Below are 115,343 nucleotides of genomic sequence, written 5' to 3'. Positions count from 1 at the left end.
GAACCACTCCTATAAACCTGGAATGACGTCCTGGCCATATGGGCAGCACCCATCGGCCGGCTTCGAGATCGCTGTGTCCGTGTAGATACCGGACATTTCCCATGCCCATCGGCCGCTTGCCAGCAGCCACAAGCCTGACGGAAACGCACGACGGGCATCCGATGGCCCGCCCGCGCGATTGTTGACAAGATTACCGACACTCTTACTGAAATCTCAATGCATCGCCAGGTGAACAAAATATTCTCGAGTCATGCTGCAGCGTGACGCAAATTCAGGGAATTCACTTATGAATTTGACAGGCTGCCCTTATCGCGCGAATAGGGTTTCCTGCTATTGCCCTGGAACGGGAGTGACGACAATGCGGACCGGGTCGCCCTCGCGTTGCTCGAGACGCCAGCAGGATCGGTTCGGGGGTCAGCCCGACGAAGACGGCGCGGCCACTGCGCCCGAGCGAGAGCGCGGTCGCGGAGCAGACGCTCCGCCAAGTCGCGGTCTGAACCGACACGTTGGATGAGTGGGCTGTGGCCGATGCGCGGAAGGCCGGTGCAGCGGACTGCAAGTCGGTAACGGTGCTCCCGTGGCAGGCGTTCAAGATGAAGCTCGCAGCCGTGGGGCTCAGGGGCAACGAAGTAGCCACGGTCGGCCATTTCGTCGAGCCGCTCCGTGTACCAGGCTTCGAGCAAGTCAGGATCACGGTCGGCTGGATGACCGAGCAACTGGCCGGCACGCCAGTGGTCGTGCTGGGACAGGTCCGTAGCTCGGCCGTGGTGCGGCGGCGCACGATGTCGAGCATCTTGTGGGCGAACTGGACGACGTGGAAGTGATCGACCACGATCGTCGCGTGGGGCAGGCCGGTGCGGATCGCGGCGCGCTAAGGACTGTCCCGTAGCCGACGGACATGTCGATGGCGACGTACCGGCCGCGTCGATTTCGACATCCTCACGGCCGCGATCCTCCAGCGTTCGCGCCACCAGCGACGCCAGGTCGAACGGGTCGCCGCGGTCGCGCACATGGGCGCTGCCGCCAGGGTCAGCAGCGACTCCAGCAGCCGGGTGCGCTGCCCGTTGATGGCCAGCAGCTGTTCGAAGTTGGCCCGGAACGACGCCACGTCCGCAGCCGGGTCGATGAGCGGCTCCTCGAGCAGCGCGTGCTCGACGGTCAACGGCGTGCGCAGTTCATGGGCGGCGTTGGCGACGAACCGCTTGTGCGCGTCGAGCGCCACCTCGAGCCGGCCGAGCAGCCCGTCAACGGTGTCGGCGAGGTTCTTCAGCTCTCCTCCGGCCCCGTGGGCGAGAGCCGCTCGTGCACGTTGTGGTCGGAGATCTGCCGCAGCCGCTCGGTCATGGTGCGCACCGGGCGCAGCATCCGGCCGGCACTGCATCGGCCTGCCGTCCACCCGCACCTACACCTCGGCGAAGTCGACCTCCGCCTCCTCACCGGGCCGGTGAACCTGCGGGACCATCCCCAGCAGCCGGGCCCGGCCCGCCTCCACCCTCACCTCCGGCTGTCGCCTCCGGTAAAAGCAAAAGCCCCAGGTCACGGCGAGTGAGTCCTGAGGCTTCCACAGAGCCGCCTTCGGGATTCGAACCCGAGACCTACGCATTACGAGCCCGCCAGGGATCGTGCTGAACCGTGGTGCAGGGTCATCCCCTTGCGCTCCCCCACAGTCTGACGAGGCACTGCATCCGCGCAGACAGCCCGCCGCTGCGACGGTGCCGACACAGCTTGTCGAGATCGAACAGCCGAGGCAGCACCCGACGACGCTGTGGAGGCGTTGATGTGGTGACCGCGTGCTTCCAGGAGCTGACGCCACCGGGAGCGCGCGCTGGACAGGGCTGGTCACTGCACCGTGGGGGTGCCGTTGCGGATGGCGAACTTGGCGGAGCACTGCTTGTCGGCGCTTGCGCCCTGTTGCCAGACGCAGATCCGCATGGTGTGACCGATGTCCGAAATCACGCTGGTGCGTTCGGCGCCGCTCGATGCCGCGAGGCCGACGGTCAGCCCGTCGTCCCGGATCAACTCGGCGTGGCACGTCTCGAAGTAGCTGGTGTTCAGCATCCCGTACAGGTTGCCGGAGCCGGCGTTGTCGAGCCAGGCCGTGCAGCCGCCGGCGGGTCCGGCGGAGACCCCGGAGCCCTCGATCGCGGCGGAGTCGTCGCTCATGCTCACGCCGTCGATCGGATATGCGCTCGGCTCCATGGTCGCGGACGTGCTCGGGCGTACGACGGAGGAGCCTCCTGCCCCCGACGAGGTGGACGAGGGCGGGAGGCCCACCGGTTCAGCGCTGCCGTTCGTCGTGGCGGAGGCTGACGGCGAGGCGCTGGGTGAGCGGGAGGCCGAGGGCGACGCGCCGGTGCTATGGGCACCGGACGCGGAAGTGGACGCGGAGATGGAAGTGGACGCGGAGGCCTCGTTGCCGCGTGTGCTCGTGTGGGATCGGAAAAGCGAGGGGTCGATGAGCACGACACCTCCGACGACCACCGTGACGAGGCAGGCGACGAGCAAAGGGATGAGGATGCGGCGGCGCCCACGCCCCGAGCGTCCCTGCTGGGGGGCGACCATGACCTCGGCCGCGCCACCGGACTCTGGGGAAACGACCGCGCCGCCGGCCACCGCGCTACTCGCCGCCGCAGGGGCCGCGGTACGGGCCGCGGCGGCCATCATCGCGGCGTCGGGGAAGCGGTCCTCGGGTTTCTTGGCGAGGGCGGTGGCGACGAAGTCGCGCACCGGTTGCGGGAAGTCGGCGGGCAGGGCAGGCACCGGCTGCTGGACGTGCTTGACCAGGATCTCGATGGCCCGCTCACCGTCGAAGGGCAGTTTCCCGGTGAGCATCTTGTAGCAGACGACGCCCATTGAGTAGAGATCGGAGGCCGGGGTGGTGCCATGGCCCTCGACCTGCTCGGGGGCGATGTAGAGCGCGGTGCCGACGACGGCGTGCTCGGGGGTGATCTTGGAGGTGGCGAGGTCGCGGGCGAGGCCGAAGTCGGTGACCTTCACTCGGCCGTCGGCGCAGATCAACAGGTTGGACGGCTTGATGTCACGGTGCACGACCTGCCGCCGGTGCGCGGCGTGCAGAGCCTCGAGCGCTTCGGCGGTGGTGGCCAGCGCCTGCTCGGGTGGCAGCGGCCCGCTCTCCTTGAGGAACTCGTCGAGCGGTCGTCCCTCGACGAGTTCCATGACGATGTAGGCCACCCGGCTTCCGTCGCCGAGGGCGTTCTCGCCGTAGTCGTGGATGTCGACGATGCCGGGGTGGTCCAGCGAGGCGAGGATCAGGGCCTCACGGCGGAAACGCTTGGCGAACCTGGCGTCGTCGAGCAGCTCCGGGCGCAGGATCTTGACCGCGACCCGGCGTTCGAGGACAGTGTCGTCGGCCCGCCAGACGTCGCCCATGGCGCCGCCGCCGATCCGCTCGGCCAGCGTGTAACGCCCGCCGAGCACGGTGCCCCGATCCCACACACCCGTCCCCCAGATCGCACCCGGTCAACAGCTGTCAACCGGGGGGGAGTCTGCCAGATTCGGCCGCGACAAACCAAGAAAGCCCCATCCACGGAACGGTTCTGCCAAGCCGTCAACTCAGCGGCCTTGACGAGGTCCGGTGCGGTATCGCGCCCCGTAAGGGGCACGTGTCGATATGCGGCTCCGCCGCGTGGGCGCGACCAGCCCCCACCGGCCCGCGGGTTCGTCATCGCGCTTCCAGCGGAGCGCTTAGCTCCGGAGGCAAGGCAGACGGGGCCGTCCGGTCGGCTCGGTGACATGCCGTACGGCGACGGCACGCCCGGCGGTACATGCACGGGACCCTCACTCATGCGGTCGAGTCCCAGAAGATCTGCAGGTGCTTCTCCTGGACCAGGTCGAAGCGGAGGGCGAGTGAGACGAGGGCTTCGCGCTTCCAGTCGAGGCGCGGGCTGTCCTGCGTGCCGGTGCGCTCTCGCACCTTGAGCTTGGAGCCCGCCAGGTAGTCGATGTGGAAGTTGACGGCGGACACGGTCAGGTCACCGCAGCCGGGAAGCGCGCGCAGTCGGCTGACGACCTCGGGGACGCTGGGGATGGCGAGGCTGGACGGGTCGCGCAGCCGGGGCTCGCAAAGGGCGAGCAGCACCAGGAAGTACTTGGCCGTGGGGTCGAGTACGAAGGGCATGAGGGTCAACTCGGCCGAGCGGCTCACGGGAGCCTCCGGTCCCGGGTCGAGGAAGGTGTGACGCGGGGCGAAGACCGTGAACCGGACGAATCCGTCGGTCAACGGCAGTACCACGCGGGAGAGTTCGAACGGGATGGGCGCGCCCATGCGGCGCGGGGCGACCTTCACGTACTCGCCGCCGCCCTCCAAGTTCTCCACCACGTACGTGGTGCGCGGGCTGAAGTTGGTCAGCCGCCAGTGGTCGTCGCTCGCGGTGAGTTCCCCCGCGTAGCGGGACACACCCTCGCCGAAGAGGGGGATGTCGACCGGCCGTTCTCCGGCTCCGCGCCCGAACGTGGCCATCTGCCCCGGTCCTAGGGCGAGCTGCCGGGGTCGGCCATGCCGCACGGCAGCCGCCCCCGGAGGTTCCGGGAGTTGAACGATGACCGTCTCCATGCTGCGCGCCCCATGTCGTCCACGTCATCCGCCCGAGATCGCGGAGACCCTGAGAGCCCTCAGGTTACGTGGGACGGCGGGCAGCAGCAGAGTCGTCGACGTACTCGACCTACTCGACTTCCTCATCGCAGTCGTCGCAGTCGTCGCAGTCGTCGACGTAATGGAGGTATCCCGCATGACAGACGCCACGCAGGATCCGGGGCAGCCGACCGCCGCACCACTCCCCTCGAAAGCCGCTCCTTCGAAGGCCGCTCCTCCCGAGGTCGACCGGCTGGCGGGCACGCGGGGACTCGGCGAGTACATCACCGCCCGTCACGGGGTCTCGCCCTCACGCGCACTGGCGACCGGGGCGGCCATCGCGGCAATCGCGCTCGCATTCCTGATCGTGCTGAGTGGACCGGTCTCCAACGCATCGGTCTTCTCCTCCGCCTACTCGGTTCTGCACGCCGTCTACCTCGGCTTCCTGCTCATGCTCGTCGCCGGAGTCGGCCACGGCATCCGCGGTCTCGTCGCCGGTGCCCAGGCGCACTACCTGTACGCCGGCGGAGTCGTGCACACACGCAGGTCCGTCACCCGCGCCGTCGCTTGGCAGGACGTCATCCAGCTCAGGAGCATCCACCGCCGACGCGGCGACCGGTCCGACGTGGGCGAGGTCGTCGGCTACCGGCTGGAGGCACGGGATGGCACGTCGATCGTCATCCCGCTGGTCCTGACGGAGGGCCGCGACGCCTTCGTCGACCGGATCGTCGCGGCCCTCCGCACACACAACCGCCCGATCGTCTAGGAGTTCACGATGTCCGACAGCAACGACACCACCGCCGAGGGGACGACCGTCCCGGCCTCCTCCCCACCGCTGTACGTGGCCGTCCCGGCGCCGTACCACGTCGCCTCCCCCGAACAGCGGGCCATCTGGGAGACGAAGGCCAAACGCGGCATCGGCTTCGGCGCCGCATGGCTCATCGGCGGCGTGCTCATCACCGTCGTCACCTACGCCCAGGCCCAGGGCGGGGGCGTGTACTTCGTCGCCTGGGGTCCGGTGATGTACGGCATCTACCGGATCGTCACCGGCCTTCTGTTGCTGAACAAGAGCAAGAGCTGAGGTCCTGGCCATTTTCGACGTCCCGCACCCAATCGGACGAGCCGATGCATGGATGGAGTGACTGTGCCCGAGCAAGAGGCGAATGATCCGATCGCGTCAACCGACAGGGCCACTTGGCAAGTGCATCCCGGGGCCGGAGCGCACGGCGGATCCGGGAAGACGGAACTTCCCACCTGGCAGCAGACCCCCCGGGCCACACCGCCCCCCATGGGGCGACCCGCACCTCTCAAGACGCCGGCTCCCAGGACACCTGCGCGCAAGACACTGGCGCGGCCCACCCAGCCGACCGCGCCCACCCCGGCTACGCCGACCACCACGCCGACCACCACGCCGACCACCGCGGCCAAGCCGAACGGGCCCGGCACCGCTGGCGGTCCGAACGCTTCGACCGGATCACCCCGACAGGCGTCCGCGCCACGGGCTCACCGCGCTCGGGGTCGTATCGGACCGACGATACGTCGATGGCGGCTGCCGCTCGTCGCCGTGGTGCCCTGCCTCACGCTGGCCGGCATCGGCTGGTGGTGCTGGCCCAGCCAACCCGACCCCGTCCCACTGCACTTGGTCGCGGGCACGGTTCACGCCGCGCTGCTCACTCCGGACGAGGCGAGTCAGCTGACAGGGATGACCCTCACCTCCAGCTCCGGGGCGAGCAAGCCCTCTCCAGCCCTGGCCGCCGATCCATCGAGCTGCGCCATCGCAGTCGGGCCGACCACCCAAGCGGTCTTCGGTAAGGACTGGACGGCCTTCCTGTCCGCCACCTATCAGGACGCCGGAGGACTCGGTGCCTTCACGCTGAACCAGGTCGTCGGCATCTATCCCGACCGTGAGAAGGCCGGTGTTGTCCTCCGGACGCTGACTGCGGGGCTCCGTTCCTGCTCGTCGGCCGTCCGTACCGACCAGGACAGCGGCAGCTCCAAGTGGACCTATCGCATCGACGACACCACGTCGAACAGCGTCTCCTGGACAGCCACCCAGGACGGCGACAACGGCTGGGCCTGCTATCGCCAGGCACAGCTCAAGGGCAAGTCGCTTCTCCAGGTGGGGATCTGTGAGGCAGGCGACGGGCGGTCGACCGTCCAGACGCTCACTCGGGAGATCGCATCCGAGGTGAGCGGATGAACACCAAGGGCGAGAAGACCCACCGCACATCCCGGTCGCGCCGGAACGGCGGACGGCGCGGTGTCGTACCGGCTCTCACGGCGCTGCTCGTGCCGGTCCTCAGCGCGGGCCCGGCAGCGGCCGCGACCTCGACGATGCCCCGCACGGCAACCGCGCCGGCGAGTACCGAGGTCCCCGCACCAGTCTCCGTGACCGGCGGCCTTCCCACCAACATCGTCTTGAAGGACGTCATCCCCTACAACAACAAGGTCACAGAACTCGAGCGGCGCAAGACGGAACTGACCACTGAGAAGCAGTCACTCAGCAAAAAGACGGCCAAAGTCAACTCGCAGACCGACACCTACAACACCAAGGACGCCGCCTGCGCGGCCCGGGTGAAAGCCCACAACAGCAAGATGGACGCCTACGAAGCGAAGGTGGATGCCTGGAACTCCACCTCGCACGACTACGAGGTGCCCAGGCAGCAGGCCGCGTACGAAGCGGCCGTAGCCGACAAGGAAGCGCTCGACGCCGAAGGCGTCGAACTCCACCAGGAGACGGCATCGATCAATGCCGAGCAGAAGCAGCTCGACGTCGAAGAAGCCCAACTCAGCGCCGAGCAGGCCGAGCTGACCACGGAGATGACCGACCACAACGCACAGGTCGCGACCTGGACGTCCGACCAGCAGCAGCTGGAGACGCAGCATCAGCAGCTGCTCGTGGACATCGTGACCGCACTCCAGGACCAGCTCGACACCCCACCGACCCAAGCCGCGTCCATGGCCCGGGGCGGAGACGCGACCGAGCCCCCGGAACCCACCGCCCAAGCCGCCCAGGCCCCCGGCGGCGATCCCACCTCACGGGCCAGCCAGGTGGCATCCATCAGCTACTACGCGGTGACAAACGCTGTCCCCGTGAAATTCCAGCCCGTCGCGGTACGGCTCACGCCGGGCACGATCTCGAAGCAGTCAGCATCGGCCACCGCCCAGTTGCCACTCGCCACCACCTACGACGGCCTGGTGCGTGAAGCGAACGGCCACTACAAGGCCATCCAGATTCAGAGCAGCACCACCCGCACCGACCGGGGACGAGCCGCCTTCACCAACCTCCTCGCACACGGCGGGCGGGCTACCACACCGGTCAACGGCCGCCCGGCCGTCATAGACGGGACCATCACCGTCCCCGCCGACGACAGGGCCGACGACGCGTGCAACACAGGTGCGGGCTTCGACGGAAGCATCGTCTACCTGCCCCGCCACAAGCAGGCCGGCGAATGCGTGGCCACTGGGGCCTACGGACAACTCGGCTTCAAGAACTACACCGGCCCGGGCCGGCGCAAACTTGGCTTCGCCCTGCCGGGCCTCGGGACCCTGCCTGGGGACAATCGGGCCCGGGGACACCTCATCGGCTACGCCATGGGCGGCTCGAACACGGACACCCGGAACTTCGTTCCCCTGTACCAAGAAGCCAATCAATGGATGTACACGCACGCGGAAGATCCGGTCGTGAAGGCCATCAAGGCAGGCGGCAGTGTGTACGTCGAGGCATATCCGCAATACGGGAACCCGAACTCCGCCGTGCCGACTTCAATCACATACGACACCCAGGGTGACATCGAAGAGGAATGCGTCATCGAGAACAACGCCACGGGTGCCGGAAGCTACTGCCGGAATGGAAATTGAAAATGCACGCCAGTGAAGTACTCGACAAGCTTGTACCAATTCTGGGCCACCCCGTGCGCCATGGGGAAGCCGACCAAGTGGCGCACATCGGCCAGGAATGGGGAGTCCGGTTTCCCTCGGACTTCATCGAGGTCGCCGGAGCGTACGGCCATACCGTGATCGGCGAGTTCATCTTCCTCACCGGAGCACCGAGCATCCGTTCCTACGCGGAGCGGATGGGGAAGCACATGGACGAGAACCCGACCGTCCCCTGCGCGGTATTGCCGACCCCGGGCGGATCGCTCCTGTGGGGCAACACGATCGAGGGCGATCAGCTCTTCCTGCGGCCCCAGGACGACGGACGCTGGACCGTTTCGGCTTTCCGTCTGAACCATCGGGACTGGCTCGAAACAACTCACGAGTTCGGCGAATGGTTCATTGGCGTTCTGTCAGGGGAGCTGGAGACCGGCTGGATGCCTGAATGGCCGCCACCCCCTCTCGACCTCGAAGTGTGAGATCCACCGAATATCGACCTCCATCAGAAAAACAATCACGCAGGAGGGAATCCGAATGCCCGAGACAAAAGGCGTACTACTCCCGGCCTACGTACTGGCCGACGAGTCAGGCTCGATGAGCCCGTACCTGGAGGAACTGTCCAACGGACTGGTGTCGTTGTGCGAGGGACTCCGCGCGGAACCGATGGTCGCCGCGAAACTGCGGCTGGCGGTGCTGGGGTTCTCCGACGACGTGCAGGTGCGGCTCGCCGTGGCCGACATGCGTACCGAGGGCACCCTGCCCCAGATGGAGATCCGTGGGCTCACCAACTACAAGGCCGTATTCGAGGATCTGCTGCATCGGATTCCCGCCGATGTGCAGTGGCTGCGCGGCGAGGGATACAAGGTGCACCGCCCCGTGGTGTTCCTCCTGAGCGACGGGCAGCCCACCGACGGCGGGTCCTGGCGCGGCCCCCACGCCGCGCTGACCGACAAGGACCAGACCCCGACGGCCCCGAACATCATCGCCTGCGGCATAGGCGACGCCCGGGCCAACACCATGCTCGAAGTGGCGACGCGCCCCGAATTCGCCTTCGTCGCGAAGGCGGGGACCGACCTCGGCCAGGCCATCTCCGAGTTCTTCCATTCGCTGACCGCCAGTCTGGTCGCCTCCGGGCAGGCGCTGAACTCGGCGAGCCCGCAGCTCGTGGTCAACCGGCCGGACCAGTTCACCATGGCGATCGACGAGGTGTGACCGTGAACATGACCCCGGAGAACGCCTTCGCGCCCGCTGGGACACAGAAGGCATCGGTCCCGGCGCACCCCACGCACCCCGCGCCCTGGCACCGGATCGTGATCGGAACCCCGGGGCCGGAGTTCGAGGCGCTGCCCCCTGGCCAGTACGACTTCGACTTCCCGGACACCGAATGCGACGGCTGGTCGACCACGGAGCTGGCCATGCGGTTCGCCTCGGTGCGCGGTGCCAAGCACCGCTACTACCGGCAACCGCGGCAGGACGCCGCACGAGCGGCGGTACACACCGCCACCGGCAGCATCGTCTTCGCGGTCGCCGACGGCGTTTCCAGTGCGTCCAGTTCCGAGCAGGGCGCCGTAGCGGCCTGCCAGGCAGCCCTGGATCGGCTGCTCCACCTGCTCGACCAGCCTGGAGAACCCATCGACCTGCGTGACGTGGCATGCCACGCGGCCGATCGACTGCGTGAGCTGACGCGGTGGCGCCTCGTCGGACGGGACCCGGAGTTCAGCGAGGTGGCCGGCCTGTACGCGACGACGCTCGTGGCGGGCGTGGTCCGCCCTCAACCCGGCGGGCCTCTGGTCGAGCTGTGCCGCATCGGGGACTCGGGAGCATGGACCCTGGACCGCTCGCGCGGACAGTTCCTGCCCCTGTTCCCCACCAAGACGGGGTCGGACGTCCTCCTGGTGTCCAGCACGGTGACGCCTCTGCCTCATGTGCCCGATCCGCTCGAGCAGACCAGCAGGCGCCTGTCCTCCCACGAGGCGCTGCTGATCGGAACCGACGGCTTCGCCGACCCGCTCGGCGACGGCGACGGCCAGGTCGGCTCCCTCTTCGCCCGTCACCTCGCGCACCCACCGCCGCCCCTGTGGTTCGCGCACCTGCTGGACTTCTCCCGGGAGACCTTCGACGACGACAGGACCCTGCTGACGATCTGGCCCACGACACCTGAGGGGCAGTGGTGAACTCCCCGCGAACCCCCATGGTCGAACATCACAAGCTCACCCTGGGAAAGCAGTTGGGCCAGGGCGGCCAGGGCACGGTCTACGAGGTCACGAACCGGAAGATCAACGAGGCGGCGGGCGACGGCTGGGACGTGGTCTACAAGGAGTACGGTCCTGCCGTACTGCCCGCCCTGCGCGCGGACGCGCTCGCGTCGAGAGCCGAGCTGATCGGCGGGTTGAACGCGGCGGACGCCAAGTGGCTGTGCGAGAGGACCGCTTGGCCCGCGGCCGTGGTCCAACGTCAGGGGCACACCTGCGGGTTCCTCATGCGGGCCGTTCCCGAGCGCTTCCGGTTCGCGTTCCAGAACCTCGGCGGAGCGAGCGGAACCCAGCGACTCGCCAACATGGAGTATCTCCTCAACGACGACGCCTACGTGGCCGGCATCGGCCTGACCATCAGCAGCCGGGACCGTCTCGCCATCCTGGGCGACCTGGCCACGACGCTCAGTCGGCTCCACCGCCTCGGCATCACCGTCGGAGACCTCTCCCCGAAGAACCTGCTGTTCGCCACCGCCCCGCACACTGAGTGCTTCCTCATCGACGCCGATGCCATGCGTCTTCGGGGCGCCACCGTCCTCCCCCAGGCCGAGACTCCCGACTGGCAGATCCCCGACGGAGAGGAGAAGGCGACCTGCGCCAGCGACGTCTACAAGCTCGCCCTGCTCGCCGTACGCCTCATCGCCCGTGACCAGACCGCCACCGACCCCGCCGCCCTGGCACCCGTCGGCCCAGCACTCGTCGACCTGGCCCGCAGCAGCCTCGGTCCCGACCCGACCAGGCGTCCGACTCCGGCTCTGTGGGCGGAAACCCTCGCAGCCGCCGCCACAACAGCATCGACCGCTCCGGCATCGGCGCCGGCAGGACCCGGCCCCGGGGCAGCGTCGGCGCCGGTTCGACAAACCCGGCGAACGCAGCGAACCCGGCGCGCTCCGGGCAGCCCCCTGCCGGGAGGGGCCGCCCCGGGCAGGAAGCCAGCCAAAGCCAAAACCGGAGCCGGCTTCGCCGCGACCGTCGCAGTTGTGCTCATCGCGCTCTTCGCTCTCGCCGCCACACACTCCAACCAGGCCGATTCCGGGACGACTTCCGGATCGGCTACCCCGGCTGCGTCCGATTTCCCGACCGTGCCCGACTCCCTACCCACCGACCCCGCGTCCACGGATCCCGATCCCATAGACCCCGACCCCACGACCTCCGAACCCGATACGCCGTCAGAATCCCCGACTCCCGACGACATCGCCGACGCCGAGGTCGGGTCCTGTTTTTACGACAACGGGACCACCGGCCACGCCGACCTCGTCGCGACCGACTGCACGGACGGGGCGTTCAAGGTCGTACGCATCTACTCGGACACGACCGACCGGTCCAGCTGTGACAACGTCACAGACAACGACGAAAGCGTGTCCTCCGTACACAACGCCCGCGTGCTGTGCCTGAGCTATCAGAGTCCCGGCGGCACCGCCTACCACGCGGACCAGGGTGACTGCGTCTACGGCTCCAGCGGAACCGGCTCATGGAGCACCCAAACCTGTCGGACCGGGAACTTCAAGGTCCTGGCCGCCTACAGAGGTACCAGCGACGACTCGAAGTGCACCTCCTGGCCGCACTACAACGAGTGGAAGCACTTCGGCGTCGCAGCCGACTCAGGACTGGACGTACTGCTCTGCCTGTCCATGAACTACCCCGACGATGCCGGATACGCGACGCAGAACGAATGCCTCCTCAAGTCCGGCAGCAACCAGGACGTGACCTTCACCAACGTCGGCTCCTGCGCCGCCTCGAACGTGGTGGTCACCGGACGCACCAGTCAGTACCACGCCGACGCCTTCTGCGGAAGCTATGGCTGGACCACGTGGAAGCCCCCGGACTATCCGTCACTCGCCTACACAGTGTGCTGGAGACCGAAGTAGGTCCCCGGCCGCATCGTGCGCACCAACCACAGCAGCACGCACACCTCGGGCGAACCCTGCCGGAAGATAACGGCGTTGAGCCTTAGCAGGGTGGACGCCATCCGCTTTCCGAATGTGATCGCTTGGTTTGGGCTCGGCGGGCAGGAACCCCGGCTGGTGCGGAGAGATGGGGTGCTTCGTCCGCTCGCGTAATCTTCACGGTCGATGGCGACGAACCGCTCGGGCTGCAACCCGAGCATCTGGAGCGGATGTACCGGGCCATGCTCGACGCCGGGCACGCTCCCTCGCATGTGGTGAAGGTGCATCGCATCTTGTCGCGTGCGCTGAAGATTGCCCATCGCCGGCGCATCGTCGCGGAGAACGTGGCCACCCTCGTGGACCCCCCGAGTGTGGACGAGATGGAGGCCAATCCGTTCACCAAGGAAGAGGCCAAGGCGTTCCTCGAAGCAGCCGCGAAGCGTCCCACCTCCATGCGGTGGATCGTGGGCGTCGGCATGGGGTTCCGACAGAGGGAGACCCTCGGTCTGCGGTGGTCGTACGTAGACCTGGAGGCGGAGCTGTTCCGTCCCGAGTGGCAGCTTCAGCGCCTCACCTGGCGCCACGGCTGCGGCGAGGCTCACGCCTGCGGCGCGCGCCTTCATCGCTTCGAGCCCTGCCCACCGGGCTGCACCACTCACAAGGGCTACAAGCGCGGCTGCCCGAAGCCTTGCACCAAGACATGCACGAGCCATGCGAGCGCATGTCCGCAGCGCAGGGGCGGCGGTCTCGTCTTCACGCGCCCCAAGACGAAGAAGAGCCGGAACGCCGTCCCGATTCCACCCGTCTTCATTCCCTTCCTTCACGACCACAAGGCCCGGCAGGAGGCAATGCGGGCCGCCGGTGGGGAACTGTGGCAGGAGTACGACGTCGTGTTCTCACGGCCGGATGGGCGCCCGCTTGACCCACGCGCCGACTACGAAGAGTTCAAGGAACTGCTCGAGGAAGCGGGTATCGACGACCGCCGCCTGTACGACGGAAGCCGTCACACGGCCGGCACGATCCTGTAACGAGTTGGGCGTGGACATGCCCACGATCATGGAGATCAGTCAGACCCGGCGGTACGTGAAGGGGCGCTCCCACCTGTCGAAGGACGCCATGAGGCGTATGGGCGAGTTCTTCGTCCCCGCGCACCCGGAGCCGGATCCTGGCCCCGCTGAGACCAGAACTGAGACCGCCAACACTCGCGCGGCCCGCTCACGACGGCGGCGCCGAATCCAATAAAAGCAAAAGCCCCAGATCACGGCGAGTGAGTTCTGGGGCTTCTACAGAGCCGCCTTCGGGATTCGAACCCGAGACCTACGCATTACGAGTGCGTTGCTCTGGCCATCTGAGCTAAGGCGGCGCGCCGTCCGCACTATGGTGCGATCAGCAACGCGGGTAAGTCTACACAGTTTCCGGGGGTGCTCCGTACAGGCCCCGAGGCCGGGGGTCCCGGGGCCCGCGTCAGGGCTATGAGCAGCGCTTTCCCTCGGCTGGGGGGGTGCCCTCGAGCAGGTAGCGGTTGATCGCGGAGTCGATGCAGTGGCTGCCGCGGCCGTAGGCGGTGTGGCCGTCGCCGACGTAGGTGAGGAGGGTGCCGGAGGAGAGCTGGGAGTCCAGCGACTGGGCCCAGGGGTAGGGGGTGGCGGGGTCGCGGGTGGTGCCGACCACGAGGATCGGGGCCGCACCCTTCGCCTCGATGCGGTGGGGCTCGCCCGTCGGCTTCACCGGCCAGTACGCGCAGTTCAGGGAGGCCCAGGCCAGGCCGTCGCCGAAGACGGGGGACGCCTTCTCGAAGGCGGGGAGGGCTTTCTCCACCTGGTCGGGGGTGGAGAAGGCGGCCGGGAGGTCGAGGCAGTTCACGGCGGCGTTGGCGTACATCAGGTTCGCGTACTTGCCGTCGGCGCCGCGCTCGTAGTAGCTGTCGGAGAGGGCGAGCAGGCCCGCGCCGTCCTTCTCCTTCATCGCCGAGGTAAGGGCCTCGCGCAGCTGCGGCCAGGCCGCCTCGTCGTACATCGCCGCGATCACGCCCGTCGTCGCGAGCGCCTCGCCGAGCTTGCGGCCGTCCGCGTCGCCCGCCGGGATCGGGGCCGCGTCGAGCTGCTTGAAGAAGGCGCTGAGGTTCTTGCCCACCTGGTCCGTGCTCGTGCCCGCGCCGCCCAGCGGGCAGTCGCTCTGGCGTACGCAGTCCTTCGCGAAGGACTGGAAGGCCGTCTCGAAGCCCGCCGTCTGGTTCTCGCTCAGCTTGCGGGCGGTGAGCGACGGGTCCATCGCGCCGTCCAGAACCATGCGGCCCACCCGGTCCGGAAAGAGCCCGGCGTACGTCGCTCCGAGGAACGTTCCGTACGACGCCCCGACGTACGTCAGCTTCTTGTCGCCCAGCACGGCGCGCAGAATGTCCATGTCGCGGGCCGCCTCCACCGTGGAGACATGCCGGAGCAGGTCGGGCGACCGGTGGCCGCAGCCCTCGGCGAAGTCCTTGTAGGCGTCGACCAGTTCCCCCGTCTCCTTCTTGTCGTCCGGTGTGATGTCCGTCTGCGTGTACGTGTCCATCTGACGGCCGGTGAGGCACTCGACCGGCTCGCTGCGGGCCACGCCGCGCGGGTCGACCGCGACCATGTCGTAGCGGGCGCGGACCTCCGCCGGGTAGCCGATGCCCGCGTACGACTGCAGGTAGCCGACCGCCGAGCCGCCCGGACCTCCGGGGTTGACCAGCAGCGAGCCGAGGCGCTCGCCGGGGCCCGTGGCCTTCTTGCGGGCGACGGCCAGCCTGATGTCGCCCGAGGCCGGCTTGGCGTAGTCGAGCGGCACCTTCATCGTGGCGCACTCGAAGCCGGAGACCCCGCAGGTGCGCCAGGTCAGCTTCTGCCCGTAGTACGGCGCCAGCGTCGACGGTGTGGAACGCGGCAGCGCGGCCAGCGCCGCGTCCGTCGCCGATGCCGTCGTCGATGTCGTCGTCGATGTCGTCGTCGAACTCCCGGAGGAACAGGCGGAGATGAGCAGCGCCGTGGCGGCCAGCAGCACGCCGCTCGCACGGAGGGGCCGGACCGTACAGAGGGTCCGGACCTTACGGAGGGTTCGGGGCGGCCAAGGGGAACGGGTCGGCCGGAGGGACCGGGTCGGCCGAAGGGTGCGCCTGATGTGCATCCCGCGAGCGTAACCTTGCGCGATCAATTGATCACCTTCAGTCGCGGATGCGCCTCGTACGAGTGACGTCGTCAACCCGTCATGCCGGTCAGGCCGGTTACTCCCGGAGCCATGGGCCCGCTCACCCCGCCCGCAGCGCCATCGTCATCGCCTCCACCGCGAGCAGCGGGGCCACATTGCGGTCGAGTGCCTCACGGCACGCGGCGATCGCGTCGATCCGGCGCAGGGTCGCCTCCGGCGAGCTGCCACGGGCCAGGCGCTCCAGGGTGTCCTCGGCCTCCGTGTTGGCGAGGGCCACACGGGAACCGAGCTGGAGGGCGAGGACGTCGCGGTAGAACCCGGTGAGGTCGATCAGGGCCAGGTCCAGGCTGTCGCGCTGCGTACGCGTTCTTCGGCGCTTCTGCCGGTCCTCCAGCTCCTTCATGACGCCCGCGGTGCCGCGCGGCATGCGGCCGCCCTGGGCCGCACCGAGAGCAGCCTTCAGCTCCTCGGTCTCCTTCACGTCGACTTCCTCGGCGAGCTGCTTGGCGTCCTCCGAGGCCGTGTCGATCAGCTCCTGGGCCGCCTTGAGGCAGCCGCCGATGTCGTCGACCCGGAGCGGGAGCTTGAGGACGGCGGCCCGGCGCGCACGGGCGTTCGGGTCCGTGGCGAGGCGGCGAGCCCGCCCGATGTGGCCCTGCGTGGCGCGGGCGGCGGCGGCCGCGACATCGGGCTCGATGCCGTCACGGCGTACGAGGATGTCGGCGACCGCGTGCACCGGCGGAGTGCGGAGGGTGAGCAGGCGGCAGCGGGAGCGGATGGTGGGCAGGACGTCCTCGATGGACGGGGCGCAGAGAAGCCAGACCGTGCGGGGGGCGGGCTCCTCGACGGCCTTCAGAAGGACGTTGCCCGCGCCCTCCGTGAGACGGTCCGCGTCCTCCAGCACAATGACCTGCCAGCGGCCGGTCGCCGGGGACATCTGTGCGCGGCGGACCAGGTCGCGGGTCTCCTTCACACCGATGGAGAGAAGGTCGGTGCGGACGATCTGCACATCGGCGTGGGTGCCGATCAGGCTGGTGTGGCAGCCGTCGCAGAAGCCGCAGCCGGGGACTCCGCCCAGCGCGCGGTCGGGGCTGACGCACTGGAGCGCCGCCGCGAACGCCCGCGCCGCCGTGGAGCGGCCCGAGCCGGGCGGGCCCGTGAACAGCCAGGCGTGCGTCATCTTGGACGCCTCGGGGAGCGGAGTGTCCGCGGCGACCGCCGTGACGAGGGCGTCCGCGTCCCGGGCAGCGGCGGCGAGCTGCCCGCTCACCTTCTCCTGGCCCACCAGGTCGTCCCACACGGGCATGGGGCACCGCCCTTTCGTCGCACTTTGCCTTGCTGCGTCCATTGTGCGGGTCGCCACTGACAACGGGCCCCGAACGGGGTGAGCGGCGGCCACCGCTCTGGGATGCAGCCGTCGCCCTGAGGTTCAGCGGTGGCGCCTGCCCCTGACAACGGCACCGGCGCCGGCCGCCCCTTCCGGTGGCGGCCACCGCCACCGGAATCGACGGCCGCCGGGATTCAGCGGCGGCGCCCGCCCCGCCCGTCGTCCCAGCCGTCCTCGTCCTCGCGCGGGCCCAGCAGTTCGTCCGCGAGGGTCGGGAGGTCGTCGAGCGGGGTCTCCTCCGCCCAGTCGGAGCGGGGACGACGACGCGGCGTGCCCTCGTCGTCGACCTGGGGCAGCTCGCGCGTACGGTCACTGGCCCCGTCGGCCCCCGGCGCCGGGCGCTCGTCACGGAAGAAGCCCGGGGGCACCCGGTCCGCGGGATCACCGGCGGGGGCACCCGTGGGAGCACCCACGCCCCCGTCCCGTACCGGCGGCAGTACAGCCGTCTCATCGGCCGCACCCGGCACCACGGGCGGCAGCACCGCCGTCTCGTCCGCCGCACCCGGCACCACGGGCGGCAGCACCGCCGTCTGGTCCGCCCCGCCCTCCGGCACAGGGGGCTTCGGCAGCTGCGCCGTCACCTCCGTGTCGGAGCGGGAGCCGGAACGCGACTCGGAACGAGAACCGGCCGCCCGGCCCTCACCAGCCCGCACCGGCGGCAGCACCGCGGTCTCGTCCGCCGGTCCGCCCGAAGCGTTCGAAGGCGTCACGACCGGCGTGGGCACCGTCGTCTCGTTGTCGGGCACGGAACCGGCCGAGGAACCCACCGATGATCCCACCGATGAACCTGCCGAAGAGCCCGCCGAGGGCCCCGCGCCCACCGACCCCGAAGCGGTCACCGCACCCGCGGCCTGAGCAGAAGCCGCGGCGGCAGCAGCCGCCGCCTCCGCGGCCGCCCGCCGAGCCTCCTCGGCCCGCAGCAGCGCGTCCTCGGCCTTCCGCTGCTTCTCCAGGCGTCGTGCCTCCGCCTCGGCCCGCAGCCGTGCCTCTTCCTCGGCCTGCCTGCGCCGACGCTCCTCCTCGGCGGCCAGGGCCTTCTCCTCCGCGAGCCTGCGAACCCGCTCCTCCTCGGCGCGGCGGCGGGCCTCCTCGGCGCGCTGCCTGGCCTCCTCCGCCTGCCGCTCGGCCTCGCGCCGCTGGGCCTCCTCCAGCTCGCGCTGCTTGCGCTCCTCTTCCTCGGCACGCAACCGGGCGAGCTGCTCCTGGCGCTCGCGCTCCAGCCGCTCCTCCTCGGCCTTGCGCGCGGCCTCTTCCTCGGCCTTGCGCTTGGCCTCCTCCTCCGCCGCCTTGCGGGCCTCCTCCTGGGCCTTCACCTCTGCCTCGGAGAGGGGCAGCATCACGTCGAGCCGGTGCCGGATGACCGTGGTGACCGCCTCGGGCTCCTGCGCGGCGTCGACGACCAGGTACCGGCCCGGGTCGGCGGCGGCGAGCGTCAGGAAACCGGACCGCACGCGCGTGTGGAACTCGACGGGCTCCGACTCCAGCCGGTCCGGCGCCTCCGTGAACCGCTCGCGGGCCGCCTCCGGCGAGACGTCCAGGAGCACGGTGAGGTGCGGCACCAGTCCGTTCGTCGCCCACCGGTTGATGCGGGCGATCTCGGTCGGCGACAGATCACGCCCGGCACCCTGGTAGGCCACCGAGGAGTCGATGTAGCGGTCGGAGATCACGACGGCACCCCGCTCCAGCGCGGGCCGCACCACCGTGTCGACATGCTCCGCGCGGTCGGCGGCGTACAGCAGCGCCTCCGCGCGGTGCGAGAGGCCCGCCGACGACACGTCCAGCAGGATCGACCGCAGCCGCTTGCCCACCGGCGTGGCACCCGGCTCGCGCGTCACCACGACCTCGTGGCCCTTCGCGCGAATCCATTCGGCGAGCGCCTCCGCCTGCGTCGACTTCCCGGCCCCGTCACCGCCCTCCAGGGCGATGAAGAAACCGGTAGGCGTGGCCGCCTGCACCGGGTCGTCGCCGCCGCGCAGGGCGTCCCGCAGGTCGTGCCGCAGCGGCACCCCGGAGCGGTCGTCGACCTTGGCGAGCACCAGCGCGGCGACCGGCAACAGCAGCGCGCCGACCAGCATCAGCGTGAAGGCGGCGCCGCCGTGCGCGAACACGAACTTGCCGTTCTCCAGACGGTGCGGACCGATCGCGGCGGCCACCAGGGGCGCCACCAGCGCACCGAGTGCCACGAACACGCGTACGACCGCTTGCAGATGCTCGGTCGTCCGCGCCCGTCGGTAGTCCTCGGCCTCCTGGTCGAGCAGCGCGTGCCCGGTGTTCGCCGCGACACCCGCGCCGATGCCCGCGAAACCGAGGATCAGCAGCACGCTGGTGACGTCCGGGACGAGCCCTCCGGCCAGCAGCGCGATCCCGGTGAAGGCGATCGCCAGCGCGAGCAGCCTGCGCCGCGACAGCGACGGCAACACCGAAGGGGCCGTACGGATGCCGATGCCGACACCCCCGGTCAGCGCGAGAACGAGCAGCCCGTACGTCACCGGTCCGCCGCCCAGGTCCTTGCCGTGCAGCACGGAGACGGCGACGGCGGCCGAGATCGCCCCGGCGACCGCCGCGCAGGCCACGACAAGCAGGGGAATCGCGCCAGTACGGCCCTTGTCGACGCCGGTGCCCGTCTTGGGGCGGCGCAGTCCCTCGAGGGGCGAGCGCGCACGCGGGGTGCGCGCGTCGGGCAGTTCGAGGAACGTGAGCACCGACAGCGAGGCGGCGAACAGACCGGCCGCGACGTACGAGGCGAGCGCCGCCTGGTGCTGGGCGAACCAGTCGATCCCGGCACCCAGGAGGTTGTTGACGAGCGACACGACGACGAGCGCGGCGGCCGCGAGCGGCACCGCCAGGAATCCCGTACGCAGCGACAGGCGCCGCAGCGCGTCCATGTGGTCCGGCAGCGGCCGCACCGTGGCGCCCTCCAGCGGCGGCGCGGGCAGCAGCGCGGGCGCCGCGCTCTCCCGGCACACCGTCCAGAACCGCTCGGCGACCCCGGTGACGAAGACGATGACGAGGAGGACGGCGAGTGCGTTGTCCGGGGTCCAGTCGATCCACAGCGGCGCGACGATCAGGAGCGCGGCCCGCAGGCCGTCCGCCCCGACCATCGTCCAGCGCCGGTCGAGCAGCCCCTCCTGGGAGGTCAGCGACGTGAGCGGCCCGAGGAGTACGGCCCCGAAGAGCAGCGTCGCCAGAACGCGTGCCCCGAAGACGGCCGCCACGGCGAGGGCCACTCCGCGGTAGCCACCGCCGAAGGAGCCCTCGGAGATCGCCGCCTGGAGTGCGAGGACGACCAGGACGAACAGGGCCAGGGCGTCGCCGACACCTCCCACCAGCTGTGCGCTCCACAGTCGCTTCAACTGTGGCTGGCGCAGCAGGGCGCGGACGGCGCGCTCCCGGGAATCTGCGACCAGGGCGTCGTCGGGGGCCGGGGTGTGGGCCGTTGGCTGCTCGGCTCGCGTCATCCTGACAGCCTATCCGGACCCACTGACTCCCCGAAGGGGCGGCCGAACATACGGACGCCCCCACACCGGATGGTGTAGGGGCGCACGCGCGTCGGGCACCTGAGCCGCGGAAGCCTCAGCCGGGCTCCGCCTGGCTCAGCCCTCCGAAGCCGCCGTCTTCTTGGCAGCGGTCTTCTTGGCGGGTGCCTTCTTTGCGGCCGTCTTCGAAGTCGTCGTCTTCTTGGCGGCCGTTTTCTTGGCAGGGGCCTTCTTGGCGGGCGCCTTCTTGGCCGCCGCCTTCTTCGCGGTCTTCTTGGCCGGGCCCTTGGCGCGCTTCTCGGCGAGCAGCTCGAAGCCGCGCTCCGGGGTGATGTCCTCGACGCTGTCGCCGGAGCGCAGGGTCGCGTTGGTCTCGCCGTCGGTGACGTACGGCCCGAAGCGGCCGTCCTTGACGACGACGGGCTTCCCGGAGACCGGGTCCTCGCCCAGCTCCTTCAGCGGCGGCTTGGCGGCCGCGCGCCCGCGCTGCTTGGGCTGCGAGTAGATCTCCAGCGACTCTTCGAGGGTGATGGTGAAGAGCTGGTCCTCGGAGGTGAGCGAGCGGGAGTCCGTGCCCTTCTTCAGGTACGGCCCGTAGCGCCCGTTCTGCGCGGTGATCTCCACGCCTTCGGCGTCCTTGCCGACGACGCGCGGCAGGGACATCAGCTTGAGGGCGTCCTCAAGGGTCACCGTGTCGAGCGACATCGACTTGAACAGCGAGGCCGTGCGCGGCTTGACGGCGTTCTTGCCCGTCTTCGGAGTGCCCTCGGGGAGCACCTCGGTGACGTACGGGCCGTAGCGGCCGTCCCTCGCGATGATCTGGTGGCCCGACTCCGGGTCGGTACCGAGCTCGAAGTCGCCGCTCGGCTTGGCGAGCAGCTCCTCCGAGAGCTCGACGCTCAGCTCGTCCGGGGCCAGATCCTCGGGCACGTCGGCGCGCTGGTGGTTCTCGGAGTCCTTCTCGCCGCGCTCGATGTACGGGCCGTAGCGACCCACCCGGAGCACGATGTCGTTGCCGACGGGGAAGGACGACACCTCACGGGCGTCGATCGCGCCCAGGTCGGTGACGAGCTCCTTGAGGCCGCCCAGGTGGTCGCCGTCGCCGTTCCCGGCCTCGGCGGCACCGGTGGCCTCGCCCTCGCCGAAGTAGAACCGCTTCAGCCACGGCACGGCCTGCGCCTCGCCGCGCGCGATGCGGTCGAGGTCGTCCTCCATCTTGGCGGTGAAGTCGTAGTCGACGAGCCGCCCGAAGTGCTTCTCCAGGAGGTTGACCACGGCGAAGGACAGGAAGGACGGCACGAGGGCCGTGCCCTTCTTGAAGACGTATCCGCGGTCGAGGATCGTGCCGATGATCGACGCGTAGGTCGACGGGCGGCCGATCTCGCGCTCTTCGAGCTCCTTGACCAGGCTGGCCTCGGTGTAGCGGGCCGGGGGCTTGGTGGCGTGGCCGTCGACGGTGATCTCGTCGGCGGACAGCGGGTCGCCCTGGTTGACCTGCGGCAGTCGGCGCTCGCGGTCGTCGAGCTCCGCGTTCGGGTCGTCCGCGCCTTCGACGTACGCCTTCAGGAAGCCGTGGAAGGTGATCGTCTTGCCGGACGCGCTGAACTCGACGTCACGGCCGTCGGCGGCCGTGCCACCGATCTTCACCGTGACGGAGTTACCGGTCGCGTCCTTCATCTGGGAGGCGACGGTCCGCTTCCAGATCAGCTCGTAGAGCTTGAACTGGTCGCCGGTCAGACCCGTCTCGGCCGGGGTGCGGAAACGATCACCCGAGGGGCGGATCGCCTCGTGCGCCTCCTGCGCGTTCTTGACCTTCCCGGCGTACGTGCGCGGCTGCGCCGGCAGGTAGTCGGCGCCGTACAGCTGCGTGACCTGGGCACGGGCGGCGTTGATCGCCGTGTCCGAGAGGGTCGTGGAGTCCGTACGCATGTAGGTGATGAAGCCGTTCTCGTACAGCTTCTGCGCCACCTGCATGGTCGCCTTCGCGCCGAAGCCGAGCTTGCGCGAGGCCTCCTGCTGGAGCGTCGTCGTACGGAACGGCGCGTACGGCGAGCGGCGGTAGGGCTTGGACTCGACCGAGCGGACCGAGAAGTCCGTGTTCTCCAGGGCGGCGGCGAGCGCGCGGGCGTTCGCCTCGTCCAGGTGGAGCGTGTTGGCGCCCTTGATCTGGCCCAGCGAGTCGAAGTCGCGGCCCTGGGCGACGCGCTTGCCGTCGACGGTCGCCAGGCGCGCGACCAGGGACGACGGGTCGCTCGAGTCGCCGGCGCGGCCGGTGCCGAAGGTGCCCGTCAGGTCCCAGTACTCGGCGGAGCGGAAGGCGATGCGCTCGCGCTCCCGCTCGACGACGAGGCGGGTCGCCACGGACTGGACACGGCCGGCCGACAGGCGCGGCATGACCTTCTTCCACAGGACCGGCGAGACCTCGTAGCCGTAGAGGCGGTCGAGGATGCGGCGCGTCTCCTGGGCGTCGACCATGCGCTGGTTGAGGTCGCGCGGGTTGGCGACGGCCTCGCGGATCGCGTCCTTGGTGATCTCGTGGAAGACCATCCGCTTGACCGGCACCTTGGGCTTCAGCACCTCCAGGAGGTGCCACGCGATGGCCTCGCCCTCGCGGTCCTCATCGGTGGCGAGGAAGAGTTCGTCGGAGTCCTTCAGCAGGTCCTTGAGCTTCTTGACCTGGGCCTTCTTGTCAGCGTTGACCACGTAGATCGGCTGGAAGTCATGCTCGACGTCCACGCCGAGGCGGCGCACCTCGCCGGTGTACTTCTCCGGCACCTCCGCGGCGCCGTTGGGGAGGTCGCGGATGTGCCCGACGCTCGCTTCGACGACATAGCCGGGGCCGAGATAGCCCTTGATCGTCTTCGCCTTGGCAGGCGACTCGACGATGACGAGTCGGCGGCCGCCGTGTGCGGTGTCGCTGGTCGGGGACAACTTCGCTCTTCTCTCCGGTCGACGCGGGGATCTCCCCACGGGCCTGGTCCCGGGGGTCGGGTCGTGCTGACGCTGCGGAGTGTGACGGTACATCCCGCCCCCGTGTCAAACGGGAAAAGCCCGCAACGGCCACTCGAACGGTAACCCGACTACCGCCATTCCTGCCGCCCGGAGTGCCCACCAGCCCTTTCCGGGCCATCCGGAGCGTGACCTCCCAGTTACCGGAGCCGCTGCCCTCACGCGCGCGTAAAGCACCACATCCCGAGGAGCAGCGCACCGGTTCCGGCGGCGCTCGCGAGGGTCGCCGATGCGACGCGGTTCACACCGTCGGCGACGGGCTCGCCCTGCCGCAGCCGGACCGCCGTCCAGGCCAGCAGCCCGCCTCCGAACAGGGCGAACACCGTCCCCGCGAAGATCGCCGGTCCGCTTTCCATGGGTCTGTCCTTCCGCCCGCAGTCCTGAGGGTCGGGAGGCTGACATGCCCGGGAAGCGGGCATGCGAACCCCGGGTGAACGCAGGGCGGACAGCCGCTCATACAGCGCCGGGCGCCGGTATCTTCCCGCTCGTCTCCGAGTCGTCGACCTGGCTGACCGTGCACACCACTGTGTTGAATCCGTGGTTCCAGCTGTCCTTGTTGGGCGTGTAGCCGTAGACCATGCGGTCCGTGCCCGGCGCCCAAGTCGACTCGAATTTATTGCCGCAGAGCTTCGTCGCCTGATCGAGGCCCTTGTCATAAGTCATGGTCGTCGGAGCCTTGACGGTGCCGACCATCTGATCGGTGTGCGGCTCGTCGCAGTCGACCAGCGTGGCCGTGTAGCTGTCCCCCGCCGCGTCCTCCTTGTACATCCAGCAGTCGCCGTTGCTCATCTGACCAACCCGCAGCGCCGTCCCGGCGTCACGGAAGCGGCCCACTTCGCCACCGATCGCGGCATGCTTGCCGAGTACGAGACATGCCGTACTTCGATCGGCCGTGCCGAACCCGTCCTTCGTCGGCATCAGCGCGTAGACGCCCGCGTCGGGCAGCGCCTCGGCGATCGCCTTGCCCTGCTGCTCGCAGCGCTGCGCGCCCTGCGCCTGGGCATCGGCGTAGTCGGTCGCCGAGTCGACGGCCACGACCTGGCCGTCCGGGAATTCCGTGCAGTCCACGACGCCCAGGTTGGGTGCCGACTTGAACGGCTCCCCCGCCGACCAGGACGCGGTGACGCAGTCTCCGGCCTGCAACGGCTTGTCGAGCCCCACCTGTTCGCCGTACGGAAGCACAGGTCCGGTGGGCTGCTTCGTCGTCTCCGCCGGGCTCGACGGAGTCGTCTTCTTCCCCGCCGTGTCCCCGCCGCCACCCGTCAGCGAGACGGCCGCCCAGGCACCGCCGCCGATCACCAGGACGGCGGCGACGGCGATCGCGACCAGCGCGCCGCCGGGAAGCCCACGACGCCCGCCCTGGGGTCCGGAGGGCCCGCCCTGATACGGCGGAGGAGCGCCCCCGCTCACCTGCGTAGGGGCACCGCTGTGCGGGTACGGCGGGGTGGGCTCGCTCGCGTAGGGATTCCAGGCGTCGTACGGACCCCGGGGGCCGGGCTGCCGCCAGGCGTCGTACGCCGAAGGGCCACCCGGTGTCGCGGCGGGCGGGCCCAAGGGCGTACTGCCCGGTGTGGCGGGGCCGACCGGTGGCATACCTGCCGGGGTGTGCGGCGTCTGCGGGGTCTGGGGTGTGTGCGGCGTGTGGGCCGCCTGATGCGGCGGAGTACCGCCGGGTGTCGGCGGCGAGAGCGGCGCCCCCATCATCGGCGGCGGAGTCTGCGGCGGCCCGAACCCCGGGCTCGCCGCCCCCTGCACGACCCGCTCCAGACCCCGCGACACCGCTTCCGGAGCGAACCGGCGCACGGGATCCTTGACGAGCAACCCCTGGAGCACGGGTGTCAGTTCACCGGCTCGCACCGGAGGCGTGGGCTCCTCGCTCAGCAGGGCCGTCAGCGTGGCGTAGTCCCCGTGGCGGTCGAAGGGGCCGCGGCCCTCGACGGTCGCATACAGCGTGGCGCCGAGCGAGAACATGTCGGCGGCCGGCGTCGGCGGCTCGCCGCGGGCCCGCTCCGGCGCGAGATAGCCGGGCGTGCCGAGAATGCCCGCGGTCGCCGTGAGCCGGGGCTCACGGGACTCGGGCTGCAGCGCGATCCCGTAGTCGGTGAGCAGCACGCGCGCGTACGGGTCGCCCGAAGCGTCCGGCGCCAGAAGGATGTTGGCCGGTTTCACATCCCTGTGGAGGATCCCGATCCGGTGTCCGGCGGCGAGCGCGTCGAGGACGGCGAGCCCGATCCGGGCCGTCTGCGCGGGCGCCAGCGGCCCCGACCGCCGTACGACCGCCTGGAGATCGACCGCGTCCGGCACGTACTCCATGACGATCCACGGCAGCCCGTCGTGGACCACCACGTCGTGCACGGTGGCCACATGGGGATGTCCGCGCAGCCGCGCGGCGTTCCGTGCCTCGCTGCGCGCCCGTGCGATGCGCTGTGCGGGCTCGCTCGCGTCCATCGGCACGTCCGGCAGGGCGATCTCCTTCATGGAGACCTCGCAGGCCAACTCCGCGTCGTACGCGAGCCAGACCCGGCCCATGCCGCCCGCACCGAGCGTGCGCAGCAGCCGGTACCGCCCGCCGATGATCCTGCCTTCGCCCTGATCCGGCGTGTCCCCCACCATGGTGCCTCCCCCGAGACAGCGCGCCTCCCCCGAGGACGCGTGGATTCTGTCTCTTGAAAGGTAGCTTCGCAGGCACCACTGACAGGAGCCCTTTTGCGGACCAATCCCGTCAGACCGGACACATGTGGCCCAGCGGTGCGAATGCGCCCCAGCAGCTACACCGAAGAGGCGCTCGAACGCGTCATACGGCGGGCTCCAGGAACCCCTGCTCGACAAGAACCCGGATCTGCGAGGGCGTCCGGTCCCGCAGCAACACCGGATCTTCGCCGACCAGTTGGGCGATGGCATCGAGAATCCGGCCCGCGCTCAGCGTGCCGTCGCACACGCCCGCGAAGCCCGCGCCGACGGTGTCCACCTTGGTGGCCCGGCGCATCCCGCGGTGCTGGCGCAGCACCACGTGCTCCGGGTCCTCGGCGCCGGGCAGTCCGACCTGCTCCTGGACGACCTCGGCCACGAGCTTGAAGTGCCCGGCAAGCAGGGCCGCGTCGTCGTGCGCCCGCAGATAGTCGACGCGGGCGAAGTGCGCGCGCACGGTCTCGCCCAGCGGCTGCTCCACGGGGTGCGGCCATTCCTCGATCGTGATCGAAGGCCGGTCGGCCGCCGCCTTGCGCAGGGTGATCCAGCCGAAGCCGACCACCTTCACCTTGCGCGCCTCGAACTCGTCCAGCCACGCGTCGTACCGCGCCTGGTACTCGGTGGGATCGCTGCGGTGGTCGCCCGCGTCGCGCAGCCACAACTCGGCGTACTGCGTGACGTCCTGGACCTCGCGCTGCACGATCCACGCGTCGCAGCCGCGCGGCACCCAGGAGCGCAGCCGGTCCTGCCAGTCCTCACCCTCCACGTGCTGCCAGTTGGCCAGGAACTGCGCGACCCCCCCTTCGTTCAGCCGATCGCCCGCCTCCTGAACGAGCGTGCGGCACAGATCGTCCCCGCCCATTCCACCGTCCCGGTACGTGAGTCGGGCGCCCGGTGAGATCACGAAGGGCGGGTTCGAGACGATCAGGTCGTACGTCTCGTCGTCCGCGACCGGCTCGAAGAGGGAGCCCTCGCGCAGGTCGGCCGCCGGGGCGCCGGAGAGCGCGAGGGTGAGCGCGGTGATGTGCAGCGCGCGCGGGTTGAGGTCGGTCGCGGTCACGCGCGTGGCGTGCTGCGCGGCGTGCAGGGCCTGGATCCCGGAACCGGTGCCGAGGTCGAGCGCGGAGTCCACGGGCATGCGGACGGTGATGCCTGCGAGGGTCATGGAGGCTCCGCCCACGCCGAGTACGACGCCCTCCTCCCGGCTGCCGATGCCGCCCGCGCCGCCGACGGCGCATCCCAGGTCGGACACGATGAACCAGTCCTCGCCCTCGGGCCCGCCGTACGGCCGGATGTCCACCGTCGCGGCGACCTCGTCCCCGCCCACCCGGGTCAGCCAGCCGCTCTCCAGACAGTCCTCGACCGGCAGAACGTCCGCCACGCGCGCGTGCGGCACGGGCTGCTGCAACAGGAACAGCCGTACGAGCGTCTCCAGCGGCGTGTCCCCACGGGTCGCCCGGAGCGCGGGCACGGTCTCACTGCGCGCCAGCGCCGCGTACGCGGGGGCGCCGAGCAGATCGAGCAGGCCGTCGGCGGTGAAGGAGGCGCCGAGCAGGGCGTCCCGCAGCCGAGCGGAGACGTCGGCACGATCGGACGAGGGCAACGGTGACAGGCTGGTGTTACTCACTCCTCCATTGTGTCCGCTCCCGCCGACAGTGGGGCGTACCCCTGTGGACAACACACGCCGAGGGCCCGGCACGCACGCGTACCGGGCCCTCTTTCGGTTGACCGAACGATCGCGCTCCCAGGGACTCCCCCAGGGATCAGCTCTTCGTCGCCGCAGGCGAGGCGGACGCGGACTTGCAGCTCTCCTGGTTCGACATCGCCTTGCCCACATCCCCCTCCTCAAGCTTCTTCAGCGCGTCGTTCCCGCTCTGGCTCAGCTTGTCGAGCTGGGTCGCGATGCCCTTGAGGCCGTCCGCGAACTTGGCCTGGTCCTTGGTGTCGAGCCCGTCGACCTGCTTCTTCAGGTCGGCGTACGACGAGGAGATGTCGTTGAGCTCCTTGACCGCGTTGGTCTGCTTCGTCTCGCCGTCGCTGACGTCCGGGGCGCCCGCCTTGTCGACGGCGGCGCCGATCGCCTTGTAGGCGTCGGACATGTCCTGGAAGGCCTGCGCGTCCGTCTTCTGGACGTCTTCCGGTGTGCTGTTGTCCGAGGTCTCCTTCTGGATCGCGGCGTTGGCGGCCGCGATCTTCTTGGCCTGCGGCTGCACCGCGTCGCAGACCTGCTTGGCCCAGGAGTTCAGCTTGTCGTTGTTGTTGTCGCTGCTGCATCCCGACAGCGCCAGTACCAGTACCGCACCGCCGGACAGTGCGGCCGCGAGCTTCTTGTTCACCGGATTGGTCCCTTCCATGGCTCTCGGCCCCGGAACATACACGCCAAGTGGGCGACAACCGCATGCCGAACGTCCGTTAAGACACCTATTGAAGCCATTTGCACCAAGCGAGAGAAGGCTCACGAAGAAGGTGTGAACACACACAGGGCGGGCGGGCGGCGCGTCAATACGCGCCGTCCGCCCGCCCATTGGCCAGTACCTGACCAGGCGTTGGACCTGAGAGCTACGAAACCACCGCGGGGTCGGGTGACTTGGCCACCCGTTCCGCGTTGTCGTCGTCACCCACGGCGATCCCGCGCCGCTTGGAGATGTACACCGCGCCCACGATCACGAGGATCGCGAGGACGGCGATGAGCACCCGTGCACCCACGTTCTTGTCGTCGCCGTACGAGAACTTGACGACCGCGGGAGCGATCAGCAGTGCCACCAGGTTCATCACCTTCAGCAGTGGGTTGATCGCGGGTCCCGCGGTGTCCTTGAAGGGGTCGCCGACGGTGTCGCCGATCACCGTCGCGGCGTGGGCCTCGCTGCCCTTGCCGCCGTGGTGGCCGTCCTCGACGAGCTTCTTCGCGTTGTCCCACGCACCGCCGGAGTTGGCGAGGAAGACCGCCATCAGCGTGCCGGTGCCGATCGCGCCCGCGAGGAACGAACCGAGCGCGCCGACCCCGAGCGTGAACCCGATCGCGATCGGGGTGAGGACGGCGAGCAGGCCGGGCGTGGCCAGTTCGCGCAGCGCGTCCTTGGTGCAGATGTCGACGACGCGTCCGTACTCGGGCTTCTCGGTGTAGTCCATGATCCCGGGGTGCTCGCGGAACTGCCGCCGCACCTCGTAGACCACGGCCCCCGCGGACCGCGAGACCGCGTTGATCGCCAGACCCGAGAAGAGGAAGACGACCGCTGCGCCCACGATGAGGCCCACCAGGTTGTTGGGCTGCGAGATGTCCATCATCAGGTTCATCGGCGCGCCCGCACCGGAGACCTTCTCGCCGACGTCGTGTGCCGCCGTCGTGATCGCGTCGCGGTACGAGCCGAACAGCGCCGAGGCGGCGAGGACGGCCGTGGCGATGGCGATGCCCTTGGTGATGGCCTTGGTGGTGTTGCCGACGGCATCCAGGTCGGTGAGCACCTGAGCGCCCGCGCCCGTGACGTCACCGGACATCTCGGCGATACCCTGCGCGTTGTCGGAGACCGGGCCGAAGGTGTCCATGGCGACGATGACGCCGACCGTGGTGAGCAGGCCGGTTCCGGCGAGCGCCACCGCGAAGAGCGCCAGCATGATCGACGTACCGCCGAGCAGGAAGGCCCCGTACACGCCGAGGCCGATCAACAAGGCGGTGTAGACGGCCGATTCGAGACCCACGGAGATACCGGCGAGGATGACGGTGGCCGCGCCGGTGAGCGAGGTCTTGCCGATGTCCCGTACGGGCCGGCGGGTGGTCTCGGTGAAGTAGCCGGTCAGCTGCTGGATCAGCGCGGCCAGCACGATGCCGATCGCCACGGCCACGAGCGCGAGGATCCGCGGGTCGCCGCCCTTGGCCTTGATCGCCGCGTCCGTGACCCCGTTCAGATCGCCGTACGTCGACGGCAGGTAGATGAAGACGGCCGCGGCCACCAGCGCCAGCGAGATCACCGCGGAGATGAAGAAGCCGCGGTTGATCGCGGACATGCCGCTGCGGTCGGAGCGCTTGGGCGCCACCGCGAAGATACCGACCATCGCGGTGAGTACGCCGATCGCGGGCACGATCAGCGGGAACGCGAGCCCGGAGTCGCCGAACGCCGCCTTGCCTAGGATCAGCGCGGCGACCAGCGTCACGGCGTACGACTCGAAGAGGTCGGCCGCCATCCCCGCGCAGTCGCCGACGTTGTCGCCCACGTTGTCGGCGATGGTCGCGGCATTGCGCGGATCGTCCTCCGGAATGCCCTGCTCGACCTTGCCGACCAGGTCGGCGCCGACGTCGGCGGCCTTGGTGAAGATGCCACCGCCGACACGCATGAACATGGCGATCAGTGCGGCCCCGAGGCCGAAGCCCTCCAGGACCTTCGGCGCGTCGGCCGCGTACACCAGCACCACACAGGAGGCGCCCAGCAGACCGAGCCCCACCGTGAACATGCCGACGACGCCGCCCGTGCGGAAAGCGATCTTCATGGCTTTGTGCGAGACGGTGGTGAGATCCTTTTCGGGCTCACCCTCCGCCGGGGTCGCTTCCCTTGCCGCGGCGGCCACGCGGACATTGCTCCGTACGGCGAGCCACATACCGGTATAACCGGTGGTCGCCGAGAACGCCGCGCCGATCAAGAAGAAGATCGATCGGCCGGCGCGCTGATTCCAGTCGTCCGCGGGCAGCAGCATGAGCAGGAAGAACACCACGATGGCGAATACGCCGAGCGTGCGCATCTGCCGTCCCAGGTAGGCATTCGCGCCTTCCTGGATCGCCGTCGCGATCTTCTTCATGCTGTCGGTGCCCTCGCCCGCCGCGAGCACTTGTCGTACCAGAACCCCGGCGACCGCCAGAGCGGCCAGGGCGACGACGCCGATGACCATCACGATCAGGCGGTTGTCGTCGGTCAGTACTGCGGATGCGAAGGTTGTGGGCTGGTCAAACTGATGAGGGGTAGAAAGCCCCGCCATTCGTCCTCCTTGACGCCTGTGCTGAGCTCAAGATGTGGACGGATTGTAGGTACCGGAACCTGATCAAAACAGTGCTCGGTAAACGGAATTGGCCTTCACATGCTCTTCAGCAAAAGATCGACGGGTATCCATGGAACCCGAAAGAGGTAATGCCCTAAAAGCGTTGACGCTTGATCAAATAATCGCGCGATCGATCGTGAATTAATTCACGAAAAGGCGAATGCCCAGGCAGTGCAAGCAAAAAGGGCCCTGCTGAGCAGGGCCCTTCGGGTTTGTCACGAGGGTGACGTCAGGGATGTCGGCGAAGCGGTCGGGGTTCCGTCAGGGGACGAGCGTGGCCGGCGGCGTGGTCGGCCAGCTCATCCTGATCAGTCCGCCGTTCTCCCCGGCGGTGACCTCCACGTCGTCGACGAGGCCGCTGATGACCGCGAGGCCCATCTCGTCCTCCTCGGTCTCCGTGTCCGGGTCACCGGGGGATGCGCCGGGCACGGTCTCACCGGGCGCCGAACGCGGCGCCTCGTCGCCGACCTCGATGGAGAACTGCTTCTCCTCCTCGATCAGCGTCACCCGCACCGGCGCCGAGATGCCGCTGCTCTGGTGCAGTCCGACGGCACGGGTAGCGGCCTCGCCGACAGCGAGCCTGACCTCGTCGAGGACGGCCTCGTCCACTCCGGCCCTGCGCGCCACCGCTGCCGCCACCAGTCGGGCGGTCCTGACGTGCTCGGGCAGCGCGCTGAAGCGGAGTTCAACGGTGGCCATGCATCCCCCTCAGACTACGGGCGTGCTGTCAGGGGGCCGGGCCGTGGGCCCGGTCCCCCCACTTCGAGTCCCGGACCCACGGCCCGGGGAGACCGGTGGTCAGTCGGTGGCGTTGACCGCCTCCTCCACCGAGGTGTGGATGGGGAACACCTTGGTGAGACCAGTAATACGGAAGATCTTGAGAATGCGCTCCTGGTTGCAGACCAGTCGCAGCGAGCCCTCATGGGCCCGGACACGCTTCAGGCCGCCCACCAGCACGCCGAGACCGGTGGAGTCGAGGAAGTCCACGCCCTCCATGTCGACGACGAGGTGGAAACTACCGTCGTTCACCAGCTCGACCAGCTGCTCGCGCAGCTTGGGCGCGGTATATACATCGATTTCGCCGCCGACCTCGACGACCGTACGGTCGCCGTTAGGGCCAGACACATTGCGAGTCGACAGGGACAGGTCCACGGATCCTCCAGCACCTTGCTATCGAGCGGTCGCCCCATGGGACACCTCGGCAGAGCCCCCGGGACGGTTCGCCAGCCGCGATGGCATTCAATCACTTACCGGCAGGCGTGCACGACGCCTTGAGCCCATTGTCCGTCACGCCAGTGACACACTCGATGCCGATGGCCAAGAATCACCAATCCGATCGATCCTCGACGGACACCGCTTCCCGCCCCTCGCCGGGCACGATCCTGGACCGGCTCGCCTCGGGGCCGAGCCGGGCTTCGCGCATCACTCATACGGAGCACTTGCCCCCGCGAGAGGGTCGCCATGCCGTGTGGCCCGACCGGATCCGTTCGGAGGTCATCGCGGCGGTGCAGGCGGCGGGGATCGAGCACCCCTGGGCCCACCAGGCACTCGCCGCCGAGCACGCCCTGGACGGCGAATCGGTGATCGTCGCCACGGGCACGGCCTCCGGCAAGTCGCTGGCCTACCTCGCCCCGGTCCTGACGGCCCTCCTGGACGGCTCCGAGGCCGCGAACGGCCGAGGCGCCACCGCGTTGTACCTGGCCCCCACGAAGGCCCTCGCCGCCGACCAGTGCCGCTCCGTGAAGGAACTTTCACAATCTTTGGGCAATGCCGTACGCCCAGCCGTGTACGACGGCGACACTCCCTTCGAGGAACGCGAATGGGTACGTCAGTACGCCAACTACGTCCTGACCAACCCCGACATGCTGCACCGCGGGATATTGCCCTCCCACCCCCGCTGGTCCTCCTTCCTCCGTGCCCTGAAGTACGTCGTCATCGACGAGTGCCACACCTACCGCGGCGTCTTCGGCTCCCACGTCGCCCAGGTGCTGCGGCGGCTGCGCCGTCTGTGCGCGCGCTACGGCGCGTCGCCCGTCTTCCTGCTGGCCTCCGCCACTGCCGCCGAGCCCTCGGTCGCCGCGGGCCGGCTGACCGGCCTTCCCGTCGTCGAGGTCGCGGACGACGCCTCACCACGTGGGGAACTGGTGTTCGCCCTCTGGGAGCCGCCGCTCACCGAGCTGCACGGCGAGAAGGGCGCGCCGGTCCGCCGTACCGCCACCGCCGAGACCGCGGACCTCCTCACCGACCTGACCCTGCAGGGCGTGCGCTCGGTCGCCTTCGTACGGTCCCGCCGTGGCGCCGAGCTGATCGCGGTGATCGCCCAGGAACGCCTCGCCGAGGTCGACCGCTCCCTGGCCCGGCGCGTGGCCGCCTACCGCGGCGGCTACCTCCCCGAGGAACGCCGCGCCCTCGAACGCGCCCTCCACTCCGGCGAACTCCTCGGCCTCGCCGCCACCACCGCCCTCGAACTCGGCGTCGACGTCTCCGGCCTGGACGCCGTCGTCATCGCGGGCTATCCCGGCACCCGCGCGTCCCTGTGGCAGCAGGCCGGCCGCGCGGGCCGCTCCGGGCAGGGCGCGCTCGCGATCCTCGTCGCCCGCGACGACCCGCTGGACACGTTCCTCGTCCACCACCCCGAGGCCCTCTTCGACCAGCCCGTGGAATCCACCGTCCTCGACCCCGACAACCCGTACGTCCTCGCCCCGCACCTGTGCGCCGCCGCCGCCGAAATCCCGCTCACGGACGAGGACTTGGAGCTCTTCGGCCCGACCACGGCCGACCTGCTGCCGCAGCTGGAGGCCGCGAAGCTGCTGCGCCGGCGGACGAAGGCCTGGCACTGGACGCGCCGGGAGCGGGCCGCGGATCTGACCGACATCCGCGGGGAGGGCGGCAGTCCGGTGCAGGTCGTCGAGGTCGGGACCGGGCGACTGCTCGGCACGGTCGACGCCGGCGCCGCGCACACCACCGTCCACGAGGGCGCGGTCCACCTGCACCAGGGTCGTACGTACCTGGTGCGCAAGCTCGACCTGGACGACGACGTCGCGCTGGTCGAGGAGGCCAACCCGTCGTATTCGACGGTCGCCCGCGACACGACCTCCATCTCGATCCTGGACACGGATGTCGAAATCCCCTGGGGTGAGGGCCGGTTGTGCTACGGCTCCGTCGAAGTCACCAACCAAGTCGTCGCCTTCCTGCGTCGTCGTGTCATCACCGGTGAAGTACTGGGCGAGACGAAACTCGACCTCCCTCCTCGTACGCTCCGTACGCGTGCCGTGTGGTGGACCGTCACCGAGGACCAGCTGGACGCGGCCCGGATCAACCCGGAGATCCTCGGCGGCGCCCTGCACGCCGCCGAGCACGCGTCGATCGGCATGCTCCCGCTCTTCGCCACGTGCGACCGATGGGACATCGGCGGCGTGTCCATCCCGCTGCACCCGGACACGCTCCAGCCCACGGTCTTCGTGTACGACGGCCACCCGGGCGGCGCGGGCTTCGCGGAGCGCGCCTTCCACACGGCCCGTTCCTGGCTGACCGCCACCCGACAGGCCATCGCCTCCTGCGAATGCGACGCCGGCTGCCCGTCCTGCATCCAGTCCCCCAAGTGCGGCAACGGGAACGATCCGCTGCACAAGAGGGGGGCCGTGCGGTTGCTCACGGAGTTGTTGCGCGGGGCACCGGAGGGCTAGCCGCCCAGGTCACCGAGCCCGCCGGGCCGGCCCTTGGCCGAGGCATCGAAGCCGCCCGGCTGTCCTTTGGCCGCGGTGCCGGTGCCGTCGGGCCGACCCTCGGTCGAGCCACCTGTGCCGTCCGGTTGTCCCTTGGCCGAGGCGCCGGTGTCACCCGGTTGGTCCTGCGCTGGGCCCGGAACCACAGGTCCCGCAGGGCCCGCTCTCGACCTGACCTCCGTGGCGAACGGCCCCCGCCCCGACGCCGCCGAGACGTCCGAGATCTCGCCCTCGACCGCACACCGGACCAGCCGCGCATGCTGGGCCCGCGCCACCCGGTCCGCCTCGGCGCAGGCCGCCGTTCCGCCGTCCATCCAGTGGTCCGCCGCGGCGAGCGCCGCCAAATCGGCTGCCCCCGCCGCGCGGTGACGGGCCAGGACCGCCTGCCCCATGGTCAGGACCACACCGAAAACGACACACAGCACAGCGATCGCTCCGACCGACCAGACAGTCGCCGACCCCCTGTCCGAGCTGCCCGAGATTCCCGAAGTTTCGAAGGTTCCCGAGCGGTCCGTCCCTGCCGAGCAGTCCGGGCCCGCCAAACCTGCTGGACCTGCCGGACCTGCCGGACCTGCCGGACCTGCCGGACCATACGAGCCGTTCGAGCCGTTCGAGCCGTTCGAGCCGTTCGAGCCGTCCAAGCCGTCCAAGCCGTCCAAGCCGTCCAAGCCGCCCAACGACAGCCCCCACCCGAAGCGCTCGCTCCGCCAAACGGCCCAACCGCCTCCTCTCACCGCGCGCTCACCCCCACCGTCTCCTCCGCCAACGCCACCGCCTCGTCGCTCAGCTCCAGGCTCAGTGCGTCGGGCCCCGGCGCGCTCGCCGTGACCGTCACGCGGACCAGGTCGCCCTCCCGGCTCACCTGGACCCGCGCGCCCGGCGGCGCAGCGCTGCGGGTCGTCGTCAGGACCGCCTCGGGCGGGTCCTGCCGGGCCGCGGCGCGGGCGCCCGCCCTCGCCGCGTCCAGGCACTGGATCTGCGCGGACGCGGCGAGCAGGGCCCAGACCAGCGCCATCGCGACGAGCACCAGCGCGGGCAGCATCACGGCGGCCTCGGCGGTCACGAACCCCCGGTCCCGACGCGTCCTCCGGGCCAGGCAGCTCATCACCCGCGCGCTCCAGGCCACCCGCGCCGTACCCACTCCCCGTTCACATCTGGACATTGAGCGCCCGCTCCACGATCCCCTGCAACTGGGCGCTGACCGGCCCACTCGTCAGCACCTTGTAGAGCACAGCCGCGAACGCCACCGCCGCGATGATCCCCACCGCGTACTCGGAGGTGACCATCCCCGCGTCCCTGCGCACCGGGCGGAGCAGCCACGCCCGTACCCGTCCCCATGCACGTCCTCGTCCTGCCTTGTCCATTTCAACCCCCGTAAGGTCCAGCTCGGTTGATCGCTTGCCATTGATCACGTGCCGTTCACCGCGCCCCGCCGTCGCCCGTCATCCGCCACCCCCTCCCAACACGCCGCCCGCCAGCCCGATCACCACAGGCAGCACCCCGATCGCGAGGAACGCGGGCAGGAAGCACAGCCCCACCGGAGCGGTGACCAGGACGGCCGCCCGGCGTGCTCGTGCCGTCGCAGTGCGCCCCCACTCGGCGCGGGCCTCCGCGGCGAGCCGCCCGACCGGCACGGCCGCCGGTACGCCCGACTCGCCCGCCCGCTCCAGCAGCCGCGCCAGCGCCCGGGCACCCGGTATCGACGCCAACCTCCGCCATGCCTCGGCCGGTTCACCCCCGAGTCGCACTTCCGCCGCGCCCCGGGCGAGCCGATCCCCGACCGGCCCCTCCAGGGCCTCGCCGACAGCCTGAGCCGCCATCACAGGGCTCGCACCCGCAGCGATGCAGGCCGCCAACAGATCGGCTGCGAGCGGGAGTTGTCGGGCAGCCCGCGCCGCGTCGTACTCCTCCCCGGGGTCAGGCCTCCGCCGCTGCCGCCACCGCCAGACCCCGAGCCCGGCCGCCAGCCCCACCAGAACCCCGGCAAGACCCCCGACCAGCACCCAGCCGGCGCACACCGCACTCACCACCGGCCACCACCGCCGCCCCACGCCCCGTACCTCGAAGCGTCGCACCGAAGGCGCCGCCTCCCTGGCCAGCAGCTCAGCCAGCCTCTTGCGCACTCTCCGCTCGCGCCGCACCGCCCCGAGCGACCGCATCAGCCACCCGAGCGTCAGCGCCCCGCACACCGCCGCCCCCAGCCTGTGGACAACCTCCGCGCTCATGCCGCCTCCGCTCCCCTCACGATCCGCAGCGCCCACCACAGCCCCGCTCCCTCCAGCACCCCGCCGACCAGGAGACAGCCCAGTCCGGGGCCGGTGTGCAGCAGCACGTGCAGCGGATCGGCGCCCAGTGCGGTACCGAGCAGGAGCCCCAGGACCGGCAGCCCCGCGAGCATCGCGGCCGTAGACCGCGATCCCGCCAACTGGGCGCGCAGATCGGCTCTTTGGTCGCGCTCGGCACGCAACGCTCCCTCCAGCCTGTCGAGCCCCGCCGCAAGCCCCGCGCCACGGTCCACGGCCACCCGCCAGCACGCGGCGAGTCCCACCAGCCCGTCGGCCCCGGGCTGCCGTGCCGCGTCGGTGAGCGCGCCCGGCACATCCCCGCCGAACCGCGCCGCCGCCAGCACCACCGCCTGAGCCTCGCCGAGCCCGCCCGCATCGCGCGCGGCCCGGAGCAACGCCTCGCCCGGCTGCCGCCCGGCCCGCACCTCCCCGGCGAGCGCCCCGCACAGGGCGATCACCGCATCGCCCCTGCGCTCCCGCTCCTGCCGCGCCTCCCGGGCCCGCCGCACCCGCCCGAACAGCGGCACGCCGGCCGCCCCGAGGAGCAGCGGCACCACGGACGCGCCCAGCAACGCGACCACCACTCCGACGGCCAGCGACCACCATTCGGCCCGCAGTCGCCCGCGCAGTCGCCGCCAGTCCACGAGCGCCCTTTCCCACGGCGGCGGACCAGTTCCCACCATTCCGCCACCCGCGAACAACAGCCGCGCCCTGCGCACCCCCGAGTCCCGCCCGCCCATCAACCAGGCCGCGACCCCGGCACACGCCATCGCCGCCCCCACCGGCATCTCACCGACCCCCGTCACAACAGCCCACTCCCCTCAGTCCCGTTACTCCCGTCAGTCCCGTCAGCCCCGTCCCGAAGCAGCCCCCTCAGCCGCTCCCACCCCCGCTCGTACGCGAACGCCTCCGCGCCCCACCGCAACGCGGGCACCGTCACCACCAGCCCCGACGGTTCGCGCTCCAGGACATGCACCTCGGCGATCCGCCGCCGCCCGGCCCGGTCACGTACGAGATGCAGGACCACGGACAACGCCGCCGCCAACTGGCTGTGCAACGCGGCCCGGTCGAGCCCGGCCGCCGTACCCAGCGCCTCCAGACGGGCCGGCACCTGCGCCGCCGCGTTCGCGTGCACCGTGCCGCAGCCGCCCTCATGGCCGGTGTTCAGCGCGGCCAGCAGGGACACGACCTCCGGCCCGCGCACCTCGCCGACGACGAGCCGGTCCGGTCTCATGCGCAGGGCTTGTCGGACCAGCTCCTGGAGCGCGACCAGCCCGACGCCCTCCTGGTTGGCAGGCCGCCCCTCCAGGCGCACCACATGGGGATGGTCGGGCCGCAGCTCCGCCGAGTCCTCGGCGAGCACGATCCGCTCCCCGGGACCGACCAGCCCCAGCAGCGCGCTCAGCAGTGTCGTCTTGCCGGTGCCCGTGCCTCCGCTGATCAGAAAGGACAGCCGGGCATCCAGCAGAGCTCTCAACACCCGGTCCCCGCCCGGCGGTACCGTCCCCGCCGCCACCAGCTCGTCCAGCGTGAACGCGCGCGGCCGTACGACTCTCAGGGACAGGCAGGTGGAGCCGACGGCGACCGGCGGGAGCACCGCGTGCAGGCGTGTCCCGTCCGGGAGCCGCGCGTCGACCCAGGGCCGGGCGTCGTCGAGCCTGCGACCGGCCACGGCCGCGAGGCGCTGCGCGAGGCGTCGTACGGCCGCCGTGTCCGGAAAGGAGACGGCCGTCAGTTCCAGGCCGCCGCCCCGGTCCACCCACACCCGGTCCGGCGCCGACACCAGTACGTCGGTCACGGACGGGTCGGCGAGCAGCGGTTCCAGCGGGCCGCTGCCGACCAGCTCGGAGCGCAACCGCTGGGCCGCGCCGAGGACTTCGGCGTCCCCGAGCACCCGCCCCTGCTCGCGCAGCGCCTGTGCCACGCGCGCGGGTGTCGGTTCGGACCCGCTCTCGGCGAGCCACTGCCGGACGCCGTCCAGCAGGCCGGTATGCCCATCCAGCAGCCCCTTCTGCCCGTCCCGCGGGCTCGTACGCCCCTCCCGCGGGCTCATACGCCTGTCCAGACCCGCGCCGCAGTCCGTCCCCGTGCCGGCGTCCCAGCTCATGCGCCACCGCCTTCCACCGCGACCCGCTCCCAGAAGGCCGCGCAGAACCTGGCCAGCGGCCCCCGCACCGCTCCCCCGGGTGGCATGCCACCGTCCAACAGCGGCAGTTCGGCGGGTACTTCGCCCACCAGGGGCAGGCCGAGCAGCCGGGCCACCTCACGGTCGTCGAGGCCCGGCGCGTAGGGGCCACGCACCGCGACCCGTAGATCGCGCAGGACCATGCCGACCGCGGAGGCCACCCTCCCGGCAGCGGCGATCGAGCGCAGGTCGGCGGGGACCACCAGCAGTCCGAGGTCGAGCTGGGCGAGGGCCTCGGCGACGCCTTCGTCGATACGACGGGGCAGGTCGACGACGACCGCGCCACCGCGCCGTCTGGCGGCGGCCAGGACCGCTCGTACGGCTTGCGGAGGAATGGTGACGGAGTCACCGCGGTCCCAGCTCAGGACCCGCAGCGCGTGCAGCTCGGGCAGGGACTCCTCCAGGGCGCCGCCGCCGACCCGGCCGCGGGAGGCGGCGAAAGCCGGCCAGCGCAGGCCTTCGGCGGCCTCTCCGCCCAGGAGTACGTCGAGTCCGCCGCCCAGCGGATCCGCGTCCACGAGCAGGGTGCGCCGCCCCTCGCGCGCCGAGGTGACGGCGAGCGCGCAGGCCAGCGTAGAGGCTCCGGCCCCGCCCCGGCCGCCGAGCACGCCGACGGTGAGGGCGGGCCTGCCGACTCCTTCGGCCACGTCGGCGATGCGGTCGACCAGCCATTGCTCGCCATCGGGCAGCATCAGGACGTGGTCGGCACCGATCTCCACAGCCCGCTGCCACACGCCCGAGTCGTCCTGATCCCGCCCAACCAGCACCACTCCCCTTCTGCGCGCGGCCCCGCGCACCCGCCGCGCGGCATCGTCGCCGACCAGCACAAGAGGTGCCGCCTCCCAGCTGCCCCTGCGCTGCGGCACACCGTGGTGGACCTCCGGCCTGGCGCCCGCCGCCGCGCACAGGCGCAGCAGGTCGTCCAGCAGTTCGGCGTCCTCCGTGACGATCAACGGTCCGCCCTGCCGCCCCTCGGCGGCGGGCGGCCGGTCATGTGTGATGGCTCCCGCCACGATCTCCAGCCCCCTTCGCTGCTTCTTGCGCGGGGCCCGCAGGATCCTCTGCGGACCCGCGATTCCCGCTCGTCTGAAGAACCGGCAACCGGCCTCCATATGAACGGCCGATACGAACCGGCCAAACGCGCCCAACAAACGGAACCGGCCACGAACTTGCCGCGAGGAACTCGCCGCGAGCGGAGCGCGCTGGAATCACGGTGCAGCGATCCCGGAAATCGTGTGGATCTTGGTCGATAACTGTGGACAACTCAGTGGTTGTGAATATCGCCTTCACTCATACCGGTGGCCCATGCGCGACTTCCACAGCGCAGCACAACGGCTACACACAGTGACGGATCATGGACATGCGAACGAGGCGGCCAGAGCGGTGACAGCAAGGCTCCGAGGCCGCGCAAAAGAGGGAGAAAACCCATCTGGACATGCGACGACCCCCGCCGGGGGGGAGAGCGGGGGTCGTCCCCACGGTCCGACTCGGGGGGGGAGGAGCCAGACCGGGTTAGCACGGTCGCGAACGATCCGTGACTTCCATGGTGTACCCGAGAGGCCTCTCAGGCAAACCCACGCGCCTCACCTTACGCCGAATGGTGGGCGCCTATGCTCGGGCTCGTGGAAAACCACTCCTTGCCTCGCACCGCGGCCTTCTTTGACCTGGACAAGACGGTCATTGCGAAGTCGAGCACGCTCACCTTCAGCAAGTCGTTCTACCAAGGCGGGCTGATCAACCGCAGGGCCGCGTTGCGTACCGCATATGCCCAGTTCGTGTTCCTGGCGGGCGGCGCCGATCACGACCAGATCGAGCGGATGCGCACGTACCTGTCCGCGCTCTGCCGCGGCTGGAACGTCCAGCAGGTCAAGGAGATCGTCGCCGAGACGCTGCACGACCTGATCGACCCGATCATCTACGACGAGGCCGCGTCCCTCATCGAGGAGCACCACATCGCGGGGCGCGATGTGGTGATCGTGTCCACGTCCGGGGCGGAGGTGGTCGAGCCGATCGGCGAGCTGCTCGGCGCGGACCGCGTGGTGGCGACCCGCATGGTCGTGGGTGAGGACGGCTGCTTCACCGGCGAAGTGGAGTATTACGCGTACGGGCCGACGAAGGCCGAGGCGGTCAGGGAGCTGGCCGAGTCCGAGGGATACGACCTCTCGCACTGCTACGCCTACAGCGACTCGGCGACCGACCTGCCGATGCTGGAGTCCGTCGGCCACCCCCACGCGGTGAATCCGGACCGCGCGCTGCGCCGCGAGGCGCTCGCCCGCTCGTGGCCGATTCTGGACTTCCACCGGCCGGTTCTACTGAAGCAGCGGCTGCCCACGCTGTCCGTACCGCCCCGTCCGGCGCTCGTCGCGGCGGCTGCGATAGGCGCGGCGGCGGCCACCGCGGGGCTCGTCTGGTACGCGAGCCGGCGGCGCGCGACGGCACTCTGATCACGTCACACGAGTGCGGGCAAAACGCTCCCGCTCGATTCGCACCCGTTTGAACCTAAAAGTAAAGAAGTGCAGTCAGGGCTTCCGCTTCCTCCGGACCTGGAGTACAAAGGGGTTAACGGCCCGCGAGACCAAGGACATCCGAGAGGATCACCTTTAAACGCAACCGAGGCCCCACGGACCGAGCATGAACACCGGGCACCCACGCGACGTCGACCCGTCGATTACGGGCCAGCCGCACCAGGTAACGGGCAGCAGTTCCCGACCTGATGGGCAACATTCGAGGACGCTTGGTACCCCGGTGGACATGCCAGCGGCGGTACGAGACCTCGTACCGCCGCAACCCTGCAGGCCCCCGAGGGGGCCTTTTTCACTGCCTTACGCCGCCCCGCGCTGAAGTGCCTCGCAGACGGCCGTCGACTCCCTGACCCCCAGCTCGACCGCCTTGCCGCAGTGGGCGATCCACGCCGCCATGCCTTCGGGAGTGCCGGAGGCATAGCCGTCCAGGGCCGCCGCATAGGCCGCCCGGCCCAGTTCCGCGTGGCCGACCTCCGCCGGGCAGACGGACTTCGGGTCGAGACCGCTGCCGATCAGGACGATGCGCTCGGCCGCGCGCGCGACCAGTCCGTTGCAGGTGCCGAAGGGGCGCAGGGCGAGCAGTTCGCCATGCACGACGGCCGCTGTCACCAGCGCGGGGGCCGAACCGCCCGCGATGATCAACTGCGAGAGCCCTTCGAGGCGGCCGGCGACCTCGTGCGCGTCCGGCAGCGGCAGCTCGACGAGCGGCTCGTCGACCGATTCACCGTTCCGCCGCGGGCGACCGACCTCGTCACCCCTGTCCGCGGCCGCCACCAGATGCAGCCGGGCCAGCACCCGAAGGGGCGACTGCCGCCAGATGGACAGGAGTTGTCCCGCCTCGGCGGTCAGCCGCAGGGCCGCGCCGACCGTACGGGCCTCGTCGTCCGCGCTGAAGTCGGTGCGGCGGCGCACCTCCTCGAGGGCCCAGTCGGCGCCGGACAGTGCCGCGGAGCCGCGGGCGCCGCGCAGCGCCGCCTCGGACGTGATCTCGTTGCTGCGGCGCCGCATGATCCGGTGCCCGTAGACCCGGTCCACGGCTTTGCGGACGGACTCCACGGATTCGGCCACCCCGGGCAGCGAGCCCAGGGCCGCCAGCGGATCGGCGGTCGCGCCTGTCGTACTCATGAGTACGACACTACGCACCCCGGCGGCTCACCCCACGAAGGAGTGGTCTTCTTCACGTAGCGCAGGCACTCTGAGCAATCACCACACTACGCTTTGTGAACATGAAAATTGCTTTCGTAGGGAAGGGCGGCAGCGGCAAGACCACCCTGTCCTCTCTCTTCATCCGCCACCTCGCGGCCACCGGATCGCCGGTCGTCGCGGTGGACGCCGACATCAACCAGCACCTGGGAGCCGCGCTCGGCCTCGACGAGGCGGAGGCCGCCGGGCTGCCCGCGATGGGCCAGCGACTGCCGCTGATCAAGGACTACCTGCGCGGCTCCAACGCGCGCATCGCGTCCACCGAGACGATGATCAAGACGACCCCGCCCGGCGAGGGTTCACGACTGCTGCGGGTGCGCGAGGACAATCCGGTGTACGACGCCTGCGCGCGGCCGGTGGAACTCGACGGCGGCGCCGTCCGTTTGATGGTCACCGGCCCGTTCACCGAGGCCGATTTGGGAGTGGCCTGCTACCACTCCAAGACCGGTGCAGTGGAGCTCTGCCTGAATCATCTCGTCGACGGCCAGAGCGAGTACGTCGTCGTCGACATGACGGCGGGCTCCGACTCCTTCGCGTCCGGCTTGTTCACCCGCTTCGACATCACGTTCCTCGTCGCCGAGCCGACCCGGAAGGGAGTCTCCGTCTATCGCCAGTACAAGGAGTACGCCCGCGACTTCGGCGTCGTCCTGAAGGTCGTCGGCAACAAGGTGCAGGGCCAGGACGACATCGACTTCCTCCGCACCGAAGTCGGTGACGATCTCCTGGTCACGGTCGGGCACTCGGACTGGGTGCGCGCCATGGAGAAGGGCCGCCCGCCCCGGTTCGAGCTCCTGGAGGACGCCAACCGCCGCTCCCTGGGCATGCTGCAGACCGCCGCCGACGCCACGTACGACCTGCGGGACTGGGAGCGCTACACCCGCCAGATGGTCCACTTCCACCTGAAGAACGCCAGCAGTTGGGGCAACGAGAAAACCGGGGCGGACCTGGCGGCGCAGGTCGACCCCGGCTTCGTACTCGGCGAGAGGCTGGTGGCTACCGCATGAGCGACCGGCCCGCATGGACGGCCGCTACGGCTTGACTGCCGGCGCCCCGGGGACGCCCTTCGGGGCCGGGGCGGGGCGGCCCGAGAGGAAGGACGCCCAGCCCTGCTTCGGGGCCTCGCCGACCTGGAGGCCGCGGAGCTTGTCGAGGGTGGCCGGGTCCTGGGCGTCGAGCCAGTCGGCGAGCTGCCGGAAAGAGACGCAGCGCACCTCGGGCTTGGTGCAGACATGCTCGACGACCTCGTCGACGGCCCGCATGTATTTGCCGCCGTTCCAGGACTCGAAGTGGTTGCCGATGATCAGTGGCGCGCGGTTGCCGTCATAGGCGCGGTCGAAGCCCTTGAGCAGGCCGTCACGCATCTGGTCACCCCAGTACTCCTGCTTGTCGGGGTCGCCCTGGGTCGCGGTGCCCGACTGGTTGATCATGAAGTTGTAGTCCATGGTGAGCTGCTCATAGGCGTGACCGGGGAAGGGCACGAGCTGCATCGACAGATCCCACAGGCCCTCCTTCTTCCTGGGCCAGATCTGGTTGTTGACGCCGCTGGTGTCGTAGCGGAAGCCCAGCTGGTGAGCCGCCTTCCTGAAGTTCTTCTGGCCCTCCAGGCAGGGCGTGCGGGCGCCGATGAGCTCCTTGTCGTAGTCGAAGGGCAGCGGGGACGCCTTCTTCATGCCCGTGTTGGTCTTCCAGGACTTCACGAACGACTTCGCCTGGGCGATCTCGCTCTTCCAGTCCGCGACCGACCACTCGCCGACCCCGCCGTCGCTGCCGCAGAAGTGGCCGTTGAAGTGCGTGCCGATCTCGTTGCCCTCCAGCCACGCGCCACGCAGCTGCTTCACGGTGTCCTTGATGCCCTGCTCGTCGTTGAAGCCGATCTCCGAGCTGCCCGGTGAGTGCTGCGGCGGCTTGTAGAGATCGCGCTTGCCCTCCGGCAGCATGTACACGCCGCTGAGGAAGTACGTCATCGTCGCCTTGTTGGCCTTGGAGATCTTCCGGAAGTGCGAGAAGAGCTTCTGGCTGTCCTCGCCAGCACCGTCCCACGAGAAGACCACGAACTGCGGGGGCTTCTGACCGGGCTTCAGTCGCACGGGCCTGGGCAGATGCGGCTGCGCGCCGGTGTACGAGGTGGAGCCGTCGCCGATCAGGCGGACCGCGCTCTTGGGCGCCGGGGCCCCCGCCGCCTTCTTCGCACCGTGCGCGCCTTCCGTGGATCCGGTGGTGCCGGTGGCGCAACCGGCGAGCGCCGTGGCGCAGGCCGCGGCGAGTGCTACGCCCGCGGCGATCCTCTGGGTGGCGGCCATCTTCCGCCCACCTTCTTCCTTCAGTCAGGGCAACGCCGATCAGGGCGTTCTGGGGTGATGTGCAGCGCTATGCCGACAGCGCCGTCAAGGTCGCACGAGGCCGAGACTGAATAAATACGACAAGCCGATAAAAAGCTTGGTTCACCCTAGAGAGTGATTTGGTGCCCCATTTGCTCCGATTTCCCACACAAAGCCTTTACTCTGCATTACGATCCGTTTACCGAGCGTTGGAAATCCCCCGCCGCTGCACGCCGTGACCCACGGCCGCGACCCGCCCCCGCCGCCCTGGCTGGGGACCACCTGTTCCGCGACCGCGCTGCCCCGGAGGAGACGGGAACCATGTCCGCCTGCGTCCCCACCCGCGCCGCCGACTCGACTCGGCCCCGGCGCACCCACCAGCCCCACAGCCCCCCGCCGGCACCGCCCCGCCGATTCCGTATCGCGGGCGCCGATCTGTCGGCCTCGATCGCGGTCTTCCTGATCGCCCTGCCCCTGTCCCTCGGCATCGCCCTCGCCACCGGCGCGCCGCTCCAGGCGGGCCTCGTCGCCGCCGCCGTGGGCGGACTCGTCGCCGGTCGGCTCGGCGGCTCACCGCTCCAGGTGAGCGGACCCGCCGCCGGGCTCACGGTCGTCACCGCCGAGCTCATCCACCACTACGGATGGCGTGCGACCTGCGCCATCACCGTCCTCGCCGGAATCGCCCAGCTGTGCCTGGGCTGCCTGCGCGTGGCCCGTACGGCGCTGGCCGTCAGTCCCGCGATCGTGCACGGCATGCTCGCCGGCATCGGCGTGACCATCGCCGTCGCCCAGCTGCACATCGTGCTGGGCGGCACTCCGCAGAGTTCCGTCCTCGACAACCTCGTCGCGCTGCCCGACCAGTTGGCGCACGTCCACCCCGCGGCGGTGTCGATGAGCGCGCTGACACTGGCGCTCCTGTTCGCCTGGCCGCGGATTCCCGGGCGCGGGGGACAGCTGCTGCGCAAGGTCCCGGCCGCGCTCGTCGCCGTCGCCGGGGCCACCGCGACCGCCTCGCTCGCCGGGCTGACCCTGTCCAAGGTCGACCTGCCGTCCTGGAGCAGCCATGCGCTGGCCGGGCTGCCCGAGGGCCCGGTGCTCGGGATCACCGCGGCCGTCCTCACCGTGACGCTGGTGTGCAGCGTGCAGTCGCTGCTCGGCGCCGTGGCCGTGGACAAGCTGGTGGCGGCGCGGCCCGAGCTGCAATCCCGGGTGGGCCGTTCCCGCCTCGACCGGGAGCTGCTCGGGCAGGGCGCCGCCAACATCGTCTCCGGCGCGCTCGGCGGACTGCCGGTCGCCGGGGTCGCCGTACGAAGTTCCGCGAATGTGCAAGCCGGTGCCGTGAGCCGGAACTCCACGATGCTGCACGGCGTTTTCGTAGTAGTTGCCGCGCTGCTGATGGTCCCGATCCTGGAGCTGATCCCCCTCGCATCGCTCGCCGCCCTGGTGATGGCCGTCGGCATCCAGATGGTGTCCCTGCACCACATCCGCACGGTCACCCGCCACCGCGAAGTGCTGGTGTACGCCGTCACCACGCTCGGCGTCGTGTTCCTCGGAGTTCTCGAGGGCGTGGTGCTGGGGGTCTCCGTGGCCGTCGGCGTCGCCCTGCACCGCCTCGCCCGCACCCGTATCACGCACGAAGAGAAGGAGGGAGTCCATTACGTACAAGTGCGAGGCCAGTTGACGTTCCTCGCGGTGCCGCGGCTCAGCCGTGCCCTGCATCTCGTACCCCAAGGGGCCGACGTCGTCGTGGAGTTGGATGGCTCGTTCATGGACCACGCGGCGTACGAGTCACTGCAGGACTGGCAGAACGGGCACTTCGCCCAGGGCGGCACGGTCGAGCTCACCGGGCGGGCCGGAACGCGGATCACCGAGCCCGCAAGCTCCGCCCACTGCCGCTGCCGACCCTGGACACCATGGCGCAACCATCACTGCGAGACCTCCGGGGGCCCGCAGTCCCCTCCCTCCGGCGGCCGTCCGGACAGCCCGGGTGAGGCGGCCGACACCGCCCGGCCGAGCGGGCACCAACTGGCGCGCGGGATCAGCGCGTTCCAGCGGAACACCGCGCCGCTGGTGCGGGGTGAACTGGCGCGGCTGGCGCGGGAAGGGCAGCGGCCTTCGCAGCTGTTCCTGACCTGCGCCGACTCACGGCTCGTCACATCGATGATCACCTCCAGTGGTCCGGGTGACCTCTTCGTCGTACGGAATGTGGGCAACCTCGTGCCGTTGCCCGGGGAGGAGAGCGGGGACGACTCGGTGGGCGCGGCGATCGAGTACGCGGTGGACGTGCTGAAGGTGCGGTCCATCACGGTGTGCGGGCACTCCGGTTGCGGGGCGATGCAGGCCCTGTTGAGCTCGGAGCCCGGAGGGGCGCTCACGCCGCTCAAGCGGTGGCTGCGGCACGGGCAGCCGAGTCTGGAGCGGATGGCCGGCAAGGACCGGCCGTGGACGCGGCTGGCCGGGCGGGCGCCCGCCGACACGGTGGAGCAGCTCTGTCTGACCAATGTGGTGCAGCAGTTGGAGCATCTGCGGGCGCATGAGTCCGTGGCGCAGGCCCTGCGCGAGGGTGTGCTCGAACTGCACGGGATGTACTTCCACGTCGGGGAGGCGCAGGCGTACCTGCTGGCCGACCGTGACGGGGGCGAGTTGTTCGATCATGTGAGGGCGGCGGAGGATCTGCGCCGTCCGGCATGATCTGGCCGTGGTGCGCGGCTCCGGTCGGCGGGGCCGCGCACCACATATCGGTTGCCGTCCCGCGTACCGGTCAGCGTCCGGTGTCGGATGAGTGGGTGGTCACCCCTTCCAGAATGTGGTTGGGGCGCTCCACCGGCACGCAGGGCTTGATGGCGCCTTTGACCGCGTAGAAGACCACGCCCCGCACCTGCCCACCGGCGACCTTGCTGGGCTGCGACAGGTTGTTCTCGAAAGCCAGGGTGTCACCGCGGTGAAGAGTGATCTTCCAGGTGCCCATGCGGGTCGCGAGCGGGGCCAACTCGCTCGCCGGCTTGTTGGGGTTCTGCGGCGGCTTGGACTGCTTGGCCTTCGCCGTCGTGGACGGCCTGACGGCGAAGTTGCCTTCAACGGCCTCGCCGCGCGGCTGCTTGCACTTGTGGACCATGTCGAGGGTCTGGATGTCGACGTGGATTCCGTTCGCGCGCAGCCGCTCAGTGAGTTCGCGCTGGGCGTTGGGCTCCATGAGCAGATCGCGCAGCGTGAGCGTGACGCTGCCGTCGTCGTGGCGCTCCACCGCGTACGCCTTCGAGTCGGCCGGGGAGCCCGGCACCAGCACCACGGCGAGCGCTGCCGCGGCGCAGGCTGCGGCGGCGAGGGCGAGGCGGGGCGGGCGAGGCGGGGCGGGGCGGGGTGACCAAGCGGCGTACTCGCGCGGGCGCTTCACTCACCCCGGATTCCTCGGTCCCGGCCTCGCGCAGTTCGATCTCGCGCTGGAGATCGCTCAGCAGCCGGTCCTCGAAGGTCGTCTTCGTGTTCATGCTTCCCCCCCGATTGCTTCGGATACCTCGGATGCGTACGTCAGTGATGCCTTGGGCGTGGGCGCAGGTGTGGCGTCGGCCTCCGCGCGCAGGGCCCTGCGGGCGCGGTGGAGGCGGACGCGTGCGGTGACCTGGCGGATGCCGAGGGCGGCTGCGGCCTCCGTGAGGGTGAGTTGGTCGACTGTGATGAGTTCCAGCAGGGCGCGTTCGCCCTCCGGGAGGCGGTCGAGGGCGGCGAGGGCGCGACGGCCCGGGCTCTCGGCGTCGAGCTTGTCCTCGAGGCGGGCGATGTCGTCGGCGTCGAGGAGACGGCGGCCCGAGATCCGCTGGTCGCGAAGGGCTTCGCGGGCGATCCGGCGGCGCTCGGAGGACACGACGTTGCGGGCGATGCCGTACAGCCAGGCGGTTTCGCTGCCGAGGCCGGGGCGGTAGGTGTGGGCGAAGTCGAGGACCGCGAGGAAGATCTCGGCGGTCAGGTCGGCGGCGGTGTGCGGGTCCTCGACACGCCGGGCCACGAAACGTGTCACGGCGTCGCATGACGCCGGTAGAACTCTTCGAAGAGATGTGGATCACGTACCGCGGCGAGGGGCCCGCCCCGTATCCGTTCCACTCGGTGTCTCCTTCGCTTCGGGCACTTCGCCTGTTCTTGGGCCGAGACCCGGGAAGCGTTACCAAGTGAACCCGCCGGAGGGACGGTACGTGGCTGTGTGCGTGCCCGTGAGGGGTGTCGCAGCACATGGATAGGTCTAAACCAATTTCGAGTCGGCCCTTGTCACCGGGCCCCCGGTCTGATGAGCTGTGGCCTGGGACACAACGGACACCCTGGGAAAGGGAGATGTCGTGAGCAACGAAAGCCTGGCCAACCTGTTGCGCGAAGAGCGCAGGTTCGCGCCGCCCGCCGACCTGGCCGCGAACGCCAACGTCACCGCGGAGGCGTATGAGCAGGCCAAGGCTGACAGGCTCGGCTTCTGGGCCGAGCAGGCCCGTCGGCTGACCTGGGCCACCGAGCCGACCGAGACGCTGGACTGGTCGAACCCGCCGTTCGCCAAGTGGTTCAAGGACGGCAAGCTCAATGTCGCGTACAACTGCGTGGACCGGCATGTCGAGGCGGGCCACGGCGACCGCGTCGCCATCCACTTCGAGGGCGAGCCGGGCGACAGCCGGGCCATCACCTACGCCGAGCTCAAGGACGAGGTCTCCAAGGCCGCGAACGCCCTGACCGAGCTGGGAGTTGGCAAGGGCGACCGGGTCGCCGTCTACCTGCCGATGATCCCCGAGGCCGTCGTCGCGATGCTGGCCTGTGCCCGTATCGGCGCCGCGCACTCGGTCGTCTTCGGCGGCTTCTCCGCGGACGCGATCGCCACCCGCATCCAGGACGCCGACGCCAAGCTGGTCATCACCTCCGACGGCGGCTACCGGCGCGGCAAGCCGTCCGCGCTCAAGCCCGCCGTGGACGACGCGCTCGACCGGGTGGACCAGGTCGAGCACGTCCTCGTCGTCCGGCGGACCGGGCAGGAGGTCGCCTGGACCGAGGGCCGCGACGTGTGGTGGCACGAGATCACCGGGCGGCAGTCGGCCGAGCACACGCCTGAGGCGTTCGACGCCGAGCACCCGCTGTTCATCCTCTACACGTCCGGGACGACCGGGAAGCCGAAGGGCATCCTGCACACCTCGGGCGGCTACCTCACACAGGTCGCGTACACCCACCACGCCGTCTTCGACCTCAAGCCGGAGACCGACGTGTACTGGTGCACGGCCGACATCGGCTGGGTCACCGGGCACTCGTACATCACGTACGGGCCGCTGGCGAACGGTGCGACGCAGGTCATGTACGAGGGCACGCCGGACACCCCGCACCAGGGGCGGTTCTGGGAGATCGTGCAGAAGTACGGGGTGACGATCCTGTACACGGCGCCCACCGCGATCCGTACGTTCATGAAGTGGGGCGACGACATCCCCGCGAAGTTCGATCTCAGCAGCCTCCGCATCCTGGGCTCCGTCGGCGAGCCGATCAACCCCGAGGCGTGGATCTGGTACCGCAAGCACATCGGCGGCGACCGCACCCCGATCGTGGACACCTGGTGGCAGACCGAGACCGGGGCGATGATGATCTCGCCGCTGCCGGGGGTCACCGAGACGAAGCCGGGATCGGCGCAGCGGCCGCTGCCGGGCATCTCGGCGACCGTCGTCGACGACGAGGCGCAGGAAGTGCCGAATGGCGGCGGCGGCTATCTCGTCCTCACCGAGCCGTGGCCGTCGATGCTGCGCACCATCTGGGGCGACGACCAGCGGTTCATCGACACGTACTGGTCGCGGTTCGAGGGCAAGTACTTCGCCGGGGACGGTGCGAAGAAGGACGACGACGGGGACATCTGGCTCCTCGGGCGCGTGGACGACGTGATGCTCGTGTCCGGGCACAACATCTCGACGACCGAGGTCGAGTCGGCGCTCGTCTCGCACCCGTCGGTCGCGGAAGCCGCCGTGGTCGGTGCGGCGGACGAGACGACCGGGCAGGCGATCGTGGCGTTCGTGATCCTGCGCGGGACGGCTTCCGCCGAGGACGACGGGCTGGTGGCCGGCCTGCGCGATCACGTGGGCAAGACGCTCGGGCCGATCGCCAAGCCCAAGCGGGTCCTGCCGGTGGCCGAGCTGCCGAAGACCCGCTCCGGCAAGATCATGCGGCGGCTGCTGCGCGATGTCGCGGAGAACCGCGAGCTCGGTGACGTCACCACGCTCACGGACTCCACGGTGATGGACCTGATCCAGGCCAAGCTGCCGGCGGCGCCGAGCGAGGACTGAGTACGTTTCCTGAGGGGCGCCCGGCAGCACGCCGGGCGCCCCTTTTGTCCGTACGGTGGATTTTGCGCATGTAATGATCAGGTAAACTGGCGCCTTCAGGGTGCGCCGGGAAGTCTGGTCGGCAACGCCGTCAGCGACCCTCGTGACGGCGGAGAATACGCCGTACCGACCCGGAAGGTCCCGTCGTGGCCGCGCCCAGCTCCGCCAGCAAACGCAAGTTCCTCGGACGCCTCTCGCTCCCCGAGCGGAACTTCGTCGCGGACGCGCTGCGCACCGAGACCCTCGGCGGCGTTCTGCTTCTGCTCGCCTCGATCGCCGCGCTCATCTGGGCGAACGTACCCGCGCTGCAAGAGAGCTACGAGAGCGTCGGCCACTTCCACATAGGTCCCGCCGCCCTGGGTCTGGACCTCTCCATCCAGCACTGGGCGGCGGACGGGCTGCTCGCGGTGTTCTTCTTCGTCGCCGGCATCGAACTCAAGCGCGAGCTGGTCGCGGGCGACCTCAAGGACCCCCGGGCCGCCGCGCTCCCCGTGGCCGCCGCGCTGTGCGGCATGGCCGTACCGGCGATCGTGTACACGCTGACCAACCTCGCCGGCGGCGGCTCCCTGGACGGCTGGGCGGTGCCGACGGCCACCGACATCGCCTTCGCGCTCGCCGTCCTCGCGGTCATCGGGACGTCCCTGCCGTCCGCCCTGCGCGCCTTCCTGCTCACCCTCGCCGTCGTCGACGACCTCTGCGCGATCCTGATCATCGCGATCTTCTTCACCGACAGCCTGAACTTCACCGCCCTCGCCGGCGCCGTCATCGGCCTCGGCATCTTCTGGCTGCTGCTCAGGAAGGGCGTACGCGGCTGGTACGTGTACGTTCCGCTCGCCCTGGTCATCTGGGGGCTGATGTACAACAGCGGCATCCACGCCACCATCGCCGGTGTCGCGATGGGTCTGATGCTGCGCTGCCACCGCCACCCGGGCGAGGAGCACTCACCCGGCGAGCACATCGAACATCTCGTACGTCCCCTGTCGGCGGGGCTCGCGGTGCCGCTGTTCGCCCTGTTCAGCGCGGGGGTCGCGATCTCCGGGGGCGCGCTGGGCGATGTGTTCACGCGGCCCGAGACCCTCGGTGTCGTGCTCGGGCTCGTCGTCGGCAAGGCGCTCGGCATCTTCGGCGGGACCTGGCTGACGGCACGGTTCACGAAGGCCTCGCTCAGCGACGACCTGGCCTGGCCCGACGTCTTCGCGGTGGCGTCGCTGGCCGGTATCGGCTTCACCGTCTCGCTGCTCATCGGCGAACTCGCCTTCGACGGCGACCCGACGCTCACCGGCGAGGTCAAGGCCGCCGTCCTCATGGGCTCCCTGATCGCGGCCATGGCCGCCGGCGTCCTGCTGAAGGTACGCAACGCCAAGTACCGCGGGCTCTGCGAGGCCGAGGAGCTCGACGCGGACCAGGACGGCATCCCCGACATCTACGAGCAGGACAACCCGGCGTACCACCTGCGCATGGCCCAGATCTACGAGCGCAAGGCCGCCGAGCACCGGAGGCTTGCCGAAGTGACGGGCGGGGCAAGCGAGGAGGACAACGGTCCGGCATGATCTGACCAGACGGTACAAACAGATGCAGAAGCCAGACCGTACCCACACATGCAGAAGAGGGAGTCCGCGATGAGCGCACCCGACGGCAGCCCGGTCGGCGCCGAACGCAGCATCGGCCAGCTGTTCGCCTCGGCGACGACCGAGATGTCCGCGCTCGTGCACGACGAGATCGCGCTGGCGAAGGCCCAGCTCAAGCAGGACGTCAAGCGCGGTGCGGTCAGCGGCGGCGCGTTCTCGGTCGCCGGCGCCGTGCTCGTCTTCTCGCTGCCGATGCTGAACTTCGCCCTGGCGTACGGCATCCGGACCTGGAGCCACTGGAACCTCGCGATCTGCTTCCTGCTCTCCTTCGCCGCGAACGTGCTCGTCGCCGTCGTCCTCGCGCTGATCGGTGTCGCCTTCGCCAAGAAGGCCAAGAAGAGCCAGGGACCGCAGAAGGTCGCCGCCTCGATGAAGGAGACGGCGGGCGTCCTGCAGAACGCCAAGCCGCACCCCCGCGAGGTGGCCGCGCAGGACCGTGTACCCGAGGCCCTCGAGGCTGTGGCACGCTCGTCCTCATGACGGACCCCGCCACACCCTCGGCGCAACCCACTTCGGTCGTACGTCCCGACGGACCCTGGATCCACCGGGACGTCGCCGCCAACGGCGCGCGCTTCCACATCGCCGAGATGGGCGACGGGCCGCTGGTCCTGCTGCTGCACGGCTTCCCGCAGTTCTGGTGGACCTGGCGGCATCAGCTGGTGGCGCTCGCCGACGCGGGTTTCCGCGCCGTCGCGATGGACCTGCGGGGTGTCGGCGGCAGCGACCGCACGCCGCGCGGTTACGACCCCGCCAACCTCGCGCTCGACATCACCGGGGTCGTACGGTCCCTCGGTGAGCCCGACGCCGCGCTGGTCGGGCACGACCTGGGCGGGTATCTGGCGTGGACGGCGGCCGTGATGCGGCCCAAGCTCGTACGCCGGCTCGCCGTCTCCTCGATGCCGCATCCGCGGCGCTGGCGCTCGGCCATGCTCTCCGACGTCAAGCAGACGACCGCGGGTTCCTACATCTGGGGGTTCCAGCGGCCGTGGATTCCGGAGCGTCAACTCGTCGCGGACGACGGCGCGCTGGTGGGCCGTCTGGTACGGGACTGGTCGGGGCCTTGCCTTCCCGATGACGAGGCCGTGGAGACGTACCGCCGTGCCATGTGCATCCCGTCGACGGCCCATTGCTCGATCGAGCCGTACCGGTGGATGGTGCGGTCCATGGCACGCCCGGACGGGATCCAGTTCAACCGGCGCATGAAACGCCCGGTGCGGGTGCCGACGCTGCATCTGCACGGCTCGCTCGACCCCGTGATGCGCACGCGGAGTGCGGCCGGGTCCGGGGAGTACGTCGAAGCGCCGTACCGCTGGCGGCTGTTCGACGGGCTCGGGCACTTCCCGCACGAGGAGGACCCGGTGGCGTTTTCCACCGAATTGGTCAATTGGCTGAAGGATCCCGAACCCGATCGGTGACGGTCCCCGAGCCCGATCGGTGACGGCTTCCGGTCCTCTTCCGTGACCGTCCGAACGCGTCCTGTGGCGCGCCCGCTATGCGAACGAGAACGCCTGTCCTACGAACAGCCAATTGCCTGGCGCATAGGCCAATTGGGGGGCCGGGGCGCGGTTATCGACCTTGGGGCAGGGGCAGACGTCGAGGTATGGGCTGGACGCACGACTACAGTGACGCACCACGAAACCGCCGCTCGGCCAGGGGTCTGAGCTCCCATCAGAGGGGCACCCCGCAGTTGCCGGGCACGGACCCCCGAGTGGGGATCCCGCACATTCTGCGGCGCCGGGCCCGCTGGGTCTCGGTGCGGCTGCGCCATCCTCGCGGCTGAGCCGCTGAGCCGCTGACACACACCGACCGGCGTCAGAGCGCGCAGCTGTCGCTGTCCACCTGTTGGTTCGCGGCAAGCCCCTTGGTGACGTCGTCCTGGACCTCGTCCGCGGTGAGCGCGTAACCGGTGTTGGCGTCGTCGAGGGACTTCGCGAAGACCACGCCGTACACCTTGCCCTCGGGCGTGAGCAGCGGGCCGCCGGAGTTGCCCTGGCGCACGGTCGCGTAGAGCGAGTAGACGTCGCGGCGCACCGTCTTGCGGTGGTAGATGTCCGGGCCGTTGGCGGTGATGCGGCCGCGCACGCGCGCGGGCTGGACGTTGTACGACCCGTTCTCCGGGAACCCGGCGACGATCGCGCTCTTTCCGCTGGTCGCGTCCTGGGCGGTGAACTTCAGGGCAGGCGCATTCAGGTTCGGTACGTCGAGTACGGCGATGTCGCGCTCCCAGTCGTACAGGACGACCGTGGCGTCGTACTTCCTGCCCTCGCCGCCTATCTGGACGGTGGGCTCGTCGACTCCGCCGACCACGTGCGCGTTGGTCATCACGCGGCGGTCGCCGAAGACGAAGCCGGTGCCTTCGAGTACCTTGCCGCAGCTCTGGGCGGTGCCCATGACCTTGACGATGGACTTCTGGGCGTTGGCGGCGACGGCGCTGTTCGCGAGGGCCGGGTCGGGGGGCTGGACCTCGGTGATGGGCTCGTTGGCGAACGGGCTGAAGACCTGCGGGAAGCCGTTCTGCGCGAGGACCGAGGAGAAGTCGGCGAACCAGGTGTCGGCCTGGGAGGGCAGGGCACGGGAGACGCCGAGCAGCACCTTGGAGTTGCGGACTTCCTTGCCGAGCGTCGGCAGCGTCGTACCGGCGAGGGCCGAGCCGATCAGCCAGGCGACGAGCAGCATCGCCACGACGTTGACGAGGGCGCCGCCCGTCGCGTCCAGGGCGCGGGCCGGGGACCAGGTGATGTACCGGCGCAGCTTGTTGCCGAGGTGGGTGGTGAGGGCCTGGCCCACGGAGGCGCAGACGATCACGACGACGACCGCGACGACGGCGGCGGTCGTGCTCACCTTGGTGTCGTTGGTCAGCGCGCCCCAGATGACGGGAAGCAGATAGACGGCGACGAGGCCGCCGCCCAGGAAGCCGATCACCGACAGGATGCCGACGACGAAGCCCTGGCGATAGCCCACGATCGCGAACCACACGGCGGCGACCAGCAACAGGATGTCCAGCACGTTCACCGCTTCAAGCCTCGCCTCATCACTTTCCGGTCGCGATCGCCCGGCCGGGGGTCTGGGGGTTGTCCCCCAGGCAGACACAGCACGGAGGTCACCTTGTCATGCGCGCCAGTCGAGCGGGACCTGCTTCCCACGGTCCCAGGGGCGCTCCCAGCCCGCGTAATGCAGGATCTTGTCGATCACTCCGGCCGTGAAGCCCCAGACCAGGGCGGATTCGACCAGGAATGCCGGGCCTTTGTGGCCGCTGGGGTGCACGGTGGTGGCGCGGTTGGCCGGATCCGTGAGATCCGCCACGGGGACGGTGAAGACGCGGGCCGTCTCGCCCGGATCGACCACGCCGACCGGGGTCGGGCGGCGCCACCAGCCCAGGACCGGGGTGACCACGAAGCCGCTCACCGGGATGTAGAGCTTGGGCAGCACGCCGAACAGCTGGACGCCGCTCGGGTCGAGCCCGGTCTCCTCCTCGGCCTCGCGCAGAGCGGCCCGCAGCGGCCCGTCGGCCTTCGGGTCGCCGTCCTCCGGGTCGAGGGCGCCACCGGGGAAGGAGGGCTGCCCGGCGTGCGATCTCAGGGAGCTGGCGCGCTCCATGAGCAGCAGCTCGGGGCCGCGGTCGCCCTCGCCGAACAGGATGAGGACGGCGGACTGCCGCCCCGCGCCGTTCGCCGGCGGGAGGAAGCGGCTCAGCTGGAGCGGTTCGACCGTCTCGGCGGCGCGCACCACCGGGTCCAGCCAGTCCGGCAGGCCGTCCCTGCTGAGCGTCACCGGACCGTCGTGCGACCCGTGCGTGCCGGGCCCGTCGTGTTCGCTGTGCGTCGTGCCGGGCCCGTCGTGTTTGCTGTGCGTCGTGCCGGGCCCGTCGTGTTTGCTGTGCGTGTTGCTCGCGCGCGTCATCGCCACCCCCGTTCTGCTGTTCCCAACGCCTGCCGGTGCCGTGTTCGTTCCGTCATCCGGCGCCCAGTGGGGGTGCGGGGATGCCGCCCGCGTCCAGGTACGACTGCGGGGGGTTGAGGCGCTGGCCCGGGAAGCCGCCCTTCTCGTACTTCAGGAGCTTCTTGGCCTTCTCCGGGTCCGTCTCGCCCTCCCCGTACGCCGGGCAGAGCGGAGCGATGGGGCAGGCGCCGCAGGCCGGCTTGCGGGCATGGCAGATGCGGCGGCCGTGAAAGATCACGTAATGGGAGAGCATCGTCCACTCGCTCTTCGGGAAGAGCGCGCCGACGGCCGCCTCGATCTTGTCCGGGTCCGTCTCGTCGGTCCACTGCCAGCGGCGGACGAGCCTCTGGAAGTGGGTGTCCACGGTGATTCCGGGGCGCCCGAAGGCGTTACCGAGGACGACGAAGGCGGTTTTGCGGCCCACGCCGGGGAGCTTGACGAGGTCTTCGAGGCGGCCGGGGACCTCGCCCCCGAAGTCGTCCCTCAGCGCCTTGGAGAGCCCTATCACCGACTTGGTCTTGGCCCGGAAGAACCCGGTCGGGCGCAGGATCTCCTCGACCTCTTCCGGGTTGGCCTCGGCCAGGTCCTCAGGAGTCGGGTACTTGGCGAAGAGCGCCGGGGTCGTCTGGTTCACCCGCAGGTCGGTGGTCTGGGCGGACAGGACCGTGGCGACGATCAGCTGGAAGGGGTTCTCGAAGTCCAGCTCCGGGTGGGCGTACGGGTACACCTCGGAGAGCTCGCGGTTGATGCGGCGGGCTCGGCGGACCAGGGCGGTGTGCGACTCGTTCCTGGCGGGCTTCGCGACGGCTTTCGCGGGCGTGGCCTTCTTGGCCGTGGCTGTCGCCTTCTTGGCCACGGCCGTCGCCTTCTTGGCGGCCGTTTTCGCGACCGCCGCCTTCTTGGCAGCCGTTTCCGTGGACGCCTTTGTGGACGCCCTCGCGGACGTCTTCGCGGACGTCGCCTTTTTGGCGGGCTTCTTGGCTGTCACCTTGACTGGCGCCGCCTTTGCCGCTTTTGTCGGTTTCATACTTCCGTCGGGGCCCTGTTCGCCCACGGCGGAATCGCGACGTACAACCACCCGCCCAGCCCCCTTGGCCTGTGCTCTCACCGGCGATTTGGACACCCGGCCAGCCTAAAGCCCGGCACCGACATCCGCCCCGGACCCAGAAGATCGGCCCCCAAATGGACCCCTGCCGCACTGCCCGGGACGCCAGTGCGGCAGACTTGTGACTGATCACACTGTTTGGACCGTCCGGCAAGATGGGGAACACGGTCCCCTGGTACCAAGGGGGAGCAAGATCCCCTGAGCAGGTCGACAAGGAGAGAACTCGTGGACGACGTTCTGCGGCGCGCCCCGCTCTTCGCGGCGCTCGATGACGAGCAGGCCGCGGAGCTCCGCGCCTCCATGAGTGAGGTGACCCTCGCACGCGGCGACGCTCTCTTTCATGAGGGCGACCCCGGCGACCGCCTCTACGTGGTCACCGAGGGCAAGGTGAAGCTGCATCGCACCTCCCCCGACGGCCGCGAGAACATGCTGGCCGTCCTGGGCCCCGGTGAGCTGATCGGCGAGCTGTCGCTGTTCGACCCGGGTCCGCGCACGGCCACGGCCACCGCGCTGACCGAGGTCAAGCTGCTCGGCCTCGGCCACGGCGACCTCCAGCCCTGGCTGAACGCACGCCCCGAGGTGGCCGCCGCGCTCCTGCGCGCCGTCGCCCGGCGCCTGCGCAAGACCAACGACCAGATGTCCGACCTGGTCTTCTCGGACGTCCCGGGCCGCGTGGCCCGCGCGCTCCTGGACCTCTCCCGCCGCTTCGGCGTGCAGTCCGAAGAGGGCATCCACGTCGTGCACGACCTCACGCAGGAGGAGCTGGCCCAGCTGGTCGGCGCGTCCCGCGAGACGGTCAACAAGGCGCTCGCCGACTTCGCGGGCCGCGGCTGGCTCCGTCTGGAGGCCCGCGCGGTGATCCTGCTGGATGTGGAGCGGCTGGCGAAGCGCTCGCGCTGACCCCTCGCGCCGAAAACGCACCGGAAGGGCCCTGCCGCACGGCAGGGCCCTTCTCGTATCGCGGGGTGAGGGTGGCCCAAGGGCTGGGGATGGAGCAAGTAACACGCCCGGCGTGGTGATCGGCTGGAAATGACATGACGCCGTACCGCCGCCGTTGCACAGTGGCCCCATGCACAACAAGGGGCTCGACGGCCAGGGTTACATCGCGCGCGAGGGCTCCCTCGGGCTGGTCCCGCGGGAGTTCCGGCCCGTGGTGGCCGCGGCCCGCGAACGGCTGCTGGACGTCTTCGGGGCACGCATGACGAGCGCGTACCTCTACGGGTCGATTCCGCGCGGCACCGCGCGCGTGGGCCGCTCCGACCTCGATCTGCTGCTCGCCCTGCGCGAGGAGCCCAGCGAGGCGGACCGGGCGGACGCCCAGGCGCTCGGTGAGGCGCTCGACAAGGAGTTCGCGCAGATCGACGGCGTGGGGACGCTGCTGTTCAGCCGTACGCGGCTGCTGAGCGACCTGGAGACGTACGACCTGGGCTGGTTCGTCGCCTGCCTCTGTACGCCCCTCCTGGGCGAGGATCTGGCCGAGTACCTGCCCCGCTACCGCCCCGACTCCCACCTCGCCCGCGAGACGAACGGCGACCTCGCGCTGATGCTGCCGCGCTGGCGCGAGCGAATCGCCGACGCAGCCGACACCAAGGAGGCCCGGCGCCCCCTCGTGCGCTACATGTCACGCCATCTCGTCCGCACCGGCTTCACACTCGTCATGCCCCGCTGGAACGGCTGGACCAGCGATCTGCGGGAGATGGCGGAGGCGTTCGGCGCGTACTACCCGGAGCGGGCCGCGCAGCTGCGGGAGGCGGCCGTCCTCGGATATGAGCCGCCGGGCGACCTCGCCGTCCTGCGGTCGTACGTCGACGGCCTCGGGCCTTGGCTGGCCGAGGAGTACGCGCGCGTGCATGGCATCAAGGCGCCGCGTCCTTAGGGGCGACGAAAACGCCTAGATGAGGCCGTGCTCGCGCAGGTACTCCATCTGCGCCCGCACGGAGAGCTCGGCCGCGGGCCACAGCGAACGGTCGACGTCCGCGTACACGTGCGCGACGACCTCGCCCGGCGACCGGTAGCCGTTCTCGACCGCCGTCTCGACCTGGGCGAGCCGGTGGGCGCGGTGGGCGAGGTAGAACTCGACGACGCCCTGGGCGTCTTCGAGAACGGGCCCGTGGCCGGGCAGCACGGTGTGCACGCCGTCGTCCACGGTCAGGGACCTGAGCCGCCGCAGGGAGTCGAGATAGTCGCCCAGGCGGCCGTCGGGGTGGGCCACGACGGTCGTGCCGCGGCCGAGGATGGTGTCACCCGTCAGGACGGCCTGATCGGCCGGGAGATGGAAGCACAGCGAGTCGGCAGTGTGGCCGGGGGTGGACACGACGCGCAGCTCGAGGCCGCCGACCCTGACCGCGTCCCCCGCCGCCAGCCCCTCGTCCCCGAGCCGCAGCGCCGGGTCCAGGGCCCGCACCCTCGTGCCCGTCAGTTCGGCGAACCGCCCTGCCCCCTCGGCGTGATCGGGGTGCCCGTGCGTCAGCAGGGTCAGCGCGACCCGCTTCCCTGCCTTCTCCGCCGTATCCACGACATTCCGCAGATGTACGTCGTCCAGGGGCCCCGGGTCGATCACCACCGCGAGCTCGGAGTCCGGCTCGGAGACGATCCAGGTGTTGGTGCCGTCCAGAGTCATCGCGGACGCGTTGGGCGCGAGGACGTTGACCGCGCGCGAGGTGGCGGGGCCGGAGAGGACCCTTCCTCGCGGCTGGCCGGGGAGGGCGGCTGCGTCGGTCATGCGGGGGCTCCACCGGTCGGGATGTGCTTGGTGAACTCGTCGTGTCCCGGCCAGGCGAGGACCACCTCGCCGTTCTCCAGGCGGGCCTTGGCCAGGACGGGGGTCAGGTCGCGGGACGGCGCGGCGGCGAGGGCGTCGGCGGCGCTGTCGTACGGGATGAGCTGGCGCAGCGTCGCGACGGTCGGCGGCATCATGAGCAGCTCGCCCTTGTCGTACGAGGCTGCCGCTTCCGCCGGGCGGATCCATACCGTGCGGTCGGCCTCCGTGGAGGCGTTGCGGGTGCGCTGGCCCTCCGGGAGGGCGGCCACGAAGAACCAGGTGTCGTAGCGGCGGGTTTCGAACTCCGGGGTGATCCAGCGGGTCCAGGCGCCCAGGAGGTCCGATCTGAGGACCAGTCCCCTGCGGTCGAGGAACTCGGCGAAGGAGAGGTCGCGGGCGACCAGGGCCGCGCGGTCCGCCTCCCAGTCGTCGCCCGTGGTGTCGCCGACCACGGTGTCCGGGGTGGGGCCCGCGAGGAGGACGCCCGCCTCCTCGTACGTCTCGCGGACCGCCGCGCAGACGATGGCCTGGGCGGAGGTCTCGTCGGCGCCCAGCCTTTTCGCCCACCACGCGCGCGTGGGGCCCGCCCAGCGGATCTGGTGGTCGTCGTCGCGCGGGTCCACGCCGCCGCCCGGATACGCGTAGGCGCCTCCGGCGAAGGCCATGGAGGCGCGTCTGCGCAGCATGTGCACCACGGGGGTGCCCTCGGTGTCCTTGAGCAGCATGACGGTGGCCGCCCGCCTGGGGGCCACCGGTGTCAGCGTGCCGTCCGCGAGCGCGCGGATGCGCTCGGGCCACTCCGGTGGAAACCACTGACCATTCGCCATGGCCGGAGGCTATCCCGAGCCGGGCGGATGTTCGAGGGGCTCGGGGTCTCGGGGGATCAGCGGGCTGGGGGTGGGGTGGGTTTTTCGCCCCCGCCTCCCCTGCCCCTCCCGTTCCCTTGGGCTCCGCCCCAGACCCAGTCCAGGCCATCCATCGGCTGCGGGTCCGTGGGGGCTGGTCGCGCAGTTCCCCGCGCCCCTGAAGGCGCGCCTACGCCCCGGTCAGCTCCACCTGGATCTCGACCTCCACCGGCGCGTCCAGCGGGAGGACCGCCACGCCGACCGCGCTGCGGGCGTGGACGCCCTTGTCGCCGAGGACCGCGCCCAGGAGTTCGCTGGCACCGTTGAGGACGCCCGGCTGACCGGTGAAGTCCGAGGCGGACGCCACGAAGCCGACGACCTTCACGACGCGCGCGATGCGGTCCAGGTCGCCCGCGACGGACTTGACCGCGGCGAGCGCGTTCAGCGCGCAGATGCGGGCCAGGTCCTTGGCCTCCTCGGCGGTGACCTCCGCGCCCACCTTGCCGGTGACCGCGAGCTTGCCGTCCACCATCGGGAGCTGGCCCGCGGTGTAGACGTACACGCCGGACTGCACGGCGGGCTGGTACGCGGCCAGCGGCGGGACGACGCCCGGCAGGCTCAGGCCCAACTCCGCGAGCTTCTCCTCGACCGCGCTCATGCCTGGCGCTCCCGCTTCAGGTAGGCGACGAGCTGCTCCGGGTTGTTCGGCCCGGGCACGACCTGGACGAGCTCCCAGCCGTCCTCGCCCCAGGTGTCCAGAATCTGCTTCGTGGCATGGACGAGCAGCGGCACGGTTGCGTATTCCCACTTGGTCATGTGGCCGACTGTAGTCGTTGCCGCCGGGGGCCTCGCGCGCACGTTGTCCACAGCCTCCTGCGTAGTCCGGCGGCGGACTGGTTAGGCTCGAATACGTGAGCAGGCTCCAGGTCGTCAGCGGCAAGGGCGGTACCGGCAAGACCACGGTGGCCGCGGCCCTCGCGCTCGCCCTCGCGACCGAGGGCAAACGCACCCTCCTCGTCGAGGTCGAGGGCAGACAGGGCATCGCGCAGCTCTTCGAGACAGAAGCGCTGCCCTACGAGGAGCGGAAGATCGCCGTCGCTCCGGGGGGCGGGGAGGTGTACGCCCTCGCCATCGACCCCGAACTGGCCCTTCTGGACTACCTCCAGATGTTCTACAAACTGGGCGGTGCCGGCCGGGCCCTGAAGAAGCTCGGCGCCATCGACTTCGCGACCACCGTCGCGCCGGGACTGCGCGACGTGCTCCTGACGGGGAAGGCGTGCGAGGCCGTACGGCGCAAGGACAAGAGCGGGCGGTTCGCGTACGACTACGTCGTCATGGACGCGCCGCCCACCGGCCGCATCACCCGCTTCCTGAACGTCAACGACGAGGTGGCGGGCCTCGCGAAGATCGGCCCGATACACAATCAGGCACAGGCCGTCATGCGCGTCCTCAAGTCCCCGGAGACCGCGGTGCACTTGGTGACGCTGCTTGAGGAGATGCCCGTCCAGGAGACCGCGGACGGCATCGCCGAGCTGCGGGCCGCGAAGCTGCCGGTCGGGCGGATCATCGTGAACATGGTGCGGCCAGCGCTCCTCGACGACGCCGACCTGGAGCTCACGGGAGCCGCTTCCCGTACCGCCATCGCCAAGTCGCTGTCCGCGGCCGGACTCGGCGGCGCGCGCCGCGGCGGACTCGCCGAGCGGCTCGTGGAGCCGCTGCTCCAGCAGGCCGACGAGTACGCCGAGCGGTATGCCCTGGAGCGCGAGCAGCGGGCCGTGCTCACCGAGCTGGGCCTGCCACTGCACGAACTCCCGTTGCTCGCCGAGGGAATGGACCTGGCGGGCCTGTACGAGCTCGCCACGGAACTGCGCACTCAAGGGATCTCATGAGTCCGGACCCGGCCCACGCACACGACAAGGCCCATGCACACGACACGACCCGCGCTCTCGACCACGCGCGCGTGCTCGCTGTCGACCCGCTGCTCGACGACCCGAAGACCCGCATCGTGGTGTGCTGCGGCTCGGGCGGCGTCGGCAAGACGACCACGGCGGCGGCCCTGGGGCTGCGCGCCGCCGAGCGCGGCCGGAAGGTGGTCGTGCTCACGATCGACCCGGCACGCCGACTCGCCCAGTCCATGGGCATCGACTCGCTGGACAACACCCCGCGCCGCGTGAAGGGCATCGAGGGCGACGGCGAGCTGCACGCCATGATGCTCGACATGAAGCGCACCTTCGACGAGATCGTCGAGGCGCACGCGGACGGCGAGCGGGCCGCCGCGATCCTGAACAACCCCTTCTACCAGTCGCTTTCGGCGGGCTTCGCGGGCACGCAGGAGTACATGGCGATGGAGAAGCTGGGGCAGCTGCGGGCGCGGGACGAATGGGACCTCATCGTCGTCGACACGCCGCCGTCCCGCTCGGCACTCGACTTCCTGGACGCCCCGAAACGGCTCGGGTCCTTCCTGGACGGGAGGCTGATCCGGCTCCTCACCGCCCCGGCGAAGCTCGGCGGGCGCGCGGGGATGAAGTTCCTGAACGTCGGGATGTCGATGATGACCGGCACCCTGGGAAAGCTCCTCGGTGGGCAACTCCTCAAGGACGTCCAGACGTTCGTGGCGGCGATGGACACGACGTTCGGCGGGTTCCGTACGCGCGCGGACGCCACGTACAAGCTGCTCCAGGCGCCCGGCACGGCGTTCCTGGTGGTGGCGGCCCCGGAGCGGGACGCGCTGCGCGAGGCCGCCTACTTCGTGGAGCGCCTCGCCGCCGAGGACATGCCGTTCGCCGGTCTGGTGCTCAACCGGGTCCATGACAGTGGGGCCACTCAGCTGTCCGCCGAGCGGGCGCTCGCCGCCGCGGAAGATCTTGATTCCGCGGCTGCAGAAAATCTTGACGACGCCCGCATTGTGGATCAGGAGGGCGGGAAAGCTGGACTTCGTAACTCTCCCGACACGTACGACAGTTCAGAATCTTCCGCTGCTGAAGCCGCCACACTGTCAGTCGCCGCACCGCCAGCCGTCGCACCGTCCGGCTCCGAAGAAGGCTCCCCCGCCCCGGACCGGACCGTCGAACAACTCACCGCAGGACTACTGAGGCTGCATGCCGAGCGCATGCAGCTGCTCTCCCGCGAGCAGCGCACACGTGACCGCTTCAACGCGCTCCACCCCGAGGTGGCGGTGGCCGAAGTGGCCGCGCTCCCCGGCGATGTGCACGACCTCGCGGGGCTGCGGGACATCGGGGACCGGCTCGCGGCCGGTGGTGACCCGGCCGGAGCTGCTTGAGCCGCGTGGCGCACGGTAAGCCGCGTGGCTCGCCGTGAGCCGCGTGGCGTAAGCCTCCCGGCTGCGTGAGCCTCGTATGCGCGGCTGTCTGAGCCTCGTATGCGCGCGGACGGGAGCCGGTCAGCCCACCGCCGCGTAGCGCTCGTACACCTCTTCCTCGTCGAGGGGCAGCAGGCCCGCACCGCGCTCGTACTCCGTGCGCGCGGTCTCGAGCAGGCGACGCCACGAGGTGACGGTCGGCCGCCGGCGCAGCAGTGCGCGGCGCTCCCGCTCGGTCATGCCACCCCACACGCCGAATTCGACGCGGTTGTCGAGCGCATCGGCGAGGCACTCCGTGCGCACCGGACATCCGGTGCACACTGCCTTCGCCCGGTTCTGCGCTGCTCCTTGAACGAACAGTTCATCCGGATCGGTAGTGCGGCAGGCCGCCTGCGCACTCCAGTCGGTTACCCAGCCCATACCGGCGCCGTCCTCTCCCGAATCGAGGCTCCCCCACGGCGGCAGCGGCATATTCACCGCCGCCAGTTGAGGACGTTACGGAAGGTGGGCACAGCGCAACACCCCCTTCGGGCCCAATCTTGAATGGCCCGAACGGACTATGCGTAAGCGGCAGGTCACCCGGGGGAGTGAGCCGAGGACATGCGTGAGCATTCCGGCAAACCGGGACAGTTCAGTTGAGTCACAACGGACGCCTGGTGACGCATGAGGCTGATTCGGACACGCCCTCAACGAAAAAGTTGGGGAACCTCCGGAACGATTCGGGGTCTCCGGACGTATTGATACGTGACCGCACTGCTGTGACAGTTGAGAACAGCTTAGGCCAAGGCATATACGCGTGTCCGGCGAATGAGAACGTAGGCTGCCCTCATGCCAAAGAAGCGCTCGGGCGGTGGTCTGTCGCCAACGCAGCAGGCCGCCAAGTTCCTCGGTGTCAGTGTGCTCGCGGGTGCCGTCATGGCCGGAATCGCGCTGCCCGCAGCGGGTGCGCTCGGTCTCGCGGCCAAGGGGTCCGTCCAGGGGTTCGACGAGATTCCCGACAACTTGAAGAGCCCGGCGCTCAGTCAGCGCACCACGATCCTGGACAGCCAGGGCGGTCAGATCGCGACGGTCTACTCGCGCGACCGCACGGTGGTCGACCTCAAGGACATCTCGCCGTACATGCAGAAGGCGATCGTCGCGATCGAGGACTCGCGCTTCTACCAGCACGGCGCGATCGACCTGAAGGGCGTCCTGCGCGCCCTGAACCAGAACGCGCAGAACGGCGGAGTGGCCCAGGGCGCCTCCACGCTCACCCAGCAGCTCGTGAAGAACTACTTCGTCGAGGAGGCCGGTGACGACCCGACGAAGGTCGCCCAGGCCACCCAGCAGACCCTCGGCCGCAAGATCCGCGAGCTCAAGTACGCGATCCAGCTCGAGGAGAAGCTCGGCAAGAAGAAGATCCTCGAGAACTACCTGAACATCACGTTCTTCGGGGAGCAGGCCTACGGCATCGAGGCCGCGGCCCAGCGCTACTTCTCCAAGCCCGCCAAGGAGCTGAACCTCCAGCAGTCGGCGCTGCTCGCCGGCATCGTCCAGTCGCCCACCCGCTACGACCCGGTCAACGACGAGGCGGAAGCCACCAAGCGCCGCAACACCGTGCTCCAGCGCATGGCCGAGGTGCACGACATCTCCCCGCAGGAGGCCGACCAGGCCAAGAAGACGAAGCTCGGCCTGAAGGTCAGCCAGCCGAAGAACGGCTGCATCACGGCAGTCAAGGGCGCCAGCTTCTTCTGCAAGTACGTGGAGAACGTCTTCAAGAGCGACCCGGTCTTCGGCAAGACCAAAGAGGCCCGGGCCAAGGTCTGGAACCAGGGCGGCCTGACGATCCGCACGACGCTCGACCCGCAGTCACAGGAATCGGTGCAGGCGTCGATCAAGCAGCACGTCAACAAGTCGGACTCGGTCGCCACGGCGGCCACGCTGGTCCAGCCGGGCACCGGCAAGATCGTCGGCATGGGCCAGTCGAAGCCGTACGGCTACGGCAAGAACGAGACCGAGTACAACTACTCGGTCGACTACGCCATGGGCGGCTCGAACTACGGCTTCCCGACCGGTTCGACGTTCAAGCCGTTCGTGGCCGCCGCCGCCCTGGAGGAGGGCCGGCCCGCGACGCAGGAGTACTCCTCCCCGTACGCGATGAACTACCCGAGCCCCGTCCAGGCCTGTAACAGCAAGCAGTGGGTCAACACGCGCGGCGAGAAGCTGAAGAACGAGAGCACGTCGGAGCACGGCCCGTACCGGCTGAAGGAGGCGATGGCCAAGTCGGTCAACACCTACTTCGTGCAGATGATCTCCGACGTCGGCCTGTGCCCCGTGATGAACATGACCGAGAAGCTCCATGTCGTGCAGGGCAACGGCGCCAAGCTCCCCGAGGTGCCCGCGATCGCCCTCGGCTCCAAGGGCATCTCCCCGCTGACCATGGCCACCGCGTACGCCGCTTTCGCCTCCCGGGGCATGTACTGCACCCCGATCGCCATCGAGTCGATCACGCAGAAGGTCGACGGCGAGCAGAAGTCCCTCGCGGTGCCGAAGTCGACGTGCTCGCGGGCGATGTCCGAGAAGACCGCGGACACCGTCAACACGCTGCTGAGCGGCGTGATCGACTCCGGTACGGGCCAGCAGGCCGGTCTCACCGACCGTGCGAACGCCGGTAAGACGGGTACGACGGACGAGCGCAGGAACGCCTGGTTCGTCGGCTACACGCCGAACCTGTCCGGCGCGGTCTGGGTCGGCAGCGCCACCCAGAAGGTCAAGATGACGAAAATCCAGATCGGCGGCGTCTACTACCCCCAGGTCTACGGCGGCCAGGTCCCCGGCCCGATCTGGAAGGACGCGATGACCGGCGCCCTCGCGGGCAAGGACTCCCCGTCCTTCAACCTCGTCGACATCCCCGACGCCGACAAGAACAAGGGCAACGACGACGGGGACGACGGGGACAACGGAACCGACGGCGGCAATGGCAACGGGAACGGCACGGGGGGCCTCACGGACGGAGGCACCACCTTGCCGACGCCTTCCTTCTCCATTCCCGAGGGCTGGGTCCAGGGGCAGACCAGCGCGGGTAATGGGAACGGCGGGACGCGGGGGTGATCTCGGTGATGCCGGTGATCTCGGCGATCTCCGTGGCCTCCGCGATGCCGGTGGTCCCGTAGGCGCTCGGTCGGGTGGACCCGCGTGGTCACAGTGGTCGGCCCCTGTCACGCCCCTTCGGGGGGTGGCAGGGGCCGTTGTCGTCCGGGCGTCGGGCGGACTCGGTCTCAGCCGGCGAGCAGCTTCTTCACCACGGCGGCGACGCGGCCGCCCTCGGCCAGCCCGGCCACCTTCGGGTTCACGATCTTCATGACCTGGCCCATGGCGCGCGGCCCCTCGGCGCCCGCCGCCTTCGCCTCCTCGACGGCCTGGCCGACGATCTGCTGAAGCTCCTCGTCGGACAGCTGCTTGGGCAGGTATGCGGCGAGGACCTCGCCCTCCGCCTTCTCCCGCTCGGCCGACTCGGGGCGCCCGCCCTGCGCGAAGGCATCGGCGGCCTCACGGCGCTTCTTCGCCTCGCGGGTGATCACCTTCTGCACCTCGTCGTCGGAGAGTTCGCGCTTCGTCTTGCCCGCGACCTCCTCCTTGGTGATCGCGGCGAGGGTCAGCCGGAGCGTCGAGGAGCGCAGCTCGTCGCGCTCCTTGATGGCGGCGTTGAGGTCTTGCTGCAGCTTCGACTTGAGCGTGGTCATGTCGTCGATTGTCGCAGGTGTGGTGAGGCGGTTGCCTGTTGATTTCGGCGCGCGCTCACGGCGGTCGTCCGGGTTGTCCACAGGCGGGCACGCGGGGCCGTCGGGGTCTGACACGATGGACGTATGCGCGCGCGATACGGAGTACCCCTGGGAATCACGGCGGTGGGGGCCGCCGGTCTGTTGTACGCGGCGGGTTTCGAGGCCCGTTCCTTCCGCCTCCGGCGGGTGACGGTCCCGGTCCTGCCACCTGGCATGCGACCGCTCCGCGTCCTCCAGGTCTCCGACATCCACATGGTGAGCGGCCAGCGCAAGAAGCAGCGCTGGCTGCGCTCCCTGGCGGGCCTGCGCCCCGACTTCGTCATCAACACCGGGGACAACCTCTCCGACTCTGAGGGCGTGCCCGAAGTCCTGGACGCCCTCGGCCCCCTGATGGATTTCCCGGGCGCGTACGTCTTCGGTTCGAACGACTACTACGGCCCCAAACTCCGCAACCCCGCCCGCTACTTGATCGAGAAGACCCATGGCCGCCACGGCCTGAACGGCAACGCACCCGTCGTGGGCGCCATCCACAACCCGTGGGAGGACCTGCGTGACGGCTTCGACGCGGCAGGCTGGCTGAACCTGACGAACACGCGGGGGACGTTCAAGATAGAGGGCGCCGAGATCGAGCTGACCGGCCTCGACGATCCGCACATCAAGCGGGACCGCTACGCGCGCGTGGCCGGCGGCCCGTCGGAATCGGCCGACTTCTCGTTCGGCGTGGTGCACGCCCCGTACCTGCGCGCGCTCGACGCGTTCACGGCGGACGGCTACCCCCTGATCCTGGCCGGCCACACCCACGGCGGCCAGCTCTGCCTCCCCTTCTGCGGCGCCTTCGTCACCAACTGCGACCTGGACACCGACCGCGTGAAGGGCCTGTCCACGCATACGGCGGAGGGGCGGACGTCGTACATGCACGTCTCGGCGGGCTGCGGGACGAACCGCTATACGCCGGTACGGTTCGCCTGCCCGCCGGAGGCGTCGCTGCTGACGCTGGTGGAGCGGAAGTAGCGCGCGGGGGGGGCGATAGCTGCCGACAGCGTCGGAGCCGTCGAGGGCGGCGGAAGCCGGTGAAGGTGCCGGAAGCCGGTGAAGGCTGCGGAAGCCGGTGGGGGCAGCGCCGGAGTAACCCACCTAGGCGTCCCATATCGCCCGATTCGTCAGGTCCCCTTAGCGTGGGGCCATGATCGCCCCCATACCCAAGGACATACCCGACCTCCCCGCGATCCCGGGTTTTCCGCGTACCCCCCCGCCCCTCTCCGTCGTCCCCGCGGCAGCGGTGATGAACCCCGTACGCCGTCCGGTGGCGGCCGCGTTCCGCTTGCTCGTGGCCCTCGCGGCGGCGACGGGTGTGGCCATCGACCTGATCCTGGGCAGCCCGCTCCGCGTGCTCAGCTACTTCACGATCCAGAGCAATGTCCTGGTGGCCCTGGTCTTCGCGGCCTCGGCCTGGCGGGCGTGGACGGCCCGCCGCCCGCTGCCCCCCGCACTGACGGGCGGCACGCTCCTCTACATCTCGATCACGGGCCTGGTCTACCACCTGATCCTGGCGAACCAGTCCAGCGGCTTCTCCATGACGGGGGACGCCACCCCGCTCACCGGCTGGCACGCGGTGGCCAACCACCTCCTGCACACGGCGACGCCACTCGCCGCGGTGGCCGACTGGCTCTTCCTGATCCGCCCGACCCCACTGGCCTTCCGCCACGCGGCCACCTGGCTCCTCTACCCCCTCGCCTACCTGGCCTTCTCCCTGGCCCGCGGCGCGATCATGGCCCCCGGCACACCGGCGCGCTACCTCTACCCCTTCCTCGACGTCGACCAGCACGGCTACGCCGGCGTCCTCGCCAACGCGGTCATCCTCGGCCTCGCCTTCTACGCCCTGGCCCTCCTCGTCGTCACCCTCGACCACCTCCGCCCCGACCCCGTCCGCCATCGCGTCCGACGCCCCGAAAACCAGATTTCGTCTCCGGCCACCAGTGGGCTAAAGTAAACGACGTCGCCGCGACAAGCAGCGACAATCGGGGTGTAGCGCAGCTTGGCAGCGCGCTTCGTTCGGGACGAAGAGGTCGTGGGTTCAAATCCCGCCACCCCGACAGTGAAGTACCAGGTCAGGGGCCTGATCCGCATCGCGGGTCGGGCCCCTGAGTGGTTCCAGGGATCATTTTGGGAGCCGATTTCAGGAATCGGCTCCCAAGTGGTTCCCATGCCGCCGTTCGACCTGACGCCTCGGTCACGGCAGGAACGACGTCAGGCATGGGGCGTAGGTGCGGGCCGGAGATCGAGTGAGTGGGGCGGTGCGCCGATCCCGCCGCGAGCCGCCCTGCCGGGACCTGGCGGGGCCGTCCGAGCGGCCGCGCGGCTTGGCCGGCAGTGGCCCGAGACGGCCGTACTGCTGCTCTCCCAGTATGTCGAGGAGCGCTACGCCGTTGATCTGCTCTCCACGCAGGCGGGTGGCATCGGCTATCTCCTCAAGCAACGTGTCGCCGATGTAGAGGAGTTCGTACGGGCCCGCACGCCCGCCACATGCCGCACCGTTCGGTACCGGTCCCTCCCCACGTGGGGACCGGTACCGAACGGTGCGGGCGGCGTCGATCCGTGCCGTATTGGCGCGGCGCGGATCGAGGAAGGGCAGGACCCGTGGTCGAGGCGACAGCGGTCCGGCTGGGACCGTTCCACGGATCTCTCAAGCTCGCGCGACGAGACCGTCGCCACCGTCTCGTAAATCCAGCGGAAACTGACCGAAAACATGCGGCGCCATGAGTTGTCTCTCCGAGCGCTGAGCCGGTGGCCTGTCCGTACACTGCGCGGTTGGTTCGCTACTGCGTCTTGATCCTGCCAGCTGTGGCTCCCGCAGAGGAGGTTCCGGCGCCGGGCTAATGACTTAACCGCAGGTCAGCCATATAAAGTGAGTTTTCCGGTCCGGATGTCCAGGTGTGGGGGAAGTAAGGGGTGGAGACCTTGAGTTCCGACTCAGGGGCACGCACAGCCTTCGCGGAACGTCTCGCGCTGCTGTACAAGGAGGCCGGCAACCCTCCCCTCAAGCGCGTGGCCGAGGCGGTCGACCGGCTTCATCGGGTCGACGAACGAGGGCGTCCCGTGCGGGTGTCCGTTCAGCGGATCAGCGACTGGCGACGGGCCAAGAACGTGCCTGCCCAGTTCGCCGCCCTCGCAGCGGTGCTGCAGATCCTGATCCCCGAAGCGCGGCGCGCGCGGCCCGCGCCGGTGTCCCCGGGCCTGTACGACCTGGCCCAGTGGCAGCGCCTGTGGGAGCGGGCGGTGGCCGACCCGGTCGGCGACCGCGCCGCGACGTCCGCGGAAGAAGAGGAGCGGCCCCCGGTCGAAGCCCCGGCTGTCGCCGGTGTGTGCCCCTACCGAGGGCTGGCTTCGTACCGTCCGCAAGATGCCGCGTGGTTCTTCGGCCGAGAGCGGAGCGCGGATGCCCTCATCGCTCAGCTCCGTGCGGCGGAGAAGACGGGCGGCTTGGTCATGCTCGTGGGCGCCTCAGGGGCGGGAAAATCCAGCCTGCTGAACGCCGGCTTGGTGCCCGCATTACAGAAGGGCGCACTGGGCGACGAGAACAGTCGGGCGAGGGGGGTTCTGCAGCTCGTACCGGGAGGCGACCCTCTCGCGGAGCTGACCCGCCGGATCCCTGAGCTCGCAGACGTCGTCTCTGCCGCGGAGGAATCAACGGCGAAGGAGCCCTGTACTCCGCAATTCGCGCACGCGGCGAGGAAGGCCGTCACGGCATGGGCGGAACGCGAGACATCCTCCGCCGCCCGTCCGGTCGTCATCGTGGACCAGTTCGAGGAGGCGTTCACCCTCTGCTCCGACGAGGCGAACAGGCGCACTTTCATCCAGCTCCTCCACGCTGCGAGCTCCCCCGGCCCCGATGACCAAGCCCCCGTGCTCGTGGTCCTCGGCATACGCGCCGACTTCTACGAGCAATGCCTCGGGTATCCCGAACTGGCCGACGCGCTGCAACACCGGCACATGGTGCTCGGACCGCTGACCACCACGGAGCTGCGCGAAGCGGTGACCGGCCCGGCCAAGGCCGTGGGTCTGGAACTCGAACCGGGGCTGGCGGAGCTGATCGTCCGGGAAGTGAGCGCTGACGGCCCCCGCGGGGCGCACGACGCGGGCGCGCTGCCGCTCCTCTCCCACGCCCTGCTCGCCACCTGGCAGCGACGGAAGGCGGGGAAGCTGACACTGGCCGGCTACCGCGCGGCGGGCGGAATCCAGGGAGCGGTGGCGGCGACCGCCGAGCGTGCCTGGTCCGGCCTCGACCCCACAGCGCGCACGGCCGCGAGGCTGCTCCTCCTCAGGCTGGTCCGGCTGGGCGAGGACACCCAGGCGACCCGGAGAAGGGGGACCCGGCGCCAACTGGCGGAGGAGTCGACGGACCCCAACAAGACGGAGGAATCGCTCGAAGCACTGGTGCGCGCCCGGTTGGTGACACTCGACGCGGAGACCGTGGAGATCACCCATGAGGCTCTGCTGCACGCCTGGCCGCGCCTGCGCGACTGGATCGACGAGGACAGGAACGACAACCTGCTGCGCCAGCGGCTGGAGGAGGACGGCAGGGCCTGGGATGTCTCGCACCGTGACACGTCACTGCTCTACCGGGGTTCTCGTCTGGAGCAGGCCCACAGCTGGGCAAAGTCCGCCGGCGACACCTTCCTGACCCGCAGCGCGGTGGAATTCCTGGCCGCTTCGGTCAGACTGCGCAGGCGCACACTCTGGATCAGCCGTGGTGCGGTGTCGGCTCTGGTTGTCCTGGCGATACTGGCCGCCTCCACAGCCGTGATCGCGTGGCAGCAGCGGGACGACGCCGTATTCGAGCAGGTGGTCGCCGAAGCCGATCGCGTCCAGCACACGGATCCGTCACTGTCCGCCCAACTCGACCTGGTGGCACACCACTTGCGGCCGGACGACGAGAGCGCCAACAACCGGTTGATCTCGATCGTGAACTCGCCGCTGGCGACGCCGCTTCTCGGTCACACCGGCGCCGTTTACCTCACCTCGTTCAGCCCGAACGGACGGGTCCTGGCCACCGCCAGTTACGACCGAACCGTTCGACTGTGGGACGTCACGGACCGGACTCACCCCAAACCCCTGGGCAAGCCCCTCACCGGCCACACGAGTTGGGTGAGCACCGCGGTCTTCAGCCCGGACGGCCGTACCCTCGCCAGCGCTTCGGACGACGGCACGATCCGGCTGTGGAACGTACGGGATCCCAGCCACCCTCGCCCGCTCGGTGAGCCCTTGCCCGGCCACGACGGCACGATCTACCTGGTCGCCTTCAGCCCGGACGGACACACGCTGGCCGCCGCCACCGAAGATCACGTCGTGCGCCTGTGGAACGTGAGAGACCCGCGCAAGCCGAGTGCGCTCGGCGCTCTGACCGGACCCACCGCCGCCGTACGCTCCGTGGCGTTCAGCCCTGACGGACGGACGCTGGCAGCCGGCGGCGACGACACGACCATCAGGCTGTGGAACATGGCCGATCCGCGCCGTCCGAAGCCGATCGACGCGGTACTGACCGGCCACACGGACCTGGTGCACTCCGTGGCATTCAGCCCCGACGGCCGCACCCTCGCCAGCGGTGCCGCGGACGACACCGTCCGGCTCTGGAACGTGGCAGACCCTCGTCATGCGGCACCGCTCGGCGCGGCACTCACCGGCCACACCGGTCCCATCTGGTCCGTGGCCTTCAGCACTGACGGAACCATGCTCGCCGCCGCCAGCCAGGACAGTACGGCGAGCCTGTGGAACGTGAGCGATCCGGCATACCCGTCGCAGGTCGGGGAACCGCTCGCGGGGAGCGGCGGCGAGATGTACGCCTTGGGCTTCAGCCCCGACGGCCGGACCCTCGCCACCGGGAGTGGCGACAACACGGTCCGCCTGTGGTCGATACCGACGTCGGACATGATCGGCCGCATCGGAGCGTTCCGCCAGGACGGGCGGGTGCTCGCCACGGCCGCGCGCGACGGAAGGATCCGTCTGTGGAACGTGGAGACTCCCAGCCGACCCGTGTCACTGGGCGAACCGTTCACGCCCGGGGAGGGTGAGGTGCGTGATCCGGCTTTCTCCCCCGACGGCCACATACTCGCGGTGCTGACCGGAAGTCGCGCAGTGCAGCTGTGGAACGTCACCAACCCGGCTCGGCCTGTCGCCTACGGGCTGCCCATCGCGCTGCGGACACGCTTCGCGGCCGCGCTGGCCTTCAGCCCGGACGGGCGCACGCTGGCAACCGCCTATGACGACCGCACCATCCAGTTGTGGAATGTCAGCGACCCATCCCGTCCACGTCCGCTCGGCACGCCGCTCACCGGTCACCAGGGCTACGTCAACTCCCTTGTCTTCAGCCCGGACGGCCGTACGCTCGCCAGCGGCAGCGCGGACGACACCGTCCGGCTCTGGAACGTGGCCGACCCCCGCCATGCCGCCCGGCTCGGCCCGCCCCTCAAGGGGCACCTCGGCCCCATCAACACGCTCGCCTACAGTCCGGACGGCCGTACGCTGGCCAGCGGCAGCGACGACAACACGGTCCGGCTCTGGAACATCGCCGACCCCCTCAAGGCGGCCCGGCTGGGCTCCCCTCTCACGGGCCACACCGAAGCGGTCGTGTCGCTGACGTTCAGCCAGGACGGCCACACGCTGGCCAGCGGCGGCAACGACAACACGGTCCGGCTCTGGAACATCGCCCACCCGTCCAAGGCCGCTCCCATCGGTCAATCGATGAGCCCCAATGCCAAAACAGGCAATTTCCTGTCGTTCAGCCCCAACAGCCACATGCTCGGAGTATCGAGCGGTACCGATACCGTCCGGCTGTGGAATCTGGACGCCGCCGAGGCCATTCGTCGCATTTGCTCGACCACTCGGGGCGTTCTGACGCCGGAGAAATGGCACGAGTATCTGCCCCGACTCTCGTACGAGCCGCCGTGCGGCCAGTAACGGAGCCGACGCTCAACCAGCGGCAAGGTGCGTGATCCCGATCACAACGCCTCGTCGTAACTGAACAGTCGTTCACGCCGCGCAAGCGGCCTTGTTACCCTTGGGCACAGCCCGATCGCTGGTGCATCCCCCGTCGCCAGCGGTCGGGCGTTTTCGTCCCCTGAGCCCGACGTCAACCGTCAGTCCAGGTGGACGACGTCCCTGCCGGGGCCGCCGGAGAGTGCCGTGCCGGTCCCGCCGTACAGCGTGTCGTTGCCGCTGTTCCCGTACAGCTCTTGACGGGCCGAGGCCTGGGGAGACCGACGTACGCCCCTCCACTCGTCAAGACCTCTTTAGGAGTCGTAGGCTGAGGTGTGAGTTGTTGGCGTGCTGATCGTCAGCTCGCTGACACGCCAGGCCGGCCCCACACGACGGATCGGTGAGTACCAGTGCCAAAGGCGTACGAGCAGATCGCGGACGACCTCCGCCGGTCCATCCGCGAGGGCGGGCGGAAGCCCGGGGACCGTCTGCCGTCGGAAACGGATCTCGCGAAGCACTACCGGCGAAGTGTGCCGACCGTCCAGAGCGCGCTCCGGGTCCTCCAGGAGGAGGGCCTGATCGACAAGGAGCACGGCCGCGGCAACTTCGTCCGCCGATCCCGCACGATGGCGCGGCGCACGAACTTCCGGCATCAGTGGGAGAAGAACCGGGCGCGCCGGCCGGTGGAGGAGCGGGCGCAGACCGGGGCCACTGAATACGACACCGGCCTTGAGCTGAATGATCTCGTCTTCCACGCGTCATACCGCGGCGTCACGGCGGACAAGGACATCGCCGATGCCATGGGCGTCTGTGAGGGGACAGCCCTGCTTGAGCGCTCCTATCGCACGAGATACGCCGCCGAGAGCGCGCCGTTCAGCCTGGTGACCTCGTACCTCGTCCGCGACATGATCGCGGGGAACCCCGACCTCCTGGACGCATCCAACGAGCCGTGGCCAGGGGGCTCTCAGCACCAGCTCTCCACCGTCGGCATCGAGCTGGACCGCGTCGAGGAACGCGTCACCGCCCGGCCACCGACACCGGAAGAGGCGGAGGAGCTGGAGCTGCCGCGCGGGACGTCGGTGCTCGTCCTCGGCAAGACGTCGTACGACATCAATGACCGGGTTGTAGATCTTTCCGACATCGTCCTGCCCGGTGACCGCACCGAGCTCGTCTTCACCACTCTCCTGGAAAGGTGGTGAGTGCTGCCGTGAGCCGGCGCATCATCATCGTCACTGCCGTCCACGGGCCCTCGGCCCCCTTCTTGCCCGAGGCCTACAAGTCGCTGTGCGAACAGAAGCTTCCGGACGGCTGGGAGTGGCAGTGGGTGATCCAGGAGGACGGCAAGACGGACGACGTCGCTCCTCACGTGCCTGACGACGAGCGCGTGACCTTCCGTCAGGGGCGGCCCGGAGGTCCGGGCGTGGCCCGGACCATCGCTCTTGCCCACGCCGACGGCGACTACATCAAGGTGCTGGACGCCGACGACCAGCTGGCCCCGGGCTCGCTCGCGCGCGACCTGGCCGCCCTCGAAGGCGACCGCACCATCGGGTGGGCGACTTCACGGGTCCTCGACTATCTGCCCGACGGCTCAACCGTCGGCTTCCCCGGCGACCCCGACAACGGCCCGATCGAGCGCGGAGCCGTACTCGACTACTGGAAGGCGAATGGTTTCCGCGCCCAGGTCCACCCCGCGACCCTCTTCGTACGCCGCGACCTCCTGCTCGCCCTCGGCGGCTGGATGGCACTCCCGGCCTCGGAGGACACCGGCCTGCTGCTCGCGCTGAACTCCGTGAGCCGCGGGTGGTTCTCCCAGGAGGTCGGGCTCCTCTACCGGAAGTGGGAGGGGCAGGCGACGGGGCAGGCTTCGCATGTCGACCCTGCTGAGCGCGATGCGCGGATGGCGGTTGTGGAGGCCAGGGCGCGGGCGCTGTCGCACTTCCGGTGGCGCTATCCGGTCGCTGACTGACCAGCTGAACAGCCTCTGGCCGGAGGGGAGTTTCGTTGCTCTCGGGTGGTGGCAGTCAGCTCCTCCCTGTCAGGGAAGCGTCTCCCCGGTCAGGGAAGCGTCTCCGCGTCCACCCGAGAGAAGATCAGGTCGCTCTCCTCGACGACTGGTCCTCGCCAACGCACCGGCACACACGGCCCTCCATGCAGCGCGGCCGGATAGCTCCCCGCGGCATAGTCATTGGCGAGGCGGTACACGTGAAACCCGTGCCGTTGCATCATCTCCAGCAGAGCGTCAGCGGAGTCGCCGAGCTGGGCCATGCGTTCCGGAGTCACCTCGACGGTGATCTCGGCGTCCGGCCGAAGCTTGTCGAGCAGGGGGGCCAGCCCCCGGACGACGCTGCCTTCCGCACCCTCAACATCGATCTTGATGACCCGGGCGTTCTCGATCTCCGAGGCGGCGAGCAGCTCCGGCAACGGGAGGGCTCCGATCTCGAACGTGGACTCCGCCGTCCCTTCGTACGGCACGATGCTGTTCGCGCCCATGTTGCGCGAGCTGGCGAGCACGAAGGTCAGCGTCTTGTGACCGTCCGAGACGGCGGCGTTGATCGCGCGGATGTTGCGGCACTCATTGAGCCGGGCCTCCTGCAGCAGCCGCTGATGGAACACCGGCGAAGCCTCGATCGCTACCACCCGGCCCTCATCGCCGACGAGCTGCGAGGCCAGGACACTGAACACGCCGATGTTGGCGCCGACGTCGATGAAGCCGTCCCCCGGCCTCAGTCGGCTTCGGAGCCAGCTCGTCATGTGCGGCTCCCACACGCCGAACAGGTACAGATAGCGCTGAATCAGGTCCTGTGTATCGACGGCGAACCGGGCACCGGATCGCGTCTTGACGACCCTCCGCCGAGGGTGCTCGCGTAGGTGCGGATTCAAGTAGCGCTCGGCCAGCACCGCTTTGCCGAGCGAGCCCGGGGCGTCACGCACGTACCGGCGGCCGAGCGTGACCAAGGCCTCTGAAATGGGGTTGCTCATCCGATCGCCTCTCCGTCGGGTCCAGCGAAACCGTAGCCTGTGGCCTCTTCCGGTCACTGCCCATGCCCGATGCTCGGAGAGTGCCCCGCTGGACCTTATCGACGGCGCGGCCCGGGTATACGATCAGATTACGCACGGTGAGCAGGGCGAGGACCTGTACGGCGTCTTCCTGAAGGACTACGCGCCCGGGAAGTGGTGAGCCACAGCCTCCGACGTAGGCCTGGCGTCCGACGGGAACTCCGGCTCTGATGAGCGCCGCGCAAGGAGTTCGCATGACCAGTCCACACGAGATCGATCCGCGCGCTTTCAATGATCCGCGCAACGTCTTTCCGACCGACGAAGAGTTCTACGCGAGCGGGCGCCCGGCCGACGCTGTACTGCCGGAGGACCGGCCGCGTGGAGGCGGGCCCGCGACGCCCCTGAAGCACCGGGGGCCATGGGCGACTGCCGCGCTCGTCGTCGGCATCATCCTCCTGATCCTCGTCGGGATTGCATTGTTCCCGTGAGCGATCGAGAGCGATCGAGAGTGACCGAAAGTCACCGCCACGAATGAAAGCCACCGTCACGAACGAGGTGGTGCGTATCCCACCGCATAGGACACGCTCTGAGCATCCGTACCCGTGCGAGATGCTCGCACGGGTACGGCACAGTCACCCGGCGGGCTATGGCGGCCTCCGGTCTGTCCCGGACGCAACGGGCTTCCCGCGTGCCTGCCGACCCCGCGCTACTCGGTGAAACGGATCGCTTGGGACGGGCACCAATCAGCCGCTTCTCGTATCTCGGGCTCATCGCCGGTGTCCTCACGGCCGGGCAGCACGGTGCCGTATCCGTCCACCAAAGCGAAGACGGACGGAACCCTGATGGCGCAGTCACCGGAGCCGTAGCAGACGTCGGGGTCCACGGAAACCTTCATGTGCACTCCAGCCACGTAGAGGACACCGGCCCCTGAAACGGGTCGGCGAGCGGGTCGGGCCTGATGGCCTTCATGACCTGACTGCCCGCCAGGCGGTCCCCTCAACCGACCGTCCCCGGCGACGTCCCCTGCCGTCTAATTCCCCTGGTCGAAGGCCAGTTGCAGCATCCGGATCGCGTTCCCCCGCAGGAGCTTGTACGCCACATCGTCGGGGAGACCGGCGACATGGTCCGCCGCCACCTGCTTCGTGTGCGGGAAGGTCGAGTCGACGTGCGGATAGTCGGTCTCGAAGGTCGCGTTGTTCACGCCCACGGTCTCGATCGCCTCGATGCCGTGCTTGTCGCGGAAGAAGCAGCAGAAGATCTGCCGGTAGTAGTAGGTCGACGGCGGCTCCGGGATCAGGTCCTTGACCCCGCCCCACGCCCGATGCTCCTCCCACACATCGTCGGCGCGCTCCAGGGCGTACGGGATCCAGCCCATCTGCCCCTCGCTGTACGCCAACTTGAGGCGCGGGAACTTCACCAGGACCCCGGAGAACAGGAAGTCCATCATCGAGGCCATGGCGTTGTTGAAGCTCAGCGAGGCCTGCACGGCCGGCGGCGCATCCGGCGAGGCCGCGGGCATCTGCGACGACGATCCGATGTGCATGTTGACCACCGTCCCGGTCTCCTCGCACACCGCGAAGAACGGGTCCCAGTAGCCGGAGTGGATCGACGGCAACCCCAGGTACGTCGGGATCTCGCTGAAGGTCACCGCTCGTACGCCACGGGACGCGTTGCGCCTGATCTCCGCCACGGCGAGGTCGATGTCCCAGAGAGGGATCAGGCACAGCGGAATGAGCCGCCCTCCGCTGTCGCCGCACCACTCCTCGACCATCCAGTCGTTGTAGGCGCGGACACAGGCGAGCGCGACCTCCTTGTCCTTGGCCTCCGCGAAGGTCTGCCCGCAGAACCGGGGGAACGTCGGGAAGCAGAGCGAGGCCTCCACGTGGTTGAGGTCCATGTCCTCCAGCCGGGCCTTCGGGTCCCAGCAACCACGCCGCATCTGCTCGCGCGTGATGCCGTCAAGGGTCATCTCGTCACGGGAGAACCCGACGGCCGCGATGATGCGCTTGTACGGGAAGATCTCGCCCTCGTACCTCCACCAGTCGGTGACCTGGCCGTCCGGGTCCGTGGTGAACCGGTACTTCCCGCCGATGTACTGGAGATCGCCGATACCGGCGGTGAAGGGCTGTGGCCCCTTGTCGCGGTACTTGCTCGGGAGCCACGTCTCGAAGAGGTGCGCGGGCTCGATCACGTGATCATCCACGCTGATGACCTTGGGCAGATCCCTGGTGCCACTCTCGGTGCTGACCACGCCTTACCCCCTGCTGCCTGCCGATTCTCCGGCCGTAATCTGACGGTCCATCAGATTCAGGGTAGAGGGCCACCCCGCCGGCAGCAAGAGCGAGCAGCTCCCCACCCCTTGCGATCCGGAATGCGATCCGCTGAACTGACGATCCATCAGATTCATGTCGGGGTCGGAGGGGGACCAGGGGATGCAAACGGTCTGGCTCAACGGTGCCGAGTGGTTCGCGGTCCTCCGCATCGGCCTTGGCCTGTGGTGGCTGGAGAGCTGGCGCCACAAGGACAAGAAGGAATGGTTCACGGGAGGCGGCATCACGTGGGCAGGGGGCATCGCAGCCAAGCACCGATGGTCTTTCGTACGACTCGGCTTCGACCGAGTCGTCAAGCCGCGGCCTCGCCTGATGGCGTACGTGGTCGCCTACGCCGAACTGGCCCTCGGCCTCGGTCTCATCGCCGGCTTCCTCACACCGATCGCCCTCGTCGGCGGGCTCGCGCTCAACCTGATCTATCTGGTGCTGATGATCCACGACTGGGCCGAGCAGGGTCAGAACCTCATGATGGCCTTGATCTCACTGGCCACCCTGTTCGCAATGGGCTGGCAGTCGTGGTCACTTGACGCGGCGTTGGGGCTCTTCACGTAGCGCCGCCCACCACCCCCAGGCGGGGGCGGGCGCACGCTTCAGTGGCCCGTCCCCGTCACCCCAGTGGACGGGCTACCGGGCCGCAGCTATCGCCGCTCGCGCCCGAGAGCGGAAGGCCTCCAGCTTGTCGACCGGCTCGGTCAGCTGCCTGCTGCGGGGACGGATGCTGACGTCGTGTCCCCCGGCCGCCTCGCGCAGCGTCCCGACCGTGGCCCGTTCGCGCGGGATGTGGGCGAAGGGGTCGAAGGAGTACCAGCGCATCGCGTTCTCGTGGGTCATCTTCGCGGTGTCCGAGTCCGGGACGTCGCAGCTTTCCAGCACGTCGTGGAGCTGCTCCGGGGCGTCCGGCCACAGGGAGTCGCTGTGCGGGTAGTCGCCCTCCCAGGCGATGTTCTCGGTCCCTGCCGTCTGACGCGGGCAGCACCTTGGCCGCCTTGAGGGTCGTCGGAACGCCGCCATGGCCCGGGATCCTTGAGCTCGACGCCCCTACGAGGCGCTCACCTCAGCTCAGCGAGTGCTCTCCCGCACCATGCCGAATCAACGCTCTCCCTATGCGGAAACTACATTCTCACCATGCGGGAATCAAGAATCCGAACCAGACGATCTCGCCGAGCAGCGCCCGAGTCGGCAAAGCCCGGCGACCACGGCCTTCTGGCCTGCGCATTCGATCTCCAGCCGGCCGAACTGCTCCAGCGGTTCCGGCGCCGCGCATCCGTGATGACGGCTGCCGGCGTACGTGCGGAGGTTCACCTGGGAGGAGCTCGGCCCATTCGGCCGCGGTGGGCTGGCGCGCCTTGTCGGACCGCAGTGTTGTTGACACGGGTGCATGCCGATAGCCGGAGCATCAGACGCTTAGTCACGAAAAGGGCAGAGCATGCCTATATCCAGATTCATAGCGGCCCGCCCGCGCCGTGCCGCGGCCATCGCTGCGGCGGTGATCTGCTCGACGGTATTCACCGGGCAGGACCTTGCCGCGGCCGGCGGGCCGTCACCTTCGGTGCCCGCCCCGCAGCTGGACTGGAAACCCTGCGTCCAAGGCCCTGAGTTCGACTGCGCGACCGCGAAGGTACCGCTGGACTACCTCAACCCCGGTCGTCGCACCATCGAGCTGGCAGTCGTCAAGCGGAAGGCAACCGGCCCCGGACGGCGCATCGGCACCCTGCTCTTCAACCCCGGCGGCCCCGGCGGCCCCGGAACGGTGCAGATGCCGCAGAATTACGCGTTCTTCCCGCGGGAGGTACGGGAGCGGTTCGACATCGTCAGCTGGGATCCACGCGGAGTCGGCAACAGCACCGCGGTGAACTGCTTCGCGAGTCCCAAAGAAGCCGACGCCTGGAGTTCGAGCAAACCGGCCGGCCTCCCGGTGGGCGAACAGCAGCGGACGACCTGGATCGCCGCGTACAAGGATCTGGCCCGGCGCTGTGAGCGGCGTGACCCCGAACTCCTGCGCCACGTGTCCACCGCCGACACCGCCCGCGACCTCGACCAGCTCCGCCAGGCGGTGGGCGACCCGCAACTCACCTACCTCGGGATCTCCTACGGCACGATCCTCGGCGCCACCTATGCCAACCTCTTCCCCGGCAAGGTCCGCGCCATGACCCTCGACAGCAACATCGACCCGCAGGCCTGGACGAACCACGCCTCCAACGAGGAACCCCGGCTGCCGTTTTTCCTGCGCACGGGCTCGGACCGCGGCTTGGCGGCGGTCCTGGACCGGTTCCTCACCCTGTGCGGGTCCACCAGCACGGCCGGCTGCGCCTTCTCCGCCGGCAGCCCGAAAGCGACCCGGGACAAGTTCGACGAGCTGATGCGACGCCTCCGACAGCATCCGGTGGGCGCCTGGACCTATGGCCGGACAGTCGGTGACGCGGTGAGCGCCCTCGACATCGTCCACCCCGGCTGGACGGACCTCGCCGGCAGGCTGCAGGACCTGTGGCAGGGCCGCGTCCCGAAGCCGTCCGCGCCGCTACCCGCACCACCCGTCCCGAATCCGTACACGGGCGATGAACAGGCGGGTGCCGTGTTCTGCTCCGACAGCCCCAATCCACGTGACCCCGGTGTCTACCACGCGCTGGAGGAGGCCAGCGCCCTCCGTGCGGGCGACGCCGGACGCTTCTGGACCTGGGCCGCAGAACCGTGTGCCACCTGGCCGGCCGTAGCCGCAAACCGTTACCGCGGCCCGTGGAACAAGCCCACGGCACACCCCGTCCTGGTGGTCGGCACCACCTACGACCCCGCCACTCCCTACTCAAACGCGCAGGCCATGGCCAAAGAACTGGCCAACGCCCGCCTGCTCACCCACAACGGGTACGGGCACACCGCACTGCTCAACCCCAGCAGCTGCGTCCAGGAATACGAGAGCCGCTACTTCATCGACGGCACCCTCCCTCCGGCCGGAACAACATGCCGACCGGACACGCCCCCCTTCGCCGCACCCAAGCCGAGCGGCGGCATCGCCACCGGCGGCGGAGCGATGGCCGGCATCGCGTCCCCCGAGGCACGCCGCCGCCCCCTGTTTCAGCATCTCGTGAACCCTCAACTACCCGAACTTGTAAGATCATTCAGCATCTTCAGGAGTCACGGCTGGGGGACGAGTTGAGTGCGGGCGAGCAGTTCGTGACCATCGCCGCAGTACTGCTCGGCGCGCTGATGACACACGTCACGAACTACCTGATGGAGAGAAGCCGGAACCGGACCAGCTCCTGACGCGGTGGGACGACAAGAAGATCGACGCGTACGGGAACTACGGACGCCGCGAAGTCGAGGATCGCCATGGCCGCCCGGCTGTACGAGTCGAGGGAAGGGCTGTCCGACAGCGAGAGGTCCGAACACGAGTTGCGTGAGGATCTCGCGGAAGCAAGTCGCCTATGGGGTGGCACCTTTGAACGCGTCATGCTGCTCGGCGGCGATGACGCCATCGAGGAGGGGCACGAACTGAACGCGATGGTCTCCGAGATCGTCTGGCAGGCCACAGGCAAGATCAGCGGAAGCCTGGAAGCCTGGAAGCCTGGATGACTGGCGCCGACGCAACCGAACCGCGTTCCGCGCGATCAACGCCTTCCACGAAGCTGCTCGGCAAGACCTCGGCATCCGGGGAAGCGTCACGGGCGAGCGACACCCCGAGAGAGATCTCTTGCTCCCGCCTTCCCGCCAGACGTCCGACGACGGCTGATCGCCCCTGCGCCGGCGAAGCACACCGCCGGTTCCACCGCACAGGCCGCACAATCTCTGGCCTCTTCACGCCCAACGTGCCACTCTGCCGGGCGGTCGTTGTCAGCCCCTGCCGTCCGCCGGGTCCGGGTGCCGACGAGGGTACCGATCAGGAAGCGATCCTCCTGCCCGAAGAGGAGACCGAGATGAGCGACCCCGACGGCAATGAGCAACTGGGTTCCTCGCAAGCCGGAGTGCCTCAGCCCCAGGAGAAACAGGAGACAGCAGAGGACACCGCTGAGCGGACACTCAGGACGAGTCACGCCACGCGCACCCGAAGTGCCGCGTCCCGAGCCGCGGCAATCTGTCATTACATCCAGCAGCACACCTCCGACGAGAAGCACGAAGGCGGGGCGACAGAAGGTGAGATCTCATGGAAGTCCGCCCACGCCGCTCGCGTAGCCGCTCAAGCCGTCGCCGTTCTCTCTGAGGGCTCCCCCTCCCCCGCAGCGGACTCCCGGTGCGCCAGGAACGCTTCCGCCTCCGCTGCCCAAGCCGCCCAGATGGGCCAACTCCACGACAACTCCAGCGAGTTGTCCGTCGCTGCCTGTCGAGCCGCTCTCAAGGCGTCCCAGGCCGCCGCAGAAGCCGCGGGGGCGGGAGGCCTGGGCGAGGACGAGACACTGAACGCCGGCGCGGACGCGGCCGAGGCGGACGCAGTCGCCGCCGCCGAAGCGGCCGGATGGATGCGGCCGGGCCAAGACCTTCCTGAGGTGTCGACGGGTATGCGGAGCCCTGATCTCATGTCGATGATGCATCTGTGACAGATCACGACCTTGCCCGCACTTCGTTCGGGACGAAGAGGTCGTGGGTTCAAATCCCGCCACCCCGACAGCTAAGTAGCAGGTCAGAGGCCCATTCGCTTGATCGCGGATGGGCCTCTGTCGTGCTCGGGGGGCCAAACGGGGGGCCAAACGGGGGGCCAAAGGAAGTAGATCAAGCACCTCAATCACCCCTCTCGGGACATGAGGTGTCGCCCCTCCATGAGCCAGTCGGCCAGATCATCGACCAGGGTCTGTAGGCAGCGCAGCACTGCTGCGACGGCGTCTGTCTCGCGCTGCCCATCACTGTTGAGCGTTTCTAGGGCACGCCGCGCTTCTCCGATGTCGTGCGAGATCCGACGCCCTATGTCGCCGGGCAAGGAGAGCATCGCGATCTCCACGCTGGTGGCAGCAACGAGCCAGTCGTGTCCGTCCGTGTCGGGGACAGGCAGGCTGAGATCCGCACGGGCTCTCTCCAGCATGCCGAGGTAGCCGCCCGCCAAGTGGAACAGCCTTATCGCCGCCTGACGGGCTTCACCTAAAAGCGCAGCTTGCTGCTGCCGTCTATGGGTTGCCGATACGACTCCCCAGGCTGTCAGCGCAGCCACCACGCCTCCCAGAGCCGCGGAAAGAGCACCCTGCAACAGCAGCCCCCACCAGCCTTGCGGATCCACAGCACCCCGATCGTGGCAGCCATGTGCGCTGATCAGCACACCCCCCGATACCGGACCAACCGTCATGCCTACCCGCAATCAGTCGACGACAGCCGCCACGACGTTCCCTTCTTGCGGGCGAAGATGTCGTCGGTGCGGTAACGAGTAGGGCGACGTTCTGCGCGGCCTTGTTCCGGCGCTGAGCATGCGCGATGGAGCGGCGCAGGATGGCGAGCAGGTCGCGCAGGCTTCGCGTCGCGAGGAATTCAGCCCTGTCGTCCAACCAGTCGTCCACCTCGTCCGCGCTGAGTTCCTTCAGCTTGGCCTTACCGATGAACGGGATCAGGTGCTTGTTCGCCATCGAACGGTTCTTGCCGATGGTGCCCTTCTCGTCGCGCCCCTTCAGCCCTCGCTCCAACCAGTCGTTCACCGCGTCGGCCACGGTGTAGTTGGCCGGCGCCTTGACGCCCGTCTGCACCTCCTTCTTCAAGTCCCGGATCTTCTGGCGGACTTCGGTCTTCGTTTTGCCGTACACCTTCGGTCGACGGCGCTTGCCGTTCGGGCCGTGCCCCAGGGGGACGGCCCCCACGAAACTCTTCTTGGCCGGGTCCCAATAGATGGTGTCCGCACCATGGCCAGCCCTTTGGCGCGCTTCGGGGTGTCGGTCATGCTCTGTCGTGCCTCCATAGGACAGGGCCGCGCTCTGAAAGGCGCGGCCCTGTGGAACTCGGGTGATGGGAAGTTCAGGCGGTGGCTTCTGCCTGCGGGTAGCGGATGGGGTGTTGCGGTAGCGGATGCGGAGCGGCTTGCCGCTACCCGGAAACCGCCTCTGAGCTGCTCGGTAGCGGAGGTAGCGGAAGTAGCGCACTTTCCGCGGGGGTGGGCAGTAGCGCTGCCACGCGTCGTGCAGATCGCTCGCGTAGTAGCCCTTCATGACGCTCCCGCCGGCCTTGATGTTGCGGGCCGCGATGGGGGTGTTGTCCGCGGTCATGTACTCCCGCAGCATCCGCGACAGCCCGCGGGCATCGAGCGGCTTGCCGCTCATGTCCGCCCACGGAGCCTCTTCGAGGCTGTGCAGCCTGTCGAGGATCGCAACAGTGGGCAGGCGGTCGATGCCGTTGAACATGTAGTCGCGCAGGTCCGTGAGCAGACGGATACCGATGCTGCCCTTGTCGCGGCAGGAAAGATCTGGGAGGGCAACCGCCAAGCCGCCGCCCTGTTTTGACCGACGCGTCCACAAACCACTGCTCTACGACACCACCGGCGCGAGCAGCGATGGCTACGCCTACCAGGCCGAGCTTCACCAGTACGTCGCCGACCCCGTCGCCTCCCCCAGTCCCGTCCTGCTCATGGATCTGGATCCGCCGACCGTATGGTGGGTGTCGCTCCGCACCGACCTGGAGTACGTGAGCACGGTTCCTACGGACCGTGTGGCCGTACGGCAGGAATGGGCGGACCGCAGCGTCCCCCGCTTCCTTGACGTCCCCGCCCCTCGGATCACGGACTGGACGACAGCCCACGGAGACTTGCATACCGCGAACCTCGCGAGCGCCACCCCCTACCTCCTCGACTGGGAGGGCTTCGGCCTGGCACCAGCCGGCTACGACGCGGCTATGCTCCTGGCGTACTCGCTCCACACCTCCGGATTCGCCCATCTCGTCCGCGATACCTTTCCCGTGCTCAAGACGGAGCCAGGGCGCGTCGCACAGATCATCGTCATCACCGAGCTGCTGCAGTCAGCCTCACGCGGGGACCACCCCGAACTCGTCCCCACACTTCGAGCGCCGGCCGCCGAGCTGACTTGCCCTGGCCGCAGCCCGAGGCAGGCAGTCCCCGCCGGCATCAGACCCCCGCCACATCATCCGATCAGGAACCCCGTTCGACTGATCAAGACCGCCGAGCGCATGCGGACGTCTTCTGAGCGGCTGTGTGCGGTGGCAGGCGGGAGGGGTTCGGGGGCGCGGTGGGGGTGCACGTCCGGAGCACTGCGGTCCTCGGATCCCGGCTGGGCTGCGCCCTTCGGGCCCGGCTTCAGGAGCAGCAGCCTGAGCCCGCCGTGCCGGGCTGTCCGCTGTAGAGGTCGTCGTCATGGCCGACGGCGATCCGTGCCCATTGCGCGGTCGGCCGTCCGTCCCTGCGGAACTGCTGGCCGCGAGTCTCGTACGGCTGCGGCCAGCCCGGCGGGGAGTCCTCCCAGGTCTCCTGCCGCCCGTGGACGGTCATGTCGAGGATGCCGTATGACGGCGCCATGGGTTCGACGCCGCGGCCGGTGGTCCAGTACGTCTCGTAGACGCGGTCTCCGTCGCGGAGGTAGCACGCCTTCATCCCGAAGTGGCGACCGGCGACGAGCCGTTCGTGAGACTCGGCAGGTACGGAGTACCAGGGCATCTCCCAGCCCATGAAGCGGCGGTAACGGTCGGACTCCTCGTAGGGGCCCTGGCAGAAGGCGGCGAAGGTGACGTCACGCTGGTGCAGATAGGACAGTTCGCGGACCTGGCCGGTGAAGAAGGTGCAGCCCTCACACTGGTCGGCGGCGGGGCGGCCGTCGTGCCACATGTGATACGACGCGAACAGCTGGGTACGACCGTCGAAGACGTCGATCAGGGGGACCTTTCCGTTGCCTCCGAGGAGCGGAGTCGACGGGTCGACCTCGGTCATGGGCAGCCGTCGCCGTGCGGCGGCGATCGCATCGCCCTCCCGGGTGTGCGCCTTCTCCCGGGCGCGCAGGGTCTCGTTTGCAGCCAGCCACTCCGAGCGGGAGACGACCGGCGGCGTGTTCATAGCAGTCATGCCCGTACTGACCCGGCAGCCCGCAAGAACTCATCGTTCGGCTGATGAAAACCGCCGAACGGAATGCGGACGCCTTCTTCGTCCAGATCACCTTCTCCAGTCCTCGGTCGCGTGAGCGCCCTGCTCGTTGGCCCCGCCGCACCTGGCGGTGCTCAACTGCCGTGCGCCGAATGTGACCTGCAGACCTGCCTCAATGCGGGCTTGCCAGGCGGTACTCAAGGGAGCATAGATTGGCTCCAGTTGATCGTCAGGGGGAGCGGTGGCAGGGCGGGACCTTCGAACGCTGTTCAGCTCGAACGACCGGAGCATCGCCGCCACTGAGGCGTTCACGAACCGGCAGGCACAGTGGCAAGCGGTGACGGCCGGCCTCGCAGAGCACATACGGCAGGTGAACCGTGGGGACTTCGACGTGGAGGACCTGGAAACTCCCCGCCGCAACATCCTCGTCTTCCACGGCGTGGGCGGGATCGGCAAGTCCACGCTCTCCCGCAAGATCGAGGCATCGCTCGCCCGTAGCGAGCACCGCCCCGTGCAATGGGGATCACCGTCCCACCCCGAGGAGCGGACACTGCCGGTCCGCATCGACCTCGCGCGCGCCGCGGGCATGGACTTCGAACGCGTCATCCTCACCATCCGCCTTGCCGTCGCCGCGCTCGGCCAGCCGATGCCCGCCTTCGACCTCGCCCTGCGCCGCTACTGGGAGCACAACCACCCGGGCGAACCGATCGAGGACTACCTGCGCCGGGGCGGGCTGCTGAGCCGCTTCAGCGCCGCTGCCGCTCTGCCCCAGCAGATGCAGTCCGCCCTCAGCGACGTCGCCCAGACCCTGCTCCTGCCCGGCACCGTCGGCAGTGCGCTCGGGCACGGGGCCGGAGCGCTCATCAAGGCGTTACGCGAGCGGCGCCAGTCCGTGCGCGCCCTCGCCGGCTGTTCGCGCCTGGCGGACCTCCTGGAGGCCGAGCCCGACCTGGAGGCCCTCAGCTTCTACCCGCACCTTCTCGCCTGGGACCTGGCCCAACTCCCGACCGACGACAACGCACTGCCCGTGATCCTGCTGGACACCTTCGAAGACACCGGTGACCGCACACACCGCGACTTCGAGCGCCTGCTCCAGCGCATCGTGTGGCTGATGCCCAACGCGTTCTTCGTCGTCACCGGACGCAATCGCCTTCAGTGGGCCGAGGCAGGTCTGGAAGGACAACTCGACTGGACCGGGTCGATTGCCTGGCCGGGCCTCGTCCCCAATACGGCACACACACGGTCAGGCGCATCCGGCCGCCAGATCCTGATCGGCGGCTTCTCCCCCGAAGACTGCGAGGACTACCTGGCCCGCAGGCTCAGCCGCGACGGACAGCCGCTGATCGACGAACCGGTCCGCCGGATCATCGCCGAGCGCTCCCATGGGCTGCCTCTGTATCTGGACCTGTCGGTCATGCGCTACCTGGAACTTCGGCGCGGTGGCAGGCAGCCGCAGTTCACCGACTTCGACCACGACTTCCCGGCCCTGATCGCCCGCACCCTCAGCGACCTGACCGCTGAGGAACGCCACGTGCTCCGCTCGGTCAGCCTGCTCAGCGCGTTCTCGGTGCCGCTGGCCACCCAGGTCGCCGGCATGGAGCACGACGCGCCCGCCCTACGGTTGACCGAGCGCCCCTTCATCCGGGAGTCCCCCTCCGGCGTGTGGTCTTTCCATGTCCACGACCTGATCCGCGCCGCCATTCGCAACGCGGACGACGGCAGTGACGACCGCTGGTCGGAGCAGGACTGGCAGCGCGCGGCCCAGCGTGCCTTCCACGCCCTGGAATCGCAGTGGCGCCAGGACCTGCGACGCGACCGCGCCGTCCTCGTCGGCTGTCTCCAGCAAGGGCTGCTCCTCGCACGGGACTTCCATCTCGATCTCGGCTGGCTCGCCGATGCCGCATTCCAATACGTAGGGGACTCCATCTGGGAACCGCTGGCACTCCCCACAGCCGACGCCACGTCGTCGGACGGCCTGCAGACTGCGGCGGATGCCCTGGTGGAAACGCTCAGCGCCATCGCCCGGCGCCAGCACGAACACCGTGAACGCACAGCCAGTCGGCTCTCGACTGTCCTTGCATCGGAGCTGCTCCCGAATGACGTGGTCGAACTGGCCACGTACTACCTGGCGAAGGCCCGGCGGGACCTCGGACTGACCGACGATTCACGCCAGGGCATGGAGCGCGTCGCCTCCGCCGACGGTCGGCTGGCTTCTGCCGCTCGACGCGGCCTGGCACACCTGAGCCGATTGTCCGGAGACTTCCCGACGGCGGTCGAAGCCGCAGGGAGGCTGGGCTGGGAGGGGCGGCATCATCGGGTGCTGGGAGACGTGTGGTGGGTGCAAGGTGACATGGAGCGGGCGGCAGCCGCCTACCTGGCAGCCCGGAGCGAAGCAGAAGAGCACGGTGTGGTCGGCGAGACCGCTATGGTCCAGGCGCATCTCGCCTTCGCCGTCGCCTTCGCTGACCCGCTTCGGGCCGATGACGAGCTCGACCTGGCAGACCGGCTGCTGTCGCACCTCAGCCTGCGCTCCACCGAGATGACCGCTCGCATCGCCACACTCGTACGCGACGCCGGGTGCGCCGCCGACCTGCCCGACCGGGCAGCCGTCCTACTCGCCGAAATCGACGTTTCCGGCATCTCCTACGCCGCGGCCAAACTGCAACTGGCCCTGTGCTTCCACCACGCCGCCCTCGACGCCCAGGACGACCTTGCCACGACGATCACCCGCCTGCGCGAACTCACTCAGAGCGGCGACTACGCCTACTACGTCGAGATCGCGCACTTCATGGCCGGCCTTCCGCTTCCCGAGCACACCGGGCGAGCACAGTGGATCGACGGAGAGCGGCAGACCCGCGAACGATGGCGCCACCTGGTTACGACACGTCGCAGTCGCCTCGGCACGGCTCGTTAGGCCGCAACGGGCAACGTCGGCACGAAGCCAGCGGCCCCAGGCTGATGCCGCAGGGTGTCTGGGCGCCATCTGGGAGTCGACTCGCTCCCCAAGCCCCTTCGATACCACCGCACCCCAACACCACTACGATCGCCGGTCATGGACTGGCTGGAGCGCACCGCGAAGCTGAGGCAGTGGAGCAGAAGCGGGACCCGCGCTCCGCACAAGCCACTGCTGTTCCTGTACGCGCTCGGCCGGTTCCAGCAGGATGCCGACGGTGAACTGCGGTACAGCGCGGTGGAGGACGACCTCAGACGGCTGCTGGCCGAGTACGGCCCACCCAACAGAACGACGCCCGCCTACCCGTTCCACCATCTGGTGAGCGACGGCGTGTGGGAGGTGCGCACCGATGGCGGACCGGGCAGCCCCGGCAGTGGCGTGCGGGAGCTGCGGGCCGTCGGAGCCGCAGGGCGGCTGACGCCGGAACTACGGGCGGCGCTGCGGCGCGAGCCGTCGCTGCTCGGCAGAATGGCACGGGTCCTGCTCGATCTGAACTTCCCGCCCTCGCTCCACGGCGATCTGTGCGAATCCGTCGGCCTGGAGCTGGAGCCGGCGGAGACCGAACAGCTCTCGGCCGTGCGCAGGCGGCGAGATCCCCGGATGCGGGAGCAGGTCCTGACGGCATACGAGTACCAGTGCGCCTTCTGCGGCTACGACGGCAGGATAGGCGCGGTGCCGGTCGGGCTGGAGGCCGCACATGTGCGCTGGTGGGCGTTCGACGGCCCGGACGACGTCGAAAACGGACTGTGCCTGTGCTCGCTGCACCACAAGCTCTTCGACAAGGGCGTCCTCGGCATCGGATGGGGGTCCCCCCGCCCATGGGGGTCCACCCGCTCGAGCGAAGCCGAGAGTGGGGGAGGTCACCGCATCCTGGTCTCGCAGCGCTTCGTCGGCCAGAGTCCTGCCGCCCGGGAGCACGTCATAGCGCTCGCCGACCGCCCGCTCATCGGTCCCCAACCGGGTGCCCACCCCGTCGCGGCGATCCACCGCTCCTGGCACACCAGCCAGGTCTTCCACGGCAGCCCACGCCCCGCCACGGCCGTCTGATCGCCGAGCGTCGATCACGTGACCCACTGGTAAGGAGTGCAATACCAAGAGTATGGTCTCTTGTATGGCCACAAAGAAGGTAACGGTGACGATTCCCGCGGATCTCCTGGACGAGATCCGCGCGGACGCGGCTGAGCGGGGTCTCTCGGCGTACGTCGCCGAGGCTCTGCGCTTCAAGCGCGACCGGGATCGGCTCCGGGAACTGGTCGACTGGCTGCAGGAAGAGCACGGCCCCGTCACTGAGGACGAGCATGCGGCAGCGCTCGACAAGCTGGAGGAACTCGACGCCGAACACGAGCGGCGTCGAACCACCGGAAAGCACAACGCCGGAGAGGCCGCGTGAACAAGCGAACCGGTGAGCACAGACAGCGGCCCCTCCGTGTCTTCGTACTGGACTGTGAAGCCCTGTCCCTTGCGGTACGCGGCGACCGGAAGATGATCGCCTGGCTCGATCTCGCAGCTCGAGGGGAAGCCGAGGTGGTGACGTCCCCGATGACACTGGTCGAGGCGTACGACGGCAGAACGACCGAACAGCGCTGGGACTGGGTACTGTCCCGGCTCCAGGTCGTCGACATCGGGAAGGACGAGGCCCGCCAGGCACGCCGACTCCTGGCCGACGCCAAGTTGCACGGCCACAAGTACGCGATCGACGCCGTGCTCGCCGTCATCGCGCGACAGCAGAAGGGACAGGTCACCGTCTTCACATCGGACGTCGATGACCTGGAGAAGCTGGTGCCGGACACGATCGTCGTCAAGAAGGTGTGACCCGACCCGCTCCGGTGCCAGTAGAGCGCTGGGGATCCACCGCCAGGCACCCGGATGTGTTGTTCCGAGCTCGTGAGTCAGTTGGCGTGATCGGATGTGCGTAGTCCGGAACGACTGGCCGAGTAAGGTCGTGTGGCGGCTGGGCGGGTTGTCCGCCACGTCGGTCTCGGCCGATTCGCACGGCATTGCTTCCTGCCGGGCTGGTTCTGGCATGTGAAGTTGTGAAGTATCGAGGGAGTGGGCACTCATCGTGCCGATGCACCGGCGGACACGTGGGTTAGATCCGCTTCAACGGGCATCTCTGAGATCAGGGGTTGTGCCCCGGCAAGATGTTCATCATGGCAAGCATGGGAAAGAAGAAGCCCCCGGCCTCGCCGCCCATTCACGCCAGAGTTCAAGACCGAGATCGTCGAGCTGTGCCGGCGTGGGACCGCTCGGTCGATCTGGTCGCCAAGGACTTCGATCTGACTGAGACCGCGCGGTGGCTGTGGGTCAGCCATGCCGAGATCGACGCGGGTGAGTGAGACGGCCTGACCAGCAGTGAGCGCGAGGAACTGGCCACACAGCAGCGGGCGGCGGCTGGCACGGGACCGTCGCCCGCCGCAATCCTCCTGGGAGCCGTTCGGGGAGCCAATCCGCTCCCCGAACGCCCGCGACACCACGCCGGACCGATCCGCACCAACCCCTTGACCTGGTCAAACACCAACCGCACTGGCAAGATCAGCAACCGACCCTCATTCGGGACGAAGAGGTCGTGGGTTCAAATCCCGCCACCCGACAGTGAAACACCAGGTCAGGCACGGCGTGTCGGCCATCAGTCGGGGGTCTCGGCCGACTCGGCCGACTCGGAGTCGTTGGTCGACGCGGACTCGTCGATGTCGTCGTTGGTCGCGGCCCAACTGGCCAGGAGGTTCAGGGCGTCCTGCGAACGTGACGCGGGCTCGGCGGTGTAGGTGAGGAGGAACTGGCTGGGGTCTGCCCCGAGCGGGAAGGTCTCGAACGGCAGGTCGAGGTCGCCGACGACCGGGTGGTGGAGGCGCTTCAGGCCCGTGGTGTGGATCCGGACGTTGTGGGCAGCCCAGCGGCGACGGAATTCCTCGCTGCGGGTGGACAGCTCCCCGATCAGGTCCGTCAGCCGCCGGTCGTAGGCGTCGCGGCCGGCCTCGGCGCGCAGCATGGCGACCGTGTCGCCTGCGACCTCGTCCCAGTCGCGGAAGAACTCGGTCGCATGCAGGTCGAGGAAGACGAACCGGGCGTTGTTCGGTGGCCGCACCGGGTCGGCGTAGACCGGGGAGAACAGCGCCCGCCCGAGGTGGTTGGCGGCCAGGATGTCCAGGCGTCCGCTGAGTACGAACGCGGGTGTACCGGTCATCGAGTCGAGGACGCGCTGCACCGCGGGCCGGACGCGCTGCTGGGCCGGCCGGCGGCGCGGCGGACGGGTCGTGCCGGCGCCGCGCAGGAGGTCGAGCAGGTGGATCCGCTCGGCCTCGTCGAGCTGCAGCGCTTGCGCGATGCCGTCGATGACGCTCTCGGAGACGCCGGTGGCGTTGCCGCGCTCCAGCCGGGTGTAGTACTCGCTGGAGATGCCCGCGAGCAGGGCTACCTCCTCCCGGCGCAGCCCGGTGACCCGCCGACGGTCTCCGCCGTACAGGGGCAGTCCGGCCTGCTCGGGGGTGACCCTGGCCCGTCGCGTACCCAGGAATTCCCGGATCTCCGCGCGGAAATCACCACGGATGTCGCGGTTGGCGTCGTAAGGGTCGTTTCTGCCTGCCATGCGCTCCACTCTACGAGCGCTGTCGCAGGGCTGGGGGTCCCTCTCAGTGACCCCCTCATCAGGGACTCCCACACTCCCGTGACAACCGGTTCTGTTGATGGTGCACCGCCCACGGCGGTGTGAATGGCCCGGATACGGCGGCGCTTCTGCCGCCGGCCATGACCGGCGCTCGCCGCGCCCCTCGGCACGTACGGGTCCCCCCGCCGGCCCTACGCCGCACATCCAGAGAACCAAAGAAGAACAGGACACCCCCCATGGCAACGAAGCTGACCGACACCGTCGCGCTCGTCACCGGTGCGAGCAGTGGCATCGGCGCCGCCACCGCCCGCCGACTCGCCGAGGACGGCGCCTCCGTCGCCCTCGTGGCCCGTCGCAAGGACCGCCTGGACGACCTCGCCGCCGAGATCGAGAAGGCGGGCGGCACCGCCCTGGTGGTGGAAGCGGACATCACCGACCGCGCCCAGGCCGAGGCCGCCGTACAGCAGGCCGTCGAGCACTTCGGACGGCTGGACACCCTGATCAACAACGCCGGTCTGATGCTCCTGGGCCCCGTCGTCGGCGCGGACGCCGACGAATGGGAGCGCATGATCGCCGTCAACGTCCAGGGCCTGCTCTACACCACCCGCGCCGCCCTCCCGCACCTGCTCAAGGCCGCCGAGGACGGGCCGCGCCGGGTCGCCGACATCGTCAACATCAGCTCGATCGCCGGCCGCGTCGCCTGGAACGGCTACGGCGTCTACAACCTCACCAAGTTCGGCGTGAACGGCTTCACCGAGTCCCTGCGCCAGGAGGTCACCCAGCGGCACGTACGCGTCGGTGTCCTCGAACCCGGCGGCGTGGACACCGAACTGGGCTCGCACAACAAGCCCGAGATCCAGGGCGCGATGATCAACCCCTTCTACGAGACGACCGAAGTCCTCGCCCCCGACGACATCGCCGACGGCGTCGCCTACATGGTCACCCGCCCCCGCCATGCCTCCATCGGCGAACTGTGGATCATGCCCACCGACCAAGCCTGATCCCGTCCGCCGCCATCGGCCGCCCGGACACCCGCCGGGACGCCACGCATCATCACCGCACAGCCACGCATCATCACCGCACAACACCGGGTGCCGGACCACGGCATCTGAAAGGAAGCCCTCATGAGCAAGGTCATTCTCGTCACCGGTGCCGGACGCGGTCTGGGCACGGACATCGTCCGCGAGGCCCTCGCCGCCGGCCACCAGGTCGTCGCCACCGGTCGCCGCCCCGAAGAGGTCGAGCAGACCCTGGGCGGACCGCACGACAACCTGCTGGTCACCAAGCTGGACGTCACCAACCTGGAGGACGCCGAGGCCGCCGCGCAGGCCGCCGTCGACCGCTTCGGCCGCATCGACGTCCTGATCAACAACGCCGGGAACTTCTTCGCCGGCTACTTCGAGGAGATCACGCCCGCGCAGATGCGCCAGCAGATCGAGACCAACCTCTTCGGCCCCATGAACGTCACCCGCGCCGTCCTGCCCCTCATGCGGAAGCAGCGCGCCGGCCACGTCATCACCCTCTCCTCCTCCGCCGGCATCATCGGCCAGGAGTTCTGCGTCGCCTACGCCGCCTCCAAGTTCGGCGTGGAGGGCTGGATGGAGTCGCTGCGCTACGACGTCGAGCCCTACAACATCCACACCACCGTCGTGGAGCCCGGCTTCTTCCGCACCGAGTTGCTCGTGGACGCCTCCACCACCTGGCCCGAGCCGACCATCGACGACTACGCCGAGCGCACCACCGCCACCATCGCGGCCTGGAAGAGCATGAACGGCCGGCAGAGCGGCGACCCCGCCAAGCTCGCCCGCGCCCTGCTGACCATCGCCGACCAGGAGAAGCCGCTGCTGCGCTTCGTCGCCGGCGCCGACGCCATCGAAGGCGTCAAGGCCAAGGCCCAGGAACTCCTCGCGCAGGCCGAAGCCTCCCGCGAACTGGGCGGCGACCTGGCCTACGACGACACCACCGCCTGAAACACCCAGAAAGAGCAGTCGCCGGAGTCTCCACGTATGACCGGCACCGCGCATGCCGCACACACCAGGGCGCGGGCCTGCCTCGGCAGCAGACCCGCGCCCGTCACGTCAGCCTTCGGTAAGAGCTGCGGGACGTCAGCTGGTGAAGATGAAGTACTTCCAGGTTCCGTGCGTCGTCGAGTTCACGTTGTCGCCCGACGTCGTGTCGATGTAGGACGACCGGATCCGGAAGCGGACACCCGTCGGCGGGGTGCCCGTGAGTTCGAGCGTGTCCTTGCCGCCCGAGCCGAGGACGAGGTACTCGGAGTGCGTGGCGCGCCAGGCGCCCTCGTCGTAGCCCTGCACCTCCACCTTGTACTTGCGGCCCGGGTACGGCGTCATCGTCGTGTCGTAGACGGGGTCCTTGGACTTGTGGAAGTAGCGGTACGTCTGGCTCCACGCCGTCTGGCTCTTGTAGTAGCCGCTGAGCGCGGTCGAGACGTGGACTCGTGCGCCGACCGTGCTGGTGGCTGTCGCCGGTGCGTACCGGGTGTCGCCCGTGAACTTGGCGGTGAGCTTGGTGTCGCGGGTCAGGTTGAGGGTGACGGACAGGTTTCCGGAGGAGTCGACCGTGCCGGACTTGACCAGCTTCTCAGGCTTGTCGGCACCGTACGGGTTGGCGTAGATCGCGACGGTGCGGTTCTTGTACGTCGTCCCCAGGTGCGCCGTGAACTTCACCGCGCTGTTGTACGCGTACACCTTGCCGTTGTTGGTGAGCGTCACCGCGGTCGCCGTGCGGGTGACGTTCACCGTGCTCGTGGCGGTGGCGCCCGCGTGGTACTCGTCGCCCGCGTAGGTGACCGTGTACGTGACCTTGCCGCCGGCCGGCGGGGTGTCGGCGAAGGAGTACGAACCGTCGGCGCCGACCGTCGCCGTGCCGAGCGCCTTGCCGGACGGGGACTCGTCGTCGGTGCGGGTGACGGAGACCGTGGTACCGGACGGGAACGCGGCGTTCGACGTCAGCTTGCCCGTGACGGTGAGGGACTTGGCGCGGGTGGCGGTGGCCGGGGCGGTCGCCGTGAGGGTGGTGTCCGCCTTGGTCGGGTCGTCGAGGACGCGCAGCGAGTACACGTCCGCGTCGTTGTACGACACCGCGAACAGCTTGCTGGCGTCCGGCGCCCAGGCGAGACCCGAGGGCGCGAGGGTGTCGGCGCCGCTGCTGGTGCCGGTGTTCGGGAAGTCGTACTGCCGTACCGGCGTGGCGACGCCCGGCTCGAAGATGTGCACGTCCGGGTCGTACCAGGAGAAGGTGCCCGCGGCGATCGCGCCGTTCGGAGCGATGTCGATCGCGTTCGGGTAGGGGTTGGTGGTGTAGCTGCCGTCCTCCGACAGGTCCGAGAGCTTGAACGCCTCCTGCTTGTAGGGGGCGCCGCTGGCCGTGACGACGTCCTTGCCGTCGGGGGTGACGGCGAGGTCGCTGAGGTTGCTGCTGCTGCCTGGATCGAAGGCGTACGCGGTGCGGGTCGCCGAGCCCGACGACACGTCGTACACCGCCAGTTCGACGGGGCTCTGCCCCGGGGCGCCCGCCACGACGGTGTTCGGGGCGCCGGGCGAGGAGCCGAGGACCGGAGCGTCGTTCCAGTTGCGGGTGGTGTCCTGGTGGAGGGCCACGACCGGGTCGGCGCCGCTCAGGTCGAGCGAGCCGATGTTGCCGGTGCCTGAGCCTCGGTAGCCGAACCAGAGCTTGCCGCCGGCGAGGGCCGGGTACTCGGGTTGAGTGCCGTCGCCCGTCGGATAGCGATGCGCCTCGGTGGCGGTCGCCGTGTCGATGGCGACGATCGCGTCGGCGTCCTCGACGGCAGCGTACAAAGTGCCGGAGTCGGCGGAAAGCTCCAGGCCGCGGACGCCGGGAAGCGAGTCGACCATGCCGACGACGGTGCCGCTGTAGTCGGTTGCGACGACTTTTCCGCTGGTCGGGTCGCTGATGAAGACCCGCTGGTGGACGCCGTCCACGACGACGTCGCCGGTCGACTTGACCGGCAGGATGGTGCTGGAGTCGGCCAGCGCGGGCGCGGCCGACGTGACCGCGAGCGCGGCCGAGCTGAAGAGGACCGCGAGCGCTGTCGCGGCCGGAAGAGTGCGTATGTGCACGGTGGTTTCGAACCCCCGGAACGAAAAGAGCCCCTGTTGAACTGGGGAATTGACCGGAGCGTAGGTCACGCCAGTGACAGCAGGGGCAAAGGAGGGTCAACGACGATCAAAGAAGTAGCCGGGATTCGACGGACCCGCAAGGGCACCTGGGAGCCATCCGGGAGCCGACGGTCGTGGGCTCAAATCCCGGAGGTGCCCTCGCTCGAGGGGCGTACCGGGCGGGGGCGGGCGGCGATTCGGGGCCGGCGGCGCTGTTCCCAGTAGTGGATCAAGGTGGGGCCGGGGGAAACCCGGGTGGGCCCAGGTGGGACCAGGGTGGAACCAGTGATGCTGGTGCGGCAGTCTTCTCTCCTGTGGGGAGCCTTCCGAATCAGAGCGAGTCGCCCGACGCCTCCGCGCCCATGGTGGTGTGCGGCGACGACGGCCTGGCGCATCGGCTGGCCGCCGAGTTGCGGGGTGTCTACGGCGAGCAGGTGACCCTGGTCGTGCCGCCCGCACGGCGGATCGCGCGGCCACCGGTGGTGGGGCGGGCACGGGCCACCGCGTTGTTCGACCGGATGTCCGCGGCGGTGACCAGGGCGGCGGGGAACGGCGACGCGGGAGGCGGCCGTACGGCGGAACCTCCGCGCTCGGAACGGGTGTTGGAGGCCGATGAGGCCACCGAGGCCGTGCTCGCCGAGGCGGGCGTGGAACGGGCCGCCGCGCTGGCGCTGGTGTATGACGACGACGAGACCAACATCCGGGCCGCGCTCACCGCCCGGCGGCTCAACCCGCGCATCCGGCTGGTCCTGCGGCTCTACAACCGGCGACTCGGCCAGCACATCGAGGCGCTCCTCGACCAGGCCTCGGCGTTGGCCGCCGCGGGCGCCGACGGCGACGCCGAGGCGTTCGACGCGTCCACCACCGTCCTGTCCGACGCCGACACCGTCGCGCCCGCGCTCGCCGCGACCGCCGTGGCCGGCACCAGCAAGGTCGTCCAGACGGACGGGCTGATGCTGCGCGCGGTGGAGCGGCCGCCACCCGGGCCCGGGCAGGTCGCCGACCCCGGGCTGTGCACGCTGGCCCTGCTGTCCGCCACGACCAATGACCCCGCCGGCGCCGACGGGTCCGAGAGCAGCGGCGCGCAGGGGCCCCAACTCCTGCCCGACGAAAGGGCGGTGGCCGATGCCACCGGGCGCGGCACCGTCGTACTGGAGAACGTGTCGTACTCGGGTCCCGCGTTGCCCGCGGGGCGCAGTGTCGTACCCTTCGGCTCGCTGCTGTCGCGGCGGCTGCGCTGGTCGTTCGCGGGGATCGTGGGGTGTGTGGTCGGCCTCGCCGTCGCGTCGATGGTCGTGACCGGGGAACACCCGCTGAAGGCGACGTATCTGACGCTTCTCGACCTCTTCGCGATCAACGACCCCGCCATCGGGAAGTCTGCCGGGCGGCAGATTCTCCAACTCCTCTCCGGACTGGTCGGGTTACTGCTGCTTCCCGTGCTGCTGGCCGCCGTGCTGGAGGCGCTCGGTACGTTCCGCAGCGGGTCCGCGTTGCGGAAGCCGCCGCGGGGGCTGTCCGGGCATGTGGTGCTGCTCGGGGTCGGCAAGATCGGCACGCGGGTGCTGGCGCGGCTGCGGGAGCTGCACATTCCCGTGGTGTGCGTCGAGGCCGATCCCGAGGCCCGGGGGCTGGCGCTCGCGCGGCGGTTGCGGGTGCCGGTGGTGCTGGGGGATGTGACCCAGGAAGGGGTGCTGGAGGCCGCCAAGATTCATCGGGCGCATGCGTTGCTGGCGTTGACCAGTGCGGATACGACGAATCTGGAGGCCGTGTTGTACGCCCGTACGGTGCGGCCCGATCTGCGGGTCGTGCTGCGGCTGTACGACGACGGCTTCGCGACCGCCGTGTACCGCACGCTGCGTGCCGCGCACCCTCATGCGCTCACGCGGAGCCGGAGTGTGTCCCATCTGGCCGCGCCCGCGTTCGCCGGCTCCATGATGGGGCGGCAGATCCTCGGGGCGATTCCGGTGGAGCGGCGGGTGTTGCTCTTCGCGGCTGTGGGGGTGAGCGGGTATCCGCAGTTGGAGGGGCGCACGGTGGGTGAGGCGTTTCGGGCGGGGGCGTGGCGGGTGCTTGCGCTGGACACCGGGGTGACGGGCGGGCGGCAGGCCGGGCCTGCGTCCGCCCCGCCGGGGGACGGGCGGCCCTCTGGGCTGGTGTGGGATCTTCCCTCGACCTATGTCCTGCGGCCGCAGGACCGGGTGGTGCTCGCCGCGACCCGGCGGGGGCTCGCGGAGTTGTTGGGGCGGCGGCCTCGGGAACGGGCGGCTGGGGCGTAGGGGTTCGCCGGGGGGCGTAGGCCCCGCGGGTGGGTGAGTGGGCGGGGGCGGGAGCCGGGGCGGGCGTGGAGTGTTTTCGCCCCAGCCGCCCCTGCCCTTCCCGTACCTGGGGGCTCCCCCCAGACCCCCGTATCGCGCTTCGCGATCGTCCTCAAACGCCGGGCGGGCTGAAAGATCTCCAGCGCCGGACGGGCTAGAAGATGTGCCTCTGCGCGAAATCCAGTTCCAGGCGGACCTGCTTGATGCGTTCGTCGACGACGAGGGAGCCGTGGCCCGCGTCGTAGCGGTAGACCTCGTGGACGGCGTCGCGGGCGGTGAGGCGGTCGACGTAGTTCTCGACCTGGCGGATGGGGCAGCGGGGGTCGTTCACACCGGCGGAGATGTAGACGGGGGCCTTGACCGCGTCGACGTAGGTCAGGGGGGAGGACGCCTCGAAGCGCTCGGGGACCTCCTCCGGGGTGCCGCCGAGGAGGGTGCGGTCCATGGCCTTCAGGGCCTCCATCTCGTCGTGGTACGCCGTGACGTAGTCGGCGACCGGGACGGCGGCGATGCCGAGCGTCCACGCGTCCGGCTGAGTGCCCAGGCCCAGGAGGGTGAGATAGCCGCCCCAGGAGCCGCCGGTGAGGATCAGGCGGTCGGGGTCCGCCAGGCCGGAGGCCACCGCCCATTCGCGGACCGCCGCGATGTCCTCCAGCTCGATGAGGCCGACGCGGTGCTTGAGCGCGTCCGTCCACTCGCGGCCGTAGCCCGTCGAGCCGCGGTAGTTGACCCGCACGACCGCGTACCCGTGGTCCACCCATGCGGCCGGGCCCGCCGCGAACGAGTCGCTGTCGTGCCAGGTCGGGCCGCCGTGGATGTCGAAGACCGTGGGGAGGGGGCCGGTGGTCCCCGCCGGCTTCTGGACCAGGGCGTGGATGCGGCCGCCGGGGCCCTCCACCCAGACGTCCTCCACGGGGACGGAGCCCGGGGACTTCAGGCCGGGGGGATCGAGGACCACCTCGCCGGTCGTCGAGCGGACCGTCGACGGCTCGGCCGCCGACGACCACAGGTACTCCACCGTGCCGTCCGGGCGGGCCGTCGCCCCCGACACCGTGCCGGGAGGTGTCGGCACCCGAACCAGCTCGCGGGAGGAGAGGTCGTAGCGCCACAGGTCGCTGCGGGCCTCGAAGCTGTGCGCGATGAGCAGCGCGGACCCGTCCGGATACCACTCGGCCGCCACGTCGCCGGGCAGGTCGAGGGCCAGGTCCGTCTCCTCGCCGGACGCGACGTCCCACACCAGCGGCTCCCAACGGCCACGCCGCTGATGCCCGATGAGCAGCCGGGTGTCCCCGTCGACCGGGGCGAAGCCCAGCACCTCCAGGCCCAGCTCGACGGTGCCGCCCTTGGTGTCGTCGAGCTCGGCGAGCGTCGAGCCGTCCAGGCGCAGCACGCGCAGCGCCGAGTGCATCGCGTCGCCGTGCTCGGTGTGCTCGACGGCGATCAGCGAGCCGTCGTGCGAGAGGTCGCCGACCCCGGCCGACTCCCGGTGCCGGTAGATCTCGACGGGGGCCTCGCCGGTCCTCGCCACATGGATCGTCGAGCCGTCCTCGTCCGTCGAGCGGCCCACGACGGCGGTGCGCCCGTCCCGGCCGATGGCCAGTCCCCCCGGGTAGGAGGGCTCCAGGCCCGGGGCTGCGGGCTCGTCGGGACCCTCGGGACCCTCGGGACTTCCGGAGGACTCTCCACCGGCGAACCTCTGCCGCCGCCAGATCCCGAACTCATCCCCGTCCTTGTCGTCGAACCACCAGATCCACTCGCCGTCCGGCGAGAGCACGCCGTCCGTCGTGCCGTTCGCCCGGTGCGTGGCCTGGCGCTGCTCGCCCGTGGCGCGGTCCCACGCGTACAGCTCGTACGTCCCCGTCGCGTTCGACACGAACAGGGAGCGGTGCGGGGCGTCCTCCGCCCAGTCCGGCAGCGACACCCGCGGCGCCCGGAAGCGCTTCTCCCAGTCGGGCATGGCCCCGGTCTCAGGGGTGGACGGCGTGGACCCGTGGCTCTCAGTCATGGCCCCATAGTGCCTGGCCCGGACGACAATCCGCCGACGAGGTCCCCAGCCTGTGGACAACTTCGCGGCCGGGCACCCGCCAAAAGTCGGAAAGCAGTGACTTTGTGCAGGTCAGGGCCGATTGTCAGTGGCGGGGTGCAGACTCCTCGACATGACCGATCTGCGCAAGACCGTCGAGAGCTACTGGGCCACCGCCGACGCCCGGGACTGGACCGGGTTCGCGGACACGCTGGCCGAGGACGTCGTCTACACCCTGCCGCAGACGCGGGAGCGGATCCTCGGCAGGGCGAGGTACGTCCAGTTCAACCGCGAGTATCCGGGCGACTGGCACGTCCGGATCGAGCGCGTGCTGGCCGAGCCCGGTCAGGCCGTCACCTGGACCCGCTTCACCGTGGGCCTGGAGGAGATGGACGCGGTCACGTTCTTCACGGTGGACGAGCAGGGTCGGATAGCCACGGTGACGGACTTCTGGCCCGAGCCCTACGAGCCCCCGGCCGGGCGCGAGCACCTGGTCGAGCGGTACTGAGGCGTGCGGCGAGCGATACCAAGGCGTGCGCCCAGCGATATCGAGGCGTGCGCCGGGCAGTGCTGAGCCGTACGTCGCGTGGTGCTGAGCCGTCTCTCGCGCGGTGCTGACCCGGGCCCACCCCGCGGCCCGGACTCGCCCGGCCGCCCCGTACCGTGGAAGCCGTGTACCGCTTCCTGCTGACGCCCCGCTGGTGGGGGATCAACGTCTTCGTGCTGTTGGCCATCCCCTTCTGCGTGTTCATGGGGTCATGGCAGCTGGGACGGTTCGAGGACCGGGTGCAGGGCCAGCGGGAGGCGACCGCAGAGGCCGCCGCGGCCAAGACCGAGGCGGCCCGTCCGCTGGACGAGCTGCTGCCCGTGGACATGAAGACGTCCGGCAAGCAGGCCACCGCGACCGGCCGGTACGGCAAACAGTTGCTGGTGCCGGACCGCAAGGTGGACGGCAAGCGCGGGTACTACGTACTGACGCTGCTGCGGGTCGACGGCGGCAAGGCGCTGCCCGTCGTCCGGGGCTGGCTGCCCGGCGACGCGGACCCGGCGAAGGCACCGGCCGCGCCCACCGGCGAGGTCACGGTGACGGGTGCGCTGCAGGCGTCCGAGAGCCCGGGGGCCAATGGCGTCAGTACCGCCGGTGGTCTGCCGGACGGCCAGACCGGCGCGATCAGCTCGGCGTCGCTGGTGAACCTGGTGCCGTACGACGTGTACCCGGCGTGGATCACCCTCACCAAGGCCGACAGCGGGATGAAGGCGGTGGCCCCGACCGCGGCGCAGGGCACGGGCCTGGACCTGAAGGCGTTCCAGAACCTCGGTTACACCGGGGAGTGGTTCGTCTTCGCGGGCTTCGTCGTCTTCATGTGGTTCCGGCTGCTGCGCCGCGAGGCGGAGTTCGCACGGGACACGGCACTGGGCCTGATCCCGGAAGAGACCCCGGACGAGACCCCGACGCCGGACACCACCGGCACCCCGGTCCGGTAAAACCCCCGGTCCCGTAGAGACCCTGGGCCCTCACAGAGACCTTCACGGGGTCAGGACGCCGCCAGCAGACCCGTCCGGTACACCGTGCCCGCGCACGCGTTGGACACGCTCGTCGAGGCGGAGGCCGTGCCCGTCGCCGCCGTGTACGAGATGGTGACGCTGCCGTCGGCCACCCCGTCCTCCGTGACCAGCTGGGGCGCGGTGCCGCTCTCCGTGGTGGTGCCGCCGGTGTCGGTGGCGCCCTCCGTGGTGGACGGGTCGGGCGAGGGGTCCCCGCCTCCGGTGGTCGGACAGGTCTCCGAGGGCACCCAGGCGAACTTCACCACGTACGAGGTTCCCGGCTGAAGCACCAGGGAGGCGACCTCCGTCGTCGGGTCCGGCAGCCCGGTGGCCGCGTCGCCCGACACATGCGTCGTCACGGTGATCTTGGAGGCGTCCGCCGCGCCCGACGGGGTCGTGGTCACGCCGCCCGCGCCGCTGACCGTACAGCCGGTGGTGGAGACGTTCGAGATGGCGAAGGAGCCGTAGACCACGCCCGTGGAGTCCGGATCGGCGAGAACGCTGGTGCCCCCGCCGAGCTGATCCGCCGTGCACGCGGGCGCGGCCGCCGCCGAGGCCGACGGGTCGGGTCCACCCGTGGTGGCCCCGCTGCCCGCGCCCTTGCCCTTGTCCGGCTTGCCCTTCTGGTCGTCCTTGCCCTTGTCCTTCGACGCGCCGGAGGAGCCGCCCACCGCGCTCGACCCGCCGTCCGGGCCCTTGCCCTGGCTCGTACCGCCCTGGGACTGCGAGCTGTTGGCCGCGATGGACGGGTCGGCGTTCGACCCCGTGGAGTTCGAGACGTGTACGAGGGCCGGGACCGCCGTGCCGATGAAGAGTGCGGCGGCCGCCATGCCGATCACGGCCTGGCGCTTGCGGGCCCGCCTGGCCGGGACCGCGCGGCGCAGATGCTCCAGCGTGCCGTCGATGGGCTCGATCTCCTGGACGGCCTGGTGCAGCATGCGGCGCAGCGACAGCTCGTCCGAGCCGAGCCCCTCGGATCCCGGTCCGGCGGGACCCGGTGCGTTGGCGCCCGGTGCGTCGGGGCCGTGTCCGTCGGGGCCGTGGTTCACAGTTCCGTTCCCAGCATGTTGCTCGCGCTCGTCTTTGTGGGCCTCGTGCCGATGTGTCGGCTCATGCCACTCGTAAGGCTCGTGTCGGTCGTGGGTGTCACGTCGCTCGCTCATGCCGGAGCCTCCATGGCGACTCGGAGCGCCGCGATGCCGCGGGAGCCGTACGCCTTGACCGAGCCCAGCGATATCCCGAGCGTCTCGGCGACCTGGGCCTCGGTCATGTCCGCGAAGTAGCGCAGCACCAGGACCTCGCGCTGGCGGCGCTGGAGTCCCTTCATCGCCTTGATCAGCGCGTCGCGCTCCAACTGGTCGTAGGCGCCTTCCTCGGCGCTCGCCATGTCGGGCATCGGCTTCGAGAGGAGCTTGAGGCCGAGAATGCGCCGGCGCAGGGCGGAGCGCGAGAGGTTCACCACCGTCTGGCGCAGATACGCGAGCGTCTTCTCCGGGTCGCGGACACGCTTGCGCGCCGAGTGCACCCGGATGAAGGCCTCCTGGACGACGTCCTCGCAGGAGGCGGTGTCGTCGAGCAGGAGCGCCGCGAGACCCAGGAGCGACCGGTAGTGGGCGCGGTAGGTCTCGGTCAGATGGTCGACGGTGGTGCCCGCCGCCAGGCTGTCTTCAGCGCCGTCGCGCTGGTTCGGGATGCGGGCCGGCCGCGCTGCGGGCATCGGCGCGATCACCGGCATGCCGCCGGGCGCGCCGGGGCTGCGGAGTCGGCGGGGTGGACGCAGGGCTGTGCCCCTCGTCTGGCCCGCGGTGAATTCGAGTACCTCTGCCACGCCAGTTGGACACGTCTCCCCCCGCAAGGGTTGTACGCATCAGGCATCGCTTTTGCGTCAGGCACCCCGTCCGACAATGCGTCAAATGCCCTCATGCCTACCAGCTCTTCCCCTATGCCCCGTTTTGCCGTCACGTCCGGACGCCCCTGAACGGCGTCCGCAAAGACGCTCCCCGCCCTCCGCACGGTTGCGGAGGACGGGGAGGAAAATCTTCGAACGTCGAGTGGGCTGGAATCAAGTGGTCCGGACCAATAACTGGCACACAAACCTGACACAGATTCTACAAACGAATCCGCCGACAGCCAGCGAGATTCCGGCTGCCGACGATCCAGGACACAGAACCTGCGCCCCCTGACGGACGCTCAGGAGGCTGAATTTACGCCCCCATGATCTCCGCCGCCACCAGCTCCGCGATCTGCGCGGTGTTCAATGCAGCACCCTTGCGCAGGTTGTCACCGCAGACAAACAGTTCGAGTGCCGTCGAATCGTCCAGCGCCCGGCGCACCCGCCCGACCCACGTCGGATCGGTGCCCACCACATCGGCGGGCGTGGGGAACTCACCGGCGGCCGGATTGTCGAACAAGACGACCCCCGGCGCGGTGGCGAGGATCTCCCGCGCCTTGGCGACGGTGACCTCGCCCTCGAAACGGGCGTGCACGGTGAGGGAGTGCGTGGTGACGACGGGGACGCGTACGCAGGTCACGGCGACGCGCAGTTCCGGGAGCCCGAGGATCTTGCGGGACTCGTTGCGCACCTTCATCTCCTCCGAGGACCAGCCGTCCTCGGCGAGGGACCCGGCCCACGGCACCACGTTCAGTGCCACCGGCTCCGGGAACGGTCCCGTGTTGTCGCCCACCGCACGGCGTACGTCACCGGGGCTGGTCCCCAGTTCCGTACCGGCGACGAGGGACAGCTGCTGGCGCAGGGTGTCCACGCCCGCGCGGCCCGCGCCGCTGACCGCCTGGTAGCTGGAGACGACCAGCTCGCGCAGTCCGAACTCGGCGTGCAGCGCGCCGAGGGCGACGATCATGGAGAGGGTCGTGCAGTTCGGGTTGGAGATGATCCCGCGCGGGCGGACGCGCGCCGCGTGCGGATTGACCTCGGGTACGACGAGGGGCACCTCCGGGTCCATCCGGAAGGCGCCGGAGTTGTCGACGACGACCGCGCCCTTGGCCGCGGCGATCGGCGCCCACTGGGCGGCCACCTCGTCCGGTACGTCGAACATGGCGACCTCGACCCCGTCGAAGGCCTCCTCCGACAGGGCCATCACCTCGACCTCCTCGCCGCGCACGGCCAGCTTGCGGCCAGCCGAGCGCGGGGAGGCGATCAGACGGATCTCGCCCCAGATGTCCGCGTGCTGGGACAGGATCTGGAGCATGACCGTGCCGACGGCTCCGGTCGCTCCCACGACCGCGAGCGTCGGACGCCCGGCGCGAGATCCGATGGGAGCCATCAGCGGCCCGTACCTCCGTAGACGACGGCCTCGTCGCTGTCGGAGTCGAGCCCGAAGGCGGTGTGCACGGCGCGCACGGCCTCGTTCACGTCGTCGGCGCGGGTGACCACCGAGATGCGGATCTCCGAGGTGGAGATCAGCTCGATGTTCACACCGGCGTCGGACAGCGCCTCGAAGAACCCGGCCGTGACACCCGGGTTCGTCTTCATGCCGGCGCCGACGAGGGAGATCTTGCCGATCTGGTCGTCGTAGCGCAGCGAGTCGAAGCCGACCGCGCCCTTGGCCTTCTCCAGGGCGTCGATGGCCTTGCGGCCCTCGGTCTTGGGGAGGGTGAAGGAGATGTCCGTGAGGCCGGTGGAGGCGGCGGACACGTTCTGCACGATCATGTCGATGTTGATCTCGGCATTGGCGATGGCGCGGAAGATGACGGCGGCCTCGCCCGGCTTGTCCGGGACGCCGACGACCGTGACCTTGGCCTCGGAGGTGTCGTGAGCGACACCGGAAATGATGGCCTGCTCCACCTTCTGGTCCCCTTGCTGAATCGGTTCGCTGCTGACCCACGTGCCCTGCAGCCCGCTGAAGGACGAGCGCACATGGATCGGGATGTTGTAACGGCGGGCGTACTCCACACAGCGGTGGAGCAGCACCTTGGAGCCGGAGGCGGCGAGCTCCAGCATGTCCTCGAAGGCGATCCAGTCGATCTTCTTCGCCTTCTTCACCACGCGCGGGTCGGCGGTGAACACGCCGTCCACGTCGGTGTAGATCTCGCACACCTCGGCGTCGAGAGCGGCCGCGAGGGCGACAGCCGTCGTGTCCGACCCGCCGCGACCGAGGGTGGTGATGTCCTTCTTGTCCTGCGAGACGCCCTGGAACCCGGCGACGATGGCGATGTTGCCCTCGTCCAGCGCCGTACGGATACGGCCCGGCGTGACGTCGATGATCCGCGCTTTGTTGTGGACCGAGTCGGTGATGACACCCGCCTGGCTACCGGTGAACGACTGGGCGCTGTGGCCCAGGTTTTTGATCGCCATCGCCAGCAGGGCCATGGAGATCCGCTCTCCGGCGGTCAGCAGCATGTCGAACTCTCGTCCGCTGGGCATCGGAGATACCTGCTCGGCGAGATCGATCAGCTCGTCCGTCGTGTCGCCCATCGCGGAAACGACCACGACCACCTGGTGGCCGTTCTTCTTCGCTTCCACGATCCGCTTGGCGACGCGCTTGATGCCCTCGGCATCGGCTACGGAGGAGCCTCCGTACTTCTGCACGACAAGGCCCACGTGCGCTCCTCGCTCAATCTGTCTCTGCACCGCACAACTGCGGTCGGCTCAGTCTAACGAGCGGCCGGATTTCCCTTCCGAAGTATCGCATCGTGAGATGTCCCGCTCACGACGTGATCACTCCGGATTGTCAGGTCAGCAGGGTCCTCCGGCCGCTCCAGAACGGCACCTGCCCGCAGACGGCACCGAACACGCCGGAAGTGGGCCGGGTCACATGCGACAGCAGTGACTTAACTTTCAAGCACTAAGGTTCACCCGTGCGCGTACTCCTGGTGGAAGACGACGAACCGGTCGCCGAATCGCTCCGGCGCGGACTGCTGCGCTACGGCTTCGAGGTCGAGTGGGTGACCACGGGCGGGGCGGCCCTCACGTACGAGGGCCCGTACGACGTCGTCCTCCTCGACCTCGGCCTGCCCGACACCGACGGCCTCGACGTCTGCAAGGCGCTGCGGGCGCGCGGCGAGATCCCGATCATCGTGATCAGCGCGCGCAGCGACGAGACGGACCGGGTGGTGGGCCTGCTGGTGGCCGTCGCGCTGACGGCCTTCACCGTGCCGGTGGCGTTCACGCTGACCTCGCAGCTGCGCGGGGACACCGAGGAGTCCGTACGGCGGGAGGCCAGGACCATGGCGCTGCTGCTGGCGGAGGGGGACGCGGTGTCGCGGGCGGCGCTGACGCGGATGTCCGCGGCGTACGCGGCCGAGACCCCCGGCACGGTGCACGTACTCCCGGCCTCCGAAGCGCCGTCGGACGGGCAGACCACGGCGCATTGGGGCGCCGGCGAGCTGAAGGTGACGGCTCCGGCGAAGCGGGACGGCCGGACGGTGGGGGCGGTCCAAGTCGCCTACCCCACATCGGACTTGACGGCACGCCTGTGGCGGATCTGGGGTTTCCGCGCGGTGCTGGCCGTGGGTGTCCTGGCGGTGGCGGCGGGCCTCGGCGCACTGGTGGCACGCCGACTCACCCGCCCCCTGCGCCAGTTGAACGACATGGCGACCCGCTTCGGCGACGGTGACCTCACCGCCCGCTCACCCGTCACCGGTCCCCCGGAGACCCAGCAACTGGCCCGCACCCTCAACTCCGGCGCGGAACGGCTCGACATCCTCGTCGACTCCCAGCGCGTCTTCGTGGCCGATGCCTCGCACCAACTCCGCACGCCTCTCACGGCGTTGCGTCTGTCGCTGGACAACATCGCGGACGGCGTCGACGACGACTTCGTACGGGAGGACGTGGAGCAGGCGACGGCCGAAGTGGTGCGGATGAGCCGTCTGGTGAACGGACTGCTGGTCCTGGCCCGGGCGGAGGCGAAGGTGACGGCGGCGGAAGCGCTGCCGCTGCGGGAGCTGGTGGAGGACCGGCTGGCCGTGTGGAGACCGGCCGCCGAGGAGCGCGGAGTCACCATCGCGCTGGAGGGGGAGCTCGACGGCCGGCCGCTGGTGCTGGCCGGCCCCGGTCACCTGGACCAGGTGCTGGACAACGTGCTCTCCAATGCCCTGGAGGTGTCCCCGGACGGTGCGACGATCACCGTACGGGTCTCGGCGGCCCCGGACATGGTGGTGCTGTCCGTCCTGGACCAGGGCCCCGGCATGTCGGACACGGACAAGGCCCGCGCTTTCGACCGCTCCTGGCGCGGTCAGGGTCTTACCGGCCGCTCTGCTGTTGACCGGCCAGATACGGCAACTCGTGGACGGTCGTGAGCAGTTGGCGGCACTGCGCGATCACGGGCGGCACGCGTCGGCCCACGCGTCCCTGTCCAGCGCCTGCTCCAGCGGGCGGGGCATCAGCTGCAAGACGTCCTCGGTGTGGCTCGACTTCACCGATGCCGCCGGGGAGCCCATCGACGAGCCGGAACCGGCGATCGACGGTTCTCTCTACGTACCCCACGGCCCCCGGGACGCCGAGAACCGCGAGGCGACGACCGTCGTCTACGACCCGCAGTACCCGGAACGGGCACAGGCCGCGGGGGCCTTGGACCAGGGGGTCCTCGATCTGGCCACCCACCACTGGATCGCGCTGACCATCGCGCTCGCCCTGCTGGGTGGGGGCATCTGCGGCGGCGTGGCCACATGGCCGCAGCGTGCGGGGCGCTGAACCGCCGTGACGGACGGGTGGATGGGCGAGCTACTGCTGGGCGGCATCGTGCTGTTGGGGTCGTCCGTGCAGTGGCTCACGGGGATGGGGTTCGCGCTGGTGGCCGTGCCCGCACTCGTGCTGGTGCTCGGGCCTGCCGAGGGCGTCGTGCTGGCCAACTGCGCCGCCGGGGCGATCAGTGTGGTCGGGCTCGCGGGCGGGTGGCGGCAGGTGCGGTTGAAGGCCATGGTGCCCCTCGTCGCAGCCTCCGCCTGCACGGTTCCCCTGGGGAGTTGGGTGGCGCGGCGGCTTCCCGAGCCTGTGCTGCTGGCCTCGATGGGGGCGCTGGTGAGCGTCGCCGTCGTGGTCGTGATGCGCGGGGTGCGGATGCCCTCGTTGCGCGGGGGCCGGGGCGCGGTGGCCGCGGGGGCCGCCGGAGGTTTCATGAACTCCGCGGCGGGGGTGGGGGGTCCGCCGGTTTCGCTGTATGCGGTCAATGCCGGGTGGACTGTGCGGGAGTTCGTACCCAACGCACAGTTCTACGGGGTGGTCGTCAACGCCATTTCCATCGCCGCCAACGGAGTTCCCCGGCTCGGCGCGTCCGTGTGGGCGCTCTCCGTAGCGGCGATGGCCGTCGGCGCCGGGATCGGGAAGGTGCTCGCGGAACGGGTACCGGAGGAGCGGGCCCGGATGCTGGTGCTGTTGCTGGCGCTCGGGGGCGGACTCAGCACGCTCGGAAAGGGCCTGTGGGGACTGTGAGTTGATTCCCCATCAGGCCACTCGATCCTGACGTACTTGCTGCTTGCCGCTGGCTGCTTGCCGCTTGCTACTTGACCGTCCGCAGGCCCAGCGGCCCCGCGATCTCCTCCGCCATCACCTTGCCCGCCTCCTCCGCGAGGGCGTCCTCGCCGAGGTCCTGGTCGATGTCGAGGCCGTCCAGCTCCTCCAGGGGCTGGTTCAGCCTCACGTGGGCCAGCACGGACTGGAGGGCGCGCAGCGCCGCAGACGCGGTGGAGCCCCAGTTGGAGAAGTAGGAGAACTGCCACCACCAGAGGGCTTCCGTGGTGCGGCCCGCGCGGTAGTGGGCCATGCCGTGGCGGAGGTCGGTGATGACGTCGGCCAGGTCGTCCGAGATGCGGGCCGGGACCGGGGCCTTGCGCGGCTCGTAGGGGTCGAAGACCTCCGAGTACACGTCGATCGGCTCCAGCATCGTCGCCAGGCGCTCGCGGAGTTCGTCCACGTCGGGCTCCGGGCCCAGGTCGGGCTCGTAGCGCTCGTCGGGGACGATGTCCTCGTGCGCGCCGAGGCGGCCGCCGGCCAGGAGGAGCTGGGAGACCTCCAGGAGCAGGAAGGGGATCGCCGAGTCCGGCTCGTCGCCCTTGGCCACCTCGGTGACGGCGACCAGGAAGCTCTCTACCTGGTCCGCGATCTGGACCACGAAGTCGTCGGGGTCCGGGCTGGTCGCGTGCAGCGTGGCGTCAGACATCTAGGAGTCGTCTCCCCTCGAAGGCGCGGCCGAGTGTGACCTCGTCCGCGTATTCCAGGTCGCCACCCACCGGGAGGCCGCTGGCCAGGCGGGTGACCTTGAGGCCCATGGGCTTGATCATGCGGGCGAGGTACGTGGCCGTGGCCTCGCCTTCCAGGTTCGGGTCCGTGGCCAGGATCAGTTCCGTGACCGTGCCGTCGGCGAGGCGCGCAAGGAGCTCCCTTATGCGCAGGTCGTCGGGCCCCACACCCTCGATCGGGCTGATCGCTCCGCCGAGGACGTGGTACTTGCCCCGGAACTCGCGGGTGCGCTCGACCGCGACGACGTCCTTCGGCTCCTCCACCACGCAGATGACCGTCAGGTCGCGGCGCGGGTCACGGCAGATGTTGCACAGCTCCTCCTGCGCGACATTGCCGCAGGTCGCGCAGAAGCGGACCTTCGCCTTGACCTCCATGAGGCACTGCGCAAGACGGCGGACGTCCGTCGGCTCGGCCTGCAGGATGTGGAAAGCGATCCGCTGCGCGCTCTTGGGACCGACGCCGGGCAGCCGCCCCAGCTCGTCGATGAGGTCCTGAACAACGCCTTCGTACAACGGACTGCCGTCCTTCCTGGAATCTTTCAGTACGTACGGTAGTTGGCACCGGCCTCTCTTAGAAAGGCGGGCCGGGGTATCAGAACGGCAGGCCGGGGATGCCGCTGCCGCCGCCGAGGCCCTGGGCGAGCGGGCCGAGCTTCTGCTGCTGGAGCGCCTGCGCGTTCTCGTTCGCCGCCTGGACGGCCGCGACGATCAGGTCGGCGAGGGTTTCCGTGTCCTCGGGGTCGACCGCCTTCGGGTCGATCACGAGGGCGCGGAGCTCTCCGGAGCCCGTCACGGTCGCCTTCACCAGACCGCCGCCCGCCTGGCCTTCGACCTCGGTGCGTGCCAGTTCTTCCTGCGCGTTCGCGAGGTCCTGCTGCATCTTCTGGGCCTGCTGGAGCAGCTGCTGCATATTGGGCTGGCCACCACCGGGAATCACCATCAGCTCCTGGTTCGTACGGCTGTCAGTACCGCTGTCAGTACGGCTGTCTGGACGGGTTTTCCCGTCCA

96 protein-coding genes, 3 tRNA genes and 5 pseudogenes are annotated in these 115,343 nt (G+C 69.6%); 49 read left to right on the top strand and 55 right to left on the bottom strand.

The genetic code is table 11. The features are described 5' to 3' along the window. Positions 1-280 precede the first annotated feature (280 nt). The 4 genes from ACZ4WS_RS24330 to ACZ4WS_RS24315 all read right to left on the bottom strand — a co-directional run bounded on the left by ACZ4WS_RS24330 (position 281) and on the right by ACZ4WS_RS24315 (position 4,573). On the bottom strand, positions 281-832 hold the full coding sequence (locus ACZ4WS_RS24330; RefSeq protein ID WP_467983316.1) for a hypothetical protein: 552 nt from the start codon (positions 830-832) through the stop codon (positions 281-283). Positions 833-871: 39 nt separating this feature from the next. Then, positions 872-1,396 carry a hypothetical protein gene (locus ACZ4WS_RS24325; RefSeq protein ID WP_467983315.1) on the bottom strand — a complete coding sequence of 175 codons (525 nt, stop codon included), beginning with the start codon at positions 1,394-1,396 and terminating at the stop codon, positions 872-874. A 443-nt stretch (positions 1,397-1,839) separates the two neighbouring features. After that, positions 1,840-3,438, bottom strand: a complete 1,599-nt coding sequence (locus tag ACZ4WS_RS24320; protein WP_467983314.1) for a serine/threonine-protein kinase — start codon at positions 3,436-3,438, stop codon at positions 1,840-1,842. Between the two features lie 364 nt (positions 3,439-3,802). Next, entirely contained in the window at positions 3,803-4,573 is a 771-nt protein-coding gene (locus ACZ4WS_RS24315; protein ID WP_467983313.1) for a serine/threonine protein kinase, read from the bottom strand. Between the two features lie 175 nt (positions 4,574-4,748). Between ACZ4WS_RS24315 and ACZ4WS_RS24310 the strand changes: the two genes are divergently transcribed. The 9 genes and pseudogenes from ACZ4WS_RS24310 to ACZ4WS_RS24270 all read left to right on the top strand — a co-directional run. Beyond that, positions 4,749-5,357 (top strand): hypothetical protein, encoded by a 609-nt coding sequence (locus tag ACZ4WS_RS24310; RefSeq protein ID WP_467983312.1) that lies wholly within the window; start codon positions 4,749-4,751, stop codon positions 5,355-5,357. Positions 5,358-5,366: 9 nt separating this feature from the next. Further along, a complete protein-coding gene (locus ACZ4WS_RS24305; protein ID WP_467983311.1) occupies positions 5,367-5,672 on the top strand; it encodes a hypothetical protein in 306 nt (101 codons plus the stop codon). A 483-nt stretch (positions 5,673-6,155) separates the two neighbouring features. Further along, complete coding sequence (locus ACZ4WS_RS24300; protein ID WP_467983310.1) at positions 6,156-6,791, top strand: sensor domain-containing protein; 636 nt, start codon at positions 6,156-6,158, stop codon at positions 6,789-6,791. After that, on the top strand, positions 6,788-8,452 hold the full coding sequence (locus ACZ4WS_RS24295) for a DNA/RNA non-specific endonuclease (RefSeq protein ID WP_467983309.1): 1,665 nt from the start codon (positions 6,788-6,790) through the stop codon (positions 8,450-8,452). Before ACZ4WS_RS24300 ends, ACZ4WS_RS24295 begins: the two co-directional genes overlap by 4 nt. A 2-nt stretch (positions 8,453-8,454) precedes the next feature. Next, the gene (locus ACZ4WS_RS24290) at positions 8,455-8,946 is read left to right on the top strand and encodes a hypothetical protein (protein WP_467983308.1); all 492 of its coding nucleotides are present in this window, start codon (positions 8,455-8,457) and stop codon (positions 8,944-8,946) included. A 55-nt stretch (positions 8,947-9,001) separates the two neighbouring features. After that, positions 9,002-9,679, top strand: a complete 678-nt coding sequence (locus ACZ4WS_RS24285; RefSeq protein ID WP_467983307.1) for a vWA domain-containing protein — start codon at positions 9,002-9,004, stop codon at positions 9,677-9,679. Positions 9,680-9,687: 8 nt separating this feature from the next. Next, positions 9,688-10,641: a protein phosphatase 2C domain-containing protein gene (locus ACZ4WS_RS24280; RefSeq protein ID WP_467983494.1), complete on the top strand. Its 954-nt coding sequence runs from the start codon at positions 9,688-9,690 to the stop codon at positions 10,639-10,641. Next, on the top strand, positions 10,638-12,587 hold the full coding sequence (locus ACZ4WS_RS24275) for an LppU/SCO3897 family protein (RefSeq protein WP_467983306.1): 1,950 nt from the start codon (positions 10,638-10,640) through the stop codon (positions 12,585-12,587). Before ACZ4WS_RS24280 ends, ACZ4WS_RS24275 begins: the two co-directional genes overlap by 4 nt. Positions 12,588-12,811: 224 nt before the next feature. Next, positions 12,812-13,847 (top strand): annotated as a pseudogene (locus ACZ4WS_RS24270) (tyrosine-type recombinase/integrase); the annotation flags it as partial. A gap of 47 nt (positions 13,848-13,894) precedes the next feature. Here ACZ4WS_RS24270 and ACZ4WS_RS24265 read toward each other — a convergent pair. The 12 genes from ACZ4WS_RS24265 to bldG form a co-directional block, all read right to left on the bottom strand. After that, positions 13,895-13,968: transfer RNA gene (locus ACZ4WS_RS24265), tRNA-Thr, on the bottom strand. Positions 13,969-14,075: 107 nt separating this feature from the next. Continuing rightward, entirely contained in the window at positions 14,076-15,752 is a 1,677-nt protein-coding gene (locus ACZ4WS_RS24260) for an alpha/beta hydrolase (protein WP_467983305.1), read from the bottom strand. Positions 15,753-15,873: 121 nt separating this feature from the next. After that, the gene (locus tag ACZ4WS_RS24255; RefSeq protein ID WP_467983304.1) at positions 15,874-17,079 is read right to left on the bottom strand and encodes a DNA polymerase III subunit delta'; all 1,206 of its coding nucleotides are present in this window, start codon (positions 17,077-17,079) and stop codon (positions 15,874-15,876) included. A gap of 215 nt (positions 17,080-17,294) precedes the next feature. Beyond that, entirely contained in the window at positions 17,295-20,618 is a 3,324-nt protein-coding gene (gene tmk, locus ACZ4WS_RS24250; RefSeq protein WP_467983303.1) for a dTMP kinase, read from the bottom strand. 135 nt (positions 20,619-20,753) lie between these two features. Next, positions 20,754-23,567 (bottom strand): type I DNA topoisomerase, encoded by a 2,814-nt coding sequence (gene topA / locus ACZ4WS_RS24245; protein ID WP_467983302.1) that lies wholly within the window; start codon positions 23,565-23,567, stop codon positions 20,754-20,756. A gap of 236 nt (positions 23,568-23,803) precedes the next feature. Next, positions 23,804-24,001, bottom strand: a complete 198-nt coding sequence (locus ACZ4WS_RS24240; RefSeq protein WP_467983301.1) for a hypothetical protein — start codon at positions 23,999-24,001, stop codon at positions 23,804-23,806. Positions 24,002-24,098: 97 nt separating this feature from the next. Then, positions 24,099-26,258 (bottom strand): serine/threonine-protein kinase, encoded by a 2,160-nt coding sequence (locus tag ACZ4WS_RS24235; RefSeq protein WP_467983300.1) that lies wholly within the window; start codon positions 26,256-26,258, stop codon positions 24,099-24,101. Positions 26,259-26,439: 181 nt separating this feature from the next. Further along, a complete protein-coding gene (locus ACZ4WS_RS24230) occupies positions 26,440-27,960 on the bottom strand; it encodes a DUF7059 domain-containing protein (RefSeq protein WP_467983299.1) in 1,521 nt (506 codons plus the stop codon). 136 nt (positions 27,961-28,096) lie between these two features. Beyond that, positions 28,097-28,687 carry a small secreted protein gene (locus ACZ4WS_RS24225; protein WP_467983298.1) on the bottom strand — a complete coding sequence of 197 codons (591 nt, stop codon included), beginning with the start codon at positions 28,685-28,687 and terminating at the stop codon, positions 28,097-28,099. A 205-nt stretch (positions 28,688-28,892) separates the two neighbouring features. Further along, complete coding sequence (locus ACZ4WS_RS24220; protein WP_467983297.1) at positions 28,893-31,298, bottom strand: sodium-translocating pyrophosphatase; 2,406 nt, start codon at positions 31,296-31,298, stop codon at positions 28,893-28,895. 321 nt (positions 31,299-31,619) lie between these two features. Further along, positions 31,620-32,057, bottom strand: a complete 438-nt coding sequence (locus ACZ4WS_RS24215; RefSeq protein WP_467983296.1) for an ATP-binding protein — start codon at positions 32,055-32,057, stop codon at positions 31,620-31,622. Positions 32,058-32,156: 99 nt separating this feature from the next. After that, positions 32,157-32,510 carry an anti-sigma factor antagonist BldG gene (gene bldG, locus ACZ4WS_RS24210; RefSeq protein WP_028799135.1) on the bottom strand — a complete coding sequence of 118 codons (354 nt, stop codon included), beginning with the start codon at positions 32,508-32,510 and terminating at the stop codon, positions 32,157-32,159. A gap of 80 nt (positions 32,511-32,590) precedes the next feature. On the opposite strand from bldG, the gene ACZ4WS_RS24205 reads away from it, so the two are divergent. Then, positions 32,591-35,044 (top strand): DEAD/DEAH box helicase, encoded by a 2,454-nt coding sequence (locus tag ACZ4WS_RS24205; protein WP_467983295.1) that lies wholly within the window; start codon positions 32,591-32,593, stop codon positions 35,042-35,044. Here the strand turns inward: ACZ4WS_RS24205 and ACZ4WS_RS24200 are convergent. From ACZ4WS_RS24200 to ssd, 7 genes are all read right to left on the bottom strand, one after another. Next, entirely contained in the window at positions 35,041-35,508 is a 468-nt protein-coding gene (locus tag ACZ4WS_RS24200) for an Rv3654c family TadE-like protein (RefSeq protein ID WP_467983294.1), read from the bottom strand. The genes ACZ4WS_RS24205 and ACZ4WS_RS24200 overlap by 4 nt on opposite strands. A 305-nt stretch (positions 35,509-35,813) precedes the next feature. Further along, positions 35,814-36,188 carry a TadE family type IV pilus minor pilin gene (locus ACZ4WS_RS24195; protein WP_467983492.1) on the bottom strand — a complete coding sequence of 125 codons (375 nt, stop codon included), beginning with the start codon at positions 36,186-36,188 and terminating at the stop codon, positions 35,814-35,816. Positions 36,189-36,231: 43 nt separating this feature from the next. Further along, positions 36,232-36,447 (bottom strand): DUF4244 domain-containing protein, encoded by a 216-nt coding sequence (locus tag ACZ4WS_RS24190; protein ID WP_467983293.1) that lies wholly within the window; start codon positions 36,445-36,447, stop codon positions 36,232-36,234. Positions 36,448-36,525: 78 nt separating this feature from the next. Beyond that, positions 36,526-37,308, bottom strand: a complete 783-nt coding sequence (locus ACZ4WS_RS24185) for a type II secretion system F family protein (protein WP_467983292.1) — start codon at positions 37,306-37,308, stop codon at positions 36,526-36,528. Continuing rightward, complete coding sequence (locus tag ACZ4WS_RS24180; RefSeq protein WP_467983490.1) at positions 37,305-38,156, bottom strand: type II secretion system F family protein; 852 nt, start codon at positions 38,154-38,156, stop codon at positions 37,305-37,307. Before ACZ4WS_RS24180 ends, ACZ4WS_RS24185 begins: the two co-directional genes overlap by 4 nt. Positions 38,157-38,170: 14 nt before the next feature. Then, positions 38,171-39,475 carry a TadA family conjugal transfer-associated ATPase gene (locus ACZ4WS_RS24175; protein ID WP_467983291.1) on the bottom strand — a complete coding sequence of 435 codons (1,305 nt, stop codon included), beginning with the start codon at positions 39,473-39,475 and terminating at the stop codon, positions 38,171-38,173. Continuing rightward, a complete protein-coding gene (ssd, locus tag ACZ4WS_RS24170) occupies positions 39,472-40,566 on the bottom strand; it encodes a septum site-determining protein Ssd (RefSeq protein ID WP_467983290.1) in 1,095 nt (364 codons plus the stop codon). The genes ACZ4WS_RS24175 and ssd overlap by 4 nt, the downstream gene beginning before the upstream one ends. 597 nt (positions 40,567-41,163) lie before the next feature. On the opposite strand from ssd, the gene ACZ4WS_RS24165 reads away from it, so the two are divergent. Continuing rightward, positions 41,164-41,997: an HAD family hydrolase gene (locus ACZ4WS_RS24165; protein ID WP_467983289.1), complete on the top strand. Its 834-nt coding sequence runs from the start codon at positions 41,164-41,166 to the stop codon at positions 41,995-41,997. Between the two features lie 378 nt (positions 41,998-42,375). On the opposite strand, the gene ACZ4WS_RS24160 is transcribed toward ACZ4WS_RS24165, so the two are convergent. Then, positions 42,376-43,200 (bottom strand): Fic family protein, encoded by an 825-nt coding sequence (locus ACZ4WS_RS24160; RefSeq protein ID WP_467983288.1) that lies wholly within the window; start codon positions 43,198-43,200, stop codon positions 42,376-42,378. A gap of 101 nt (positions 43,201-43,301) precedes the next feature. On the opposite strand from ACZ4WS_RS24160, the gene ACZ4WS_RS24155 reads away from it, so the two are divergent. Beyond that, positions 43,302-44,282, top strand: coding sequence for an ATP-binding protein (locus ACZ4WS_RS24155; protein WP_467983287.1), 981 nt, complete (start codon positions 43,302-43,304; stop codon positions 44,280-44,282). A 24-nt stretch (positions 44,283-44,306) separates the two neighbouring features. Here ACZ4WS_RS24155 and ACZ4WS_RS24150 read toward each other — a convergent pair whose 3' ends face one another. Then, positions 44,307-45,578: a polysaccharide deacetylase family protein gene (locus tag ACZ4WS_RS24150; RefSeq protein ID WP_467983286.1), complete on the bottom strand. Its 1,272-nt coding sequence runs from the start codon at positions 45,576-45,578 to the stop codon at positions 44,307-44,309. Positions 45,579-45,917: 339 nt separating this feature from the next. Here ACZ4WS_RS24150 and ACZ4WS_RS24145 point away from each other — a divergent pair, with 339 nt between their 5' ends. After that, entirely contained in the window at positions 45,918-48,287 is a 2,370-nt protein-coding gene (locus tag ACZ4WS_RS24145) for a SulP family inorganic anion transporter (RefSeq protein WP_467983285.1), read from the top strand. Positions 48,288-48,357: 70 nt separating this feature from the next. Here ACZ4WS_RS24145 and ACZ4WS_RS24140 read toward each other — a convergent pair whose 3' ends face one another. Both ACZ4WS_RS24140 and ACZ4WS_RS24135 read right to left on the bottom strand, forming a co-directional pair. Beyond that, positions 48,358-48,990, bottom strand: coding sequence for a hypothetical protein (locus tag ACZ4WS_RS24140; RefSeq protein WP_467983284.1), 633 nt, complete (start codon positions 48,988-48,990; stop codon positions 48,358-48,360). A 90-nt stretch (positions 48,991-49,080) separates the two neighbouring features. Further along, positions 49,081-49,694: pseudogene (locus ACZ4WS_RS24135) on the bottom strand (RNA polymerase sigma factor). 188 nt (positions 49,695-49,882) lie between these two features. Here ACZ4WS_RS24135 and acs point away from each other — a divergent pair. From acs to ACZ4WS_RS24110, 5 genes are all read left to right on the top strand, one after another. Then, positions 49,883-51,883, top strand: a complete 2,001-nt coding sequence (acs, locus tag ACZ4WS_RS24130) for an acetate--CoA ligase (protein WP_467983283.1) — start codon at positions 49,883-49,885, stop codon at positions 51,881-51,883. A 185-nt stretch (positions 51,884-52,068) separates the two neighbouring features. Continuing rightward, positions 52,069-53,472 carry a Na+/H+ antiporter NhaA gene (nhaA, locus tag ACZ4WS_RS24125; RefSeq protein WP_467983282.1) on the top strand — a complete coding sequence of 468 codons (1,404 nt, stop codon included), beginning with the start codon at positions 52,069-52,071 and terminating at the stop codon, positions 53,470-53,472. Between the two features lie 69 nt (positions 53,473-53,541). Then, positions 53,542-54,030, top strand: coding sequence for a phage holin family protein (locus tag ACZ4WS_RS24120; protein ID WP_467983281.1), 489 nt, complete (start codon positions 53,542-53,544; stop codon positions 54,028-54,030). After that, positions 54,027-54,965, top strand: coding sequence for an alpha/beta fold hydrolase (locus tag ACZ4WS_RS24115; protein ID WP_467983280.1), 939 nt, complete (start codon positions 54,027-54,029; stop codon positions 54,963-54,965). Before ACZ4WS_RS24120 ends, ACZ4WS_RS24115 begins: the two co-directional genes overlap by 4 nt. Before the next feature lie 185 nt (positions 54,966-55,150). Continuing rightward, entirely contained in the window at positions 55,151-55,330 is a 180-nt protein-coding gene (locus tag ACZ4WS_RS24110) for a hypothetical protein (protein ID WP_467983279.1), read from the top strand. A 32-nt stretch (positions 55,331-55,362) separates the two neighbouring features. On the opposite strand, the gene ACZ4WS_RS24105 is transcribed toward ACZ4WS_RS24110, so the two are convergent. From ACZ4WS_RS24105 to nth, 3 genes are all read right to left on the bottom strand, one after another. Beyond that, entirely contained in the window at positions 55,363-56,562 is a 1,200-nt protein-coding gene (locus ACZ4WS_RS24105) for a MarP family serine protease (RefSeq protein WP_467983278.1), read from the bottom strand. 96 nt (positions 56,563-56,658) lie between these two features. Continuing rightward, on the bottom strand, positions 56,659-57,321 hold the full coding sequence (locus ACZ4WS_RS24100; protein ID WP_467983488.1) for an NUDIX hydrolase: 663 nt from the start codon (positions 57,319-57,321) through the stop codon (positions 56,659-56,661). 181 nt (positions 57,322-57,502) lie between these two features. Next, entirely contained in the window at positions 57,503-58,516 is a 1,014-nt protein-coding gene (nth, locus tag ACZ4WS_RS24095) for an endonuclease III (RefSeq protein ID WP_467983277.1), read from the bottom strand. 303 nt (positions 58,517-58,819) lie between these two features. On the opposite strand from nth, the gene ACZ4WS_RS24090 reads away from it, so the two are divergent. After that, positions 58,820-59,494 carry a Crp/Fnr family transcriptional regulator gene (locus ACZ4WS_RS24090; protein ID WP_006382668.1) on the top strand — a complete coding sequence of 225 codons (675 nt, stop codon included), beginning with the start codon at positions 58,820-58,822 and terminating at the stop codon, positions 59,492-59,494. A 169-nt stretch (positions 59,495-59,663) separates the two neighbouring features. Next, positions 59,664-60,470 (top strand): nucleotidyltransferase domain-containing protein, encoded by an 807-nt coding sequence (locus ACZ4WS_RS24085; protein ID WP_467983276.1) that lies wholly within the window; start codon positions 59,664-59,666, stop codon positions 60,468-60,470. A gap of 15 nt (positions 60,471-60,485) precedes the next feature. On the opposite strand, the gene ACZ4WS_RS24080 is transcribed toward ACZ4WS_RS24085, so the two are convergent. The 4 genes from ACZ4WS_RS24080 to ACZ4WS_RS24065 all read right to left on the bottom strand — a co-directional run bounded on the left by ACZ4WS_RS24080 (position 60,486) and on the right by ACZ4WS_RS24065 (position 63,016). Next, positions 60,486-61,316 (bottom strand): MBL fold metallo-hydrolase, encoded by an 831-nt coding sequence (locus ACZ4WS_RS24080; RefSeq protein ID WP_467983275.1) that lies wholly within the window; start codon positions 61,314-61,316, stop codon positions 60,486-60,488. Further along, positions 61,313-62,182, bottom strand: a complete 870-nt coding sequence (locus tag ACZ4WS_RS24075) for an NUDIX hydrolase (protein ID WP_467983274.1) — start codon at positions 62,180-62,182, stop codon at positions 61,313-61,315. Before ACZ4WS_RS24075 ends, ACZ4WS_RS24080 begins: the two co-directional genes overlap by 4 nt. Before the next feature lie 208 nt (positions 62,183-62,390). Continuing rightward, positions 62,391-62,858 (bottom strand): RidA family protein, encoded by a 468-nt coding sequence (locus ACZ4WS_RS24070; RefSeq protein WP_467983273.1) that lies wholly within the window; start codon positions 62,856-62,858, stop codon positions 62,391-62,393. Then, the gene (locus ACZ4WS_RS24065; protein ID WP_010986011.1) at positions 62,855-63,016 is read right to left on the bottom strand and encodes a DUF4177 domain-containing protein; all 162 of its coding nucleotides are present in this window, start codon (positions 63,014-63,016) and stop codon (positions 62,855-62,857) included. The genes ACZ4WS_RS24070 and ACZ4WS_RS24065 overlap by 4 nt, the downstream gene beginning before the upstream one ends. 95 nt (positions 63,017-63,111) lie before the next feature. Here ACZ4WS_RS24065 and bagA point away from each other — a divergent pair, with 95 nt between their 5' ends. Further along, positions 63,112-64,089, top strand: a complete 978-nt coding sequence (bagA, locus tag ACZ4WS_RS24060) for an ATPase BagA (RefSeq protein ID WP_467983272.1) — start codon at positions 63,112-63,114, stop codon at positions 64,087-64,089. Beyond that, the gene (bagB, locus tag ACZ4WS_RS24055) at positions 64,086-65,480 is read left to right on the top strand and encodes an ATPase BagB (RefSeq protein ID WP_467983271.1); all 1,395 of its coding nucleotides are present in this window, start codon (positions 64,086-64,088) and stop codon (positions 65,478-65,480) included. The genes bagA and bagB overlap by 4 nt, the downstream gene beginning before the upstream one ends. A 120-nt stretch (positions 65,481-65,600) precedes the next feature. Here bagB and wblA read toward each other — a convergent pair whose 3' ends face one another. Beyond that, entirely contained in the window at positions 65,601-65,939 is a 339-nt protein-coding gene (gene wblA / locus ACZ4WS_RS24050) for a transcriptional regulator WblA (RefSeq protein WP_028799159.1), read from the bottom strand. 408 nt (positions 65,940-66,347) lie between these two features. Here wblA and ACZ4WS_RS24045 point away from each other — a divergent pair, with 408 nt between their 5' ends. Then, complete coding sequence (locus tag ACZ4WS_RS24045) at positions 66,348-68,609, top strand: transglycosylase domain-containing protein (RefSeq protein ID WP_467983270.1); 2,262 nt, start codon at positions 66,348-66,350, stop codon at positions 68,607-68,609. A gap of 167 nt (positions 68,610-68,776) precedes the next feature. Here the strand turns inward: ACZ4WS_RS24045 and ACZ4WS_RS24040 are convergent, their stop codons facing one another. After that, positions 68,777-69,241: a GatB/YqeY domain-containing protein gene (locus ACZ4WS_RS24040; RefSeq protein ID WP_467983269.1), complete on the bottom strand. Its 465-nt coding sequence runs from the start codon at positions 69,239-69,241 to the stop codon at positions 68,777-68,779. 123 nt (positions 69,242-69,364) lie between these two features. On the opposite strand from ACZ4WS_RS24040, the gene ACZ4WS_RS24035 reads away from it, so the two are divergent. The 5 genes and pseudogenes from ACZ4WS_RS24035 (at position 69,365) to ACZ4WS_RS24015 (ending at position 76,234) form a co-directional block, all read left to right on the top strand. Then, positions 69,365-70,291, top strand: a complete 927-nt coding sequence (locus ACZ4WS_RS24035) for a metallophosphoesterase (RefSeq protein ID WP_467983268.1) — start codon at positions 69,365-69,367, stop codon at positions 70,289-70,291. Positions 70,292-70,463: 172 nt separating this feature from the next. After that, a pseudogene (locus ACZ4WS_RS24030) lies at positions 70,464-71,265 on the top strand (Pr6Pr family membrane protein). Between the two features lie 34 nt (positions 71,266-71,299). Further along, positions 71,300-71,373, top strand: a tRNA-Pro gene (locus ACZ4WS_RS24025). Between the two features lie 110 nt (positions 71,374-71,483). Further along, the gene (locus tag ACZ4WS_RS24020; RefSeq protein WP_467983267.1) at positions 71,484-72,002 is read left to right on the top strand and encodes a response regulator; all 519 of its coding nucleotides are present in this window, start codon (positions 71,484-71,486) and stop codon (positions 72,000-72,002) included. Positions 72,003-72,229: 227 nt separating this feature from the next. Beyond that, positions 72,230-76,234 (top strand): nSTAND1 domain-containing NTPase, encoded by a 4,005-nt coding sequence (locus ACZ4WS_RS24015; protein WP_467983266.1) that lies wholly within the window; start codon positions 72,230-72,232, stop codon positions 76,232-76,234. A gap of 179 nt (positions 76,235-76,413) precedes the next feature. Here ACZ4WS_RS24015 and ACZ4WS_RS24010 read toward each other — a convergent pair whose 3' ends face one another. Further along, positions 76,414-76,506: a hypothetical protein gene (locus tag ACZ4WS_RS24010; RefSeq protein ID WP_467983486.1), complete on the bottom strand. Its 93-nt coding sequence runs from the start codon at positions 76,504-76,506 to the stop codon at positions 76,414-76,416. Positions 76,507-76,662: 156 nt separating this feature from the next. Here ACZ4WS_RS24010 and ACZ4WS_RS24005 point away from each other — a divergent pair, with 156 nt between their 5' ends. Both ACZ4WS_RS24005 and ACZ4WS_RS24000 read left to right on the top strand, forming a co-directional pair. After that, positions 76,663-77,451: a GntR family transcriptional regulator gene (locus ACZ4WS_RS24005; RefSeq protein ID WP_467983265.1), complete on the top strand. Its 789-nt coding sequence runs from the start codon at positions 76,663-76,665 to the stop codon at positions 77,449-77,451. A gap of 8 nt (positions 77,452-77,459) precedes the next feature. After that, complete coding sequence (locus ACZ4WS_RS24000) at positions 77,460-78,218, top strand: glycosyltransferase family 2 protein (protein ID WP_467983264.1); 759 nt, start codon at positions 77,460-77,462, stop codon at positions 78,216-78,218. Positions 78,219-78,307: 89 nt separating this feature from the next. Here the strand turns inward: ACZ4WS_RS24000 and ACZ4WS_RS23995 are convergent, their stop codons facing one another. Next, positions 78,308-79,231, bottom strand: a complete 924-nt coding sequence (locus ACZ4WS_RS23995; RefSeq protein ID WP_467983263.1) for an FkbM family methyltransferase — start codon at positions 79,229-79,231, stop codon at positions 78,308-78,310. Between the two features lie 272 nt (positions 79,232-79,503). Between ACZ4WS_RS23995 and ACZ4WS_RS23990 the strand changes: the two genes are divergently transcribed. After that, positions 79,504-79,737, top strand: coding sequence for a hypothetical protein (locus tag ACZ4WS_RS23990; protein WP_467983262.1), 234 nt, complete (start codon positions 79,504-79,506; stop codon positions 79,735-79,737). Between the two features lie 218 nt (positions 79,738-79,955). Here ACZ4WS_RS23990 and ACZ4WS_RS23985 read toward each other — a convergent pair whose 3' ends face one another. Then, positions 79,956-80,144, bottom strand: a complete 189-nt coding sequence (locus ACZ4WS_RS23985) for a ferredoxin (RefSeq protein ID WP_467983261.1) — start codon at positions 80,142-80,144, stop codon at positions 79,956-79,958. A 135-nt stretch (positions 80,145-80,279) separates the two neighbouring features. Then, positions 80,280-81,500 carry an amidohydrolase family protein gene (locus tag ACZ4WS_RS23980; RefSeq protein ID WP_467983260.1) on the bottom strand — a complete coding sequence of 407 codons (1,221 nt, stop codon included), beginning with the start codon at positions 81,498-81,500 and terminating at the stop codon, positions 80,280-80,282. A gap of 181 nt (positions 81,501-81,681) precedes the next feature. Between ACZ4WS_RS23980 and ACZ4WS_RS23975 the strand changes: the two genes are divergently transcribed. After that, on the top strand, positions 81,682-82,131 hold the full coding sequence (locus ACZ4WS_RS23975; RefSeq protein WP_467983259.1) for a DoxX family protein: 450 nt from the start codon (positions 81,682-81,684) through the stop codon (positions 82,129-82,131). A gap of 72 nt (positions 82,132-82,203) precedes the next feature. Here ACZ4WS_RS23975 and ACZ4WS_RS23970 read toward each other — a convergent pair whose 3' ends face one another. Further along, the gene (locus ACZ4WS_RS23970) at positions 82,204-82,590 is read right to left on the bottom strand and encodes a hypothetical protein (RefSeq protein WP_467983258.1); all 387 of its coding nucleotides are present in this window, start codon (positions 82,588-82,590) and stop codon (positions 82,204-82,206) included. 415 nt (positions 82,591-83,005) lie between these two features. Between ACZ4WS_RS23970 and ACZ4WS_RS23965 the strand changes: the two genes are divergently transcribed. The 3 genes from ACZ4WS_RS23965 (at position 83,006) to ACZ4WS_RS23955 (ending at position 86,173) form a co-directional block, all read left to right on the top strand. Further along, complete coding sequence (locus ACZ4WS_RS23965; protein WP_467983257.1) at positions 83,006-84,730, top strand: alpha/beta hydrolase; 1,725 nt, start codon at positions 83,006-83,008, stop codon at positions 84,728-84,730. A 173-nt stretch (positions 84,731-84,903) separates the two neighbouring features. Beyond that, the gene (locus ACZ4WS_RS23960) at positions 84,904-85,146 is read left to right on the top strand and encodes a hypothetical protein (protein ID WP_467983256.1); all 243 of its coding nucleotides are present in this window, start codon (positions 84,904-84,906) and stop codon (positions 85,144-85,146) included. A 903-nt stretch (positions 85,147-86,049) separates the two neighbouring features. Beyond that, positions 86,050-86,173, top strand: a tRNA-Pro gene (locus ACZ4WS_RS23955). 117 nt (positions 86,174-86,290) lie between these two features. Here the strand turns inward: ACZ4WS_RS23955 and ACZ4WS_RS23950 are convergent. The 3 genes and pseudogenes from ACZ4WS_RS23950 to ACZ4WS_RS23940 all read right to left on the bottom strand — a co-directional run. After that, positions 86,291-86,710 (bottom strand): hypothetical protein, encoded by a 420-nt coding sequence (locus ACZ4WS_RS23950; protein ID WP_467983255.1) that lies wholly within the window; start codon positions 86,708-86,710, stop codon positions 86,291-86,293. Then, on the bottom strand, positions 86,667-87,185 hold the full coding sequence (locus ACZ4WS_RS23945; protein ID WP_467983484.1) for a tyrosine-type recombinase/integrase: 519 nt from the start codon (positions 87,183-87,185) through the stop codon (positions 86,667-86,669). Before ACZ4WS_RS23945 ends, ACZ4WS_RS23950 begins: the two co-directional genes overlap by 44 nt. Positions 87,186-87,567: 382 nt before the next feature. Beyond that, positions 87,568-87,935: pseudogene (locus ACZ4WS_RS23940) on the bottom strand (DUF3631 domain-containing protein); the annotation flags it as partial. Here ACZ4WS_RS23940 and ACZ4WS_RS23935 point away from each other — a divergent pair. Further along, positions 87,916-88,380, top strand: a pseudogene (locus ACZ4WS_RS23935) (phosphotransferase); the annotation flags it as partial. The pseudogenes ACZ4WS_RS23940 and ACZ4WS_RS23935 sit on opposite strands and share 20 nt — an antisense overlap. Before the next feature lie 406 nt (positions 88,381-88,786). On the opposite strand, the gene ACZ4WS_RS23930 reads toward ACZ4WS_RS23935, so the two are convergent. Then, on the bottom strand, positions 88,787-89,545 hold the full coding sequence (locus ACZ4WS_RS23930; protein ID WP_467983254.1) for a DUF899 family protein: 759 nt from the start codon (positions 89,543-89,545) through the stop codon (positions 88,787-88,789). Positions 89,546-89,804: 259 nt separating this feature from the next. On the opposite strand from ACZ4WS_RS23930, the gene ACZ4WS_RS23925 reads away from it, so the two are divergent. The 5 genes from ACZ4WS_RS23925 to ACZ4WS_RS23905 all read left to right on the top strand — a co-directional run bounded on the left by ACZ4WS_RS23925 (position 89,805) and on the right by ACZ4WS_RS23905 (position 94,852). Continuing rightward, positions 89,805-92,477 (top strand): ATP/GTP-binding protein, encoded by a 2,673-nt coding sequence (locus ACZ4WS_RS23925; protein ID WP_467983253.1) that lies wholly within the window; start codon positions 89,805-89,807, stop codon positions 92,475-92,477. Positions 92,478-92,615: 138 nt separating this feature from the next. Continuing rightward, a complete protein-coding gene (locus ACZ4WS_RS23920) occupies positions 92,616-93,563 on the top strand; it encodes a phosphorothioated DNA-binding restriction endonuclease (protein ID WP_467983252.1) in 948 nt (315 codons plus the stop codon). Between the two features lie 64 nt (positions 93,564-93,627). Next, the gene (locus ACZ4WS_RS23915) at positions 93,628-93,906 is read left to right on the top strand and encodes a CopG family transcriptional regulator (RefSeq protein ID WP_467983251.1); all 279 of its coding nucleotides are present in this window, start codon (positions 93,628-93,630) and stop codon (positions 93,904-93,906) included. Continuing rightward, complete coding sequence (locus tag ACZ4WS_RS23910; protein ID WP_467983250.1) at positions 93,903-94,328, top strand: PIN domain-containing protein; 426 nt, start codon at positions 93,903-93,905, stop codon at positions 94,326-94,328. The genes ACZ4WS_RS23915 and ACZ4WS_RS23910 overlap by 4 nt, the downstream gene beginning before the upstream one ends. 347 nt (positions 94,329-94,675) lie before the next feature. After that, entirely contained in the window at positions 94,676-94,852 is a 177-nt protein-coding gene (locus ACZ4WS_RS23905) for a hypothetical protein (RefSeq protein ID WP_467983249.1), read from the top strand. Positions 94,853-95,142: 290 nt separating this feature from the next. Here ACZ4WS_RS23905 and ACZ4WS_RS23900 read toward each other — a convergent pair whose 3' ends face one another. Beyond that, a complete protein-coding gene (locus ACZ4WS_RS23900) occupies positions 95,143-96,102 on the bottom strand; it encodes a helix-turn-helix domain-containing protein (protein ID WP_467983248.1) in 960 nt (319 codons plus the stop codon). Between the two features lie 254 nt (positions 96,103-96,356). Between ACZ4WS_RS23900 and ACZ4WS_RS23895 the strand changes: the two genes are divergently transcribed. Continuing rightward, the gene (locus ACZ4WS_RS23895) at positions 96,357-97,121 is read left to right on the top strand and encodes an SDR family NAD(P)-dependent oxidoreductase (protein ID WP_467983247.1); all 765 of its coding nucleotides are present in this window, start codon (positions 96,357-96,359) and stop codon (positions 97,119-97,121) included. Between the two features lie 123 nt (positions 97,122-97,244). Then, on the top strand, positions 97,245-98,090 hold the full coding sequence (locus tag ACZ4WS_RS23890) for an SDR family oxidoreductase (protein WP_467983246.1): 846 nt from the start codon (positions 97,245-97,247) through the stop codon (positions 98,088-98,090). Between the two features lie 135 nt (positions 98,091-98,225). On the opposite strand, the gene ACZ4WS_RS23885 is transcribed toward ACZ4WS_RS23890, so the two are convergent. Then, a complete protein-coding gene (locus ACZ4WS_RS23885) occupies positions 98,226-100,220 on the bottom strand; it encodes a YncE family protein (RefSeq protein WP_467983245.1) in 1,995 nt (664 codons plus the stop codon). Between the two features lie 401 nt (positions 100,221-100,621). On the opposite strand from ACZ4WS_RS23885, the gene ACZ4WS_RS23880 reads away from it, so the two are divergent. Further along, on the top strand, positions 100,622-102,535 hold the full coding sequence (locus tag ACZ4WS_RS23880) for an NAD-binding protein (RefSeq protein ID WP_467983482.1): 1,914 nt from the start codon (positions 100,622-100,624) through the stop codon (positions 102,533-102,535). Positions 102,536-102,728: 193 nt separating this feature from the next. Here the strand turns inward: ACZ4WS_RS23880 and ACZ4WS_RS23875 are convergent, their stop codons facing one another. Beyond that, positions 102,729-104,579 carry a S9 family peptidase gene (locus ACZ4WS_RS23875; protein ID WP_467983244.1) on the bottom strand — a complete coding sequence of 617 codons (1,851 nt, stop codon included), beginning with the start codon at positions 104,577-104,579 and terminating at the stop codon, positions 102,729-102,731. Positions 104,580-104,730: 151 nt separating this feature from the next. Between ACZ4WS_RS23875 and ACZ4WS_RS23870 the strand changes: the two genes are divergently transcribed. Together ACZ4WS_RS23870 and ACZ4WS_RS23865 are read left to right on the top strand one after the other, a co-directional pair. Then, complete coding sequence (locus tag ACZ4WS_RS23870) at positions 104,731-105,105, top strand: nuclear transport factor 2 family protein (RefSeq protein ID WP_467983243.1); 375 nt, start codon at positions 104,731-104,733, stop codon at positions 105,103-105,105. A gap of 164 nt (positions 105,106-105,269) precedes the next feature. Next, entirely contained in the window at positions 105,270-106,082 is an 813-nt protein-coding gene (locus tag ACZ4WS_RS23865) for an SURF1 family protein (protein ID WP_467983242.1), read from the top strand. 50 nt (positions 106,083-106,132) lie between these two features. Here ACZ4WS_RS23865 and ACZ4WS_RS23860 read toward each other — a convergent pair whose 3' ends face one another. From ACZ4WS_RS23860 to ACZ4WS_RS23845, 4 genes are all read right to left on the bottom strand, one after another. Next, positions 106,133-107,191, bottom strand: coding sequence for a hypothetical protein (locus ACZ4WS_RS23860; RefSeq protein ID WP_467983241.1), 1,059 nt, complete (start codon positions 107,189-107,191; stop codon positions 106,133-106,135). A 110-nt stretch (positions 107,192-107,301) separates the two neighbouring features. Further along, positions 107,302-107,877, bottom strand: a complete 576-nt coding sequence (locus ACZ4WS_RS23855; RefSeq protein WP_467752764.1) for a SigE family RNA polymerase sigma factor — start codon at positions 107,875-107,877, stop codon at positions 107,302-107,304. Positions 107,878-108,346: 469 nt separating this feature from the next. Continuing rightward, positions 108,347-109,423: an aspartate-semialdehyde dehydrogenase gene (locus ACZ4WS_RS23850; protein ID WP_467983240.1), complete on the bottom strand. Its 1,077-nt coding sequence runs from the start codon at positions 109,421-109,423 to the stop codon at positions 108,347-108,349. After that, positions 109,423-110,700 (bottom strand): aspartate kinase, encoded by a 1,278-nt coding sequence (locus ACZ4WS_RS23845; protein ID WP_467983239.1) that lies wholly within the window; start codon positions 110,698-110,700, stop codon positions 109,423-109,425. The genes ACZ4WS_RS23850 and ACZ4WS_RS23845 overlap by 1 nt, the downstream gene beginning before the upstream one ends. A gap of 257 nt (positions 110,701-110,957) precedes the next feature. On the opposite strand from ACZ4WS_RS23845, the gene ACZ4WS_RS23840 reads away from it, so the two are divergent. From ACZ4WS_RS23840 to ACZ4WS_RS23830, 3 genes are read left to right on the top strand one after another with little or no spacing between them, the layout of a single operon-like run. Then, entirely contained in the window at positions 110,958-112,397 is a 1,440-nt protein-coding gene (locus ACZ4WS_RS23840) for an ATP-binding response regulator (protein ID WP_467983238.1), read from the top strand. After that, positions 112,384-112,791 (top strand): hypothetical protein, encoded by a 408-nt coding sequence (locus tag ACZ4WS_RS23835; RefSeq protein ID WP_467983237.1) that lies wholly within the window; start codon positions 112,384-112,386, stop codon positions 112,789-112,791. Before ACZ4WS_RS23840 ends, ACZ4WS_RS23835 begins: the two co-directional genes overlap by 14 nt. Positions 112,792-112,812: 21 nt before the next feature. After that, on the top strand, positions 112,813-113,529 hold the full coding sequence (locus tag ACZ4WS_RS23830) for a TSUP family transporter (protein ID WP_467983236.1): 717 nt from the start codon (positions 112,813-112,815) through the stop codon (positions 113,527-113,529). Between the two features lie 67 nt (positions 113,530-113,596). Here ACZ4WS_RS23830 and ACZ4WS_RS23825 read toward each other — a convergent pair whose 3' ends face one another. From ACZ4WS_RS23825 to ACZ4WS_RS23815, 3 genes are all read right to left on the bottom strand, one after another. Then, entirely contained in the window at positions 113,597-114,256 is a 660-nt protein-coding gene (locus ACZ4WS_RS23825; RefSeq protein WP_467983235.1) for a DUF5063 domain-containing protein, read from the bottom strand. Further along, positions 114,249-114,848, bottom strand: a complete 600-nt coding sequence (recR, locus tag ACZ4WS_RS23820) for a recombination mediator RecR (protein ID WP_266400725.1) — start codon at positions 114,846-114,848, stop codon at positions 114,249-114,251. Before recR ends, ACZ4WS_RS23825 begins: the two co-directional genes overlap by 8 nt. Positions 114,849-114,927: 79 nt before the next feature. Further along, the gene (locus tag ACZ4WS_RS23815) at positions 114,928-115,272 is read right to left on the bottom strand and encodes a YbaB/EbfC family nucleoid-associated protein (RefSeq protein ID WP_362027154.1); all 345 of its coding nucleotides are present in this window, start codon (positions 115,270-115,272) and stop codon (positions 114,928-114,930) included. Positions 115,273-115,343: the final 71 nt, after the last annotated feature.

It is taken from the genome of Streptomyces sp. NPDC029292 (assembly GCF_055569295.1).
Note: the sequence above shows the minus strand (reverse complement) of the source record. Positions and strands in the feature narration are given on the sequence as shown.

Bases quoted from the DNA above. Each gene is read 5' to 3' on its own strand.
- ACZ4WS_RS24315 (WP_467983313.1), bottom strand. From the start codon at position 4,573: ATGGAGACGGTCATCGTTCAACTCCCGGAACCTCCGGGGGCGGCTGCC.
- ACZ4WS_RS24035 (WP_467983268.1), top strand. From the start codon at position 69,365: ATGCGCGCGCGATACGGAGTACCCCTGGGAATCACGGCGGTGGGGGCC.
- ACZ4WS_RS24195 (WP_467983492.1), bottom strand. From the start codon at position 36,188: ATGAGCTGCCTGGCCCGGAGGACGCGTCGGGACCGGGGGTTCGTGACC.
- ACZ4WS_RS24165 (WP_467983289.1), top strand. From the start codon at position 41,164: ATGCTCGGGCTCGTGGAAAACCACTCCTTGCCTCGCACCGCGGCCTTC.
- ACZ4WS_RS23900 (WP_467983248.1), bottom strand. From the start codon at position 96,102: ATGGCAGGCAGAAACGACCCTTACGACGCCAACCGCGACATCCGTGGT.
- ACZ4WS_RS23830 (WP_467983236.1), top strand. From the start codon at position 112,813: ATGGGCGAGCTACTGCTGGGCGGCATCGTGCTGTTGGGGTCGTCCGTG.
- ACZ4WS_RS24290 (WP_467983308.1), top strand. From the start codon at position 8,455: ATGCACGCCAGTGAAGTACTCGACAAGCTTGTACCAATTCTGGGCCAC.
- ACZ4WS_RS23960 (WP_467983256.1), top strand. From the start codon at position 84,904: ATGGCCGCCCGGCTGTACGAGTCGAGGGAAGGGCTGTCCGACAGCGAG.
- nth (WP_467983277.1), bottom strand. From the start codon at position 58,516: ATGAAACCGACAAAAGCGGCAAAGGCGGCGCCAGTCAAGGTGACAGCC.
- ACZ4WS_RS24085 (WP_467983276.1), top strand. From the start codon at position 59,664: ATGCACAACAAGGGGCTCGACGGCCAGGGTTACATCGCGCGCGAGGGC.
- ACZ4WS_RS24145 (WP_467983285.1), top strand. From the start codon at position 45,918: ATGTCCGCCTGCGTCCCCACCCGCGCCGCCGACTCGACTCGGCCCCGG.
- ACZ4WS_RS24310 (WP_467983312.1), top strand. From the start codon at position 4,749: ATGACAGACGCCACGCAGGATCCGGGGCAGCCGACCGCCGCACCACTC.
- ACZ4WS_RS24305 (WP_467983311.1), top strand. From the start codon at position 5,367: ATGTCCGACAGCAACGACACCACCGCCGAGGGGACGACCGTCCCGGCC.
- ACZ4WS_RS24120 (WP_467983281.1), top strand. From the start codon at position 53,542: ATGAGCGCACCCGACGGCAGCCCGGTCGGCGCCGAACGCAGCATCGGC.
- ACZ4WS_RS24180 (WP_467983490.1), bottom strand. From the start codon at position 38,156: ATGCCGGTGGGGGCGGCGATGGCGTGTGCCGGGGTCGCGGCCTGGTTG.
- ACZ4WS_RS24285 (WP_467983307.1), top strand. From the start codon at position 9,002: ATGCCCGAGACAAAAGGCGTACTACTCCCGGCCTACGTACTGGCCGAC.
- ACZ4WS_RS24260 (WP_467983305.1), bottom strand. From the start codon at position 15,752: ATGCACATCAGGCGCACCCTTCGGCCGACCCGGTCCCTCCGGCCGACC.
- ACZ4WS_RS24045 (WP_467983270.1), top strand. From the start codon at position 66,348: ATGCCAAAGAAGCGCTCGGGCGGTGGTCTGTCGCCAACGCAGCAGGCC.
- ACZ4WS_RS24080 (WP_467983275.1), bottom strand. From the start codon at position 61,316: ATGACCGACGCAGCCGCCCTCCCCGGCCAGCCGCGAGGAAGGGTCCTC.
- ACZ4WS_RS24205 (WP_467983295.1), top strand. From the start codon at position 32,591: ATGGCATTCAATCACTTACCGGCAGGCGTGCACGACGCCTTGAGCCCA.
- ACZ4WS_RS23895 (WP_467983247.1), top strand. From the start codon at position 96,357: ATGGCAACGAAGCTGACCGACACCGTCGCGCTCGTCACCGGTGCGAGC.
- ACZ4WS_RS23875 (WP_467983244.1), bottom strand. From the start codon at position 104,579: ATGACTGAGAGCCACGGGTCCACGCCGTCCACCCCTGAGACCGGGGCC.
- ACZ4WS_RS23985 (WP_467983261.1), bottom strand. From the start codon at position 80,144: ATGAAGGTTTCCGTGGACCCCGACGTCTGCTACGGCTCCGGTGACTGC.
- ACZ4WS_RS24240 (WP_467983301.1), bottom strand. From the start codon at position 24,001: ATGGAAAGCGGACCGGCGATCTTCGCGGGGACGGTGTTCGCCCTGTTC.
- ACZ4WS_RS24175 (WP_467983291.1), bottom strand. From the start codon at position 39,475: ATGAGCTGGGACGCCGGCACGGGGACGGACTGCGGCGCGGGTCTGGAC.
- ACZ4WS_RS24235 (WP_467983300.1), bottom strand. From the start codon at position 26,258: ATGGTGGGGGACACGCCGGATCAGGGCGAAGGCAGGATCATCGGCGGG.
- ACZ4WS_RS23905 (WP_467983249.1), top strand. From the start codon at position 94,676: ATGGGAAAGAAGAAGCCCCCGGCCTCGCCGCCCATTCACGCCAGAGTT.
- ACZ4WS_RS23930 (WP_467983254.1), bottom strand. From the start codon at position 89,545: ATGACTGCTATGAACACGCCGCCGGTCGTCTCCCGCTCGGAGTGGCTG.
- ACZ4WS_RS24215 (WP_467983296.1), bottom strand. From the start codon at position 32,057: ATGGCCACCGTTGAACTCCGCTTCAGCGCGCTGCCCGAGCACGTCAGG.
- ACZ4WS_RS23870 (WP_467983243.1), top strand. From the start codon at position 104,731: ATGACCGATCTGCGCAAGACCGTCGAGAGCTACTGGGCCACCGCCGAC.
- ACZ4WS_RS24225 (WP_467983298.1), bottom strand. From the start codon at position 28,687: ATGGAAGGGACCAATCCGGTGAACAAGAAGCTCGCGGCCGCACTGTCC.
- ACZ4WS_RS24185 (WP_467983292.1), bottom strand. From the start codon at position 37,308: ATGAGCGCGGAGGTTGTCCACAGGCTGGGGGCGGCGGTGTGCGGGGCG.
- tmk (WP_467983303.1), bottom strand. From the start codon at position 20,618: ATGACGCGAGCCGAGCAGCCAACGGCCCACACCCCGGCCCCCGACGAC.
- ACZ4WS_RS23990 (WP_467983262.1), top strand. From the start codon at position 79,504: ATGACCAGTCCACACGAGATCGATCCGCGCGCTTTCAATGATCCGCGC.
- ACZ4WS_RS23965 (WP_467983257.1), top strand. From the start codon at position 83,006: ATGCCTATATCCAGATTCATAGCGGCCCGCCCGCGCCGTGCCGCGGCC.
- ACZ4WS_RS24160 (WP_467983288.1), bottom strand. From the start codon at position 43,200: ATGAGTACGACAGGCGCGACCGCCGATCCGCTGGCGGCCCTGGGCTCG.
- bagB (WP_467983271.1), top strand. From the start codon at position 64,086: ATGAGTCCGGACCCGGCCCACGCACACGACAAGGCCCATGCACACGAC.
- ACZ4WS_RS24075 (WP_467983274.1), bottom strand. From the start codon at position 62,182: ATGGCGAATGGTCAGTGGTTTCCACCGGAGTGGCCCGAGCGCATCCGC.
- ACZ4WS_RS23920 (WP_467983252.1), top strand. From the start codon at position 92,616: ATGGACTGGCTGGAGCGCACCGCGAAGCTGAGGCAGTGGAGCAGAAGC.
- ACZ4WS_RS24220 (WP_467983297.1), bottom strand. From the start codon at position 31,298: ATGGCGGGGCTTTCTACCCCTCATCAGTTTGACCAGCCCACAACCTTC.
- ACZ4WS_RS23850 (WP_467983240.1), bottom strand. From the start codon at position 109,423: ATGGCTCCCATCGGATCTCGCGCCGGGCGTCCGACGCTCGCGGTCGTG.
- ACZ4WS_RS24020 (WP_467983267.1), top strand. From the start codon at position 71,484: ATGCCGCCGTTCGACCTGACGCCTCGGTCACGGCAGGAACGACGTCAG.
- ACZ4WS_RS24115 (WP_467983280.1), top strand. From the start codon at position 54,027: ATGACGGACCCCGCCACACCCTCGGCGCAACCCACTTCGGTCGTACGT.
- ACZ4WS_RS23880 (WP_467983482.1), top strand. From the start codon at position 100,622: ATGGTGGTGTGCGGCGACGACGGCCTGGCGCATCGGCTGGCCGCCGAG.
- ACZ4WS_RS24040 (WP_467983269.1), bottom strand. From the start codon at position 69,241: ATGACCACGCTCAAGTCGAAGCTGCAGCAAGACCTCAACGCCGCCATC.
- ACZ4WS_RS24070 (WP_467983273.1), bottom strand. From the start codon at position 62,858: ATGAGCGCGGTCGAGGAGAAGCTCGCGGAGTTGGGCCTGAGCCTGCCG.
- ACZ4WS_RS23915 (WP_467983251.1), top strand. From the start codon at position 93,628: ATGGCCACAAAGAAGGTAACGGTGACGATTCCCGCGGATCTCCTGGAC.
- ACZ4WS_RS23995 (WP_467983263.1), bottom strand. From the start codon at position 79,231: ATGAGCAACCCCATTTCAGAGGCCTTGGTCACGCTCGGCCGCCGGTAC.
- ACZ4WS_RS24190 (WP_467983293.1), bottom strand. From the start codon at position 36,447: ATGGACAAGGCAGGACGAGGACGTGCATGGGGACGGGTACGGGCGTGG.
- ACZ4WS_RS24155 (WP_467983287.1), top strand. From the start codon at position 43,302: ATGAAAATTGCTTTCGTAGGGAAGGGCGGCAGCGGCAAGACCACCCTG.
- ACZ4WS_RS24255 (WP_467983304.1), bottom strand. From the start codon at position 17,079: ATGCCCGTGTGGGACGACCTGGTGGGCCAGGAGAAGGTGAGCGGGCAG.
- ACZ4WS_RS24150 (WP_467983286.1), bottom strand. From the start codon at position 45,578: ATGGCCGCCACCCAGAGGATCGCCGCGGGCGTAGCACTCGCCGCGGCC.
- ACZ4WS_RS23855 (WP_467752764.1), bottom strand. From the start codon at position 107,877: ATGCCGGTGATCGCGCCGATGCCCGCAGCGCGGCCGGCCCGCATCCCG.
- ACZ4WS_RS23975 (WP_467983259.1), top strand. From the start codon at position 81,682: ATGCAAACGGTCTGGCTCAACGGTGCCGAGTGGTTCGCGGTCCTCCGC.
- ACZ4WS_RS24065 (WP_010986011.1), bottom strand. From the start codon at position 63,016: ATGACCAAGTGGGAATACGCAACCGTGCCGCTGCTCGTCCATGCCACG.
- ACZ4WS_RS24295 (WP_467983309.1), top strand. From the start codon at position 6,788: ATGAACACCAAGGGCGAGAAGACCCACCGCACATCCCGGTCGCGCCGG.
- ACZ4WS_RS24110 (WP_467983279.1), top strand. From the start codon at position 55,151: ATGGGCTGGACGCACGACTACAGTGACGCACCACGAAACCGCCGCTCG.
- ACZ4WS_RS23890 (WP_467983246.1), top strand. From the start codon at position 97,245: ATGAGCAAGGTCATTCTCGTCACCGGTGCCGGACGCGGTCTGGGCACG.
- ACZ4WS_RS24280 (WP_467983494.1), top strand. From the start codon at position 9,688: ATGACCCCGGAGAACGCCTTCGCGCCCGCTGGGACACAGAAGGCATCG.
- ACZ4WS_RS23825 (WP_467983235.1), bottom strand. From the start codon at position 114,256: ATGTCTGACGCCACGCTGCACGCGACCAGCCCGGACCCCGACGACTTC.
- wblA (WP_028799159.1), bottom strand. From the start codon at position 65,939: ATGGGCTGGGTAACCGACTGGAGTGCGCAGGCGGCCTGCCGCACTACC.
- ACZ4WS_RS23970 (WP_467983258.1), bottom strand. From the start codon at position 82,590: ATGGCGGCGTTCCGACGACCCTCAAGGCGGCCAAGGTGCTGCCCGCGT.